Below are 87,864 nucleotides of genomic sequence, written 5' to 3' on the forward strand. Positions count from 1 at the left end.
AGACTCTTCTACGTAGAGACTGTGCGAGGCAGAAGCTGAGGCTGAAACAGAAAGGCTTGCTGAAACTGACTCTGAAACCGACAGACTATGAGATTGTGAAGCTGCTTGGCTCAAAGACTCTTCTACATGTACACTGTACGAAGCTGAGACTGAAATGGAAGCACTAGAAGATTCCGACTCCGAAACCGACAGACTATGAGATTGTGAAGCTGCTTGGCTCAAAGACTCTTCTACATATACACTGTGAGAAGTTGAGACTGAAATGGAAGCACTAGAAGATTCCGACTCCGAAACCGACAGACTACGAGATTGTGAAGCTACTTGGCTCAAAGACTCTTCTACATAAATACTGTAAGAAGTAGAAGCTGAAGCAGAAAGGCTAGCTGAAACGGACTCTGAAACCGACAGACTATGAGACAGGGAAGCTGCTTGACTCAGAGACTCTTCTGCATAAACACTGTGCGAAGCTGAGACTGAAAGGCTAAGCAAGTGAGAACCATACTGACTTAGAGATTGTTCAAGATAGGCACTCTGTGATTCGAACTCTGAAATAGCAAGGCTAAGAGAATCTTCAACAGAGGAAATCTGTGACTCTACTTGAGAAAGATGGGTTGAGCCAGATACTGAAACAGAATCACTTAGAGAGCTCGCAGTCTCGGCGCACAGTGATTGCTCCGCTGAATGGCTGACTGAGACGGACTCTGAAACCGAAAGGCTGAGAGAGGACTCGCGAGATGAAGTCTGTGACTCTACTCGAGAAAGACGGGTTGAGTCGGATTCTGAGATAGAAACACTTAGAGAGCTTGCAGCCTCGGCGCTCAGTGATTGCTCCACTGAACGGCTATCTGAGACGGACTCTGAGGCCGAAAGGCTGAGAGAGGACTCACGAGATGAAGTCTGTGACTCTACTCGAGAAAGACGGGTTGAGTCGGATTCTGAGATAGAAACACTTAGAGAGCTTGCAGCCTCGGCGCTCAGTGATTGCTCCGCTGAACGGCTGGCTGAGGCTGACTCAAGAACAGATAAACTACTTGATGTTTTTTTGTTTTCTAGACTTAATGATAGTGAAATGGAGTCTGCTGTACTCTTCAAGCCTTTTGTTTTTCGAGAATCTGTAGTTTTAGAGAGGCTAGTTTCCAAAGAATGCGATGCACTAACTGTTTGACTCTTAGCTAGTTCTTTTTCTTGAGAAAGACTAGAGTCACTTTCTGGCAATGGAGATTCTTCGGAACTGCTTTCCTCACCTATATTCATCACATCCAAACGATCGTAGTACTGAATAGACTCTAAAGCCTTATCAATAAGAAAAGTTTCACTTTCTTCGGGAGATAGACTTCCTCCTGCTACTCCTGTCTCCTCACCCTCAGTTTCTCTTTCAGTAGACAACTCTTCTTTATTTCCTCTTTTTATGAGACGCTTAAAACCATCTAAAAATTTACGAAACGTACCTTTAGCGTTTTCATTGTTTGTCATAAATATTTTCTCCCTAATTTTAATGATAATACTATTATAAAGGCTTGTAGACTATCTGTCAAAACAATTTCATCAAAATAGTGTTTTTAAAACAAATTCTTTCAATTGACTAGTTTCTCGCTTTAAAATCAAGTACTTACTCTAAATTCCAAGTGCTCCCAAAACTTAAAAATGTCTATCCAAACATGTGAAATAAGGGAGATTCGACCCAACTCTTTTTGTAGATCAACTTTTTCTTCTAGTCAGATAATGCAAGCCCCCAATCACCACTGCTAGGACAGCTACATAGACCACTTGAGTGATTTCTAAAGGCACAAAGGCCCCTTGCAGGATAAAAGTATTGGCAAGGACGCCAACAAGGGCTGCAAGACTCAGAGAAACGAGTAAGAGCATCTTGTATCGATTAAAAGGCAAGCTGACCTTGGCAACTAGACACAGACCATTGATCAGGGCAAGGAGGAAGCAAATAAATTTGACCTGACCTGGGACAGTGATAAAGAAATTGGTCAAAAGAACACTAGCAACCAGAACGCCACCACCAATCGCCGCGTTGGTTAGGATATCTCTCATAAAGTGAGTGCTAACCTTTTCTTTATTGGACTCAAAAGTCAGGAAGAAGGATGGAATCCCAATCGTAATGGCTGAAATGATTGTAAACTGAATGGGGATAAAGGCAAATTCCAAACCAAATACCACACTCAAAATGGCAAAAACGATGGAGAAGAAGGTCTTTGTTAGAAAAAGAGAGGCTACCTTTTGGATGTTGTTAATGACCCGGCGTCCTTCCATCAAGATATCATAAAATACTGCAAAGTCATCTGTGAGAAAAACAATATTGGAGACGCTTTTTGCTGCACTCGTTGCTCCCTTCATGGCAAAACTAATATCTGCTTTCTTAAGAGCTAGAACATCATTGACCCCGTCACCACTCATGGCAACTGTTTTACCAGCATTTTGCAAAATAGATACCATCTTTTGCTTCTGTTCAGGTGTCACACGTCCAAAGATTTCGTGTTCCAAGACCACTCTTTCAAAGTCATCATCGCTCACCTTGGTCATATCAATAGCCCGCGCTTCTTCCTTAAAACCTGCCTTACGAGCCACCCCATATACAGCCACATGATTATCACCACTGATAATCTTCACTTCAACACCTTGAGATTCGAAATAGTCAAAGGTTTCCTTGGTATTGTCCTTAATCTCATCTGACAAAACGACGTGCCCCAGTAGTTCCATATTGGCTGGACTCGTGATGTGGTCCTTACTATGGGCAAGGGACAAGATTCGAAAACCTTGCTGTTTCAGATGCTCATAGTAGGCATCCATCGGCTGGGTAAAGTCTAGAAACTCATAGGCTCCGAAGAAATAGGTCCCACCCTCTTTTACTTGGACAAAGGAATACTTGTTTTTGCTTGAAAAGGCACCGACTTCTTGAACTTCCCACTTTTTCTCACACTTCAAGTGAGTCTTCAGAGCTCGCGAAGTTGCATTTTCATCCTCGAAATAAGCCAGATAAGAAGATAGTTTCTCTGCCACATTAGCATCCATTTCTTGGACCTTCATATTCCCCGTCGTGATAGTTCCTGTCTTATCAAAACAAAGAACATCTACTCGCGCCAAGGTCTCTACACAGTATAGCTCCTGCACTAGAACCTTCTTTTTAGCCAACTTCATGGCTGCTACCGCTAGGGAGACGCTAACCAAGAGAATCAAGCCCTCTGGAATCATGCCGACCAAGGCACCTGAACTTCCCAAGACAATTTCAACATAAGACCGTCCTAGACTAAAACCTCTGACATAGAGCAGAATGGCAACTGGCACCAGCAAGATAGAGACGATTTTTAAAATCTTATCCATGTAATCGCGCAGTTGAGAAGGATATTTTTTGAATTCCTTGCTGGATTTTGCGAGTTTATTGATATAACTATCTGGACCCACAGCTGTAGCAAGGACCAGACACGTGCCACTGACGACATTGCTTCCGCTCATCAGCTTATCACCAACCGTTTTAAAGACTGAATCACTCTCACCAGTCAACAAGGACTCATCCACTTCAATATTCCCTTCAAGGACTTCTGCATCAACAGGCACCTGATCACCCAGATTGAGATGCAGATACTCACCCAGAACGATGTCCTCTGGATCAATCTCGATTGTTCGACCATCTCGATTGACTTTGTACTTACTTTTACCAAGCAAACTTAGCTTTTCTAAGGCATTTTTTGAACGCACTTCTTGGAAAATCCCAATGGCTGTATTGATAGCAATCACACCTAAAAAGAGCATATTTTCAAATCGCAAGGTTGTGGCTACCAGAACTGCCAGAGCCAAGTTCATGGCATTAAAGAAGGTAAAGATATTTGAAACGACGATTTCCTTGGTTGTTTTATAGGGTTTAATATCGCTGATGTTTCGTTGACGATTCTTGATGTCTTGACTGCTTAAATACTTCATTTCTACTCCGATATCCTTTTGTACTACTATAGTAACACATATCTTTTTCTCTGTCACTTAAAGACTCAAAATAGGAAGAACTCCCTTGGCAAGCATCATCTATCGCCACTTCAAGAAGGACTTAAAAAAGAAGCTAGGATTTCCCTAACCTCTTTTCTTTATACTTTATTCTGCCAAGGCACCCATTGGATCCCATGGTGCAAGTACGATTGGTTCTGCTTCATAAGCAGCTCGTTCTTCTGCTGTTAGTAATTCTTTACGGACAACGATTTGGTAAGTGTATTCATCCATCCAAGCATCTGAGGCAACGAAGTAACCATCTGTACCGACCTTGTCTCCCCATGAGTTTTCAACCTTCCACTTGGTTGACTTGCCATTTTCATCCAAATCCACACCTGTCAAGACCATGGCGTGGGTCATCAAGCTTTCGCTGTAGTCCAAACGTCCAGCCTTGTCTTGAGTGAGTTGAATATCCATGCTTGATTCAAAGTCATAAACATCTGTCGCAAGGATTCCAGCTTTGCGGTTGCTAAGTTGGCCGACATCTGAACCAAACCAAACAGTTTCTCCTGTTTGCATTTGGGCAATCGCCAATTCTTTCAAGCGTTCCATTGGAACGTTGATGTAGCGAACTGCACGGCTACCAACCACATTTCCTAACATCTCAACTGTGTAAGATTTGCCGTAAGGCTTGTCAGCAGTTGGAGCATTGATAACAGAAACGTAGTCTTCTAGAGGAAGATTGACATATTTCCTGTAAAACTCTTGTGGTGTGATACCCTTTTCGCTTTGGTAGTTATCATCCTTATCGCGATAAGCAAAGTCAAATTTACGTGGTGGAAGACCTAGTGACATAGCAAGGAAGTTAAAGATTTCTTGCAAGAGGTCTTCTTTCTTAGCTTGAACAGTCGCTTGGTCTGCACCAGAAGCGAGCAAGTCACGCAAGATTTGAGCATCTTGGCGAAGCAATTTGTTAAGGATGGCATTGAGCTCACGGCTGCTGCTAGATGAGATAGACTCAGGGTAAACAGACTTGGGCACGACACCGTATTTCTCAAAGAGGGACACTACCATATCCCACTGACCACCGTCTTGTTGAGGTGTTTGGAGTAGAAAGCTAACCTTGCGGCTCGTCAATTCTTGGTCTGCAGTCGCAATGACTTGCTCCAAGAACCAGTTGGATTTCTCGTACTTGTCCCAGAAGAATGTGTGGGCTTGTGACAACTCAAAGTTTTCCAGTTTGTATTGAGAGATGAGTTTGTGGCGGAAGGTGTTGAGAGCTGCAAACATCCAGCAACGACCAGAGGCTTTCTGGTTAGTAACCTTGTCCTTGGTCAAATCCAATGAGAAAACAGGTGTATTGTTTACATGGCTTTGGCGACGTTCTAGGGCTGCAAAAATTCCGTTATGGCTGACAGCATTTTCAATCGCTTGGTATTTGACATTTGCTTCATAGTTGGCAAATAGTCTATCTGTAAATGATTCTTGAATCGCGTTCATAGATTCCTCCTTTTATTCTACTGTCTATTATAACTCTTTTCACAAAGGAAGCAACTGAAAAACGAAAAAAGCAAGGACATTCTCCCTCACCTTTTTCTAATATAAAGCAAATTAAGCAATACTTGCAAAGAGCACTTCTAACTCCTCCTTGGTCAAGCGACGCCATTCTCCTTGTTCTAAGTTCTCATCCAAGACTAGAGTTCCCATCGTCAAACGTTGTAAGTCCACCACTTCCTTGCCACAGTAGGCCACCATTCGTTTGACTTGATGGAACTTCCCTTCAGCAATGGTCACACGAACCAGACTTTGATTTTTTTTTGGATCTACTGATACAAACTCCAGTTTAGCTGGCTGGCAGGTAAAGTCCTTGAGCGGAATCCCCTTAGCAAATGTCTCCACGTCTTCTTGGCTCATGATTCCCTCGACTTGAGCCAAATAGGTCTTATCCACATGACGTTTTGGTGAAAGAAGAGCATGGGCAAGCTGGCCGTCATTGGTCAAAAGCAGGAGGCCATGCGTGTCAATATCCAAGCGCCCTACTGGAAAAACTTCCTTGGTCCGAGCAATATCATCCAACAAGTCCAACACTGTTCTGTGTTTAGAATCCTCAGTCGCTGAAATGACTCCTTGGGGCTTGTTCATCATGTAGTAGACAAACTCCTCGTACTCTAGCACTTGACCATCAAAGCGAATTTCGTCTTTTTCTTCATTTATTTGCAATTTTGCTGATTTTTCTTTTTTGCCATTGACCGTCACGCGTCCAGCCTTGAGCAAGTTTTTGACCTCCGTCCGACTTCCCACAGCGCATGCAACTAAAAATTTATCTAATCTCATAAAACTATTATATCATACTCAAAAGGAGGCTGGTACAATGACCAACCTCCTTTTCTTTTCATACTCTTCAAAAATCTCTTCAAACCGCGTCAACGTCCATCTGCAACCTCAAAACAGTGTTTTGAGCTGACTTCGTCAGTTCTATCTACAACCGCAAAGCAGTGCTTTGAGCAGCCTGCGGCTAGTTTCCTAGTTTGCTCTTTGATTTTCATTGAGTATCAGATTTAAGAAATTAACTTCCTCGTCTCCAGAAAATAGCTAAGACAACCATAGCACCTAAAACAGCTGGAACAACAGCTATCCCCGCTAGGTTTGGACCCCAAGTTCCAAAGAGCAGGTGCCCCAAAGAAGCACCAATCCAGCCGAGAAACATTTTCCCAAAGCATCCCATGCTTTCTCCGCGATTGGTTAAAGCACCTGCCAAGAGTCCCACTAGGAGACCAACAAACATACTTCCAAGCATAGCTTCTCCTTAAATTGCCCAATCTCCATTGCGGAAGAGTGGTACGCGTGTTCCATCCTCACGGATACCATCGATATCCATTTGATTCGAACCAATCATAAAGTCCACGTGAACATCTGAACGATTAAGTCCTGCAGCTTCAAGCTCTTCTTCGCTCATCTCTGCTCCACCAACGACGCTGGTCGCATAGGCAGCTCCGATAGCCAAGTGGTTTGAGGCATTTTCATCGAAAAGGGTATTAAAGAAGGTGATGCCTGACTGAGAAATTGGACTTGGATCTGGTACTAAGGCACATTCACCCAAGGCACGCGCTCCAGCATTTTCAAAGACAAGGTCTTTCATGACTTGATCGCCCTTTTCAGCAGTGATATCCACGATTTGTCCGTCTTTGAAGGTTACTTTAATCCCTTCGATAATATTTCCGTTATAGCTAAGTGGTTTTGTAGAAGTTACATATCCATCTGCACGACGGAAGTCAGGCGCTGTGAAGACTTCCTCTGTCGGCATATTTGGCAAGAAACCTTCGCCCTGTGCATTGACAGCACCAGCTGATTCCCAAACGTGGTTCTTTGGCAAACCAAGTGTCAAATCTGTTCCTGGCGCTGTGTAGTGAAGGGCTGAAAATTGCTCTTTATTGAGCATATCTGCCTTGCTCTTGAGGATAGCAGCGTGTTCTTCCCAAGCTTTAACGGGATCTTCTTCGTAGACACGGCAAGTTTTGAAAATTTGGTCCCAAAGGAGGTCGACTGCTTCTTCATCGCTTGCTGCATTTGGGAAGACTTTCTTAGCCCACTCGAGTCCAGCAGCGGCAGCCACTGTCCAGCTAACCTTGTTGGACTGAGTTGCGATACGCATTGGCTTCATGGCCAGTCCCATAGCTTTAGCAGAAGCTGAAAGTTTGTCAGCATCGACTCCGTTCAAAGCACCTGGGTCAGAAGAACGAACTCCAAGACGGCTAGCCTTGTTCTCCAAAAGATAGTTCATCTCAGCAATCTTGTATTCTGGTACATTGTCCAGACGCTCCATCGGCGCGTGGAGGAATTTCTCACGGTTAATGACATCATCTGTCCACTGAACGATGACCTCATGCGCACCCAAGGCATATGCTTCTTTCACAATCAGATGCGCCAACTCACGTTGCTCCACATCAATAGAGAGAGCCAAAGTGTGACCAGGTTGCACGTTAATTCCATTCGCAACCAACAACTTGGCATATTTTTCTAGATTTTCTTTAAAATTTGGTAAAACCATGTTGTTTTCTCTTTTCTATTTTTATTTTTCTTTCAAAGCAGAGAATAATCCTGCTAAAGCAATGGCGCCCGACAAGAGCGCTGTTGATAGGATAATTGTTTCATCTGCCAGCTCTAGCTGATAGTCAAAGACCTTTTCAGCAGGTTTGTCTTCCGCAAAAATTCTGATTTTCATATTGAACTCCTTAAAATTTATTAAAATAAATCGCTATGACTGCCCGTCCTCAGCAGGTTTAAAATCAATTCCGACTTGTCTACTTTATAAACCAAAAGCCAATCTGGTTGGATATGACACTCACGAACTCCTTGAAAATGCTTGGATACCGTCAATTGATGATCACGATATCTAGCAGGAAGTTCTTTTTCTTGAACCAGAAAATTCAAAACTTCTTCTAATAATTCTGCCTTCAAACCACGCTTCATGGCCAACTTAAAATCTTTTTTAAACTGTTTATGATAACGAATCTTAAGCACGTAAGTCCTCCATCAAGTCTGAGACTGATTCAAAAGACTGACTCATATTACGATTTTGGTCTAAATCCGTTAATACCTCAAGTAACTTCCGATTCTCATCAAGTCTAACATCAAAAGGCAAACCCTGATATTGAATAGCCTGACGAAGGAAAATATTGATAGCTGTGGTCATATCCATTCCCAGATTATTAAAAACCTGTTGGGCCTGCTCCTTAACCTCACTATCCAAACGGATGCTCATGCTCGTCTTTGACATATTTTCACCTTCTTTCTATTTATTATTTTAACAAAAATGGCAAGCTCTGTAAATACAAAACACATACAACGGACATACAACATCCTTCGATAGACAAATAGAACGAGGAACTCTCTTCAAATATATTGACATAAAAAATATAAGGTGATATTCTATAGATATACACTAAAAATACACAGGAGCGAAAAGATAATGGACGAAATCTTTAACAATGAAATTGCAAAACAATTTACTAGTGCTATTTTGGATAAATACCTTTCACCTATTATGTCCGTAACAGCTGACAAACTTAAAACGCTCTACAATAAGGCAAAAATTGATCTAGAAATTCCATTCCAAGCTTATTTGACAAAATCTTATGAAAAATACAGTAAAATCAAAACGATTATCTACGGAATCGAACCTAAAAAACTGTATGACTTTTTTGAAATCCCATTTTTAAAAAAAGGCTCAGACATCATCAAGCCCACTACAACAAGAGTACTAACTGATATCTCAAAATTTTTAATCATTGAAGGTTCTGGTGGAATTGGTAAATCTACTCTCATGAAACACCTTTTTCTAAGCGAATTAAAATTGAAAGACTATATTCCTATTTTTATTGAATTAAAAGATTTCAACGAAGAGGGGCATTTAGACCTTGAGAAATTACTGATAAAAAAACTAAATCAATTTCACAATACATTCCAAGAAGAATATTTAGATTATGCACTTCAATCTGGATGCTTTTTATTCCTATTGGATGGCTATGATGAATTGTATAGCGAAAACCAAAAAGAATTTTTCAAGAAGTTAAATGATTTTTGTGACAAATATCCTGAAAACCATTATATCCTTTCTTCCAGACCTTATAGCGAATCCGAATTCATTGAATTTCAACGTTTCACAGTTTTAAAAGCTGTTCCTTTTACTAAGGAACAAGCTATAAGTCTTATTACTAAAATTGAATATCCAGATGAGGAACTTAAAGATAAATTTATCCGTGACCTAGAGAGTGGTTTATATGATAGACATAAATCCTTTGCTTCAAACCCTCTGTTACTAAATATCATGCTCTCCACTTACAATGACTATGCAAAAATTCCGCAAAAATTACACCTATTCTACTATCAAGCCTTTGATACCATGCTCTCGAAGCACGATGCTACGAAAAGTTATCGACGAAAACTGCTATCAGATTTAAGTTCAGATACTTTTAAAGAGTGCTTTGCAATCTTCTGTTTTCTAACATACCAAAAAGCAAAAACAGAGTTTACCTTCCCGGAGATTGACGAAATTTTTAAAAAATTTCCTCCTCGAATTAAAAACGTTCTCAATATAGGCAATTTTATCCACGATTTAGAAAACTGCTTATGTGTACTATACAAAGAAGGAAACAGATACAAGTTTTTCCATCGTTCTTTTCAAGAATATTTTGTTGCTTATTTTCTAAATATACAAACGGATAGTAAAATGCGTGACTATAGTTTTCGTTTAATAGAATCAGGAAAATTTAGCTCTAGTGCAGATTCAGTATTCCCTATGTTAGAGGACATGAGTACCCAACGCTTTAATAATAATATTTTAATTCCTTTATTAGATAAATTTGAAGAATCTAAATCTAAAGACGAGGACTTATTTGAATATTACATTCTCAATCTTCCAGTAAAAATTATTGTTAGGTCTGCTTCTAGAAACACACCTTTTTATTTAAGATTCCTACACACCCAAGGTAACCTTGAGAATTTTATTTATTTTTTTTCAAACAATACTATTGATTATACATCCTACCGTACAATAGATATCCCCCTAATATCATTTTGCAAAGATAACCATTTAATTGAACAACCTATCGAACCAGAAGAGCTCATTAAAAATAAAGAATTATTGGACTTATTTAAAAAATCTTGGGTAGGCCAAAAAATACTTTCTCTCACTCATTACAAGCAGAAACTGATAGAAGACCTAAAAGAAGATGAGATAGTCTTAGAGGATTAGTAATCTAGCCGTTATATATTTATGTTCACAATTAAAAAATAACAGGATTATCTGATGTCCTGTTATTTTTTTACTATCAAACATCTCTATTCTATCGGTGGTGGCCTAATCTATCAAAACAACTCATCAAACAAACTCAACTGGTTATCTTCTGGCATATTGCCGAGAATCCCCATTTCATCCATCTTTTCAACCAAGGTTGATGAGAGTCCGCCACGCTTGCGGAGTTCCGTTTTAGAGAGGAATTCTCCCTCTTGGCGCGCGCGCACCAATTGTTTAGCAACGTTCTCTCCTAGACCATCCATAGCCACAAATGGTGGGATAAGGGTGTCGCCATCGATGAGGAATTCGGTCGCCTGACTACGGTAGAGATCGAGTTTTCCAAACTTGAAACCACGCTCCCACATCTCATTGACAATCTCAAGAGTCGTATAGAGATCGATTTCCACATTAGAGGCTTCATTATTCTTCCGTTTTTCAGCGATTTCTGCCATTCTGCGCTTGATGGCATCCAAGCCCGCTCCCATGGTCTTGATATCAAAAGCCTTGGCGCGGATAGAGAAGTAAGCGCAGTAATAATAAATGGGATGGTGAACCTTGAAGTAGGCTACGCGAAGGGCCATCATAACGTAGGCTGCCGCATGGGCCTTAGGGAACATATACTTGATTTTCCCACAGGACTCGATATACCACTCTGGCACCTTATTGGCCTTCATAGCTTCGATGTAGCCATTTCGCTCCTCTTCGGAAATCTTCAACCACAAGCCCTTACGTACTCGTTCCATGATGGTAAAGGCCATCTTAGGTTCAAGACCAGCATGCATGAGGTAAACCATGATGTCGTCCCGACAACCGATAACGGTTGATAGGTCAGCAATTCCTTGCTTGATCAGATCCTGGGCATTTCCCAACCAGACATCAGTACCATGGGACAGACCTGAGAGCTGAAGCAACTCCGCAAAAGTCGTCGGATGCGTCTCATCTACCATTCCACGTACAAAGTTGGTTCCAAACTCTGGAATCCCCAGCATGCCTGTCGGAGTACCGATTTGCTCAGGTATCACACCTAAAACTTCCGTTCCAGAAAAGAGGGCCATAACGCCTTCATCATCCATAGGAATTTCATTGGGGTCAATACCAGACAAGTCCTGAAGTTTCCGAATCATAGTCGGATCATCATGCCCCAGTACATCAAGTTTGAGGACGTTCTCATCGATATCGTGGAAGTTAAAGTGAGTGGTCTGCCATTCAGCCGTCACGTCATCTGCTGGATACTGGACAGGCGTAAAATCATAGACATCCATGTAGTTCGGAATAACAACGATTCCCCCCGGGTGTTGTCCTGTTGTCCGTTTGACACCAGCAGCACCTTGAGCGAGGCGTTCCACCTCTGCATCACGATAAAACTTGCCATAGTCACGCTCGTAACCCTTGACAAAGCCATAGGCCGTCTTAGCAGCCACCGTACCAACCGTTCCTGCACGGAAGGCATATTCCTCACCAAAGATATCACGGACATCCAAGTGGGCGCTAGGTTGGTCTTCTCCCGAGAAGTTCAAGTCAATATCGGGAACCTTGTCTCCATCAAAACCAAGGAAGGTCTCGAAAGGAATATCCTGACCATTTTTGCTGAGTTTGTGACCGCAATTTGGACAGTCTTTATTTGGCATATCAAAACCTGAACCATAAGATCCATCGGTGATAAACTCACTGTACTGACACTGACCACAGACATAGTGAGGAGAGAGCGGATTGACCTCTGTAATCCCGATCATGGTCGCAACAAAACTGGATCCAACAGATCCACGAGAACCAACCAAGTAACCCCGTTCATTGGAACGTTGTACCAGCATCTGGGAAGCCAGGTAAATCACGGCAAATCCATTCCCCAGAATGGAAGTTAATTCTTTTTCAATCCGCAAATCAACAATATCTGGCAGCGGATTTCCATAAATCTCAAAGGCCTTCTTATAGGTCAACTCAGCAACCGTTTCTTCCGCCTTGTCGATGAAAGGCGTGTACAAGTCACCCTTAACGACCTCAACAGGTTCAAAGATATCTGCCAAGGCATTGGGATTTTCAATAACTAGTTTGCGAGCCAGTTCCTCTCCCAAGAAGGCAAATTCATCCAACATCTCATTGGTCGTTCGAAAATGAGCCTTTGGAAGAGGAGCTGGTTGGGCATGTTCACCATGACCAATGGTTCGGTTAATCATAGCTCCTTGTCCCAAACTACGGACGATAATTTCACGGTAAATCTCTTCTTCCGGTTCGATATAGTGGACATTCCCCGTAGCCAGAACAGGTTTGCCAAGACGGTCTCCAACTTCTATCAAACTCTTGATGATGGTCTGGAGTTCCTCCATATCCTTGACCTGCTCCTTGGCAATTAATGGAGCATAAATGGCAGGTGGCATGACCTCGATAAAGTCATAATACTTGGCCACCTCGACCGCCGCATCCACACCTTGGGAAACAACCGCATCAAAAACTTCACCTTCAGAGCAAGCTGAACCTAAAATCAGACCTTCCCGATGGGCATCTAGAACCGTTCTCGGGATCCGTGGCACTCCTTCAAAGTACTTAGTATTAGACAAAGAAACTAGTTTAAAGATATTCTTCAGCCCCACCTGATTCTTGACATAGATGGTCGCATGCTTAATCCGAGCTTTTTTATAAGAATCTGGACTGATTAGATCAATATTTAACTTAGCCAGATCGGTCACACCATGTTTTTCTGCTACCTCTTTGATAAAGATAAAGAGCAGACGCCCAGTAGCTTCCGCATCGTAGTTGGCCATGTGGTGATGTTCCAAAGCCACACCAAAACGCTTAGTCAAAGGTCCCAAACCATGACGTTTATACTCAGGGTAGAGGTTCCTAGCAAACTCTAGCGTATCGATAACTGGCTGGCTAATCTTAGGCAAACCATGACGCTCATAGTTCGCATTCATAAAGCCAACGTCAAAGGTGGCATTGTGAGCAACTAGGACCGTATCCTCGCAAAATTCTTGGAATTCTTGCAAAACTTGTTCCAGTGGTTTAGCATTTTTGACATGGTCATCTGTAATTCCAGTTAACTCGGTTGTAAAGGCTGACAAGGGATGCCCGGGATTGATAAATTCATCAAATTCAGCAATAACATTTCCCTTATACATCTTAGAAGCCGCAACCTGAATCAAGTCATTATAGATGGCAGAAAGACCTGTCGTTTCCACGTCAAAGACTACGTAGGTTGCTTCTGACAAGTCCATCTCCACTTCGTTGTAAACGATAGGAACACGGTCCTCCACGATATTGGCTTCCATTCCATAGATAAGCTGAATTCCAGCTTTCTTGGCTGCCTTATAGCCATGTGGGAAGGACTGAACATTTCCATGGTCCGTGATTGCTACCGCCTTGTGTCCCCATTTTGCAGCTGTCTCAACGATTTTCTCTACCTCAGGAAGAGCATCCATGGTCGACATATTAGTATGAGCATGAAACTCAACCCGACGCTCACCTTCTGGCATGAGATCCTTTCTTTCATGATGCACCACTTCCTGCACATCCTGCACGTTCATAGTCAAATCACGTGTGAAGTTATTCATCTCTACATTTCCACGAACACGGAGCCAAGAATTCTTTTTGATGAGGTCAAATTTCTGAGCCTCTTCTTCATTCTTAACCCATTTTTGCATTGAGAAGCTCGAACTATAGTCCGTCATCTTAAAGTTAATCAAGACACGGCCTGTTCTGGTCACTTTATGCTCGACATCAAAGACTACCCCTTCAAAGACCAACCGATTTTCCTCAGTCGTCACATCAATCATCTGAGTAACTTCTGCCTTATCTAGTTTTGGCTTGGCCGCAGCCTTTTTAGCCTGAAAATCAAAGGCTGGTTTCTCTTCTACTGGTGGAGGAGTCATTTGTTCCAGTTGCTCCATAGCCCGCAGGGCTTCTACGTTGGCAGCTTGAACAATTTGTTCATTCTCCGTATGGAATGCTTCCTCCTGTTCTTGTGTAAGGGCATCGTTCTTTTCAATTTGGCATACAAAAGCTGGGAAACCAAACTTTTCAAGTTGATTTGCTAGATTAGGAAGATGATTCTTCTTAAAGTGTTCCTTATCAACCGCCTCTGAACCTTCAATAAAGAGCTGATTTCCCTCCGCACGAACTTGTAAATTCTGAAAAAGAGATTTAAATCCTTGGCTTGCACATGGACCTTCAGAAAATGCCTCCTTGTAGTAGGCCTGTAAGAGTTCATTAGAAAATTCTTGAGAGAGCGCCTTGATTTCAAAAACAGCTTTATTCCCTGTCTTAGAAAATTCTTCACTCAACCCTTTCTTTAATTCTAGAAAGATTTCAATCGGTAAAATTTTAGAAAATACAAAATGAAATTCCCAGACCTTACTAATTTTATGAACCACGACACGCTCAATACTTGCATCCACAAGAGCCGAATCCTGTCTCAATTGATCAGAGATTCCTAGTTGATTCATCAAAATTTCAAACTTACTTGACATTCATTTTCCTCACATTATTCTCTTACTATTTTACCATAATTAAGACAATTTTATCGATAGTACCATGACTCCTCAACAAGAAGATTGGTTAGTGATGTCGTCAGTTCCGTAATGTTTATGACCATTCTAAACTGAGAATCCTTATAAAGTAAAAGAGCTCCTATTCAAAATTTTTGATTGATACAGAAAAAAAGAGACTACTCTCCAACCTTTTGACAGCAAAAAGGAGAAGACCTAGCCGGTCCTCTCCAAAGTGTAACTCTTCTTCAACCTACTACAGTTGATAAAAAGTCTTTATTCTACTGTTTCTTCAACTTGGATTTCCACAACTTCCTCTACTGGAGCATTTTCTGTCTCTTCTTGTTCTGGAGCCAGATAGGCTGCTTCATTGATAGCTTGTGGTTCAAGGTTACGGTAGCGAGCCATACCAGTACCTGCTGGGATGATCTTACCGATGATAACATTTTCCTTGAGTCCAAGGAGATGGTCTTTCTTACCACGGATGGCCGCATCTGTAAGGACACGAGTTGTTTCCTGGAAAGAAGCCGCTGACAAGAAACTGTTTGTTTCAAGTGAGGCTTTGGTGATTCCCATAAGAACTGGGCGACCTGTCGCTGGAACTCCACCTGAGATAAGAACGTCTTTGTTGGCATCTGTAAAGTCATTGATGTCCATGAGGGTACCCATGAGGAGATCTGTGTCTCCTGGATCCATGACACGAACTTTACGGATCATTTGACGAACCATTACCTCGATGTGTTTGTCACCGATTTCTACCCCTTGGCTACGGTAAACTTTTTGTACTTCACCGAGAAGGTAGGTTTCAACTGACAAGACATCACGAACAGCAAGGAGACGTTTCGGTTGGATAGAACCTTCTGTCAATGCTGCACCGCGAGAGACTTGGTCTCCAACTTCGACACGCATACGGGCTGTAAATGGCACCACGTACTCACCTTCGCCAGTTTCACCTTTAACAAAGACTTTCTTGGTACGAGTTGAAGCATCTTCTTCGATGGCTGTAACCTCACCCTTGACTTCAGTGATGACCGCCTCCCCTTTCGGATTGCGAGCTTCAAAGATTTCTTGGACACGAGGAAGACCCTGAGTGATATCGGTATTTGAGGCAACTCCACCCGTGTGGAAGGTACGCATTGTAAGCTGTGTACCAGGTTCCCCGATAGATTGGGCAGCAATTGTTCCGACTGCTTCACCAACTTCAACCGCATCACCAGTCGCCAAGTTAATACCGTAACAGTGACGGCAGACACCATGACGAGTGTTACATGTAAATACAGAGCGGATAGTCACTTCTTCCACACCAGCATTGACAATTTCACGCGCCTTGTCTTCTGTAATCAACTCGTTCGGACCGATGATCACTGCACCAGTTTCTGGGTGTTTAACAGTTTTCTTAGTGTAACGACCATTGAGACGCTCTTCGAGAGACTCGATCATCTCTTTTCCTTCTGCAATAGAGCGGATCAAGAGACCACGGTCAGTTCCACAGTCGTCCTCACGGATGATAACATCTTGGGCAACGTCAACCAAACGACGAGTAAGATAACCTGAGTCGGCTGTCTTAAGGGCCGTATCGGTCATACCTTTACGCGCACCGTGAGTTGAGAAGAACATTTCGAGTACTGACAAACCTTCGCGGAAGTTTGAAAGGATTGGTAATTCCATGATACGTCCGTTTGGCGCTGCCATCAGACCACGCATACCGGCAAGCTGTGAGAAGTTTGAGATGTTACCACGAGCTCCAGAGTCCATCATCATAACGATTGGGTTCTTCGGATCTTGGTTGGCAACCAAGCGTTTCTCCAATTTTTCACGAGCTGCACGCCATTCAGCGGTAACTGCATTGTAGCGCTCGTCGTCTGTGATCATACCACGACGGAATTGTTTGGTGATTTGTTCTACACGTTTGTGTGATTCTTCGATGATTTCAGCCTTGTCTTCAACCACCGGAATGTCGGCGATACCCACCGTCAAACCTGCAAGAGTTGAGTGGTGGTAACCGAGGTCCTTCATACGGTCAAGTAGGGCAGAAGTTTCTGTCGTACGGAAACGTTTGAAGATTTCAGCGATGATATTTCCAAGGTTTTTCTTCTTGAATGGAGGGTTGAGTTCAAGATTGCTGATGGCTTCCTTGATATCTCCACCAAGTGGCAAGAAGTATTTAGCTGGAACACCCTCTGTCAAGTTAGCATTGTTTGGTTCTTGCAAGTATGGTAGACCCTCTGGCATGATGTCGTTGAAGAGGATTTTACCAACTGTTGTCAGCAAGACTTTATGTTTTTGCTCTTCTGTCCATGGTTTGTTAAGGCTGTCTGTTGCGATACCTACACGTGAGTGGAGGTGAACATAACCATTGCGGTAAGCCATAACAGCTTCGTCACGGTCTTTGAAGACCATTCCTTCACCTTCACGACCAGCTTCTTCCATGGTCAAGTAGTAGTTACCCAAAACCATGTCCTGAGATGGAGTAACAACTGGTTTCCCATCTTTTGGATTCAAGATATGCTCAGCAGCCAACATCAAGATGCGAGCTTCTGCTTGAGCTTCTTCTGAAAGTGGTACGTGGATGGCCATTTGGTCCCCGTCAAAGTCGGCATTGTAGGCTTCACAGACAAGTGGGTGCAAGCGAAGGGCCTTACCATCAATCAAGACAGGTTCAAAGGCTTGGATACCCAAACGGTGAAGGGTCGGTGCGCGGTTCAAAAGCACTGGGTGTTCTTTAATCACTTCTTCAAGAATGTCCCAGATACGCTCATCTCCACGTTCCACCAAGCGTTTCGCTGCTTTCACGTTTTGCACGATGTCACGAGCGACAATTTCACGCATGACAAATGGTTTAAAGAGCTCGATGGCCATTTCACGTGGCACACCACATTGGTACATCTTAAGAGTTGGACCAACGGCGATAACGGAACGTCCTGAGAAGTCAACACGTTTACCGAGCAAGTTTTGACGGAAGCGTCCTTGTTTACCTTTAAGCATGTGGCTCAATGATTTGAGTGGACGACTACCTGGTCCTGTAATCGGACGGCCGCGACGACCATTGTCAATCAAAGCGTCAACCGCTTCTTGAAGCATACGCTTTTCATTTTGAACGATGATACCTGGTGCATTCAACTCAAGCAAACGGGCCAAACGGTTGTTACGGTTGATAACACGACGGTAAAGGTCGTTCAAGTCAGATGAGGCAAAACGGCCACCATCCAACTGCAACATTGGACGGAGATCTGGTGGAATAACCGGAAGGATGTTAAGAATCATCCATTCAGGTTTGTTTCCAGACTTGTAAAAGGCATCTAAAACATCCAAACGACGGATGGCTTTGACACGTTTTTGTCCAGTAGCTGTTTTCAACTCTTCTTTGAGTTCAGCAATTTCTTTTTCAAGATCTACTTGTTTCAAAAGGTCTTGGATGGCTTCGGCACCCATTTTGGCAACGAATGATCCATAACCATACTCACGCAAGCGCTCACGGTATTCGCGCTCTGTCATGATAGACTTGTGCTCAAGTGGTGTATCCTTAGGATCAATCACCACATAAGCCGCAAAGTAGATAACCTCCTCGAGGGCACGAGGACTCATATCAAGGGTCAAGCCCATACGGCTTGGAATCCCCTTGAAGTACCAGATGTGAGATACAGGAGCTTTCAACTCGATGTGCCCCATACGCTCACGACGAACTTTCGTACGCGTTACTTCAACCCCACAGCGGTCACAAACAATTCCTCTGTAGCGAATGCGTTTGTACTTCCCACAAGCACATTCCCAGTCTTTTGTAGGACCAAAAATCACTTCGTCAAAGAGTCCTTCACGCTCTGGCTTCAACGTACGGTAATTGATTGTTTCAGGTTTTTTGACTTCTCCATAAGACCATGAACGGACTTTGCTTGGAGAAGCTAGGGTGATTTGCATACTTTTAAAACGATTTACATCAACCACTATTTCTTCCCTTTCTATTCTAAGTGAACTGCTTATTCTTGTTCAGCAGCTTCTTCTGTTGCTTCCGCTTTTGTTGCTTTCTCAGCTTCTTCAGCTTCAAAGGCTGCTTTAGCCTCTTGGGCTGCTTTTTCGCGGGCTTTTTCAAGGTCATCTACGTGGATGACATCTTCGTCCATTCCTTCATCCAAGTCGCGAAGTTCCACTTCTTGGTCATCTTCGTCAAGGACACGCATGTCAAGACCAAGAGATTGCAATTCTTTGACAAGAACTCGGAAGGATTCTGGAACACCTGGTTTTGGAATTGGTTTTCCTTTTGTAATGGCTTCATAAGCTTTCAAACGTCCGTTGATATCGTCAGACTTATAAGTCAAGATTTCTTGAAGGACATTTGACGCACCATAGGCTTCAAGAGCCCAAACTTCCATCTCACCGAAACGTTGTCCACCAAACTGAGCTTTACCTCCGAGTGGTTGTTGGGTAACAGTGGAGTATGGTCCGACTGAACGCGCGTGCAATTTATCATCAACCATGTGGTGGAGTTTGATCATGTACATGACACCAACTGATACACGGTTGTCAAACGGCTCACCTGTACGTCCATCGTATAGGATTGTCTTAGCATCGCTATCCATACCTGCTTCTTTAACAGTGTCCCAAAGGTCTTCAGAACTTGCTCCGTCAAAGACTGGTGTTGCGATGTGGATACCAAGAGTACGGGCTGCCATACCAAGGTGGAGTTCCATAACCTGACCGATATTCATACGTGATGGCACCCCAAGTGGGTTCAACATGATATCGACTGGAGTTCCGTCTGGAAGGTAAGGCATGTCTTCTACAGGAACGATACGAGAGACAACCCCTTTGTTTCCGTGACGTCCGGCCATCTTATCTCCGACCTTGATCTTACGTTTTTGAGCGATGTAGACGCGAACCAGCATGTTAACACCTGATTGCAACTCATCTCCATTTGCACGTGTAAAGATCTTAACATCACGAACGACACCATCAGCACCGTGAGGTACACGAAGGGAAGTATCACGAACTTCGCGAGATTTGTCTCCGAAGATAGCGTGCAAGAGACGTTCTTCAGCTGAAAGGTCTTTTTCACCCTTAGGTGTTACTTTACCTACAAGAATGTCGCCTTCTTTAACCTCAGCACCGATACGGATAATTCCCATTTCGTCAAGATTTTTAAGGGCATCTTCACCAACGTTTGGAATTTCACGAGTAATTTCTTCAGGCCCAAGCTTTGTATCACGCGTTTCTGATTCGTATTCTTCGAGGTGGACAGATGTATAGACATCATCTTTCACCAAACGTTCACTCATGATAACGGCATCCTCGAAGTTGTAACCTTCCCAAGTCATGTAGGCAACGATTGGGTTTTGTCCAAGCGCCATTTCCCCTTTTTCCATAGAAGGTCCATCAGCAATGAAATCGCCTTTTTCAACGACATCGCCAACTTTAACAAGTGTACGTTGGTTATAAGCAGTACCTGAGTTTGAACGACGGAATTTTTGGATGTGGTAAACATCTAGCGAACCATCTTCACGGCGAACTTCTACCTTGTCAGCATCTGCGTAAGTAACTTTACCACCATGCTGAGCAATCACAGCAGCTCCAGAGTCATGGGCTGCTTGGTATTCCATACCAGTACCAACGTAAGGTGCTTTTGGATCAATCAATGGCACAGCCTGACGTTGCATGTTAGCACCCATGAGGGCACGGTTGGAGTCATCGTTTTCCAAGAAAGGAATACATGCGGTTGCAACGGCAACTACCTGTTTTGGTGACACGTCCATGTAGTCAACCACTTCTACTGGATACTCTTGGTTGACCCCTTGGTGACGTCCCATGACAACCTTCTCAGCAAAAGTACCATCTTCGTTGAGACGAGAGTTAGCCTGTGCTACAGTAAATTCATCTTCTTCATCGGCTGTCAACCAAACAATCTCGTTGGTAACAACACCTGTTTTACGGTCAACCTTACGGTATGGTGTTTGAACAAAACCATATTTGTTCAAGTGTCCGTATGATGACAAGTTATTGATCAAACCGATGTTAGGTCCTTCAGGTGTCTCGATTGGGCACATACGACCATAGTGAGTGTAGTGCACGTCACGTACCTCATATCCAGCACGGTCACGAGTCAAGCCACCAGGTCCTAAGGCTGACAAACGGCGTTTGTGAGACAACTCAGAAAGTGGGTTGTGTTGGTCCATGAACTGTGACAACTGTGATGAACCAAAGAATTCTTTGACTGCAGCCGTTACAGGACGGATATTAATGATTTGTTGCGGTGTCAAGACTTCGTTATCTTGAACAGACATACGTTCACGGACATTACGTTCCATACGAGAAAGTCCAAGACGAACTTGGTTGGCAAGCAATTCACCAACTGCACGGATACGACGGTTCCCAAGGTGGTCGATATCATCTACACGTCCGATGCCTTCTGCCAAGTTAAGGAAGTAGCTCATCTCTGCAAGAATATCCGCAGGAGTGACAACACGAACCTTGTCATCTGGATTGGCATTCCCGATGATAGTTACAACACGGTCTGGATCCGTTGGCGCAACAACCTTGAATTTTTGAAGGACAACCGGTTCTGTCAGAACAGCTGCATCGTTTGGAATATAAACGATCTTGTTCAAGTCTCCATCCAAGTGGTGCTCGATGCTTTCAATCACGCTACGAGTCATAACGGTTCCAGCTTCTACCAAGATTTCACCCGTTTCAGGATCTACCAATGGCTCAGCGATGGTTTGGTTGAGCAAGCGTGTTTTGATGTTCAATTTTTTATTGATCTTGTAACGACCAACGGCTGCCAAATCGTAGCGGCGTGGGTCAAAGAAACGTGCCACAAGCAAGCTACGTGAGCTTTCAGCAGTCTTAGGCTCACCTGGACGAAGGCGTTCGTAGATTTCTTTCAAGGCTTCGTCTGTACGAGAGTCCATCGGATTCTTGTGGATATCTTTTTCAACAGTATTGCGAACCAATTCGCTATCACCAAAGATATCAAAGATTTCATCATCACCTGAGAAACCAAGCGCACGAACCAAGGTCGTAAATGGAATCTTACGAGTACGGTCGATACGAGTATAAGCGATGTCTTTTGAGTCGCTTTCCAGTTCCAACCAAGCTCCACGGTTAGGGATAACAGTTGAACCGTAGCCCACTTTGCCATTCTTGTCTACTTTGTCATTAAAGTAAACACCTGGTGAGCGGACTAACTGAGAAACGATAATACGTTCACCACCATTGATGATGAAAGTACCCATTTCGGTCATGATTGGGAAATCACCAAAGAAGACTTCTTGGGTCTTGATTTCGCCTGTTTCTTTATTAATCAAGCGGAAGGTTACAAAAATTGGTGCTGAGTAGCTAGCATCGTGGATACGTGCTTCTTCGAGCGTGTATTTTGGTTCCTTGATTTCATAGCCAACAAATTCCAACTCCATTGTGTCTGTGAAGTTTGAAATTGGCAATACATCTTCAAACACTTCCTTAAGACCATGGTCTAGGAAAGCTTTGAATGAATCTGTTTGAATTTCAATCAAATTTGGTAAGTCAAGAACTTCTTTGATTCTTGAAAAACTACGACGGGTACGATGTTTCCCGTATTGAACGTCATGTCCTGCCAAGATGATTCTCCTTTGTAAATAAGTTCCAAGCCTTATCAATCAGGCTTTTCTAATCGTCATATGGTTATAAAAACCTTATCACCATGTCCCTTTGATGAATTTTCAGAATCTTTAAATATTTGTTACAAGCACTCAAAAACCTGAAAAAAAGCACAAAAAGAGCAGCTAAATCTGACTTTTTCAGAAGATTTAACTGCTGTGAGTCTTGTCTGGACAATATTTCAGACAAAACCTACGACAAATGATTACTTATATTATACCTTATTTAGATAGATTTTTCAAGGTTCTTTTTACTATTTTTTAAACAATCTTTTCCTATAAAATGGTTTAACCTTTCAAAAGAATTAATCATAAAATTTTTTCTCAAAAATTGAGAAAACGCTTGCACAAATGTTTACCTCATGCTATACTGATAAGAAATAACTACACAAGGAGAATTGTGATGAAAAAGAACCTATCTCAAGCTGAGAAAAAAATGATTTACGGTATTCGTTCCTTGAAAAATGGAACAGGCTCTGTCCTTATCGGTGCCAGCATTGTCCTACTTTCTGCTGCAATGCCAACCATTTCGGCTAACGAAAACCTTCCTCAAGCTCAGGAAAATACTAGTACTGTGGCTAAGGCTCCTACCGAGACTGAAGCAAGTCAAACACAAGAGCAAAGTCCAGTTTCTGAACAAAACAATGCAAACGCTTCCTTTGATGCTAAAAAAGAAACCCCAGCAACTGAAACGGCTCTAACAGCCGAGACACCTAAAAAAGATGACGCTACTCCAAGTCAACCTGACAGCAAGGAAGAGAAAGTAGATACCAGCACTTCGACACCAAGTTCTGATCAAAAACCACAAGCAGATACTAGTTCTGAAGAACCAATCGAAGATAACTACTTCCGCATCCATGTAAAAAAACTCCCTGAAGAAAACAAGGATTCTCAAGGCCTTTGGACTTGGGACGATGTTGAAAAACCTTCTGAAAACTGGCCCAATGGAGCCAAGTCCTTCAAGGATGCCAAGCAAGATGACTACGGTTATTACCTGGACGTCAAACTCAAGAATGATCAAGCCAAGAAGGTCAGTTTCCTCATAAACAACACCAAAGGAGATAACCTTACTGGAGACCGTTCAGTAGAGCGCCTTTCTCCAAAAATGAATGAGGCTTGGCTAGATGAAAACTATAAGGTATACAACTACCGTCCTCAACCAGCAGGAACTGTCCGTGTCAACTACTACCGCACAGATGGGAACTATGACAAAAAATCTCTCTGGTATTGGGGCGATGTCAAGAATCCAAGCAGTGGAGAATGGCCTGACGGGACAGACTTTACTGCAACTGGAAAATATGGCCGTTACATTGATATTCCACTCAATGAAGCTGCTAGAGAATTTGGATTTTTATTACTAGACGAAAGCAAGAAAGGAGATGATGTGAAAATCAGAAAAGAAGATTATAAGTTCACAGATCTAAAAAATCACAGTCAAATCTTCCTCAAAGATGATGACGAAACCATCTACACCAACCCCTATTACGTGCACGACATCCGCATGACTGGTGCTCAACACGTAGCTAAATCTCGTATCGAAAGCAGCTTTTCTACCCTAGTCGGAGCCAAGAAAGAAGACATTCTTAAACACTCCAACATCACTGACCATCAAGGGAACAAAGTAGCCATCACAGACGTGGAAGTAGATGAAGCTGGTAAGAAAGTGACCTACATCGGCGACTTCTCTGACACCCAACACCCTTACACTGTCAGCTACAATTCAGATCGTTTTACCACACGTTCAAGCTGGCGCCTCAAGGATGAGACCTACAGTTACGACGGTCCACTCGGTGCAACCCTAAAAGAAGATGGCAAGCGTGTCGACCTTACCCTCTGGTCTCCAAGTGCTGATAAGGTTTCAGTTGTCGTCTACGACAAGAAAGATCCTGAAAAAGTGGTCGGAACTGTCGCCCTTGAAAAAGGAGAAAAAGGAACCTGGAAACAAACTTTGGACGCAAACTCTGGTCTAGGCATCAGCAACTACACTGGCTATTACTACCACTACCAGATCGAGCGCCAAGGTAAAACCGTTCTCGTTCTCGACCCTTATGCCAAATCGCTAGCAGCTTGGAACAGTGATCTAGCAAAAACAGATGCAGCTCATAAGGTAGCTAAAGCCGCCTTTGTCGATCCATCCAAATTAGGCCCACAAGACTTGACCTACGGTAAGATTCGCAACTTCAAATCGCGCGAAGATGCGGTCATCTATGAGGCTCATGTCCGTGACTTTACTTCCGATCCTGCCATCGCAAAAGATTTGACCAAGCCATTTGGTACCTTTGAAGCCTTTATCGAAAAACTAGACTATCTCAAAGACTTGGGTGTGACCCATATCCAACTCCTTCCAGTCTTGTCCTACTACTTTGTCAATGAATTGAAGAACCAAGAACGCTTGTCTGCCTACGCTTCAAGCAACAGCAACTACAACTGGGGATATGACCCTCAAAACTACTTCTCCTTGACTGGTATGTACTCTAGTGATCCCAAGGATCCAGAAAAACGTATCGCGGAATTCAAAAATCTCATCAACGAAATTCATAAACGTGGTATGGGAGCTATCTTGGACGTGGTCTACAACCATACTGCCAATGTTGATATTTTTGAGGATATTGAGCCAAACTACTATCACTTTATGGACGCAGACGGAACTCCACGTACTAGCTTTGGTGGCGGTCGTTTGGGAACTACCCACTACATGTCTAAACGCGTCTTGGTAGACTCTATCAAGTATCTGGTTGAAACTTACAAAGTAGATGGTTTCCGCTTTGATATGATGGGTGACCACGATGCGGCTTCTATCGAAGAAGCGTACAAAGCTGCCCGCGCCCTCAATCCAAATCTTATCATGCTAGGTGAAGGCTGGAGAACCTATACTGGTGATGAAAATACGCCTGTACAACCTGCTGACCAAGATTGGATGAAGAAAACAGATACTGTCGCTGTCTTTTCAGACGACATCCGCAACAACCTCAAGTCTGGCTATCCAAACGAAGGCCAGCCTGCCTTTATCACAGGTGGCAAACGCGATATCAATACCATCTTTAAAAATCTCATTGCCCAACCAACTAACTTTGAGGCTGACAATCCTGGAGATGTTATCCAGTATATCGCAGCCCATGATAACTTGACCCTCTTTGACATCATTGCCCAGTCTATCAAAAAAGATCCAAGCAAGGCTGAGAACTATGCTGAAATCCATCGCCGTTTGCGACTTGGAAACCTCATGGTCTTGACTGCTCAAGGAACTCCGTTTATCCACTCTGGTCAGGAATACGGACGTACCAAACAATTCCTTGATCCAGCCTACAAGACTCCTGTCTCAGAGGATAAGGTGCCAAACAAGTCTCACTTGTTGCGTGATAAGGACGGCAAGCCATTTGTCTATCCTTACTTTATCCATGACTCTTACGACTCTAGTGATGCTGTCAACAAGTTCGATTGGACCAAGGCTACAGATGGTAAAGCTTTCCCTGAAAACGTCAAGAGCCGTGACTACATGAAAGGTCTGATTGCTCTTCGTCAATCTACAGATGCCTTCCGACTCAAGAGTCTACAAGATATCAAAGAGCGCGTCCGACTCATTACTGTCCCAGGCCAAAATGGTGTTGAAAAAGAAGACGTGGTCATCGGCTACCAAATCACCGCTCCAAATGGAGATGTCTACGCTGTCTTTGTCAATGCGGATGATAAGGCTCGCGAATTCAACTTGGGAACTGCCTTTGCTCGCTTGAGAAAGGCTGAAGTCCTCGCAGATGAAAACCAAGCAGGACCCGTAGGAATCGCTAACCCTCAAGGTCTCAAATGGACTGAAAAAGGCTTGAAATTAAATGCTCTCACTGCTGTTGTTCTCCGCTTGTCTCAAGGTGGTGCCATCGTCGCTCCAGCTGTGGAAGAAAAACCAGAATTTGATCTTTCTAGCTTGGAAGTTGAACCAGAACAAGGTCAAGCTCAAAACCTAGCAGCCAATCCTGAAACTCAAGAAACTGCTACAGAGGCTCTTTCTCAGAACATCCTTCCAAACACAGGAACCGAGAACAAATCCCTTCTTGCCCTTGCTGGATTTAGCATCCTTGCCCTTCTCGGACTTGGATGGTTGATGAAAAACAAGAAAAAGAAATAATGCTCAATGAAAATCAAAGAGTAAACTAGGAAGCTAGCCGCAGGCTTTACTCGAGTACGACAAGGCGAAGCTGACTTGGTTTAAAAAGATTTTCGAAGAGTATAAACTAGCCCTCCTATAGAAAAACACCCCATGATTAGAAGACTCTTCTAGCCATGGGGTGTTGTTTTTATGATACACTTGTCTATCAAATCATATATTCTACACTATAGGTGGCATCTGATAAGATACGCGCCAGGAACTGCTTAGTTCGTTCTTCCTGCGGACGACTAAAGAAGTCGTGGGGATTGTTCTCCTCTACGATACGGCCTCCATCCATGAAAATAACGTGGTTAGCGACATCTCTAGCAAATCCCATCTCATGCGTGACGACCACCATGGTCACACCTTCTCCCGCCAACTGTTTCAGAACATCCAAAACATCTCCAACCAACTCAGGGTCTAGTGCAGATGTTGGTTCATCTAGCAAAATGACCTCGGGCTTGACGGCAATAGCACGCGCAATTCCTATTCGTTGTTGTTGCCCTCCAGATAGCTGAGAAGGGTAGTAGTCTTTGTAGGCCAGTAAACCAACTTTTTCTAAGGCAGATTCTGCACGTTTGAGCGCTTCTTCCTTGGGAACTTTACGAGCGACGATTAGACCTTCTAGAATATTTTCCAGAGCAGTTTTGTTTGCAAAGAGATTGTAGTGTTGGAAAACAAAGGCTGTTTTTTGGCGAATTTCTAGAATGTCTTTCTTGCTTAATTTGGCTAAGTCATAAGTCTTTCCTGCCAAGGTCAGACGGCCACTGTCAGCTTTTTCTAAGTGGTTGAGACAACGGAGAAAGGTCGTTTTCCCCGAACCTGATGGTCCTAAGATAACGACGACATCCCCTTGGTTAACCTGGAGATTGACATCCTCCAGCACCTGCCTCTCACCAAATGTTTTTGCGATATGTTCTACTTGTAACATCCTGTCCTCCTATACAAAACGCGCGCTAGATGCTTTTGCACTCTTTTCTTTTTTCACATAGCCTTTCTCCAGTAGGGAGAAGCCCCACTGAATCAAACCACAGATCAAAATATACTGCAAAAAGATCACAAAATAAGACTCAAAATACTGGTAGCCGTAGGATGCTTCCACACGGGCAATAGCGGTGATATCCTTGATGGTCATAACAAAGACCAGGGAGGTTCCCTTGACGATATTGATCACCAGATTGGCCAAGTTAGGCAAGGCTGAGCTCAAGGCTTGAGGAAAAACAATCCTTAGATAAGCCTGGGTCGTAGTCAGCCCAATCGCATGCGCTGCCTCTAGTTGTCCCTTGTCCACCGTCAAGATGGCTGAACGCAAAATCTCCGATAAACTCCCGACTGTCATCAAACTATAAATGATAAAGGCATAATAGAGAGGATCAAGCTTGAAAATATCAAAGTCACTTCCTATACTTTTGAAAAATTGATTCAGCAGACTTGGAAACAAACTATAAAAGAAGAGAATCAATAAAATCGGTGGAGTCGCTCGGATAAACGCCAGATATACCAGAGAAAAACTCCTCACCCCTCGAACCTTGTAAATCTGCCCCAAGGCTAAAAATAGAGCCGGTAAAAAGCTTAAGACCATAGCCACAATCATGATAATCAAGGTGATTGGCACACCCTTCAAGGTCTCCAGAAAGGTCTTTACAATATAGTATATATCCATTTCTTACCTCCCTTTTGTTTCCAAAGACTTCTCAAGCAAACGACTCAAGCTAGAAATAACCAAGGCAATCCCCCAGTAAAGAAATGCAACCGCCGTATAGGTTTCCAGCGAGTAGTTCCCTAAATTGCGACTGATCAAGAGATTGCCTGCGCCCATAACATCAACGAAACCAATCGTATAGGCCAAGGCAGCATCCCGCATGAGATTGAGAATAGCGGTCGTTATATTGGGAAGAGCAACCTGAAAAGCTTGGGGGAAAATGATTCTCCAAAAGGTCTGACTTGGAGTCAAACCAATACTAAGTCCGGCCTCTGTCTGCCCCTTTGGAATAGCTTGATAGGCCGCCTTGAAAACCTCGGCAACAATAGCCGCAAACAAGAGAATCATCGTCAGGAGAACAAAAATAGTTTTAGACCAGTTGTTGATATCCAAACCCAGCCACCATTTCAGAAATTCTGGCAAGCCATAAAAGACTAGAAAAAGCAAGACAATCGGCGGTGTACAACGAAGGGTAAAGATATAACCTTTGGAAATTGCTGCAAAACTCTTGTCTTCTCCTACTTGCGCCCAGGCCAAGAGTCCTCCAAAAAGGGAACCAAGAAGAGTGGTAAAAAAGAGAATGGACAAGGTCATAGGAAGTGCCTGCAATAAGGTCGGCAAAAACTGAAAGACCTTGGAAAAATCATAAGAAACCATGCAAAACCCTTTCTAGTCTTGGAATTTCTGGCCTAGTCTTTGTCTACATAACTAAAGACATCTTCTTTAAAGTATTGCTGAGATAGCTTAGCAAGCGTACCATCTTCTTTCAACTCTTTGATTGCTTTTTCATATTCTTTAGCGAATTTCTCACCCTTTTCATCACGGTGAATCAAGGGATAAGTTGGAATGCCCTTGTATGGGAACCAGCTGAGTTTATCCGCATATTGGTGGTAAGGGCCATCTTCTGCTGTAACTGCTTTTTCAAAGGACAGTTTAATATCAAAGAAGGCGTCATAACGTCCTTCTAAGACCCAGGCATAGGCATCTGCCACTTTAAAAGATTCAGCTGCAGTCAGCTCAATCGGTGCATCCTGATGTTTTTCATTGTAGCTGGTGATAACATTCCATTGAGCATTCTGTGGAGAGATGGGAACCAATTTCCCTTTATTCTTAGCAAAGTCATCAATGGTTTTGTATTTCTGCTCATCTTCTTTTCTGACAGTAAATCCGATGATGCTCGCTCCGACTGGTTCAGATGGAATGACAAACTTTTTAGCTCGTTCATCTGTGTACCAAGCTCCCTTGGTTCCGATGTCATACTTGCCTGATTCCAGACCAATCAAGAGGTCGTCATCACTGGTACCCGTATATTCAAATTGATAGTTTGCCAACTTCTCATCAACAGCCTTCAAAACAGCTACTTCATAACCATCTGATTCCCCTTTTTCATTGACAAAGTCATAAGGTACATAGTTTTGTGTATGGGCAACCTTCAAGGTTATGACCTCACCAGACGAAGTTGTTTCCCCCTCCTTGGCTGGAGCACCAGCTAAACTTCTCCCGATAATCGTTGCCCCAATTACTGCAACCACTGCTACACCACCGATAATCCATGCTTTTTTACTCATCTTTTTCTCCTTTAGTTTTCAAGCGCTTCTCTCACCCACTGGATACGTTCAACTGCGATATCACTTGGAATGGTACAATCCGCTCCAAGTACCAAGCCCTGTTCCCCAGCTTCTGCAACTAGTTTCTTTGCCTCAGCCTGAATGGCATCCTTGCTACCAGTATACAGCAAGCCTGTCTTGCCATTTTCGAATCCTCCAAGAACCGTATGTCCCTTGAAAATCTCACGACCTTCCTTGAGAGTGATTCCCTCTGGTCCTACAGCCCAGTTAAAGACTTGGGCTGGATAGTCTGCAAAAAGGTGAATATCATTTCGCGCTCCCTCGTATCCACAGATATGAAGAACTGTGACGCCACCAACAGCACTAGCTGCTTCCAGAACCGTTATCTCGCTAGGGGCAATGACGGCTTGATAATCTGCTGCCGACACTCGTTGATCTTGGATACTCTGCACGCTGAGGTAGATTCCGTCAGCACCAGCCTCTTCGATGACAGCTCGGCTAAGACTAGCAATATCCTCTGCAATCACATCCAACACCTTCTTCAGAGCTTTAGGGTCTTCAACCAGAAAGTCAGCAATGAGGTCATCCCCACCAGACACTTCCCCTAGCAACCACTTGAGATAGGTCACAGGAGCAAAAATATTGTAAATCGCAACGATATCTTCTGTAAACTCTTGCTTGATTTTCTGAACCAAGTCCACCTGCTCTTTTATCCAAGGGTGATCTGGTCCGAGTGGTTGAATGGTCGCCAACTCTTGAAGAGATTTTCCTTTGGCAATCACTGGATTTGGATAAGCAAAGTACCCATCACTCATGAGCTTGATAAAGTCCGGCTGAACTTCTCGAATAAAGCGCTTATGGCCTTGAATATTCTTTTCGATAATGGCTGGATTTGAGAAACCGTGTAGCCATTCGTCTTCTGATGTGAAATGGTGCCAAAATCCTACTGGCACACGATCAACTTTCTCACCTCTAAATGCTTTTAAAACCCATTCTCTTTTTTCTGACATTCTTATTCTCCATTTCTTACTTTTTCAACTAATAAACTGCTTGCGATATCATTTGAGCGTAGAAAGGGGAGACTGGACTTGGAAAAATCCTGAACTCCACGACATCTCTCTCCATTTTTGCAGTGCTCATTTTTTACGACGTTTATGGCGACCAAGGCCAGCAAACCGACAACGACAATGAAGATACCCCATCTTTTACTTTTCATAGCTCCTCCTTTTTAGAGAACCGCTGCCTGTCGAATCCAGTCCAACCTCTCTAAGTCAAAATCATCTGGAACAGTACAGTCAGCTCCCAGAAGAATACCTTTACTACCAGCTTCAGCCAGCAACCGCCTTGTTTCATGTTGCAATTCCGCTTTAGAACCTCGATAAAGCAAACTTTTCTTGCCATTTTCAAATCCACCTAAAACGGCCTTGCCTGGAAACAACTCTTGACCCTGTGTCAAACTAACATCCTCATGGTGGGTCGCCCAGTTGACCACTTGAGCTGGATAGTTCTTAAATATCGTCACATCATTGCTCGCACCTTCAAAACCACAGATATGGAGGATATTGGTCCCACCCACCTGATTAGCCGCCTTTAAAACAGCTATATTGCTCGGTTCGATATAGGTTTGATAGAGTGCTGGTGTGATACGCTCATCTTGAATTTCCTGGGTACTGAGGTAAATCCCATCAACACCACCTTGCTGGATGATTTTCTGAGTTAAGAAAGCAATGTCTTTTGCAATCACATCTAGAATAGCTCTGAATTGCTCAGGATTTTCAAGCAATAGGTCAGCTACTTCCTTATCTCCTCGAGAAGTTTCTGTACGGAACCAGCGCTTGAGGTAGGAGATAGGCGAAAAGATATTGTAGAAAGAAGCGATCTCTTCAGTAAAGGTCTCTCGAATCGCTTGTACCACTTCCACCTGTTGCTGAATCCATGGGTGTTCCTCACCAATCGACTCAATAGAAGTCAGCTCCTGAATGCTTGAAACCCTAGGACTATAGACATTACTTGGATATAGGAAAAAACCGTCGCTCATGATTTTGACAAAATCAGGACGAATCCTTTCCACATAGTTGCGATGCCCATCAACACTTTTTTGAAAGATCCGTGGATTGTTTAATCCTTGCCCCTTTTCTTCGAGTGTTACAAAATGAAACCAAAATCCCACAGGAACTCTTTCCACTTCATCGCCTCGAATCGCTCTAAAGACTAGATCTCTTTTACTTGCCATACCTTTCTCCTTCCATCTGGATTGAAACCATCTTACCACTCCTTTTCCCCTTTTCCCAATATATATTGACTATCAACTCGATTAGAAATTTTTATATCTATAAAGAAAAAAATCCCTGAAAAGCTTGTTGTTACTAGCCTTTCAAAGATTCACTTTATTTTCATCTATTTTTCAAAAAGGAACTGATATAGATTTTCTATCAAGCCGATTGAATTTTTTTATATCCATCTTCATTCCAAAATTAAGTACATAATTTTATCCTAATACCAAATTACTACTGAAAAATTTATTTTCTCCCGATATTTCCTTGCACAAATCCCATGAAAACGCTACAATATTAATAAACTATTATTAGGAGGATAGGATTATGAAAACATCCAAAGTTACTATTACAATTGCTTCTACACTTGCTTCCGTCATTTTACTGACTGGCTGTGGCACAAATTCGGCAAATTCACAGACAACACAAAGTAGTACATCTGATAATCAGGTTACAATGACCTATGATCAGTTGCGTTCAAGAGAGAACACTATGTCAACTCTTTGGTATCAAAAAGCAGCTGAAACCAAGGCACTCTATCTACAAGGCTATAATGTCGCTACTGATCGTTTGAAAGAACTACTAAAAACACAGACAGATAAACCCTACTCTATCGTTTTGGACTTAGACGAAACCGTATTAGACAATAGCCCTTATCAAGCGCAAAATGTCAAAGATGGAACAGCATTTACCCCAGAAAACTGGGATGTCTGGGTTAAAAAAGCTGCAGCCAAGGCTGTACCAGGTGCTAAAGACTTTCTCCAATTTGCAGACCAAAACGGTGTCCAAATTTACTATGTATCTGACCGCACGATAGATCAGGTAGATGATACGATCAAAAACCTAGAAAATGAAGGAATTCCTGTACAAAGCCGCGATCATCTCATGTTCTTAGAAAAAGGTGTCAAATCTAAAGAAGGTCGTAGACAAGCAGTCCAAGAAAAAACCAACTTAGTCATGCTACTAGGAGACAATCTTGTGGACTTTGCAGAGTTTTCAAAGACCTCTGAAACTGAGCGCAACCAAAAATTAGAGGAATTACAAAAAGAGTTTGGTGAGAAATTCATCATTTTCCCTAACCCAATGTACGGATCATGGGAAAGCACTGTTTACAATGGTAATAAATTGGACGCCAAGGGTCAAACTGAAGAGCGCCAAAAAAACTTACAAGGCTTTGATAAATAAAATAAGGGAGCTATATACCAGTATACACCAACCACAAGATATCGTATTTGCGAGAATAGCGAAAAAAGACGATTTCCAAGCGGAAATCGTCTTTTAATAAGAAATAAATTCCTCAGAATGTTCGCTCATATACTCTGCTAGCCAGTCCATACCATACTCTAGTTTTGCCATATACCTAGCAATTGCTTTCCTATCTATTTTTTGATGCTTTCTTTTTACACATCATAAACACAACCTTTTATTCGTTGAGCCGAAAAAGAACGATGATCTATAACAAAATCAAAAGTGTACTTTTATCATAACACTTCATGTACCTGTAGTAGAATACTTCGGACAGACTAGTCTGAACGTCAATCAATTTACCAACAACTATTTAAGAAACAGACTTTCCCAATTCAAAATGTGCCTCATATAGTATATATGTAGCCATAAATCATATTTTCTAAATGGTTTATACAGGACTGTCCGTTAGGGAAAGCAAATATGCAAAATTTAGAAATTTTGATATAATAAGACTATCAAAAAGTAAAGGAACGATTGGTATGAAAACAATCACAGCTCACAGCTCACAGCTCACAGCTCACAGCTCACAGCTCACAGCTCACAGCTCACAGCTCACAGCTCACAGCTCACAGCTCACAGCTCACAGCTCACAGCTCACGCTGATTATGTAATCGGGCGTGTTTTTTGTCAAGCATTAAAACAGGCTTTTTCACATTTTTGTGAGGAAGCCTTTTATGCTCCCTACGAAAGTGGGGTGGCATAATGGCTGGCTCACTCCACAACGCTAAAAAAGCCAAAAACGATGAGTTTTATACTCGTTATAAAGATATTGCTGAGGAAATGGGGCATTATAGAGAACACTTTAGAGATAAGGTTATCTACTGTAATTGTGATGACCCAACACAATCAAATTTTTGGCGTTATTTTCATAACAATTTTGCTAGTTTGGGTATTAAAAAACTGATAGCAACACATTTTCAAGAAGATAGCGAACCTTCGTATGCTCTGATTTATGAAGGTGGCGATGACTTCAATATGGAAGCAGGAAATATTGTAACTATTTATGGAGATGATGAATACACAGCGGGAGATTTCCGAAGCGAGGACAGCATAAAATACCTGAAAGAAGCAGATGTTGTTATAACTAACCCTCCGTTTAGTTTGTTTAAGGAGTATATTAGCCAACTAATCAATTACAACAAATCGTTTATTGTTGTTGGAAATAAGAACGCTGTTACCTATAAAGAAGTATTCCCTTTAATCAAGAATAACCAAATCTGGATTGGAGCTCGAAACATGAACTCTGACTTTTGGTTGTATGTTCCAGATGGGGCTGATTATGAAAAACTGGATGAAGATGGTAGAGAAGTAAAACATATTATGGCATGTTGGTATACTAACCTAGATTTGAAAAAACGGCACGATGGCTTATGGCATGTTGGAGATAAGTTTGACCTTACAAAGGCTCATAAATATTACGAGGGTTTTGAAGATAAATACCCTAAATATGAGAATTATAATGCTATTGAAGTTACATTTGTCAAAGATATTCCCATTGATTATGATGGAATTATGGGTGTTCCCATTACTTTTATGGACAAATTTAATCCAAAGGAATTTGAAATTTTATGGACTACTGACAGAGGAGGAGATGGAATGTTAGAGGATTATAAACTCCCACATTCTCGATATGATGCTCCAGTAATTAGCGGAGAGGGGAAATATAAACGTATTTTGATAAGAAATTTAAATCCTATCAGCCGTGCGGAAGACAGAGGTTATTAACAAGGAGGTAATATTATGAAAGTAACTAGATTAAGAGATTTACTAAATAAACCATTTACTATTCGAGATTTAGCTAGTGGTTATACAAATAATGATGATGGCGCAACAACAGACGCTGTAAAAGGATATAATGGTAACTTGAATATTCGTCCGTCTTATCAGAGAAATAGCGTATATAACGAAGATAAGAGACAAGCTGTAATTCAAACCGTTTTAGATGAGTGTCCTTTAGGTATTATGTACTGGGTTGATTTAGGAAACGGACAATATGAAGTTCTCGATGGTCAACAACGTATTTTAGCTATTTGTAATTATGTTATGGGGAATTACTCTGTAAAATCAAGTAAATTTCCATCCAGTGCTCCACAACAAGATTTCCCAAATCTTCAGATGAACCTAACTGACTTAGCAGAACAAATTCTTGATTATGAGTTAGACATATATGTTTGTGAAGGAACTGCGTCCGAAAAAATGAAATGGTTTCATGTTATCAATACAGCAGGCGAACCATTAAATGAGCAAGAATTAAGAAACTCTGCTTATACAGGAACTTGGCTTTCTGATGCTAAACAAAGATTTTCAACAAAGACTGGACGTGGCGTTGTACTTGCTGACGAGAATCCGAATAACGATAAAGCAGAACCACTATTAAATGGTAATTGGAATAGACAAGAGTATCTACAAACTGCTATTAAATGGGCTTCACAAAATGATAATGACGATAGTACAAATACAATCGAAGATTATATGTTGAAGCATCAAGGAGATGCAGATGCTTCTGAATTATGGCAAAATTTTTCTGCCATAATTGAATGGGTTCGTGGAAAGTTTATAAGCTATCAAAACAGTTTGAAAGGGATGGATTGGGGAACAATCTACAAAGAGTATCAATTAGGACAGTTAGACAACAATATCATCAAAAATAGTGCTTCTGTCATTAACGAAAAAATTGCAGAGTTGGTAAATGATGATGAAGTCACAACTAAAATGAAAGGGATTTATCAGTACATCATTTACGGAGATTCCAAATATCTCCAACTTAGAGCTTTTGATGATAAAACCATCAAGCAAAAATATGAAGAACAGAGCCATCACTGCGTTTATTGTGTGGATGAAGGAAACAACAGGGAGTATGCTCTTAAAGAACTAGCAGGCGACCATATTACACCCTGGTCTTTAGGTGGAAAAACTGTCCCTGAAAATTGCCAACTATTATGTAAAAAGCACAACTCTTCAAAAGGGAACAACTATTAAAATTGAAAAGGCGACTTCCAAAACGGAAATCGTCTTTTTTGATATTCTCATAAATACAATATGTTGTTGGTGTTGTAAACTGGTATATAGTTCCCATAATTTAAATACGCTTCACCTTAAGTAATTTTGAAAAACCTAAGAATGCATTGTAGTATTCTTGTTTTCTCTTCATTGTAGAGACAAAAGCTAATTTTACAGGAACTGCGTTGACTCTTGAATGTTTAAAACTTAAATCATCTGATTGTGGGATAAATCTTAATTCCTCTTCCAATGTTGAGAAAACAAGAGGGAGAGTACCTAAAATGGGACGTAAACGGAATGACCAACTATTTAAATTCTTTTCAGGATAAATAACTTAGGCATTAATACAATGCCTCCTCATTCAAGGATACCAAGAGAGAGCAAAAAAGTCTAGGAGGACTAGACTTTCTTAGCTTATTCTACTGTTACTGACTTAGCAAGGTTACGTGGTTTGTCCACATCAAGACCACGGTGGAGGGTTGCAAAGTAAGCGACCAATTGCGTTGGTACGACCATTGAGATTGGTGAGAGGTAAGGATGTACGGTCGTAAGGACGATATCATCTGTCTCTTTAGCAACATTCTCTTCAGCGATAGTGAGAACCTTGGCACCACGGGCTGCGACCTCTTGGATATTTCCACGAGTATGATTAGCAAGGACTGGATCTGACAAGAGGGCCAATACAGGTGTTCCTTCTTCAATCAAGGCGATGGTTCCGTGCTTGAGTTCTCCTGCCGCAAAACCTTCACATTGAATGTAAGAAATCTCTTTGAGCTTGAGACTGGCTTCCATGGCTACATAGTAGTCTTGACCACGTCCGATGTAAAAGGCGTTGCGAGTTGTTTCAAGAAGCTCACGAACTTTAGCATCGATTGTTTCTTTTTCTGAAAGAGTTGATTCGATAGACTGAGCCACGATTGACAACTCATGAACCAGGTCAAAGTCTTGAGCTTTAGCATTGCCATTTGCTTCTCCGACTGCTTTTGCAAGAAATGCAAGAGCTGCGATTTGCGCTGTATAAGCTTTAGTTGAAGCCACTGCGATTTCAGGACCCGCGTGAAGGAGCATGGTATGGTTGGCTTCACGTGAAAGAGTTGATCCTGGCACGTTTGTTACAGTTAAGCTAGGGATGCCCATTTCATTAGCCTTAACCAAAACCTGGCGGCTATCCGCTGTTTCACCAGACTGGCTGATAAAGATGAAGAGTGGTTTCTGGCTGAGAAGTGGCATACCGTAGCCCCACTCAGATGAAATTCCAAGTTCAACAGGTGTATCCGTCAATTCTTCCAGCATTTTCTTAGAAGCAAATCCTGCGTGGTAAGATGTCCCAGCTGCAAGGATGTAGATGCGGTCTGCCTCTCGAACAGCCTTGATGATAGCTGGATCTACCACTACTTGACCAGCCTCATCTGTGTAGGCTTGGATGAGTTTACGCATGACCGTTGGTTGCTCGTCAATTTCCTTGAGCATGTAGTAAGGGTAAGTTCCCTTACCGATATCTGACAAATCAAGCTCAGCAGTGTAGCTAGCACGCTCACGACGATTGCCATCATAGTCTTGAATTTCGACACTATCCGCCTTGACAATTACCAATTCTTGGTCATGGATTTCCATGTATTGGTTGGTCTCACGAATCATAGCCATAGCATCCGAGCAGACCATGTTGTAACCATCTCCGAGACCAATCAAAAGTGGTGACTTGTTCTTAGCGACATAGATAACATCTGGATTTTCAGAGTCAATCAAGGCAAAGGCATAAGAACCACGGATGATGTGAAGGGCTTTTTTGAAAGCTTCAAGAACTGAGAAACCATCTTCTTCCACAAACTTTCCAATCAAGTGCACTGCGATTTCCGTATCTGTTTGCCCCTTGAAGTGGTGACCTGCAAGGTATTCTTCCTTGATTTCAAGGTAGTTTTCAATGACCCCATTGTGCACCAAGACAAAACGTCCAGTCTCCGATCGATGTGGGTGAGCGTTATCTTCCGTTGGTTTACCATGAGTCGCCCAACGCGTATGTCCGATACCAGTTGTTCCCTCAACACCAGTAGTTTTAGCAGACAATTCTGCGATACGACCTACAGCCTTGACTAGGTGATTTTCAGCACCACCTAGGACAAAAATCCCCGCAGAATCATAGCCACGGTATTCAAGTTTTTCAAGCCCTTGAATCAAAATATCAGTTGCATTTGTGTTTCCAACAACACCGACAATTCCACACATAGTATATACGACACAGACCAGCTGTGCTTTCCCCTTAAATTGGTATAGTCTGATTTTCCTTTTACAGAATCAGCAAAAACAGTATATACTTGTTTTCATAGCTTGTCAAGGATAAAAATTGGTATAACTTTTATAGAGTACCTAAAATTGCAATTTCATCTAATGGCTGACAAGCTGACATTGACAGTTTAATCTAGGAAAATGAGAGATTTATGTCTAAAAGCCAAAAGCTAGATAGAAAAATCTAACTTTTGTAGGTAACAAAAAGACGCTACTTTCTTATTTCAAAAACAAAATACTCAGCAAAGTCAAAATAGCTGGTCCACCTTGCTTCAGAATAATCTTCTTGTCTGCTGTTAGAGAACCGTAGGTCGCTGCACCAAGCACAAATAAAACAAAGATGGTCACAATTTCCAAACTTTGTGAGAAATAAATCCCGTACAAGAGAAAGACCCCTATCAAAGCATTATAAATCCCTTGGTTTTTAAACAGTGAGGTGACAGAGGGTCGAGTCAACTCTTCCTTGTCCATATTAAATACGCGACTAGTAGTATCTGATTGCGTAGCCACACTTTCCAAATAAAAAATGTAAAAATGCTCCAAAGCAACGATAGTTGCTAAAATAATTGTAAAAATAGACATATTCTTCTCCTTAAATTTCTATCTCTTCTAAGCCAGATATCAACTTTTCTAACAAGCGACTGAACTCTTCTCGCTCTCCTTTTGTAAGTACGCTTTCCATCTGACTCTTTACCTTTATATGTTGTTGGGGAGAGTTGGTTACTAGTTGTTCTCTCGCAAAGTCTGTCACTTCCACCAAAACCTCCCTCTGGTTTTCAGGATTCCGACGTCGCTTGACCAAACCTTCCTTTTCCAAAATTTTAAAGTGCCGTGTCAAGGCAGCCTGATCAATTTTCAATCTCTCCTGAACCGCAATTTGATTACAAGGAGACTGTTCAATCAAGAAACATAATATCTGATAACGAGTGAGGCTAATCCCCAATTGTCGTTCGAATAGTTGTGTCATAGACTGATCTGCTAACCGTAGTCGATACAGTAAATCTTGGATTGTTACCATCATTCCCTCCTAACATATTTGATTTATCAACTATTGACTTATCAAGTATAATATAAACCAAAAAATAAATCAAGAAATATGCTTACATTTTCTTGAAATATTACTCACTTCCCCATCTTTGTTCCTTTTATCCTGAAGCAATCACACACAAAAAAGAAGTGGAAACTCAATCAGTTCCCAACTTCCATTTTAATGATTAGTTCATTGAAACGTGAACGTGGTCATAGTGGTTTTCGGTTACGCTACCACGGTCTGGCATTGGATTCCACGTGTAGGCAGGCCCATATTTGCTATCGTATGGAGCGTAGAAACGTTGTTTCCAGATGATGTAGTTGATACCACGGCTAGCCATGTTTTGGACTGCATATTCAGCGATTTGATCTCCGAGTGCTGAACTCACTGGAACCATAAAGTCGATGGCCAAACCTTTACCATGGTCTCCACTGTCACCAGGACGGTATCCACTAAAGGATGTAATTCCAAACAAATTGGCAATTTCTTCTTTAAAGGCTGCAGTTTGTGGTTGTAGACCAGCATTCTCAGACTTGGCTACAGCAAGCCCTGCATAGTCAGGAGCCGCTGGAGCTGAATAAGTTCTTGAAGGAGTTTGACTTTGCTCTGCTTGATAAGTCGAAGTTGCAGTGTCAGAATTTGTTGTTTCTTCTGCTGTACTTGTTCCTCTTGTATCAGCAGGCGTTTCTGCTACTGGTGCTTCTGTTGGAGTTGTTTCTGCCGTTTCTTCCGTAGCTGGAGTCGCTGCTTGAGGAGCTTCTTCAACTGGACTAGTAGTTTCAGTTGTTTCTGCCGCAGGTGCCGCCGCTGGAGTTGTTTCTGCTGTTTCTTCTGCCACAGGTGCTTCTGTAGATGGTGTCTCTTCAGTAGCGGTCGCTGTCTCAGAAACTTCTGAACTTGGCGCTACTTCTGTTGGTTTTTCAGTCTCTGTTGCACTTGGTACTTCCTCAATTGGTTGAGAAAGGTCTTCTACTTGAACAGTCTCTTCATCAACTGTTACTTGGTTGGTCGTCAAATCAGCTGTCGCAGTCGTCACATCTTCACTAGAATCTGCTTGAGGAGTTTGGATTTCAACTTCCGTCACCTCTTCTGCCTCATTGACAGTTGTAGTGAGGACAGTATCTGGGAAAATCAAGTCCATATTGGTGATCTTGTTCAAATTAGCAAGAACTGTCACATCTACTCCCAAAGCTTCTGCAATGGTGCTCAGAGTATCACCATACTGAACTGTATAGCTGTTTTTGTTCTCGTTTTTCGTCACGTCATTTTGGATTTGCTCAACACTACGCGCAGTCCAAAGAACTTCTTCCGCTTGAGTTGCCAATGCTGGTGCAAAAGACAAGGCTACTGTTGAGGCTAATAATATTCTTTTCTTCATTCTTTCACATTCCTTTCAAATGAGTACCTGTCTATCATAACACAAAAAAAGTAGAAAAAAAGCCCTCTCGGGCCTATTTAACAGAACTGTCCATTCCTTGTAACAAACTAGATCAGTTGAAATAGTTTGTTAGCCTTCTGTCATAAAACTGACACAATCTTTTTATTGCTCATCCTCAAAAATGTAGGGAATATCTGCCAATGCTTGAATCCTCTGATTCCCTTCATAAGATGACTCGAAAAAGTTAATGCTTTGAATTCCACTATTCTGGGCAAATTCCACATCCAAAGTCCGGTCCCCTATATAATAGGTAGTCCTAGGATTCAACTCGTATTTGTCTAGCAAATATGTAGCCACTTCTGGACTTGGTTTCCGTGAAAAGCCACTCTGACTGGTCAGAATTTCTGTAAAATAGGATTCCAAACCCAAGTCTCTTAGAATGGTAAAGGCATTGTCTCCTTTATGGGTATAAACAAACTGCAGAATCCCTGCTTCATCTGCCCAAGCTAGTACTTCACGCGCACCTAGCATCAAAACTACCTGGGCATTCTTCTCAGCCAAACTCTGGGAACGCACCTGATTGAGCTCTTTAGCATCCAAATTTCGCTCTTCTGCCACCTGCTCCAGCAAATCCTGCACCGAATACTTGAGGATAAACTCTCTTACTTTCTCCTTGTCATAAGGAATAGAAAACTGACAAAAGGTTTCCTCAATCCCTGACAAAATCGCTTCGTAAGAGTCCAATAAGGTCCCATCTAAATCCCAAATAAAAGCTGTTTTTTGCATTTCCTATCCTTTCAAGCTCATATAACGCTGGTATCGGTAGCGTAGAAATAACCAACGAAAACCATTATCCAAAAGGGTTCCCGCCCAAATACCTGGCAAGCCCCAACCAAGCACAATTCCCATCAGATAGGCTGTCCCAATGCGGATACACCACATCCCGATACTTGTCGCATAAAAGGGGAGACGAGCATTTCCCAAGCCCTGCCAAACCGCCGTATAAATAACTGTCCCTGTCGCCATAGGAGTTCCTAGTAGTGAGAAAAGTGCTACTAAAACGCTCGCTTCGACCGCTACAGGATCCGTCATAAAGAGATGTGTCAACGGAATTCCCAAGGCATAGATGCCAAGTGTCAAGGGCAACATAAGGACGAAAGAAATCCAAAAGGTTTGCTTGCTTACCTCGTTTACTCTTTTCCAGTTATTCTCTCCAACTGCTCGAGCCACCAGCATGACCGTTGCCGTAGCGACGCCAAAGGCAGGCATATAGTTAAACTGAGTCAAGACTTCTCCGACTGCATTTCCCGCTACTGCCTCCGTCCCAAAAGAAACAACCAAGACAATGATGACGACATCTCCAGCCCGCATCATGAGACGTTCTCCTGCTGCCGGTATAGCCAAAGTCAACAAATCCTTATCTAAACCAAAAGACGGCTTCTCACAAGGCAGTTTTAATTGCGACCATAAAATTACAAGACCAACCAAGCGAGACAGAATAGTCCCCCATGCAACACCAGCTATCCCCATATCAAGAACAAAAATAGCTAGACTCGAAAAGAGAATATTCAAGGCATTGGATAAAAAACTAACATAGAGGGGTAGACGCGGATTATGCGTTGCACGAATCAAGGCTCCCAAACTGGTCATCAAGCCCAAAAGAACAATCGAACCACCCACTAAAGAAAGGTAGAGTCCTCCACTTTCGGCCACAGCCTGCTCAGTCCCCAAAAGTCCTATCATCTCTTGCCCAGCAAAGATAGACAAGGCCCCTAAAAGCAAACTCAGTAGCAAGGTAATCTTCAACGCCTCAGTCACATGATAAGCTAGCTTCGACTGATCTTTCTGCCCCATGCTTTTTGAAATAACACTAGAAATAGCAGCTCCCAGAGCGATGAAAATCGCTTGGTAAATCGTGATAATATTGCTAGCCACTGAAACACCCGAAATAGCGATCAAACCCAAGTGGGCGACCAAGTAGCTGTCCACCATTCCCATGAGCATCTGCAAAAAGTTTTCCCCCATAGCTGGCAATGCAATATTAAGAATGTCTTTATTTTTCTTAAACAATCCTTCCTCCTGATGAAAAGAAACTCAGTTGATTTCCCAACCGAGTTTACTTCCTCTGTCTTAAAGTCCTAGATAAGCCTCAACCGCTGCTTGCATATCAGCAGCTGCCACTGTTGTCTTATGACGAACTGGCGCGGTTTCAAGGCCGTCAACTGCTGGTGGCACTGCTACTCCTGAAATGTCATGTAATTGAACCAAGGCTTCAAAGTCGGTCAAGCCAACTTTCCCAGTTACCGCTTCTACGGCAACCACTGGGAACTTGTATGGACTAGCTGTTGAAGCAATCACTGTCTTAGTCGCATCGCCAGTAGCCACTTGATATTTTCTATAAACAGCTGAGGCAACCGCCGTATGTGGATCCTCGATATAGGCATCTGTTTGATAAACACGTTTAATTTCTGCCGCAGTTTCTTCCTCCGTCGCATATTCAGCTGCAAAGAGTTCCAGAATCGTTGCATCAAAGTCTGTCAATTCATATTGTCCTTGTGTATTCAAGGCATTCATGAGTTCAGTTGTCTTAACCGCATCATTCCCCAAAAGATGGAAAATCAAACGCTCCAAGTTTGAAGATACCAAGATATCCATAGATGGACTAGTTGTTACCTTAAACTCACGTTTCTTGTCGTAAATACGTGTCTTGAAGAAGTCTGTCAAAACATTGTTGTCATTTGAAGCGCAGATCAATTTACCAATCGGCAGACCAATTTGCTTAGCATAAAAGGCAGCTAAGATATTTCCAAAGTTTCCTGTTGGTACTGTGAAGTTGACCTTTTCACCAGCCACAATCTCACCAGACTTAACCAACTGGGCATAGGCATAGACATAATAAACAACCTGTGGTACCAAACGACCGATGTTCATAGAGTTAGCTGATGAAAATTGCAACTTGTTCGCTGCCAATTTTTCACGGAGAGCTACATCGTTAAACATATGTTTCACATTTGTTTGCGCATCATCAAAGTTTCCATCAATAGCGATAACATGAGTATTGTCGCCAGTCTGAGTAGTCATTTGCAACTCTTGTACCTTGCTGACACCATCCTTTGGATAAAAGACGATAATCTCAGTACCAGGTACATCCGCAAATCCAGCCATAGCTGCTTTCCCAGTATCACCAGATGTCGCTGTCAAAATGACGATTCTGTTCTCCAAACCATGCTTTTTAGCGGCTGTCGTCATAAAGTATGGCAAGATAGACAAGGCCATATCTTTAAAGGCAATGGTTGATCCATGGAAGAGTTCCAAGTTGTATTGCCCATCTAGTTTCACCAAAGGAGCAATAGCCGGAATATCAAACTTGCTATCGTAGGCATTGTTGATGCAGTAATCCAACTCCTCAGCCGTAAAGTCATCTAAAAATGCTGACAAGACAAGCTTAGCAACTTCTTGGTAAGAAGCATCTTTCAATTTTTCAAAGTCCAAATCGACCTTTGGATAAGTAAGCGGTGTAAACAAACCACCATCCGTCGCCAAACCTTGCAAAATAGCTTGGCTGGCAGTTACTGTATTATTGGCATCACGCGTTGATTGATAAACTAATGTCATAATCTCTATCCTTTATCTATAGTCCATTCCATTATATCATGATTTTTCAGAAAATTCTCCCTTTATAAGAGAAATTATAGGCACAATTCTTCTTTCAAAGGCTGTAAATAGGTCATTTCTTGCTTGCCTCTCTTCTCCAGTCCTTCCTCGGCTAGAAAGAGTAATTCTTTTGAAAACTCTACAATTGCAGTTTCTTCCTCATCTGTTAGCCTTTTCTTAGAAAATTGTCGTCTCAATGACTTGTAATCACGTCCAACTGTGGTAAAAAATGGAGCAGTCCGCAAGTAAGCTTCTAACTTATCTAAATTAAGCAACAATCCCAAGTGAAAAGCTGCTGAAGCAAAGGTTCTATTTAAAGGTTGCGTACACACACTACGAAACTCGATAGTCCCTCTAGTTGTTAAGTCTTGGTACTGGTAACTACGATGAGTTTCAAAATCCTTCTCTTGGGGATAAATAAGAACCTCATCCCCATTAAGGGTAAATGCCTGGATTTCAGGTGTAGCAAAATAGTCCCTAGCCTGAATAGGATAAAAATAATAGGTCTGCCCATCACGCTCCGCAGTGAAAATCGCAGAATGATTTAGATAGTCAAAAAAATCATCCTCATCTTTAAATAGTCTAGTATTAACACCTACATTCTCTGGATAGATACCATGCATGGATTCTTCCCAAAAAATATCTCTCGAAATTTTGGTATCCCAATCTGCCCCTGAAAACTCAGAATTGGCAAACAAATAAGCTTTAGCTGCTTCAATTTGAGTAAAAGCATTGATAACACGCAGGTAGTTGGACCTTGAAACGTCTAGTTGAACCTGACTACCACAGATAAAGGCTCCATACTCAGGGAAATGATGTAAATCTGATTTAGTTACATTTCTACTCAAATTCAGATAATCCATCAACATCTGATAGCGGGGATAAGCCACTGGACAATTCTCATTTTTATCCCAGTTGGGATGAATGCCGCAGCCAACAATAGCATGATTAGCTTCGCCCAACTTATTCTGAATCGTAGCCATATAGAAATCAAAGCGTTCTTCTACCTCTTGGATAGATTCGGCCTTTCCGAATGCAAACTCAATCGTCGTATAAGCAACCTCAAACAAGATCGTATCTTGGCTGACTAGATCAAACAACTGAATTGGATTCCCAAAATCATCCACTTTTTCGATAGTAAAACCCAGTACTGATGGTAAATACCGAAAGAGATCCTTAACAACCTCGATATCCGTAGCCTCACCCTCTAAATTTACAATAGGATATTCTAACTCAATCCCAATAAATAAATCAGGCTCCTCTTTTATATTCTTTAAGTAACGTTTCTTTAGCAATTCAACAGAACGAGACATCAAACACCAACACTTTCATAATCAAAATAAAATGTGAATAAGTAATATTATACCAAAAATGTGGCAGGTTTCTAGTCAAAATATTCTTTGCCTTCCTATTTCTATTCTTTTTATAGCTAAAAACTTATTTTCGATGGGAGAGCATCGAAAATATTAACGAATAAAAGAAAACTCTGACCAATTAAGATAATCGGTCAGAATCTCTTTTTAAAATCCATTATTATCGCTAAGTTCTTTGAACCAGTGGCCTGATTTCTTCAGGCGGCGTTCCTGCGTTTCCAGGTCAAGCTCAACCAGACCATAGCGGTTTTTATAGCTGTTGAGCCATGACCAGCAGTCGATAAAGGTCCAGATTAAGTAACCTTTACAGTTAGCACCGTCTTCAATGGCACGATGGAGTTCACGCAGATGCCCTTTGACAAATTCAATACGATAGTCGTCTTGAATCATGCCATTCTCACGGAATTTATCTTCACCTTCAACACCCATACCATTCTCTGTCAGCATCCACTCGATATTGCCATAGTTTTCCTTGATGTTTTGTGCGATGTGGTAAATCCCTTGCTCGTAGATTTCCCACCCACGGTGGGGATTGATCTTACGACCTGGCATGACGTAAGGCTCATAGAAATGCTCAGGCAAGAGCGGACTGTCTGGATGTTTAGCAAAACGTGGCGCCATGACGCGCAAAGGCTGGTAGTAGTTGACTCCGAGAAAGTCCACTGTATGCTCACGAATGAGTTCCAACTCCTCTGCTGTGTAGTCTGGAAGCAAATCATGCTCAGTCATAATTTCCACTAACTCTTCTGGATAAGTTCCCAAAACAGATGGATCTAGGAAAGACTGCGCTTGAAAGAGATCCGCAATACGAGCAGCTTTCACATCTGCAGGATGCTGGCTACGAGGATAAGCTGGCGTCAAATTGAGGACAATCCCAATCTTGGAATCAGGCAAAACCTCATGACAAGCCTTCACCGCAAGACTACTAGCTAGTTGTGTGTGATAGGCCACCTTAACTGCCGCTTTGGCATCTACCTTGTGAGGATAATGGGCATTATAGAAGTAACCAAACTCAACAGGAACGATAGGCTCATTGAAGGTAATCCATTGGTCCACCAAGTCACCATAAGTCTCAAAACAGAAACGAGCATAGTCTTCGTAGGCTGAGACAGTGGCCTTATCTTCCCAACCATCCCCATCTTCTTGAAGGGCAAAAGGCAGATCAAAGTGATAGAGATTGACTAAAAGGCGAATACCCTTGGCCTTGATCGCTTCAAAGACCTGACGGTAGAAAGCCACACCTTGAGGATTGACTTCTCCACGACCTTGCGGGAAAAGTCGTGACCACTGGATAGAAGTACGAAAGGCTGTATGACCTGTTTCTACTAGAAGCTCAATATCCTTTTCCCAGTTTTCGTAAAAGGTCGATGTTTTGTCAGGTCCAATCCCATTGTAGTAGCGATTTGGCTCTACTTGGAACCAATAATCCCAGAGATTGTCTCCCTTGCCGTCACCAGGCACACGGCCTTCTGTCTGTGGTCCAGAAGTTGAGGAACCCCAGACAAAATCCTTTGGAAATTTTAGCATAGCTTTACCTCTTAACTTGATGATGTATTTATTCATTCCCATTATATAGAAAAAACAAGGCAAAAACTAGTTACATTTTTGCCTTGTTTTTCTTCTGATTATAGTTTTTATTTCTTGCTGAGGATTTCAAGGGTTTCGAGGGTTTCGAGCAAGTTGTCTGCGTGAACCTCGATCGTATCACCAGTCGCCTTGATCTTAACTTCTACAATACCATCAGCTGCTTTCTTCCCAACAGTGATACGGATTGGAAGACCGATCAAGTCGCTATCGCTGAATTTAACCCCGACACGTTCGTTACGGTCATCTGTCAAGACTTCGTAACCAGCTCCCATCAAGCTTGCTTCAAGCCTTTCTGTCAAGGCCTGCGCTTCTTCATCCTTGACATTGACAGTGATTAAGTGCACATCAAATGGCGCCAATTCTTTAGGGAAGTTAACTCCCCAAGCGTAACGGTATTCACCCTTAGGCGTTTTGTTGACAAAGAGGCGAGCGTGTTGCTCCATCACTGCTGAAAGGAGACGGCTAACACCGATACCGTAACATCCCATGATGATTGGGATCGCACGGCCGTTTTCGTCCAAGACATCCGCACCCATGCTTGCTGAGTAGCGAGTACCGAGTTTGAAGATGTGACCAATTTCGATACCACGGGCAAAGTTAAGAACGCCTTGTCCGTCTGGTGAAATTTCACCCTCACGAACTTCACGGATATCCACATATTCTGCAGTGAAGTCACGACCTGGGTTCACGCCCGTCAAGTGGTAGCCATCTTCGTTAGCACCTACAACCGCATTGCGAACATCTTGCACCTTACGGTCAGCAATGATTTTTACATTTTCTGGTAAACCAACTGGACCAAGTGAACCAAAGCCTGCTGAGACGACACTTGCGACTTCTTCCTCGCTAGCAACATCAAAGAAATCTGCACCCAAGTAGTTTTTCAACTTGACTTCATTGAGTTGGTCATTCCCAACTAGAAGGGCTGCAACAAGCTCACCATCTGCCATGTAGAAGAGGGTTTTAATCGTTTGTTCTTCTGGAACATTGAGGAAGGCTGCAACCTCATCGATGGATTTAACATCTGGTGTTGCAACGCGAGTCACTTCTTCTTCAGCGACAACACGGTTGCTTGGTTTGTATTCATTTGTTGCCATTTCCAAGTTAGCCGCATAGCTAGACTCACTTGAGTAGGCGATGGTATCCTCACCAGAAACCATCCATTTGAGCAATTCTTCCTTGATTTCTTCTTGCACCTCTGCAGGAATTTCATCAAATGAGGCAACTGACTTGTCCAAGACGACCCATCGGTCAAGGTCTGTACGAGCTGGTGTGATAGCCATAAATTCTTGGCTATCCTTACCACCCATAGCCCCGCCGTCACCGATGATAGCCTTAAAGTCCAAGCCACTGCGAGTGAAGATGCGTTCATAAGCAGCCTTGTACTCATCATAGGTCACATCCAAGCTGTCATAGTTGGCATGGAAACTGTAACCGTCTTTCATGATGAATTCACGCGTACGGAGAAGGCCGTTACGTGGACGTTTTTCATCACGGTACTTAGGCTGGATTTGGTAGAGATTAAGCGGTAATTGCTTATAAGACTTAACAGAATCACGGACAATAGCTGTAAAAGTCTCTTCGTGTGTCGGACCTAGGATAAAATCTGACTTTTCACGATTTTTCAGTTTATAAAGGTCTTCACCATAGGTTTCATAACGGCCTGATTCACGCCAAAGATCAGCACTGAGAAGGGCAGGAGCCAACATCTCCACCGCACCAATCTTATCAAACTCTTGGCGCATGATATTCTTAGCCTTTTCAATCACACGGTTAGCGAGTGGTAGGTAAGAATATACACCGGCAGAAACTTGACGAACATAACCAGCACGCAACATAAGGGCGTGGCTGATAGCTTGAGCATCGCTTGGCATTTCGCGAAGCGTTGGGATTAGCATTTTACTTTGTTTCATAATATTCCTCGATTATCTAAAAAAGAGTCGCATAATGTCATTCCAGGTCACAGCTAGCATCAAGACAACCATGATAACTACACCAGCCATGGTGACATAGGTTTCAATTTCTTGTTTAAGGGGTTTCCGGCGGATAGCCTCTAGGATATTGAGCACAATCTTTCCACCATCCAAAGCCGGAATCGGAATCAAATTAAAAATTCCGATATTGATGGAAATTATAGCTAGGAAATAGAGGACATTCTCAATTCCATTTTTAGCAGCATCGCTACTTGCCTTAAAAATGGCAACGGGGCCACCGAGTTTGTTCAAATCTGGATGGAAAATCAAGTTTTTCAGAGCCGAAAGGATACGGAGCCCTGAGTCAGCAGCGGTTGTAAATCCACCAACAAACATGGACAGGAGGTCTGACTTGACTCTCGGTTGAACCCCGAGAATATAACGTCCTTGATTTTCTTCTGGAGTCACCGTGACTTGTTTTTCGCTACCATTTTCAGAAATAGTCACATCTAAGGTCGGGGCGGTCTTGTCCTTGGTATCTGCTTCCACAGCCTGGGTCAAGTCTTGCCAATCCTTAACCTCATGCGAGCCGACCTTGGTAATTTGAGCGGTCTCAGCTACGCCTACCTTAGCCAAAGCTCCCTCTGGCATGACATGAAAGAGATTTGTCTGAGTATCTCTAACACCGCCTTGTAAAAAGATTAGGATCCAAAAAACAACGACTCCTAAGATAAAGTTGTTCATAGGACCTGCAAAGTTGGTGATGAGCTTGCCCCAGATAGAAGCATTTTGATACTGTACATCCAGAGGAGCGATGCGCACTTCGGTACCATCTGCCTCAACAACCGTTGCATCATGATCCACAGCAAAGGTCTTTTCTTCTTCCAAGACCAAGCCTTTAATGAAGAGCTTATCTTCGAAATCAAGCTGGGTTACCTGCATAGGAAGAGCCGTTTGATCCAGTTTCTTCCCTGAGAGGTTGATCCGTTTGACCTTGCCATCATCAGCAAGTGTTAAACTGACTGGAGTTCCTGTCTTGATTTCTGTCGCATCATCACCCCAGCCTGCCATACGAACATAGCCTCCTAGAGGAAGGATTCGAATGGTATAAGCAGTGCCATCCTTACCGATATGAGCAAAAATCTTGGGCCCCATACCAATGGCAAATTCACGAACTAGAATGCCTGATTTCTTGGCAAAATAAAAATGTCCAAACTCATGCACCACCACAATAATCCCAAAAACGAGGATAAAGGTTAGCAATCCAATCATTCAATATTCCTTTCTTTAAAACAGGCCAAATAAGTGCATCATTGGAAACACAACCAACATGCTGTCAAAGCGATCCAATACACCGCCATGTCCAGGGATAAATTTTCCAGAATCCTTGACACCGAAATGGCGTTTCATGGCACTCTCAATCAAATCACCAAACTGACCTGCCACACTGAAGAAGGCGGCAAAAAGACTCATTCTATAAATCCCATAAGGAAGAGCCACTGTGCTGTCCACTAACATGAAAACCACTGTTATCAGTACCGCACCTAGAATACCACCGACAAAGCCCTCAATACTCTTATTAGGAGAAACTCTCGGGGCTAACTTATGCTTACCAAAATTCATCCCTGTCAGGTAGGCTGCGCTATCTGTCGCCCAAACGATAAAAAGAGCCAGAAGAACCTTATCAAAACCTGCCACCCGAGCATCTAGTAAGGCATTGAAACCAAAACCAACATAAAAACTAACAGCAATTGGAAAAGCAGCATCTTCAATCGTATAGCTTTTACTGAAAACGGTCGTCCCTAGCATAATTGTAATCAAAACACTGTAGGCAACCACATTCCCATCAACTGGTAGGAATGTCAGATAGTTTTCTAAAGGAATTGTTAGGGCAAAGGTCGCAAAGAGAGTCAAAGCCCCCTCAATGGTCATAGTCTTTAGCCCCTTCATGTTCAAGAGTTCATGGACGCCTAGCATCGCTAACAAGCCAATCCCTATCTGCAACAAGAGCCCTCCTGCAAACAAGACTGGAAGGAAAATTGCCAGGGCCAATACCGCAAACAATGTTCTCTTTTGTAAATCCTTGGTCATATCTTCTCCTAAACTCCTCCAAAACGGCGATTGCGATGGTTAAAATCAGCAATAGCTTCCTGCAAGGCGGCTTCATCAAAATCAGGCCACAAGGTATTCGTAAAGTAAAGCTCGCTATAGGCTGCTTGCCATGGCAAGAAATTACTCAAACGCAACTCACCACTCGTACGGATAATCAAATCAGGATCTCGCAAATCCTTTGGCAGATGCTGGGTGAAAAGATAGTCCCCAATCATATCTTCTGTGATGTCACCAAGATTGATTTTAGCATCTAGAACATCTTGAGCCAAGCTCTTAAGAGCCTGCGTAATTTCAGCACGACCACCATAGTTAAGCGCAAAATTGAGAATCAAGCCCGTATTGTTCTTTGTCAATTCCTCTGCTTTTTTCAAAGCTTCAAAAGTCGGCTTAGGCAAACGGTCTGTCTCCCCAATCATCTGAATCTTAACGTTATTTGCGTGTAATTCAGGGACGTAGTTATCATAAAACTCGACTGGTAAGTTCATGATAAACTTGACTTCTTGATCTGGGCGCGTCCAATTTTCCGTCGAAAAGGCATAGACTGTGATGACCTTAACTCCCATCTTGTTAGCTGCCTTGGTCACCTTTTGGAGAGCTTCCATCCCCGCCTTATGACCAAAAACCCGTGGTTGCATCCGTTTTTTAGCCCAGCGACCATTCCCATCCATGATGATTCCAATATGAGCAGGAACCTGTGTTGGAACCTCGACTTCTACAGTTTTATCTTTCTTAAAAAATCCAAACATGATCTTATTCCTATTCAAAAATCTATCGTTTCATTATACCATATTTCCCTATTTTCTTCTATTGCTAAGTTATTAGCTCTCCGTACAGACAAAAAAAGCCGCCTGATTGGGCGACTTAATTTTATAGGGAGATTATTATGAAAAAGTTTTAGGAGTTTAAGTTAAGTTTCTCTTAACTTATGAACCTAGTATACCGTCCCTAACTTAAAGTTTTCTTAAGTTTTTGAAAAAGTGAGATTTTCCCATTTTTCTTGCCAATTTTTCTTGGACAAGCGCTCTTGGTAGAGCTTCATTCGGTCTTCATTCTCTAAGAAATGAGGTGTTGGGCGAACTTGAAAGTTCAAAATATCCTCGAGACCATAGGGAGCAAAGAGTTCTAAAGTTGCGTCGGCATGCAAGCGAAGCCCTATCGCCGTACAGCGCTCCGGATATTTACTCATGGCATCACGAGAACTCGTGTAAGGCACAGTGTGGGGACTGTGCTGATGCATATAGACTTGATTTTTCAACTCCCACTGATATTGAGGGAAATCTTCTCTCAGCTTGTTCTCTAGGGATACTGTCTCCTCATAAGAAACATCTGGATCAAAGAAAATCACATCAACATCCGTCTCACGGTCAAAAGCTGGTCTGTCTGACAAGAGATTCCAGATGAAATTTCGTACCGAACCCGCTGCCAACCACAAGTCTTTTAAATCAAGGTCGCGGATGATAGTCAGAATGGTCATCATGTCAGGATTTTCTCTAACACTATCTAAGATTTCTTGTTTATTTTTCATTATACTCATACCCCAAATGTTCGTAAGCCTTAGCAGTCGCAACTCGTCCTGAACGAGTTCGCATGATAAAGCCTTTCTGGATGAGGTAGGGTTCGTACATATCTTCCACCGTCTCACGCTCCTCGGCAATATTAACAGAAAGAGTTCCTAGACCGACAGGACCACCACCATACATCTCAATCATGGTACGAAGGATTTTCTGGTCCACATAGTCTAATCCTTCATGGTCTACATCCAGCATGGTCAAGGCCTTATCAGTAATGACATCATCAATTAAACCATCTCCCATAATCTGGGCAAAGTCGCGCACGCGCTTAAGGAGGCGATTAGCGATACGGGGAGTTCCTCGACTACGTAAGGCCAGCTCAGCAGCTGCCTCATGGGTGATTTCCATCTCAAAAATATCTGCCGTCCGCTCAACAATCTCTGTCAAGTCAGCGTGGGCATAGTATTCCATATGACCTGTAATCCCAAAACGGGCCCGTAGCGGATTTGAGAGCATTCCTGCCCGTGTCGTCGCACCAATTAAGGTAAAAGGCGGCAAGTCCAGATGGACACTGCGACTGCCTTCCCCAGCCCCGATCATAATATCAATGTAGAAGTCCTCCATGGCACTGTAAAGCACCTCTTCCACCGACATGGGCAAGCGATGAATCTCGTCAATAAAGAGGACATCTCCAGGCTCCAAATCATTCAAAATCGCTACCAGATCACCCGCTTTTTCGATAACAGGACCAGACGTTTGCTTGAGATTGACTCCCAGTTCATTGGCAATGACAAAAGCCATGGTTGTTTTCCCAAGTCCTGGAGGGCCAAACAAAAGAACATGGTCCAGCGCCTCATCCCGCATTTTGGCAGCCTCGATAAATATTTGCAACTGATCCTTGACCTTGTCCTGACCGATATATTCACGTAAATACTGGGGACGTAGGGTACGTTCTACCAACTCCTCATCACCCATGATTTCATTATCTAAAATTCTACTCATGTTCCTATTATAGCAAAAATCCAAGCCACAAACAAAAAAGCCACCTGATTGGGTGACTTCCTTAGGGAGATTATTATGAAAAAGAAAAGTTTAGGATTTCATTAAATAAAGTTAGGAGGTCTTTATTTAATGATTATAGTATACAAGATGAATCTTAAAGCTAACTTAACTTTTTCTCTGATTTATCATTTTTTTAAAATTTTCCCCAAATGAAATTTCCTTTCTCAAACAACAAAAAAGCCACCTGATTGGGTGGCTTCTTTAGGAGATTATGATGAAAAAGAAAAGTTTGGGATTTCATTAAATAAAGTTAGGAGGTCTTTATCTAATATCTATATAATACACGAGGATACTTAAACTTTACTTAAGAAAAAATAATTATTTTATTTTTTTCGTTCTACCCAAATCATTCCTGTGCAATCATAAGTAGATAAGGTTTCAAAACCCAAGAAACGGTAGAATCCCAAATTTTTTTCTGTCTGTTCGGTCGCTAGTTGGATTTGATAGACCTCTTTGAAATCCCCTAAAGCCTCTTTCATCAAGGCGCTGCCAATCCCTTGGCGCTGATGGCTAGGCAAAACGATCAAATCCTGTACAAAAACCGATGAAAAACCATCTCCGACCAAACGAACCAAGCCAACTATTGCCTCACCATCAAGTGCCAGGTAAATCGCTAATGAGTGAGACAAGGACTTCTCCAGCATCTGGGGTTGATGTGTATAATTTGTCCAACCGACTGCCTGATAGAGATGCAAAACATTCTCTAACTTGACAACTTCTTGCTTTCTAACGCTAATCATGTCACCATCTCTTAGAGTTCTCTCAAGCTCTTATACTGCCGTCCATTCTTGTCAAAATTTTCAGGAGTCAACCATGCTTCCAAACGATCTTTGACCTGAGGCCAGTCCTTATCAATCATAGACAACCAATCCGTATCTCTAGTTCGCCCCTTATAAACGACAGCCTGACGGAAGGTTCCTTCATAGACAAAGCCTAAACGTTCTGCTGCTCGTCTTGATGGAAGATTTAGAGCATCGCATTTCCACTCATAGCGTCTATAATTAAGCTCCTCAAAAACATAGCGAGCTAGTAAATAATGGGCTTCTGTCCCTGTCCTCGTCCCCTTAAGTGCTGGTGAAAAGGTGACAGCTCCCACTTCTATTACTCGGTTATTCTGATCAATTCGCATCAGAGAAAAGGTTCCTAAAGTCTTACCAGTTGCCTTGTCTACAATCGCATAGTAAAAACGATCCTTACGAGCCAACATCTGGTTTAAAAGGCTGACCAGTTCCTCCATATTTGCCACTGGCTCCTGAAAGAGGTAGGTCCACATCTCTCGAGGCGTATCTGGACCATAAACAGCTAGTAAATCCTTCGCATGTTTTTCTACCGAAAGAGCCTCTATCCGAGCATAACGCCCTTCTAAAAAATCGATAGCAGGTAATTTACCAGACGTGTGACCGACTACAGATTCACCAATCATCTGACCATATTCATTTACTGGCATAGCTTTCTCCTTGTTCATTCCTTGAATATAGTATAACATATCTTAATGAAAATTTTAGGAAACACTTGGTTTTCGATTCAACAATGCAAACTCCTCTTATAAAAATCATCCCCCCAGTTTATGGAGGAATGATCACATATGGAAACGAGTGAGTTAATGCCCCTTGTGCTTCTCTCTACGTTTTTGCTGTTTGCGTTCAAATTTCTCTTGCTTGAGCAATTGCTTTTGGAGACTGGACTGTTGTTTTGAATGCTTTTTTCGTTCCTCGTACTGCAACTGTAAAAGCTCTTGTGACTTAGAAGAAACTTTCTGCTTCACCTGTTTCTTTACAGCTCGCTGCAGACGCTTCGGATTCTTAATCTTCACATGCTGTTTGACTATTGCCTCTGGACTAAAAGATAACCGAACAAACTGAGTCTGTAAAAGTTTCAAAATTTCATCCTCTTTTGGTTCCTGACCAAATGTCACACGACAAACTTGATAAGTTCCCTCATACTCTTGTTCAAACAATCCATGCCAAAATCCATCTTCAAAATAAACTGTCAAGCCAATTGAAACGATTTTCACGACAGCACCTCCTTAAATCTATCCCTAAGAATGGACAACCAAGGAGGAAGGTTACTGATAGGATTACCTACGTCTGGACTACCAACCAGAACTGTGTTTTTATCTTAGTTGAGACTATTATAGCATAATCCAATTTAAAAATCCCCCAGATTCTACTCTGAAGGATTCCTATCTTATTTCACAACGATATTAACGAGTTTGTTAGGTACTGCAATAACTTTCACGATTTCCTTGCCATCGATTTCTGCCTTGACTTTTTCATCCGCTAGAGCGATTTCTTGCAATTCTTCGCGTGATAGGTCTTTAGCGACCATGAGTTTCGCACGGACTTTTCCTTTGATTTGGACGACGATTTCAATTTCGTCTTCAACCAATTTGCTTTCGTCCCAAGTCGGCCAAGCTACGTAAGAGATTGACTCACCTGTTGCTGCAACTGTTTGCCAGAGTTCTTCTGCCAAGTGAGGCGCAAATGGTGCGATCAATTGGATAAAGCCTTTGGCATAGTCCACATAGAGTTTGTCTTCCTTGTTAGCAGCGTTGACAAAGACCATGAGTTGAGCAATAGCTGTATTGAATTTCATGGACTCGATTTGCTCAGTGACAGCTTTGACTGTTTCATTGTAGACCTTGTCAAGAGCACCATTGTTTTCCGCAGCGATTTCTTTACTTGTAATCAAACGATAAACACGGTCTAGGAATTTACGGCTTCCTTCCAAACCTTCTTCAGACCAAGCGATGGAAGCATCAAGCGGTCCCATGAACATTTCATAGACGCGAAGGGTATCGGCACCATATTGTTCCACCACATCGTCTGGGTTAACAACGTTCTTGAGGGATTTAGACATCTTGGCTGGTGCTTGCTCCAACTCTTCTCCTGTTTCCACATGGAAGAAAGAACCGTCACGTTTTTCAACCTTGTCAGTCGCCACAAGAGCCCCACGGTGGTCACGGTAGCTTGTCCCCAAAATCATTCCTTGATTAAAGAGTTTTTGGAATGGTTCCTTAGTCGGAACAACACCGAGGTCATAGAGGAATTTGTGCCAGAAACGAGCATAGAGCAAGTGAAGAACGGCGTGTTCCGCACCACCCACGTAGATATCCACTGGCAACCATTGTTTGAGGAGATCCTCGTCGGCCAATTTTTCTGTGTTGTGTGGGTCAATATAGCGAAGATAGTACCAACTTGAACCTGCCCATTGTGGCATGGTATTGGTCTCACGACGACCTTTGACGCCATCTTCACGAGTCACTTCAAGCCAGTCTGTCAAGTTAGCCAATGGGCTTTCACCTGTACCTGAAGGGCGGATGTCCTTGGTTACAGGCAAAACAAGCGGCAATTCATTTTCTGGAACAGCCGTTGAAGTCCCATCTTCCCAATGAATGATTGGGATTGGCTCACCCCAGTAACGTTGACGGCTAAAGAGCCAGTCGCGGAGACGGTAGGTAATTTTCTCTTGACCACATTCTTTTTCTTCCAACCAAGCGACAATCTTGGCAATAGCGTCTTCTTTGTTCAGTCCATCTAGGAAATCAGAATTGACGTGAAGACCATCTTCAGTATAAGCAGCTTCTGCTACATTTCCACCTTCAAGCACTTCTACGATTGAAAGACCAAACTGTTTGGCAAATTCCCAGTCACGTTGGTCGTGGGCTGGCACAGCCATGACAGCACCTGTTCCATAGCTAGCAAGAACATAGTCTGCAATCCAGATTGGAATTTCTTTGCCATTGACAGGGTTGATGGCATAAGCACCAGTCCAAACACCAGTTTTTTCTTTGGCAAGGTCTGTACGAGCCAAGTCTGACTTGAGGCTGGCTTGATGTTTATAGTTAGCTACTGCCTCAGCTTGTTCTGGGCTCGTGATGGCATCTACTAGATCATGCTCAGGCGCCAAGACAGTGAAAGTCGCACCAAAAAGAGTATCAGGACGAGTAGTAAAGACGGTGAATTCCTTGTCTGTTCCTTTTACTTTGAAAGTCACATTGGCACCAGTTGATTTGCCAATCCAGTTGCGTTGCATGTCTTTGATAGACTCTGGCCAGTCCAGGTCATCCAAGTCATTGAGCAAGCGCTCTGCATAGGCCGTGATTTTGAGCATCCATTGGCGCATTGGTTTGCGGACAACTGGATAGCCTCCACGCTCAGAAGTTCCGTCAGGAAGCACTTCTTCGTTGGCAATGGCCGTTCCTAGTTCCTCAACCCAGTTTACTGGTACTTCCGCTTCATAGGCCAAGCCTTTTTCGTAAAGCTTGGTAAAAATCCACTGCGTCCACTTGTAGTAGTTTGGATCTGTCGTGTTGACTTCACGGTCCCAGTCGTAAGAGAATCCAAGCGCATTGATTTGGCGTTTAAAGTTAGCAATATTTTCCGCTGTAAATTCTGCTGGGTCATTTCCTGTATCCATAGCGTATTGCTCTGCAGGCAAACCAAAGGCATCCCAACCCATGGGGTGAAGGACATTGTAGCCTTGCGCACGTTTGTAACGGCTAAGAATATCCGTTGCTGTGTAGCCTTCTGGGTGTCCTACGTGCAATCCAGCTCCTGAAGGATATGGGAACATATCGAGAGCATAGAACTTCGGTTTTGATGCGTCTGTTCCTGTCTTAAATGTATGATGGTCAGCCCAGTAGCCTTGCCACTTAGGCTCAATTTCCTTATGATTGTAAAATCTCATGCTATTTCTCCAATTTTATGATGTTACTATTATACCATTTTTGGGGGAATTTGAAAGTCGAGAAAGAATCTTTTCCCCTCCATTGTCAAGAAAGATTGGCTTTGAAAGCACTCTTGTCAAGCTGAATAAAAATAGCTCCTATACGGAGCTATCTTGATCAATGCTTATTTTCTTCTATCTTCTCACGTCCTAGTTCTCGGTAACTACGGTCACCAACAACTTCTACGCTAAACTGGCCGTCCTCATATTCTAGGATGGTCACACTACCATTATCCAGGCCATGCGGATGCATACCATTGATGAGATAAACCATCGTACCAATGGTCATCCCGTGGCTTACGACGAGAGCATTGCCCCCACCTTGTTCTTCCATTTCTTTGGCAATCGATTCAAAGCCTTCCTTGATTCGACCACTGAGTTTTTCCCAGCCTTCAGCCCAACCAGCAGTATCAACCTCTACCAAACCTTCTGCCAGCTCAGCATAGGATAACTGATGAACATGATCCACCTTGAAAACACGAGGAATGACCCCCATGAAGAGGTCCCCATCATAGGCCCCATCAAAACTACCAAAGCACCACTCACGGATGCGCTTATCCATACGGTAAGGGATTTTGCCCTGTAAACCTAGTTCTTCTAGGATAATTCCCATAGTTTGAATCGTACGACCAGAGTCACTGGAATAAGCTCGGTCAAACTGCAAACCAGACTCTCTCAAACCAATTCCCAACTCATGAATTCCTAACTCACCTTCTGCAGTTAGAGGCGTATCACTCCATCCTTGAGCACGTCCAATCGTGTTAAACATGGTTTTTCCATGACGGACCAAGTACAATCTTACTTTAGACATTTTCTATCCTCCATTTTCTTCTATTATATCATGGATCAAAGAAATATTTGGCTTTCAAAAGCAAAGCTCCTTCTCCTAATTTTGCCACAAGAAAAGCTACCCTCATGGTAGCTTCCCTAGGAGATTATTATGAAAAAGTTTAGGATTTCTATTAAATAATGTTAGGAGGTCTTTATTTAATGATTATAGTATACACAGTCATTCTTAAACTCAACTTAAATTCTCTCCCTTTTTATTAATTTTTAAAACTATGGATTGGAGCTGGGATTTGACCTCCACGAGAGATGAAATCGACAGATGAAGCACCGTTGACTTTCATAACTGGCGCTGTTCCTAGCAAGCCACCAAACTCAATCATATCGCCTTCTTCACCCTTTGGAATGATACGGACGGCCGTTGTTTTCATATTAATGACACCGATTGCCGCCTCATCCGCAATCATCGCAGCAATGGTTTCAGCAGCCGTATCTTCTGGAATGGCAATCATATCCAGCCCGACAGAACAGATAGCCGTCATGGCCTCTAGTTTCTCTAAATTCAGAGAGCCGTTTTGCACCGCAGCAATCATGCCCTCATCTTCAGAAACAGGGATAAAAGCCCCTGACAAGCCACCGACCTGGTTACAAGCCATGACTCCACCCTTTTTAACTTGGTCATTCAAAAGAGCGAGTGCAGCAGTTGTCCCATGCGTTCCAACTGTTTCTAGACCCATCTCCTCAAGAACACGAGCCACTGAGTCTCCAACTGCAGGAGTTGGAGCCAAACTTAGGTCTACAATCCCAAAGTCAACCCCAAGGCGTTCACTCGCCATTTGACCGACCAGCTGACCAATACGAGTAATCTTAAAAGCTGTTTTCTTGACCGTCTCAGCTACTACATCAAAGCTTTGACCACGCACTTTTTCCAAGGCACGTTTGACGACACCAGGACCTGAAACTCCAACATTGATGATGACATCTGCTTCACCGACACCATGGAAGGCCCCCGCCATAAAAGGATTGTCCTCAACAGCGTTCGCAAATACAACCAATTTGGCAGCTCCCATATCTGATAAGTTCGCAGTTTCCTTGATGATACGTCCCATATCTGCAACTGCAGTCATGTTGATTCCTGACTTGGTTGAGCCAATATTGACGGACGAACAGACCTTGTCTGTCTCAGCTAGAGCACGTGGGATAGAATTGATGAGAATCTCATCTCCTTTTTGGTAGCCTTTTTGTACCAAGGCCGAAAAACCACCAATAAAGTCAACACCAATCTCCTTGGCAGCCTTATCAAGTGCCTTTGCTAAAACGACATAGTCCGTCGCATCAGTCGCTGCTCCAATCAAGGAAATCGGAGTCACCGATACTCGTTTATTGACAATTGGAATCCCTAGTTCCGCAGCAATTTCATCTCCTACAGGCACTAGATTTGCAGCTTTAGTAGTAATTTTTTTATAAATCTTTTCAGCAGCACGTTCAATGTCTGGATCAATACAGTCCAAAAGGGAAATGCCCATAGTGATGGTTCTGATATCGAAGTTCTGCTCCTCAATCATGGCAATAGTTTCAGTAACTTGTCTAATATCCATAATGACCTCCTAGATATTATACATGGCGTCAAAAATCGCTGCACTCTGGATATTGATTTTCACATTCAAGGTCTGACCAAAGCTTTCAAACTCATTTCGCAGAGTTGTAAAATCCTGTTTTTCATCACTAGATACGACTGCCATCATGGTAAAATACTCATCCAGTACTGTTTGAGAAATATCATCAATATTCAAACCCAATTCTGCAATCTTAGTAGACACGCCTGCAACAATACCAGTCTTGTCCTTGCCAACCACTGTAATAATAGCCTTCATCTTTAGACTCCCATTCTACGATTATTAGAAAACCTGAACGTTTTTGATTTTCTTTTTCCTTAGTATAGCATATTTCCGTAAAAAATTCTAAAAAACGCCTGCTTACGAAGTTGTTCTTAAACAAAAAAACAATTTCGTAAACAAGCGTCTACCCTATCAAATGATGATGAGTGTTCCCGCTAGGACCGAAGTCCCAGCGGTAGACCAGAGCTAGACTAAGAGCACAAGACTCCATCATCATAACACTCAACAAAATTGATGATTTTATACTAATTCGATGATCGCCATTGGCGCAGCATCACCACGACGTGGTTCAGTTTTAAGGATACGAGTGTATCCACCGTTACGTTCAGCATAACGAGGTGCGATTTCTGAGAACAATTTTTGAAGTGCTGTAGTAGAAGTGTACTTATCAGTTGCTTCATCATAGTTTTCAGATGCGATTTCATTACGTACGAAAGCAGCTGCTTGACGACGTGCATGCAAATCACCACGTTTACCTAGAGTAATCATTTTTTCAACAGTTTTACGGATTTCTTTAGCACGAGCTTCAGTCGTCACGATTGATTCATTAATCAAAAGGTCAGTTGTCAAATCGCGAAGCATTGCTTTACGTTGTGAGCTAGTGCGTCCTAGTTTACGGTAAGCCATGTATTCCTCCTTTATTTATCTTTTAATCCAAGACCCAAGTCAATGAGTTTGAGTTTCACTTCTTCCAAACTCTTGCGTCCAAGATTTCGTACTTTCATCATCTCTGCTTCAGATTTTTCTGTCAAATCATGCACAGTGTTGATACCGGCACGTTTCAAACAGTTGTATGAACGCACAGACAAGTCCAGTTCCTCAATCGTCCGATCCAAAATACGGTCGTCAGATTCAGTATCAGCTTCTTTCATCACTTCAGTTGACTTCGCAATCTCAGTAAGATTTGTAAACAAATCAAGATGTTCTGTCAAGATACGTGCTGAAAGCCCTAAAGCATCTTCTGGAATAATTGTTCCATTAGTCAAGATTTCAAGGGTTAATTTGTCAAAACCATCATTGCTACCTACACGAGCAGGTTCAACTTGATAGTTGACTTTTGTAACTGGTGTATAAATAGAATCTACAGCAAGTGTTCCAACTGGTGCATTATCTTTTTTATTTTCATCAGCAGGTACATATCCACGACCACTGTTAACAGTCATTGTCGCTTTTAGGGAAGACCCTTCACCGATTGTAAAGAGATAATGATCTGGATTTACAATTTCAATATCACTGTCAGTCAAAATGTCTCCAGCTGTAATTTCAGCAGGGCCTTCAACGTCAAGTTCAATGATTTTTTCATCTTCAACGTATGATTTCACTGCAATCCCTTTAATGTTCAGAATGATTTGCATCACGTCTTCACGAACACCTGGAACTGTGTCAAACTCATGCAAGACACCTTCAATGTTGATAGATGTCACTGCTGCTCCTGGTAGAGAAGCTAGTAGTACACGACGAAGAGAGTTACCAAGAGTTGTACCGTAGCCACGTTCAAGTGGTTCGATTACAAACTTGCCATAATCTTTATTTTCATCAATTTTTGTTATATTTGGTTTTTCAAACTCGATCATTTAGTTACTCCCTCTTAAACGAAAAGCAGTGTAATGCAATGATTATACACGGCGACGTTTTGGAGGACGAGCACCATTGTGTGGCACTGGAGTCACATCACGAATTGCTGTTACTTCAAGACCAGCGGCAGCAAGCGCACGAATAGCTGACTCACGACCAGAACCTGGACCTTTTACAGTAACTTCAACTGATTTAAGACCGTGTTCTTGTGCAGATTTAGCAGCAGCTTCAGAAGCCATTTGAGCAGCGAATGGTGTAGATTTACGAGAACCTTTGAAACCAAGAGCACCAGCTGATGACCAAGAAATTGCGTTACCATGCACATCAGTAATCATAACAATAGTGTTATTAAATGTAGCGTGAATATGAGCAATACCAGATTCGATATTCTTTTTCACACGACGTTTACGTGTTGGTTTAGCCAAGACTTTTACCTCCTATATTATTTTTTCTTACCAGCAATCGCAACAGCTTTACCTTTACGAGTGCGAGCGTTGTTTTTAGTATTTTGTCCACGGACAGGAAGTCCACGACGGTGACGGATACCACGGTAAGAACCGATTTCCATCAAACGTTTGATGTTCAAGTTTACTTCACGACGAAGATCACCTTCAACCTTGATTGCGTCCACTTCGCGACGGATTGCGTCTTCTTGATCTGATGTCAAATCTTTGACACGGATGTCTTCTGAGATTCCAGCCGCAGCCAAAATTTTCTTAGAAGTTGGAAGTCCGATACCATACACATAAGTAAGTGAAACGACTACACGTTTGTCATTTGGAATGTCAACTCCAGCAATACGAGCCATGTTTTCTCCTTTCTATCTTATCCTTGACGTTGTTTGTGTTTTGGATTTGCTGGGCAAATTACCATAACACGACCATTACGACGAATTACTTTACAGTATTCGCAAATTGGTTTGACCGATGGTCTTACTTTCATTTCTTATCCCTCCAAGTTTTTCGATTATTTAAAGCGGTAAGTGATACGTCCACGTGTCAAGTCATATGGACTCATTTCGACAGTAACACGATCTCCCGCTAAAATACGAATATAGTTTTTACGAATTTTACCAGAAACTGTTGCTAAAATCTGATGTCCATTTTCAAGTTCAACCGTAAACATTGCGTTAGGCATTGTATCGACTACTTTGCCTTCAACTTCAATCACATCGTCTTTTGCCACGCAAAAGCACCTCCATAAATTTCGATTTGATGCCTCTAAACACAGAGACAACAATTATAAGTCAGACTATCTCAGTATAACATTTGTAGCGATTTTTTGCAAGTGTGAAAAACGCTTTATTTCAAATTTGTCAATACTTTTTCGATGTCCTTGAACACATCATTGATATCTTGATTTCCTTCGATATCGTGGACCAAACCTTTAGCACGATAGTGTGCAATAATGGGTTCACCTTGGGCGATATTGACATCCAAACGACGCTTAACTGTCTCAGGTTTGTCATCTTCGCGTTGGTAGTAATCTTCTTCTTTGTAGCCAGCTGGTGGATTAAAAACTTTATGGAAGGTTTCACCTGTTTTGCGGTGGATGATACGGCCACTCAAACGTTCCAAGAGAGAGTCTGGATTCACTTCGATGTTGATCACACCTTCCAGTTCGATACCAAGTTCAGCCAATGTTTTGTCCAAGGCATGCGCTTGTTCAATCGTACGTGGGTAACCATCCAACAAGAAACCTGTTTCCTTGATATCGTCCTGTGAAAGGCGTTCTTTAACAATTCCATTTGTAACTTCATCCGGAACCAACTCACCTTTGTCAATATACGACTTGGCAAGTACACCCATTTCAGTTTGATTAGCTATAGCAGCACGGAACATATCTCCAGTTGAAATGTGTGCCACGTGGAATTGCTCCACAATTTTAGCTGCTTGCGTTCCCTTACCTGCTCCAGGTAAGCCCATAATCAAAAGATTCATGATAGGATCTCCTTATTTTGTATTTAAATAGAAACTGAAATCTCTTTCAACCCCTATTTAAAAACAAAATAGAAGAGGGGAGATGAAAGCCTCTCTGATAGGTAGACCTTCATACTCCACTCTCTGAGCTACCTTGTTCTATATCAAACAAGATTTGCTTCTATTCTGTTGTATTCATGAAACCGACATATTTCCGTTTCAATAGATAGCCTTCCAACTGTTTAATTCCCTCAATACCTGTCGAAATAATGATCAAAAGACTAGTTCCCCCAAAAGCAACGGCTTCTGAAAGTCCAAAAACATCTTTTGCCACAATCGGCATGATGGAAATGACCCCTAGGAAAAGGGAGCCGACGGTTGCAAGGCGACGAAGAAGTTTTGACATAAACTCTTCAGTACCTTTACCTGGACGAACACCATGGATATAGGCTCCGCTCTTTTGTAAATTCTCTGCTGTTTTTTCAGGATTGATTTGTACAAATGTATAAAAGAAAGTAAAGAGAATAATCAAAAGAGCATAGGTAAATATACCACTAATGGTTGTTGTCGCAAGAAGCGACTGGGCTGTTCGTACCCAAGATGCATTGTAACCCATGGCACTTACAAATTGGAAGATGGCTGCTGGCGCAGCTGTAATCGAACTTGCAAAGATAACTGGGATAACACCCGCAGGGTTGACCTTCAAAGGAAGATAAGAGCTTGATGGAGCACCTTGAGCAAGTTTTGTATATTGAATTGGAATTTTATATTCTGCTTGCTGTACATAAGTTGTAAAATAGATAATCAACAAAACAGCGACGACTAGGATAGCGACAAAGATTATAGACGAATTCAAACGACTGCTTGGAACGTTGACAAAATAGTCAACATAGATGCTATGAATCATCTCTGGGATTGAAGCCACAATCCCCGCAAAGATAATCATAGAAACTCCATTACCATATCCTTTATCAGTAATTTGTTCCCCTAGCCAAGTCACAATCATACTTCCAGCAGTAAGAATGATACCAATCGTAATAAAAACTTGTGGTGTAAGGTCAGTTGTCAATAATTTTGCACCCGAAAGAGTGTTAAAACCAGCTGTAATACCCACTGATTGCACAAAAGCAAGTACAAGCGCAATATAGCGAGTCGCTTGGTTTAATTTTCTCCGACCTACTTCCCCTTGTTTACCCCATTCTACAAACTTCGGTAAAATATCCATTTGTAGCAACTGGACAACGATAGAAGCAGTAATATACGGACTTACACCGAGTGCGAAAACGGAGAAGTTCTTCATGGCATTTCCTGAAACAAGGCTAAGCATGTTCAAGAAAGATAATCCACTCAGAGCTTCAAGACTTTTTGCATTTACACCTGGAACAGTAATGCTAGTCCCAACACGGAAAACAAGAATGATAAAAATTGTAAAGAGAATTTTTGATCGAACTTGTTTAACTTTGAGAGCCTCTTTTAATAATTTAAAAAACATAGGTCACCTCTCTTAGATGACTTCTACTGAACCACCTTTAGCAGTGATAGCTTCCTCAGCTGATTTAGAGAATTTAGCTGCTTTCACAGACAATTTCTTAGTCAACTCACCGTTACCAAGAATTTTAACACCTGATTTTTCAGCTTTCACAATTCCTGCTTCGATAAGCACAACTGGAGTAACTTCAGTACCATCTTCAAAGACGTTCAATTGGTCAAGGTTTACAATTGCGTATTCCTTAGCGTTGATGTTAGTAAATCCACGTTTTGGAAGACGACGGAACAATGGAGTTTGTCCACCTTCAAAACCAAGGCGAACTCCGCCACCGCTACGAGCTTTTTGACCTTTTTGACCGCGACCAGATGTTTTACCGTTACCTGATGAAGTACCACGACCAACACGGTTACGTACTTTACGAGAACCTTCTGCAGGTTTCAATTCATGAAGTTTCATTTATATTTTCTCCTCTTTTGTAAAATGCTAGCGCCGATAAGAGAGAAAAGGTTGTCTCCCTTATCAACTCGCCTATACATTCGTCATCTTAGATGACTATATCTAGTTTTAGGGGATGAGTATTGCCGCATCCCCTAAAAATTCATTAGTTTACTTCTTCAACTGTTACCAAGTGAGATACTGCAGTGATCATGCCACGGATAGCAGCGTTGTCTTCTTTGATAACAGAGCTGTTCAATTTGCCAAGTCCAAGTGCTACAACAGTTTTACGTTGTGATGGAATGCGTCCGATTGGAGACTTAGTCAAAGTAATTTTAATTTGAGCCATTTTATCCCCTTTCTTATGCCAAATCAGAAACTGAGATACCACGAAGGGCAGCAACTTCTTCAGCGCGTTTCAATTGTTTCAAACCTTCAACAGTTGCGCGAACAATGTTGATTGGAGTGTTAGAGCCAAGTGATTTAGATGTAATATCTGCCACACCTGCCAATTCCACAACGGCACGAACGGCACCACCAGCGGCAACTCCAGAACCTTCTACAGCAGGTTTCAACAATACTTTAGCTCCACCGAATTCTGAAAGAACTTCGTGAGGAATTGTTGTTCCAACCATAGGTACTTCAATCAAGTTTTTCTTAGCATCGTCTACTGCTTTACGGATTGCTTCTGGAACTTCTTGAGCTTTACCAGTACCAAATCCTACGCGACCATTGTGGTCACCAACAACAACAAGAGCTGCGAAACGAAGACGACGTCCACCTTTAACAACTTTTGTAACACGGTTGACAGCAACTACGCGTTCTTCAAATTCAACTGCATTGTCTTTAAATGCCATTTTCTAGTGTCCTCCTATTAGAATTTCAATCCGTTTTCACGAGCTGCATCAGCCAAAGCTTTCACACGTCCGTGATATAGATATCCACCGCGGTCGAACACCACTTCTGAAATACCTTTAGCACTTGCACGTTCTGCAACGAGTTTACCGACAGCAACGGCTTGTTCAGTTTTAGTTCCTTTTGAAACTTCTTTGTCAAGAGTTGAAGCACTTGCGAGCGTTACACCCGCTACGTCATCAATCACTTGAGCGTAGATGCCTGTATTAGAACGGAATACGTTCAAACGTGGGCGATCAGCAGTTCCAGAGAGTTTTCCGCGAACGCGACGGTGGCGTTTTTGGCGGAGTTTGTTTTTATCTGGTTTAGAAATCACAGTTTTCACCTCTTTAGTTTTAAATCGTGTGCTATGCACAAAGTTGGAAAATAGGTAGGTGGTTGAAAATCAACCACTCAACATTATTTACCTGTTTTACCTTCTTTAAGACGAACGTATTCGCCAACGTAACGGATACCTTTACCTTTATATGGTTCTGGTGAGCGAAGGCTACGTACGTAAGCAGCTGTTTGACCGACTGCTTCTTTTGAAATTCCGCTAACAACGATTGTTGTTGGGTTTGGAAGTTCAAAAGTAATTCCTTCTGGAGCTTCAACTTCGTCTGGATGAGATTTACCTACAGCCAAGACAAGTTTGTTTCCTTGAAGTTGTGCACGGTAACCAACCCCACGCATTTCAAGTTCTTTCTTGAATCCTTCTGATACACCAACAACCATGTTGTTCAAAAGGGCACGAGTAGTTCCGTGGATTGTTTTCATTTCTTTTGAATCGTTTGGACGGTGAAGAGTTACTTCAGTACCTTCCACACGGATTTCAATATCTTTTGAGAACTCACGAGTAAGCTCTCCTTTAGGTCCTTTTACAGTTACTACGTTGTCATTGTTAGTGAGTTCAACACCAGCAGGCAACACGATAACTTTATTACCAATACGTGACATGTTTATTTTCTCCTGTTAGATTGTCAGGCCATGACGGCCAGTTTTCACGGGGGGCATTCGGATTAGAGCAAACCTATTTTCTTTCGAAAAGCTTTGACAAACTCCTGATATTCTGTCAATACATCAATAGCCGCAGGACTATAACCAATTTCACATAAAAGAGATACAAGGTCATCTTTTGACAATTCAGCTAAAGCGTCTTCTGCAACAATAAGTTTTTCATTCAATTCAGTAGCTTTCATCTTTTTCTCCTAAACTAATTTACTCTCTATTTAGCTGATCAGTAAATCAGCTAAATTGAACACGAGCTATGGTCTGTGTGAAAAAGACAAATCTTCCTAGAGTGTTAACACTCTTTGTCAGATTTCCTATTTTCACATTGCCCATGACGCTCTTTGTATCTTGATTTTACCAAACGTAAGCGATAACTTCTCCACCAACATTCTTTTGGCGTGCTTCTTTATCAGTAAGCAAACCTTCAGATGTTGAAAGGATAGCAATTCCAAGTCCGTTAAGAACTTTTGGAAGATCTTCACGTTTTTTGTAGACACGAAGTCCTGGTTTAGAAACACGTTTCAAGTTAGTGATAACTTTTTCACCGTTTGGTCCATATTTAAGGAATACACGGATGATGCCTTGTTTGTCATCTTCGATGATTTCAACGTTTTTTACAAAACCTTCGCGTTTAAGGATTTCAGCAATCCCTTTTTTGATGTTTGATGCAGGCACTTCAAGTACTTCGTGTTTTGCTTGGTTAGCGTTACGAATACGAGTTAGGAAGTCTGCGATTGGGTCAGTCATAACCATTTTTTATTCTCCTCTTACTAGTAGTTTGCAAGTCGCACTTGCTAGTTAATGATTGAGCTGGGCTCAGATAGTATTGACACATTCAAATGAGAGAACTCTTATTTGAACACGAGCTACAACCTGTGCAAAAAAGATAAATTTGTTTTGGAGCATCGCTCCTACACCAAATTTCCTATTTTTGCTGTGGTTGTTACGCTCTTTGTATCATGATATTACCAAGATGCTTTTGTTACACCAGGAATTTGTCCTTTGTAAGCTAATTCACGGAAGCAAACACGGCAAAGTTTAAATTTGCGGTAAACTGAATGTGGACGACCACATTTTTCACAACGAGTATAAGCTTGAGTAGAGAACTTCGCTGGACGTTTGTTCTTAGCAATCATTGATTTTTTAGCCATTAGATTTACCTCCTATATTATTTTGCAAAAGGCATTCCAAGGCCTGTAAGCAATGCACGTGACTCTTCGTCAGTGTTAGCAGTTGTTACGATAACGATGTCAAGACCACGAGTTTTGTCAACGTCATCAAAGTTGATTTCTGGGAAGATCAATTGTTCTTTCACACCAAGTGTGTAGTTTCCGCGTCCATCAAATGATTTTGTTGGAACACCGTGGAAGTCACGTACACGTGGAAGTGAAACTGAAACCAATTTGTCCAAGAATTCGTACATACGTTCACCACGAAGGGTAACTTTTGCACCAATCGCTACACCTTCACGAAGACGGAAGCCGGCGATTGATTTTTTAGCTTTAGTGATAAGTGGTTTTTGACCTGAGATAAGTGCCAATTCTTCAGCAGCTTTTTCGAGGCTTTTAGCGTTTGATACAGCTTCACCAACACCCATGTTCAAAACGATCTTATCTACTTTAGGCACAGCCATCACTGATGAGTAGTTGAATTGTTCTGTCAAAGCAGGAACTACTTCATTAAGATATTTTTCTTTTAAACGATTTGCCATTATACTTCTCCTTTCCTTCGTGATTAATCAAGCACTTCGCCTGATTTTTTGTTGTAGCGAACTTTTTTACCGTCTACAAATTTGTAACCAACACGACCAGCTACACCGTTTTTGTCCAAAACTTGAACGTTTGATACGTGGATAGCTGCTTCTTTCTCAATGATACCACCTTGAGGAAGTTCGTTAGTTGGACGTTGGTGTTTCTTAACGATATTCACACCTTCAACGATAACTTTGTTTACTTTTGGAAGGGCAGTAAGGACAACAGCTTCTGTTCCCTTATCTTTACCAGCGATTACGCGAACTTTGTCGCCTTTTTTTACAAACATTAGGTTTCTCCTTGATTTTTCTTACGCCCATAAGGGCACCCTAGCTTGAAGCTAGGGGACTAGTTTGTTTTTTTTAAAATTAAAGTACTTCTGGAGCAAGTGACACGATCTTCATGAAGCCGCCCTCACGCAATTCACGTGCAACTGGGCCAAAGATACGTGTTCCGCGAGGAGTTTTATCTTCACGGATGATAACTGCTGCGTTTTCGTCAAATTTGATGTATGAACCATCAGCACGACGAGCACCTGATTTAGTACGAACGATAACAGCTTTTACAACGTCACCTTTTTTAACCGCACCACCAGGAGTAGCTTGTTTTACAGATGCCACAATAACATCACCGATGTTCGCAAATTTACGTTTAGAACCACCAAGAACTTTGATAGTCAAGATTTCGCGTGCACCGCTGTTGTCTGCGACTTTCAAACGAGTTTCTGTTTGAATCATTTCAGTTTTCTCCTTTCAGGTTTGATTAGATGATGACCGCTTCTTCAACAACTTCTACAAGACGGAAACGTTTTGTAGCTGAAAGCGGACGAGTTTCCATGATACGTACGATATCGCCTTCTTTGGCAACATTGTTTTCATCATGCGCTTTGTATTTTTTAGAGTAGTTAATACGTTTACCATAGACTGGGTGGTTACGTTTTGTTTCAACTACAACTGTGATTGTCTTGTCCATTTTGTCAGATACAACACGTCCAACAAGAACTTTACGATTATTGCGTTCCATTGAAATTTCTCCTTCCCTAGTCTATTATTTCGCTTCAGATTGAACTGTTTTGATACGAGCGATTTGTTTTTTAACTTCTTTCAAGCGAGCTGTTTGTTCTAATTGACCAGTAGCAGCTTGGAAACGAAGTTCAAACAATTCTTTTTTCAATTCGTTTTCGCGCTTCGCGAGTTCTTCTTGAGAAAGACCACGAAGTTCTTTAACAAATTCTTTTACTTCATTAAGTTTCATGCCTTCTCCTTATTCTGCTTCACGTTTTACGAATTTACATTTAACTGGCAATTTGTGGCTAGCAAGACGAAGCGCTTCGCGAGCGATTTCCTCAGATACACCAGCGATTTCGAACATCACTTTGCCACGTTTAACTGGTGCTACCCAACCTTCAGGTGCCCCTTTACCAGATCCCATACGCACACCGATAGCTTTAGCAGTGTATGATTTGTGTGGGAAGATTTTAATCCAAACTTTACCACCACGTTTCATGTAACGAGTCATGGCGATACGAGCAGCTTCGATTTGGCGGTTAGTGATCCAGTGGCTAGTTGTAGCTTGAAGACCGTATTCACCGAATGCTACTTCTTTTCCACCTTTTGCTTCGCCGCGCATTTTTCCACGGAATTCACGACGGTGTTTAACACGTTTAGGTACTAACATTGGTTATTTACCTCCTTTAGTGTTTTTACGAGCTGGAAGAACTTCACCACGGTAGATCCATACTTTAACACCAAGTTTACCGTATGTAGTATCTGCTTCTTCCCAAGCGTAATCGATATCTGCACGAAGTGTGTGAAGTGGAACAGTTCCTTCTGAGTATCCTTCAGCACGGGCGATATCTGCACCGTTCAAACGACCTGATACTTGGGTTTTGATTCCTTTAGCTCCAGCACGCATTGCACGTTGGATTGCTTGTTTTTGTGCACGACGGAAAGCAACACGTTGCTCCAATTGACGAGCAATTCCTTCACCTACAAGGTGAGCATCCAAATCAGGTTGTTTGATTTCGATGATGTTGATGTGTACTTGTTTTCCAGTCAATTTGTTAAGTTTTGCACGGAGTGCATCAACGTTAGCACCACCTTTACCGATAACCATACCTGGTTTAGCAGTGTGAAGCGAAACGTTAACTTTGTTTACTGCGCGTTCGATTTCGATAGTTGAAACTGCTGCGTCAGCAAGTTCTTTTTGAACGAATTTACGGATTGCAAGATCTTCATGAAGGTAATCCGCGTATTCTTTTTCAGCATACCATTTGGCATCCCAATCACGGATGATGCCGACACGCATACCAATTGGATGTACTTTTTGACCCACGATTTTACCTCCTTATTTTTCTGCAACAGCTACAGTGATGTGAGCTGTACGTTTGTTGATTGGTGAAGCTGAACCTTTCGCACGTGGACGGAAACGTTTCATAGTTGGTCCTTCGTTTGCGAATGCTTCAGATACTACCAAGTTAGCTTTATCCAAACCAAAGTTGTTTTCAGCGTTAGCTACAGCTGAGTTCAAAACTTTCAAGATGATCTCAGCAGCTTTGTTTGGAGTGAATGTCAAGATTGCAATAGCATCGGCTACGCTTTTACCACGGATGTTGTCAAGAACAAGACGTGATTTACGAGGTGAAACACGTACTGTACGAGCCATTGCTTTAGCTGAAGTAATTTCTGCCATTTATGTTCTCCTTATTTTCTACGTGTTTTCTTGTCGTCTGCAGCGTGACCTTTGTAAGTACGAGTTGGTGCAAATTCACCAAGTTTGTGACCTACCATGTCTTCTTGGATGTAAACAGGTACGTGTTTACGTCCGTCATAAACTGCGATAGTGTAACCAATGAAACTTGGGAAGATCGTTGAACGACGTGACCAAGTTTTGATAACTTTTTTCTTTTCGTCGTTAGCTTGAGCTTCAACTTTTTTCATCAAATGCTCATCGACGAAAGGTCCTTTTTTAAGACTGCGTCCCATTTTTATATTTTCTCCTTTAAATGTTGTACCACAGCGGCTTGCGCTCACATGGAGCGCTACCGAGCTGGCGGATTATCTAGCGCTTATGCGACTAGTTTTAAATTATTTCTCGTTGCGACGACGAACGATAAGTTTGTCAGATTTCGCTTTCTTGTTACGAGTTTTAAGACCAAGAGCAGGTTTGCCCCATGGAGTAGATGGCGCTTTACGACCAACTGGTGCTTTACCTTCACCACCACCGTGTGGGTGATCGTTAGGGTTCATTACAGAACCACGAACTGTTGGACGGATACCTTTCCAACGGCTACGTCCTGCTTTACCAAGGTTTACAAGTCCATGTTGTTCGTTTCCGACAACACCAACTGTTGCACGACAAGTTCCAAGAATCATACGTACTTCGCCAGATTGAAGACGAACAAGAACGTATTTCCCTTCTTGACCCAATACTTGAGCAGAAGCTCCAGCTGCACGTACCAATTCTCCACCACGGCCTGGTTTCAATTCGATGTTGTGAATCAAAGTACCAACTGGGATGTTAGCAAGTGGAAGTGCGTTTCCGACTTTGATATCTGCTTCTGGACCTGAAACGATACGTTGACCAACTTCAAGACCTTTTGGAGCGATGATGTATGCTTTCACACCGTCAGTGTAGTGTACAAGGGCGATGTTTGCAGAACGGTTTGGATCGTACTCGATTGTTTTAACAACCGCTTCAACGTTGTCTTTGTTACGTTTGAAGTCAACCAAACGGTAGAAACGTTTGTGTCCACCACCTTGGTGACGAACAGTGATACGACCGTTGTTGTTACGACCAGCCTTGTTCTTCAAAGCAACAAGCAATGTTTTTTCTGGTGTGCTTGTTGTGATTTCAGCGAAATCCAAAGAAGTCATATTACGGCGACCGTTTGTTGTTGGTTTATAAACACGAATTCCCACGATATTTCCTCCTTAGATTATTCAGCTTCAGCAGCAAACAACTCGATTGCTTTTGAATCAGCTGTAAGTGTGATGATAGCTTTTTTAGTTTTGTTAGTAAAACCAGTGTAACGTCCAACACGTTTAGCTTTTGGTTTTACGTTGATTGTGTTAACGTTGGCAACTTTAACACCTTCGAAAGCAGCTTCAACAGCTTGCTTGATCAAAAGTTTGTGTGCACGAGTGTCAACTTCAAATACATATTTCCCTGCTTCAAGTTGAGCCATTGAGCTTTCAGTGATGACAGGTTTTTTGATAACATCATACAAATTCATTATGCAAGAACCTCCTCGATTTTAGAGATAGCTGCTTGTGTGACAAGAAGTTTGTCGCTATTTGCGATGTCAAGAACACTTGCAGTTGTAGCAGTTGCAACTTTCACATTTGGAAGGTTACGAGCTGAAAGAGCTGCGAATTCATTTCCTTCTTCAAGGATAACAAGAACTTTAGAATCGATGCTCAATGCTGCAAGAACTTTTGCAAATTCAGCAGTTTTTGGAGCTGTAAATGAAAGAGCGTCTACAGCTACGAATTTGTTTTCAGCAACTTTTTCAGAGTAAACTGATTTAAGAGCTAGGCGACGAACTTTTTGTGGAAGTTTGTAGCCATATGAACGTGGAGTTGGTCCGAAGACAACACCACCACCACGCCATTGTGGTGAGCGGATAGAACCTTGACGAGCACGTCCAGTTCCTTTTTGACGCCATGGTTTGCGTCCACCACCTGATACTGCAGAGCGGTTTTTAACAGCGTGTGTTCCTTGACGAAGGCTTGCGCGTTGGCTGATGATCACATCAAACACAACTGATTCATTTGGTTCAATACCAAATACTGCATCGTTAAGAACAACTTGGCCAGCTTCTTTACCAGTTTGGTCAAATAATGTTACGTTTGCCATTGTGACTGATTTCCCCTTTCTTTATTATTTACCAGCTTTAACTGCTGATTTGATAGTGATAAGAGATTTCTTAGCACCTGGTACGTTACCTTTGATAAGGATAACGTTCTTTTCTGGAACAACTTGTACAACTTCAAGGTTTTGAATTGTTACACGGTCGCCACCCATACGTCCTGCAAGGTTTTTACCTTTGAATACTCGGTTAGGTGCAACAGGTCCCATAGAACCTGGACGACGGTGGTAACGAGAACCGTGAGCCATTGGTCCACGTGATTGTCCGTGGCGTTTGATAACACCTTGGAAACCTTTACCTTTAGAAGTACCAGTTACGTCAACAACGTCTCCAGCTGCGAATGTTTCAACTGTGATTTCAGCACCAACTTCCAAGCCTTCAACGTTTTTGAATTCACGAATGAAGCGCTTAGGAGCCGTGTTAGCTTTCGCTACATGTCCTTTAGCAGGTTTGTTGCTCAATACTTCGCGTTTGTCATCGAAACCAACTTGGATAGCGTTGTAACCATCTGTTTCAACAGTTTTAACTTGAAGAACAACGTTTGGAGTTGCTTCAATAACTGTTACAGGGATCAATTCGCCAGCTTCAGTGAAGATTTGAGTCATTCCCACTTTTTTCCCTAAGATTCCTTTTGTCATGAGAAAATAGTTCCTTTTCTATATTTTTTATTCAAAAAGTTTTTAACGAGCGTTTTTCATGCTCAAGGTATCAAGCTTTAGATTAAAGTTTGATTTCTACGTTTACACCACTTGGAAGATCCAATTTCATCAAAGCATCAACTGTTTTTTGAGTTGGATTAACGATATCGATCAAGCGTTTGTGTGTACGCATTTCAAATTGTTCGCGAGAGTCTTTGTATTTGTGAGTCGCACGAATGATTGTGTAGAGGCTACGCTCAGTTGGAAGTGGGATTGGACCCGCAACTTGTGCACCTGTACGAGTAGCTGATTCTACGATTTTTGCAGCCGCTGTGTCAAGCGTACGGTGTTCGTAAGCTTTCAAACGGATACGGATTTTTTTGTTTGCCATCTTTTTCTCCTTTTCGTCTATTTAAGATAATAGGCTAGCTCCACAAGAAAACCGACGCGTGTTGCGTGGCAATGCAACCGAGCGTGTCGCAACCTCTTGCATCAAAGCTAAGGCTGTAATTTACAGCACCATAATAGAATAACACAAAGCCCCTGCGATTGCAAGGGATTTGTTAGGTTTTTTTCGTTTTTTTACTAACTTAAGTTACTAGAGTATGTTCTGATCCTCTTTCGTAAATAAAACTTAGTTTGACAATTTACCCATTTTTGGGGGTGGCGATAAAGATAGATACTGTCTGATCTGGATCATATTTTTCAAAATCAATACTATACTGACGTTGCAGTTCTCTTGCTTCTTCTGCCTGCCAAATTTGTTGCCAGGTATGGAGAAAACCTTTTGAATCACTTGTATCCACCTCAAATACTTGGTAGGTTTGTCCTGAAGTGTCAAAATCCCAGTCTTCTTTATCGGATAGACTACAGAGCGACAAGCTGTAATCCCCCTTGTAGTCGCTGACATAATCATGATAGACTGCATAAATCGGAAGCCCTTGGGCAAATGCCTCCTCTACTTCTTTCTGGTGCTCCTGCCATAGATGGCTAATTTTTTCCATCATGTTTGGATCTTGGAAATTATTTGTAGAGATACTACTGATTATTTTTAAAAACATTCCTTCGCTCCTTTTACTTTCACTTCTAAGGTGACTGACTAGCAATCAACCTCAGCTCTAAACTTTCTAACTACCAAGAGGCTAATTCACGCAACAAAATGAAATAGCATTCTTTGCGTATAGGATATATCACACCATTCACTATCAACTCCCTTTTCCCAGAAAAAACGGTGCCTATAACAAACAAAACGTTCAATTTACCGGTCTCAACTAGAGCTGAAAAACAATGCAGGCTTCAACCAAGATCATCCTTCCAATTCTTATTGATATAGTCTGGAAAGTTTTTAACGAACATTTTTTGTGCTCAAGTCTAAGACATAAAGGGATTCAAACTCAAAGCAAAAATAGGAAAGCGACGCGCGTTGTGTGGCAGTGTATCCAATCGTGGTCACAACCTCTTGCATCACAGCTAAAGATGTGATTTACAACACCACGGTAGAATAACACAAAGCCCCTGCGATTGCAAGGGATTTGTGAGCTTTTTTTCGTTTTTTAAGATGAAACCGTTTTCTCTTTTTATCTTTCCAAGATTACGGATTTATATCTATAAAAAACTACCTTTTCTTCTATATAATGTGTGTCATTTTGACCTTGAATGTATCTTCTGATCGATCTACTAAAATGTCCGCTTTAGACTCGGTTTCTCTATAGTATCGCAGATACTGCTCCCGTCTCATCTGATGACTAGCTAATACAAAAGATGCATCGCGATTTCTCATAGTCGTATCTCGAGCTAGGCGCCTCTTTAATTCGGTCTCCTCATCCGTGTAGAAACAGATGGTTTTGTCAAAGAGTTCCTTCGGTAGAAAACCCACAGACATCCCTTCAACAATAAGAATCGGCTTAGCTCCAGACAAGATCTCACTAGCCCTCCAAGGTTCTTCAATTGTCAAGACATCCATACCCGCCTGCAAGGCTAAGATATCTCTCTGCAAACTTGCCAGTTCATGCGCCACTGGGAGACAAGCTGTCATCTTTTGATCTGGCGCTTGCTTTGGTACTACCAGGTAACGTTCTGAGGTAATATAGGGATCTGTTTCTAGCAAATTTACTGTAGTAGAATCTAAAGCTTGGTACAATTCCTGTGCAAAAGTTGATTTACCCGAAGCCCCATGGCCGTAAATTCCCAGTGTTTTGACTTTTCCGATTTCTATCTCTGAGACCAGTTGTTCTATCAGGTCTTTTTTCTTCATTCTCTCTTCACCTGTTCATAGCTTTCTTTTCCGTCATTAAGCTTGTCCCAAATCACTACTTGCCCACTTTTGAGAGATTTTTGCACATCGATAATCCGTTGATTAGAAGACCCTCGAAACTGGAGCATGAGATTGCGCTTGCTTTTATCATACCGTCCATCAACAAGGATGTCAATCAGCGACAAGAGTTCCAATTTGTCTGGAGTTTCCAGCATCATTTCTTCCCAAGTGTAGCCCGTCCAGGACCAGATGTCTTTGTCTGGCAGTTCCTTTCGAATACGTTTAACGAGAGGTAAGAGGATACCCGTATTAAGAAAAGGTTCTCCTCCCAGCAAGGTCAAGCCTTGAACATAGGGCTGGGCAAGGTCTACCATAATCTGTTCTTCTAACTCTGCTGTATAAGGAATGCCTGCATTGAAAGACCAAGTCGCAACATTATAGCATCCTTCGCAGTGAAACATGCAACCTGATACATAGAGAGAGTTTCGCACACCTTCTCCATCGACAAAGTTAAAGGCCTTGTAATCAATGATTCGCCCTTTACTAAGTTCCTCACTTTTCCATTCACCTGGTTTTGGTATATTCCATGTCATGCTGTCTACTCCAAGTCTATCCAATAGCGCTCCGTTCCGTTTCGAACATCCTCCAACTCCCCACCATTAGCTAAGATAACAGCTCGGCTTGCCGGATTTTCCACACTGCAGGTCACAAGCGCTTTTTTGATATTCTTTTGCTTGGCTACTTGCAAGCCTTGTCGGAGAGCTTCTTTGGCATAACCTTTGCCTCTTTCAGACGGGCGGATGGAGTAGCCGATATGGCCCCCATTTTCTAGTAAGTAGTCATTTAATCGGAGACGAAGGTTGAGAAAGCCTAGAGCCTGGCCTGCTACGTCAAAACTAACCAGCTGGATAGCAGGAACCCAGTTTTCAGGAATATTGAGTCCCGCTTCCGCTTGAAGATTTTCTTCTAGCCACTCTTCATAAACAAAATTGTTGGCGTTCCAAAATCCGCCATCGTGGGCTGATTGAGTCTGTTCAAACTCTGCCATCATCTCTAAAACTGTTTCTTTATCTGCCAATATCGGTCTGCGTAGTTCCATATTCCCCTCCCACCTAAGAGAAAAGTGAGAGCAGACTCTCACTTTTATTTTTTCTTGTTCTTGTTTAAAAACTGTTCTCTGAGGTTGAGCAAGCGTTCTTTTTTACCTGTTCCACCTTTCGAGTGTTTCTCGTGATAACGGGTCACTTGTGCGCGTCCCTTATCGTCTAATTGGTATTTCCCCATTCTATTTCCTTCTAATTTGTTACTTCATGTCCTGCCGTTTTAATGGTTGAGCCATTCATGTGTTTGACACGCGCAGCGATTTCCTTGTGGCGTCCGTTAACCATCGGACGTGCTTGGGGATTTCCAAGATAGCCACAGGTCCGTTTAACAACGTCTACTGTTTTAGGATCATTATTTCCACAGTTAGGACAAGCAAACCCTCTCTCGGTAGGTTCAAAATCTCCTTCAAAGTCACACTTGTAACAGCGATCGATCGGAGTATTGGTTCCTAGATAGCCAACACGGTCATAGGCATAGTCCCAGACAGCTTCCAAGGCTTTAGGATTTTGTTGAAGAACTGGATACTCACAATAGTGGATAAAGCCACCTGATGCACCTGCTTCTGGATAGACTTTCTCAAAATCCAGTTTTTCAAACGGTGTTGGATTTTTACGGACATCATAGTGGAAAGAGTTGGTGTAGTATTCCTTGTCTGTAATATCAGGAATAGAGCCAAATTTCTCTGTATCTAGTCGACAGAAGCGATCTGTCAGACTTTCAGATGGTGTGGAGTAGATGGAGAAATGGTAGCCATATTGATCTGACCACTCTTCTACACGGCGTTTCATATCGCGAATAATATCCAACGTGAATTCCTTGGCTTCTGGATTGTGTTCCCAGCTATTACCAAAGAAGACCGTCGCTACTTCATACAAACCGATATAGCCCAGTGAAACTGTCGCACGACGATTCTTAAAGAGCTGGTCAACACTTTCTTCTTTTCCGAGACGGCGACCGAAGGCTCCATACTGATAAAGGATAGGAGCATTTGCTGGTGTAGCTTCCTTGGTCCGTTCGACACGGTAAACCAGAGCATCTTCTGCGATGTTCATCCGCTCATTAAAGATTTCCCAGAACTTGTTCATGTCGCCTTCGGATTCGAGGGCGATACGAGGCAGATTAACTGTCACAACACCTAGATTCATACGACCTGAATTGACCTCGACACCATTCTCATCCTTCCATCCTTGGAGGAAAGAACGGCAACCCATAGGAACCTTGAAAGAACCTGTCAGCTCGATAATCTTATCATAGGACAAGACATCTGGGTACATCCGCTTGGTTGCACACTCAAGAGCCAACTGTTTGATGTCATAGTTAGGTGAACCTTCCTCTAAGTTGAGTCCTCTTTTCAGCGTAAAGATGAGTTTAGGGAAGATAGCTGTGCGGTGTTCTGAACCAAGACCCTTGATACGAATGGTCAAGATAGCTTTTTGAATTTCACGCTCAAAACGATTGGTTCCCAGACCAAAACCTAGTGAAGTAAAAGGTGTTTGTCCATTTGAAGTGAAGAGAGTGTTGATTTCATACTCGAGAGATTGCATGGCATCGTAGATGTCCTTTTGCGTTTTCTTCCAAGCGTAATCTTCCCGTTTGTCAGGTAAGACCCACTCTTCCGCATCCTTGAGGTGTTTTTGGTAATTTTTCTCTGCATAGGGTGCCAAGACTTCATCGATACGGTCAGCTGAACAGCCCCCGTACTGGCTAGATGCTACATTAGCGATGATTTGTGAAATTTGAGCTGTCGCAGTCTGGATAGACTTGGGACTCTCTACTTCCGCATTCCCAATCTTAAAACCATTTTCCAACATGCCTTTAAAATCAATCAAACAGCAGTTGGTCATCGGTGTGTAGGGGCTGTAGTCCAAGTCATGATAGTGAATATCCCCTTTTTGGTGAGCATTGGCTACGTGCTTAGGAAGCATTTGCAATCCGATTGATTTCCCAACAATCCCTGCTGTCAAATCACGCTGGGTATTAAAGACATCACTGTCTTTATTGGCATTTTCATTAACAACTGCCTGATCTTTATTGAGAAGTTTATGGATACTAAAGTTGATATCTGTCGCTTTTGAGCGCTCAAAATCCCTTTGTGTCCGATAAGTGATATACTCCTCAGCCAAGGCATATTCTTTGGCTTCAAGGAGTTCATGCTCTACGATATTTTGAATTTCGTAAATCTTGACACCTTGGGGGAAGCGACCGTGAATCTCCGCAACAATGCGCTCAAGCAATCCATTGAGACGTCTTTCAACCAAGGGAGTCACATCCATGACTTTATCAGCTGCCTTGTGAAGCGCTTTGTCAATCTTGTCTACATCAAATAAAACTCGTCTGCCGTCCCGCTTTTCAACGAACAAGGTGGGAACGGTTGCAAGCTTTTCTTCCAATACAATCATATCCATGCTCTTTTCTATTTTACTTCTTAAGTGATATTATACCACTCTAAAAAGAAAAATCAATATCTTGTGTCAAAATTACTTAAAATTTTAAAATTCCACAAGATATTGATTGTTTATTTCATTTTATACAGTTTAAAGTCGTTTGTATCTGTCTGAACAAGCTCGTATTTTTCATTGAGTAAGTTTTCTACATCTGGCCACAAGGCAACTTTTTGATTGACCAAAATCATCTTCGGTTGATTTTCTTTCAAGTCATTGACTAGTCTCGTTTTATTCTCGTCGCTTGCAGTATAGAGTGTTGGTGTTACTAGAGAAGTCGGCGCCAAGCGTTCACTTGTTCGATAAAAATCTGGACGATCATCCCAAGCATAGACACGATCCTCAGAACTCGTTTGCTGTTTGACCAAGCTAGCAAGCTGCTCGCGTTCCTGATAAGTACTTGGATGCGAAATATAGCGACTCAAAACGGGTAGGAAAAGTAAATAGACTATCGTAACTACTGGTAGATAGAAATTTCCCTTGAGGTAGCGACCAAAGAGTGATGAGGATTCTGTACTTCGTCTACGACTCGTACGGCCGGGAAGCCCTTCTTTAATATTAGTTAGCAATAACAATATCAGAAAGGGCAAAACTACTGCCAAACGCGATCCATGTAAAGGCTCTTTCGAAAGAATTAACAGGATAAGACTTACTAGCAAGCCCAAGCTAGCCACTATTGAGACAGCATACTGCTTAGCAGGTTTAGATTGAACGATTCCTGAAACAATCAATGTCAACAATCCTAAAGCAAAGGCTAACAAGCCATAAAAAGCTGCGTTATCAATCAACTTGGTATTTGAAAGCAAGCCAAGGGTTACTACTGGATACAAGGTATGACTTATCGCATCACCAAAAGTTCCTGTCACTACTGTATAGTAGCCAATCGGATAAAATATGAGAGAGAATCCTAGAGCTGATGCGAAAAATTGATACAAACCATGAGCAAATCGACGCTTAGCAATATTAAATCCAAACAAACTCAAGGCAAGTGTAGCTGCAAACAAGGTTGTGGGAATAGGTGATAGGAAGAAAGCTAGTGCTAAACTCATCCCAACGAGTAAAAATCCTTTGTCGTTGATTGGATTCTTCAGATAGTCAGCCACTAGGCTAAAAGCATAGAATAAGAAGGGCATCGCTACAATCACTGCATAGCTACCACCAAAGCCCAGACTGGCTACAAGAAGATAGAAAATAGCCAATAATTGTCTAGCTTGACCTCTTTGACCTGTCAATGTATCTGCAGATTTAAATAGAAAAATACCAGCACCAAACAATGCTACCCACTCCACCAATGCAAATAGAATGCTACCTTGAGAGAGATAGGTTAGTAAATAATAAAGCAGTCCGTTTGAGCCATAATAGTCTGTGTAGATTTGGCCATTCTGGTGCAATGCCCAACCAGTATAAAAGTCTTGCATTTGTTGGGGACTCACCAAACCAAAGATAAAGGGTACCACAACCGAGATGACTGTAGCAAATAGGCTCCAAATTAAGATACTAAAAAATGGAAAACCACTTGTTTTAGTAGCGTCTTGATTTAGTTTTAAATCCTCCTCTTGAACTCCTCTAAACTGTTGTTCATAGAGGTAAGTAGCTTCCCCCTCATCATTTTTTCCATATACGTTCATTCGTCTTCTCCTCTAAGTTTATCTGTTTTAGTATATCAAAAACTTAGAGGAATGTCAGCTGGTGATTGACATTTCCTCAACTTCTTATCTAACTCAGCAAAACGTTCAATTTCACGGAACCGGTGCAAACTGCTTGTTTGAAACTCTAGCAAAAACTCATACTCTTCTTGTTTTATCATTTTCTCCCCTTATTTATCTATTCGAAAAAAATAAAAATTTGTTTCAAACCTGATTTTTTCATCTATTCTTGAACATTTATCACATAAAGCGATTCTGACCACTACCTATGTTCTAGTAGAAAATTCATTATACTGGCTTAGATGGCATATCAGTCATTATCACAGCAACAATTGGTTTGAGAAATCAAAACATCAAGTTTTTATTCACCTTGCCATTTTAACCTCCGAGCAAACATAGGTTAAGCTTGGAGCTTGAACACTAAATTTTGTATTTTGTATTTTGAAACTTCACAACTGTAAAATTAAGATTCTCGTTATTCTGAATATTACAAAAGAGAGAACCACTCTGATTCTCTCTTCTGCCTAATTTGATATCAGTCACTACTGTTGTTGATAGAGGTCCAGTAGCATTGAATTAAAAAAACGATAACTTCGTTAAGAAGTTATCGTTTTTCAGAGTTGACACCTAATAGTTTTCAACTCTTCATTGATTAACCATCAAGACAAGATGAATTATTCTTCCTCTTCTCTCAATCTAGGTTTAATCAAGCTGATACCAGCAAGTGCTGCAGCAATTCCCAAGCCGAGTACGGCCGCAGAAGATGATTCCTCACCTGTATTTGGCAGAACAGCAGTTCTAGGAACTCGTGGTTCTACTGGCTTGTTCGGAGCTGGAGCTGGGGCTGGGGCTGGGGCTGGAGTTGGTGGTACCGGAGTTGGTGGTACTTCAGCCTTCTTGTAAGTTACGACTTCATCAGCTGGTTTAGCTGAGTCTGCTGTAACCTTCACATCTGCTACGCTTGCTTTATCCGCTACGTAACCCTTGATGTCTGGTGAAGTTTGTCCCTTGATCACGTCATCTTGTGATGTCCATGCGCCTTTTTCTACGATTTCTTTCGTTACGACGTTGACTTTCAGAATACGCGTGAATTTCGCGCTGTCTGTGAAGCTTGGTGCTGCTTCTTTGCCATCTTCGTATACGTACTTAATCGTACGGCTCAATTCTTTCACAGCTTCTTGTTGAGCTGACTTGATCTTATCATCTGTCCACTTAGGTCCATCCGGATTCTTAGGATCCATTGGATCGTTTGGTTTCGGTGGATTGTTTGGATCGAATGGTACTACACTTTCTTCCAATTGAACAGTGAAGTTTTGGTCCTTGCTTGCATCATCATCAAAGTTTTGTGGATCCTTGAACTCATCGTTCACAACCTTGTAACCTTGGTTTGTCAATTCTTTCAACTTCGCAAGGTATTGGTCACGGCTAATTGGTTCGCCTGACTTACCACCTTCTGAGATCTTAGCCAATTCTTTCTTAGCTTGGTCTACGAAGGTAATGGTTGCTTTTTGATCAGCCTTCTTGTAAGTTACGACTTCATCAGCTGGTTTAGCTGAGTCTGCTGTAACCTTCACATCTGCTACGCTTGCTTTATCCGCTACGTAACCCTTGATGTCTGGTGAAGTTTGTCCCTTGATCACGTCATCTTGTGATGTCCATGCGCCTTTTTCTACGATTTCTTTCGTTACGACGTTGACTTTCAGAATACGCGTGAATTTCGCGCTATCTGTGAAGCTTGGTGCTGCTTCTTTGCCATCTTCGTATACGTACTTAATCGTACGGCTCAATTCTTTCACAGCTTCTTGTTGAGCTGACTTGATCTTATCATCTGTCCACTTAGGTCCATCCGGATTCTTAGGATCCATTGGATCGTTTGGTTTCGGTGGATTGTTTGGATCGAATGGTACTACAGCCTGACGAAGAGTGACAGTGAAGGTTTGATCCTTCTTATCGTCATTATCGAAGGTCTTAGGTCCTGCGAACTCATCCGTTACAACTTCGTAACCCTTGTCTGTCAATTCTTTCAGACGAGTTGCGTAGTTAGTTGTACCGATTGGCTCACCTGACTTACCGCTTTCAACGACCTTAGTCAATTCCTTATTACCGTCAGTTTGGTCTACGAAGCTGATAATCGCTTTTTGACCATCCTTCACGTAATTGATTGGTGTATCCTTAGTTGGATCACTTGGAACTGGTGGTGGGTTGTAACCCTTGCTTGGATCGCTCGGATCTTTCGGTGTCAATGGTGTTGTGCCATCTGGGCCTACTGGAGTAGTGCCTGGTACATGTGGAATTACTGGAAGATCAGTACCTGGTTTGCTTGGATCTGTTGGATCGTTTGGATATGGAAGATTTGGTACTTTTGGAAGTCCCTCTGGTACATTTGGTACGTATGAACCAAGTTTGCTGTACTTAACTGTTTCTTCGCTATCCTTATCATCAGGAGTTACTGTCTTCGCTGCTACATTGGCCTTATCTGCCACAAATCCAGTTACTACTGGTGTAGCTTCTTGTGCCAATTCTTTCGTAGCTGGTGTCCATGCACCGAAGGTTTCAACGCCAGTTACACGGTTACGTTCACCTGTACGTGTGAAGGCTGCTTCTTGAGTTACTGGAGCTTTCAGAGCTGGACGACCTGCTGTCTCACCATCTGCGTATTCGTACTTGATTGTACGAGATACTTTCTTGTTAAGCTTAGCTGGGTCTGTTACTGGCTCTTTACCTTGACGAAGAGTGACAGTGAAGGTTTGATCCTTCTTATCGTCATTATCGAAGGTCTTAGGTCCTGCGAACTCATCCGTTACAACTTCGTAACCCTTGTCTGTCAATTCTTTCAGACGAGTTGCGTAGTTGCTTGTACCGATTGGCTCACCTGACTTACCGCTTTCAACAACCTTACCAACTTCCTTGTTGTTATCATCTTGGTCTACGAAGGTAATAATCGCTTTTTGACCATCTTTAACGTAATTGATTGGTGTATCCTGAGTTGGATCGCTTGGAATTGGTGGTGGGTTGTAACCCTTGCTTGGATCGCTCGGATCTTTCGGTGTCAATGGAGTTGTGCCATCTGGGCCTACTGGAGTAGTGCCTGGTACATGTGGTACCACTGGAAGATCTGTTCCCGGTTTAGTTGGGTTGTTTGGATCGTTTGGATATGGAAGATTTGGTACTTTTGGAAGTCCTTCTGGTACATTTGGTACGTATGAACCAAGTTTCTTGTACTGAACAACTTCTTCGCTGTTAGCGTCACCAGCTTTCACTGTCTTCGCTGCTACATTAGCCTTATCTGCCACAAATCCAGTTACTACTGGTGTACCTTCTTGTGCCAATTCTTTCGTAGCTGGTGTCCATGCACCGAAGGTTTCAACACCAGTTACACGGTTACGTTCACCTGTACGTGTGAAGGCTGCTTCTTGAGTTACTGGAGCTTTCAGAGCTGGACGACCTTCTGGTTTACCATCTGCGTATTGGTACTTGATCGTACGAGTAACCTTGCTATTCAATTTAGCTGGGTCTGTTACTGGCTCTTTACCTTGACGAAGAGTAACCACGAATTGTTGGTCTTTCTTATCATCATTGTCAAAGTTCTTAGATCCCTTGAACTCATCGTTCACAACTTCGTAGCCCTTGTCTGTCAATTCTTTCAGACGAGTTGCGTAGTTAGTCGTTCCGATTGGCTCACCTGACTTACCGCTTTCAACAACCTTACCAACTTCCTTGTTGTTATCATCTTGGTCTACGAAGGTAATAATCGCTTTTTGACC

The 87,864-nt window shown here is 42.2% G+C and carries 84 protein-coding genes and 1 pseudogene; 5 read left to right on the top strand and 80 right to left on the bottom strand.

Translation table 11 applies throughout. The annotated features are described in order from the left end of the window. The 9 genes and pseudogenes from B7709_RS04325 to B7709_RS04370 form a co-directional block, all read right to left on the bottom strand. Positions 1–1,473, bottom strand: a pseudogene (locus B7709_RS04325) (hypothetical protein); the annotation flags it as partial. A gap of 225 nt (positions 1,474–1,698) precedes the next feature. Continuing rightward, entirely contained in the window at positions 1,699–3,927 is a 2,229-nt protein-coding gene (locus tag B7709_RS04330) for an HAD-IC family P-type ATPase (RefSeq protein ID WP_084971870.1), read from the bottom strand. Positions 3,928–4,092: 165 nt separating this feature from the next. After that, positions 4,093–5,427 (bottom strand): aminopeptidase C, encoded by a 1,335-nt coding sequence (gene pepC / locus B7709_RS04335; protein ID WP_084877530.1) that lies wholly within the window; start codon positions 5,425–5,427, stop codon positions 4,093–4,095. A 111-nt stretch (positions 5,428–5,538) separates the two neighbouring features. Continuing rightward, a complete protein-coding gene (locus B7709_RS04345; RefSeq protein WP_084971871.1) occupies positions 5,539–6,261 on the bottom strand; it encodes a pseudouridine synthase in 723 nt (240 codons plus the stop codon). 232 nt (positions 6,262–6,493) lie between these two features. Further along, positions 6,494–6,724 (bottom strand): GlsB/YeaQ/YmgE family stress response membrane protein, encoded by a 231-nt coding sequence (locus B7709_RS04350; protein ID WP_084971872.1) that lies wholly within the window; start codon positions 6,722–6,724, stop codon positions 6,494–6,496. A 9-nt stretch (positions 6,725–6,733) separates the two neighbouring features. Then, the gene (locus B7709_RS04355; protein WP_084971873.1) at positions 6,734–7,975 is read right to left on the bottom strand and encodes an aminopeptidase; all 1,242 of its coding nucleotides are present in this window, start codon (positions 7,973–7,975) and stop codon (positions 6,734–6,736) included. Positions 7,976–7,996: 21 nt separating this feature from the next. Next, positions 7,997–8,149, bottom strand: a complete 153-nt coding sequence (locus B7709_RS10105; RefSeq protein ID WP_084971874.1) for a hypothetical protein — start codon at positions 8,147–8,149, stop codon at positions 7,997–7,999. Positions 8,150–8,169: 20 nt separating this feature from the next. Further along, entirely contained in the window at positions 8,170–8,448 is a 279-nt protein-coding gene (locus tag B7709_RS04365; RefSeq protein ID WP_084971875.1) for a type II toxin-antitoxin system YafQ family toxin, read from the bottom strand. Next, complete coding sequence (locus B7709_RS04370) at positions 8,441–8,704, bottom strand: type II toxin-antitoxin system RelB/DinJ family antitoxin (protein ID WP_000047859.1); 264 nt, start codon at positions 8,702–8,704, stop codon at positions 8,441–8,443. Before B7709_RS04370 ends, B7709_RS04365 begins: the two co-directional genes overlap by 8 nt. Positions 8,705–8,896: 192 nt before the next feature. On the opposite strand from B7709_RS04370, the gene B7709_RS04375 reads away from it, so the two are divergent. Beyond that, a complete protein-coding gene (locus B7709_RS04375; RefSeq protein WP_239822499.1) occupies positions 8,897–10,681 on the top strand; it encodes an NACHT domain-containing protein in 1,785 nt (594 codons plus the stop codon). 113 nt (positions 10,682–10,794) lie between these two features. Here B7709_RS04375 and B7709_RS04380 read toward each other — a convergent pair whose 3' ends face one another. The 3 genes from B7709_RS04380 to rpoB all read right to left on the bottom strand — a co-directional run bounded on the left by B7709_RS04380 (position 10,795) and on the right by rpoB (position 22,790). Beyond that, on the bottom strand, positions 10,795–15,186 hold the full coding sequence (locus B7709_RS04380; RefSeq protein ID WP_084971876.1) for a PolC-type DNA polymerase III: 4,392 nt from the start codon (positions 15,184–15,186) through the stop codon (positions 10,795–10,797). 294 nt (positions 15,187–15,480) lie between these two features. Next, positions 15,481–19,146: a DNA-directed RNA polymerase subunit beta' gene (rpoC, locus tag B7709_RS04385; protein ID WP_162279156.1), complete on the bottom strand. Its 3,666-nt coding sequence runs from the start codon at positions 19,144–19,146 to the stop codon at positions 15,481–15,483. A 32-nt stretch (positions 19,147–19,178) separates the two neighbouring features. Continuing rightward, complete coding sequence (gene rpoB / locus B7709_RS04390; protein WP_084971877.1) at positions 19,179–22,790, bottom strand: DNA-directed RNA polymerase subunit beta; 3,612 nt, start codon at positions 22,788–22,790, stop codon at positions 19,179–19,181. Between the two features lie 442 nt (positions 22,791–23,232). On the opposite strand from rpoB, the gene B7709_RS04395 reads away from it, so the two are divergent. Then, positions 23,233–26,949, top strand: coding sequence for a pullulanase (locus tag B7709_RS04395; RefSeq protein ID WP_084971878.1), 3,717 nt, complete (start codon positions 23,233–23,235; stop codon positions 26,947–26,949). 187 nt (positions 26,950–27,136) lie between these two features. Here the strand turns inward: B7709_RS04395 and B7709_RS04400 are convergent, their stop codons facing one another. The 7 genes from B7709_RS04400 to B7709_RS04430 are packed head-to-tail and all read right to left on the bottom strand — an operon-like array spanning position 27,137 to position 32,473. After that, a complete protein-coding gene (locus B7709_RS04400) occupies positions 27,137–27,901 on the bottom strand; it encodes an amino acid ABC transporter ATP-binding protein (protein WP_000942252.1) in 765 nt (254 codons plus the stop codon). A 9-nt stretch (positions 27,902–27,910) separates the two neighbouring features. Then, positions 27,911–28,633 carry an amino acid ABC transporter permease gene (locus tag B7709_RS04405; protein ID WP_084971879.1) on the bottom strand — a complete coding sequence of 241 codons (723 nt, stop codon included), beginning with the start codon at positions 28,631–28,633 and terminating at the stop codon, positions 27,911–27,913. A gap of 3 nt (positions 28,634–28,636) precedes the next feature. After that, positions 28,637–29,329: an amino acid ABC transporter permease gene (locus tag B7709_RS04410; protein WP_084971880.1), complete on the bottom strand. Its 693-nt coding sequence runs from the start codon at positions 29,327–29,329 to the stop codon at positions 28,637–28,639. Between the two features lie 32 nt (positions 29,330–29,361). Further along, the gene (locus tag B7709_RS04415; protein ID WP_084971881.1) at positions 29,362–30,240 is read right to left on the bottom strand and encodes a transporter substrate-binding domain-containing protein; all 879 of its coding nucleotides are present in this window, start codon (positions 30,238–30,240) and stop codon (positions 29,362–29,364) included. 11 nt (positions 30,241–30,251) lie between these two features. Beyond that, positions 30,252–31,250: a uroporphyrinogen decarboxylase family protein gene (locus B7709_RS04420; RefSeq protein ID WP_084971882.1), complete on the bottom strand. Its 999-nt coding sequence runs from the start codon at positions 31,248–31,250 to the stop codon at positions 30,252–30,254. Positions 31,251–31,252: 2 nt separating this feature from the next. Then, a complete protein-coding gene (locus tag B7709_RS04425) occupies positions 31,253–31,456 on the bottom strand; it encodes a hypothetical protein (RefSeq protein ID WP_061453981.1) in 204 nt (67 codons plus the stop codon). Between the two features lie 12 nt (positions 31,457–31,468). After that, on the bottom strand, positions 31,469–32,473 hold the full coding sequence (locus B7709_RS04430) for a uroporphyrinogen decarboxylase family protein (protein ID WP_084971883.1): 1,005 nt from the start codon (positions 32,471–32,473) through the stop codon (positions 31,469–31,471). 367 nt (positions 32,474–32,840) lie between these two features. Between B7709_RS04430 and B7709_RS04435 the strand changes: the two genes are divergently transcribed. The 3 genes from B7709_RS04435 (at position 32,841) to B7709_RS04445 (ending at position 36,740) form a co-directional block, all read left to right on the top strand. Next, positions 32,841–33,698 carry a 5'-nucleotidase, lipoprotein e(P4) family gene (locus B7709_RS04435; RefSeq protein ID WP_084971884.1) on the top strand — a complete coding sequence of 286 codons (858 nt, stop codon included), beginning with the start codon at positions 32,841–32,843 and terminating at the stop codon, positions 33,696–33,698. A gap of 765 nt (positions 33,699–34,463) precedes the next feature. Beyond that, positions 34,464–35,486 (top strand): adenine-specific methyltransferase EcoRI family protein, encoded by a 1,023-nt coding sequence (locus B7709_RS04440; protein WP_084971885.1) that lies wholly within the window; start codon positions 34,464–34,466, stop codon positions 35,484–35,486. Positions 35,487–35,501: 15 nt separating this feature from the next. Beyond that, positions 35,502–36,740, top strand: coding sequence for a GmrSD restriction endonuclease domain-containing protein (locus B7709_RS04445; protein ID WP_084971886.1), 1,239 nt, complete (start codon positions 35,502–35,504; stop codon positions 36,738–36,740). 435 nt (positions 36,741–37,175) lie between these two features. Here the strand turns inward: B7709_RS04445 and glmS are convergent, their stop codons facing one another. From glmS to B7709_RS04750, 61 genes are all read right to left on the bottom strand, one after another. Beyond that, positions 37,176–38,984 (bottom strand): glutamine--fructose-6-phosphate transaminase (isomerizing), encoded by a 1,809-nt coding sequence (gene glmS / locus B7709_RS04455; protein ID WP_061453977.1) that lies wholly within the window; start codon positions 38,982–38,984, stop codon positions 37,176–37,178. A 279-nt stretch (positions 38,985–39,263) separates the two neighbouring features. Beyond that, entirely contained in the window at positions 39,264–39,626 is a 363-nt protein-coding gene (locus B7709_RS04460; protein WP_084971887.1) for a DUF1304 domain-containing protein, read from the bottom strand. A gap of 10 nt (positions 39,627–39,636) precedes the next feature. Further along, complete coding sequence (locus B7709_RS04465) at positions 39,637–40,062, bottom strand: MarR family winged helix-turn-helix transcriptional regulator (RefSeq protein WP_162279157.1); 426 nt, start codon at positions 40,060–40,062, stop codon at positions 39,637–39,639. Between the two features lie 196 nt (positions 40,063–40,258). Beyond that, a complete protein-coding gene (locus B7709_RS04470; protein WP_084971888.1) occupies positions 40,259–41,452 on the bottom strand; it encodes a LysM peptidoglycan-binding domain-containing protein in 1,194 nt (397 codons plus the stop codon). Between the two features lie 162 nt (positions 41,453–41,614). Next, complete coding sequence (locus B7709_RS04475) at positions 41,615–42,238, bottom strand: HAD family hydrolase (protein WP_084971889.1); 624 nt, start codon at positions 42,236–42,238, stop codon at positions 41,615–41,617. A 3-nt stretch (positions 42,239–42,241) separates the two neighbouring features. Then, a complete protein-coding gene (locus B7709_RS04480; RefSeq protein ID WP_084971890.1) occupies positions 42,242–43,522 on the bottom strand; it encodes an MATE family efflux transporter in 1,281 nt (426 codons plus the stop codon). Between the two features lie 60 nt (positions 43,523–43,582). Next, on the bottom strand, positions 43,583–45,067 hold the full coding sequence (gene thrC / locus B7709_RS04485; protein WP_084971891.1) for a threonine synthase: 1,485 nt from the start codon (positions 45,065–45,067) through the stop codon (positions 43,583–43,585). 74 nt (positions 45,068–45,141) lie between these two features. Beyond that, on the bottom strand, positions 45,142–46,419 hold the full coding sequence (locus B7709_RS04490) for a glutamate--cysteine ligase family protein (RefSeq protein WP_084971892.1): 1,278 nt from the start codon (positions 46,417–46,419) through the stop codon (positions 45,142–45,144). Between the two features lie 207 nt (positions 46,420–46,626). After that, positions 46,627–48,006: a glycoside hydrolase family 1 protein gene (locus B7709_RS04495; protein ID WP_084971893.1), complete on the bottom strand. Its 1,380-nt coding sequence runs from the start codon at positions 48,004–48,006 to the stop codon at positions 46,627–46,629. 107 nt (positions 48,007–48,113) lie between these two features. Continuing rightward, positions 48,114–49,976 (bottom strand): proline--tRNA ligase, encoded by a 1,863-nt coding sequence (locus tag B7709_RS04500; protein ID WP_084971894.1) that lies wholly within the window; start codon positions 49,974–49,976, stop codon positions 48,114–48,116. Positions 49,977–49,988: 12 nt separating this feature from the next. Next, positions 49,989–51,248 carry an RIP metalloprotease RseP gene (rseP, locus tag B7709_RS04505; RefSeq protein WP_084971895.1) on the bottom strand — a complete coding sequence of 420 codons (1,260 nt, stop codon included), beginning with the start codon at positions 51,246–51,248 and terminating at the stop codon, positions 49,989–49,991. A 15-nt stretch (positions 51,249–51,263) separates the two neighbouring features. Further along, positions 51,264–52,067: a phosphatidate cytidylyltransferase gene (locus tag B7709_RS04510; RefSeq protein ID WP_084971896.1), complete on the bottom strand. Its 804-nt coding sequence runs from the start codon at positions 52,065–52,067 to the stop codon at positions 51,264–51,266. 8 nt (positions 52,068–52,075) lie between these two features. Then, positions 52,076–52,834 (bottom strand): isoprenyl transferase, encoded by a 759-nt coding sequence (locus B7709_RS04515; protein WP_084971897.1) that lies wholly within the window; start codon positions 52,832–52,834, stop codon positions 52,076–52,078. A gap of 215 nt (positions 52,835–53,049) precedes the next feature. Continuing rightward, positions 53,050–53,622, bottom strand: a complete 573-nt coding sequence (locus tag B7709_RS04520; RefSeq protein WP_084971898.1) for a nucleotidyltransferase family protein — start codon at positions 53,620–53,622, stop codon at positions 53,050–53,052. Further along, positions 53,603–54,601 (bottom strand): Holliday junction branch migration DNA helicase RuvB, encoded by a 999-nt coding sequence (ruvB, locus tag B7709_RS04525; protein ID WP_000086800.1) that lies wholly within the window; start codon positions 54,599–54,601, stop codon positions 53,603–53,605. The genes B7709_RS04520 and ruvB overlap by 20 nt, the downstream gene beginning before the upstream one ends. A gap of 383 nt (positions 54,602–54,984) precedes the next feature. After that, complete coding sequence (locus tag B7709_RS04530) at positions 54,985–55,401, bottom strand: GNAT family N-acetyltransferase (protein WP_084971899.1); 417 nt, start codon at positions 55,399–55,401, stop codon at positions 54,985–54,987. A gap of 11 nt (positions 55,402–55,412) precedes the next feature. After that, positions 55,413–56,108 carry a GNAT family N-acetyltransferase gene (locus tag B7709_RS04535; protein WP_084971900.1) on the bottom strand — a complete coding sequence of 232 codons (696 nt, stop codon included), beginning with the start codon at positions 56,106–56,108 and terminating at the stop codon, positions 55,413–55,415. Positions 56,109–56,261: 153 nt separating this feature from the next. Next, positions 56,262–56,675, bottom strand: coding sequence for a YjdF family protein (locus B7709_RS04540; protein ID WP_084971901.1), 414 nt, complete (start codon positions 56,673–56,675; stop codon positions 56,262–56,264). Between the two features lie 173 nt (positions 56,676–56,848). Further along, positions 56,849–59,350 carry a leucine--tRNA ligase gene (gene leuS / locus B7709_RS04545; RefSeq protein WP_084971902.1) on the bottom strand — a complete coding sequence of 834 codons (2,502 nt, stop codon included), beginning with the start codon at positions 59,348–59,350 and terminating at the stop codon, positions 56,849–56,851. 157 nt (positions 59,351–59,507) lie between these two features. Beyond that, on the bottom strand, positions 59,508–60,200 hold the full coding sequence (locus tag B7709_RS04550; RefSeq protein ID WP_084971903.1) for a histidine phosphatase family protein: 693 nt from the start codon (positions 60,198–60,200) through the stop codon (positions 59,508–59,510). A 235-nt stretch (positions 60,201–60,435) separates the two neighbouring features. After that, positions 60,436–61,773, bottom strand: coding sequence for a PFL family protein (locus B7709_RS04555; RefSeq protein WP_084971904.1), 1,338 nt, complete (start codon positions 61,771–61,773; stop codon positions 60,436–60,438). 9 nt (positions 61,774–61,782) lie between these two features. Beyond that, positions 61,783–62,049, bottom strand: a complete 267-nt coding sequence (locus tag B7709_RS04560) for an ACT domain-containing protein (protein WP_000644134.1) — start codon at positions 62,047–62,049, stop codon at positions 61,783–61,785. 264 nt (positions 62,050–62,313) lie between these two features. Further along, positions 62,314–62,700: a 50S ribosomal protein L17 gene (rplQ, locus tag B7709_RS04565; protein WP_000331493.1), complete on the bottom strand. Its 387-nt coding sequence runs from the start codon at positions 62,698–62,700 to the stop codon at positions 62,314–62,316. Positions 62,701–62,711: 11 nt separating this feature from the next. After that, positions 62,712–63,647, bottom strand: coding sequence for a DNA-directed RNA polymerase subunit alpha (locus B7709_RS04570; protein WP_000568993.1), 936 nt, complete (start codon positions 63,645–63,647; stop codon positions 62,712–62,714). Positions 63,648–63,689: 42 nt separating this feature from the next. After that, positions 63,690–64,073 (bottom strand): 30S ribosomal protein S11, encoded by a 384-nt coding sequence (gene rpsK, locus B7709_RS04575; RefSeq protein ID WP_001118386.1) that lies wholly within the window; start codon positions 64,071–64,073, stop codon positions 63,690–63,692. 17 nt (positions 64,074–64,090) lie between these two features. Further along, positions 64,091–64,456 (bottom strand): 30S ribosomal protein S13, encoded by a 366-nt coding sequence (gene rpsM, locus B7709_RS04580; RefSeq protein WP_005591288.1) that lies wholly within the window; start codon positions 64,454–64,456, stop codon positions 64,091–64,093. Between the two features lie 17 nt (positions 64,457–64,473). After that, a complete protein-coding gene (rpmJ, locus tag B7709_RS04585) occupies positions 64,474–64,590 on the bottom strand; it encodes a 50S ribosomal protein L36 (protein ID WP_001808836.1) in 117 nt (38 codons plus the stop codon). Between the two features lie 24 nt (positions 64,591–64,614). After that, positions 64,615–64,833: a translation initiation factor IF-1 gene (gene infA, locus B7709_RS04590; protein WP_001029883.1), complete on the bottom strand. Its 219-nt coding sequence runs from the start codon at positions 64,831–64,833 to the stop codon at positions 64,615–64,617. 116 nt (positions 64,834–64,949) lie between these two features. Beyond that, complete coding sequence (locus tag B7709_RS04595) at positions 64,950–65,588, bottom strand: adenylate kinase (protein WP_084971905.1); 639 nt, start codon at positions 65,586–65,588, stop codon at positions 64,950–64,952. Between the two features lie 160 nt (positions 65,589–65,748). After that, positions 65,749–67,059 carry a preprotein translocase subunit SecY gene (gene secY / locus B7709_RS04600; RefSeq protein ID WP_061453958.1) on the bottom strand — a complete coding sequence of 437 codons (1,311 nt, stop codon included), beginning with the start codon at positions 67,057–67,059 and terminating at the stop codon, positions 65,749–65,751. A 12-nt stretch (positions 67,060–67,071) separates the two neighbouring features. Further along, complete coding sequence (gene rplO, locus B7709_RS04605) at positions 67,072–67,512, bottom strand: 50S ribosomal protein L15 (protein ID WP_061453957.1); 441 nt, start codon at positions 67,510–67,512, stop codon at positions 67,072–67,074. 145 nt (positions 67,513–67,657) lie between these two features. Continuing rightward, complete coding sequence (gene rpmD, locus B7709_RS04610; protein WP_000057241.1) at positions 67,658–67,840, bottom strand: 50S ribosomal protein L30; 183 nt, start codon at positions 67,838–67,840, stop codon at positions 67,658–67,660. A 13-nt stretch (positions 67,841–67,853) separates the two neighbouring features. After that, positions 67,854–68,348 (bottom strand): 30S ribosomal protein S5, encoded by a 495-nt coding sequence (gene rpsE / locus B7709_RS04615; RefSeq protein WP_000874196.1) that lies wholly within the window; start codon positions 68,346–68,348, stop codon positions 67,854–67,856. 17 nt (positions 68,349–68,365) lie between these two features. Further along, on the bottom strand, positions 68,366–68,722 hold the full coding sequence (rplR, locus tag B7709_RS04620) for a 50S ribosomal protein L18 (RefSeq protein ID WP_004251098.1): 357 nt from the start codon (positions 68,720–68,722) through the stop codon (positions 68,366–68,368). 83 nt (positions 68,723–68,805) lie between these two features. Further along, a complete protein-coding gene (rplF, locus tag B7709_RS04625) occupies positions 68,806–69,342 on the bottom strand; it encodes a 50S ribosomal protein L6 (protein WP_084971906.1) in 537 nt (178 codons plus the stop codon). Between the two features lie 62 nt (positions 69,343–69,404). After that, entirely contained in the window at positions 69,405–69,584 is a 180-nt protein-coding gene (locus B7709_RS04630) for a hypothetical protein (RefSeq protein ID WP_084971907.1), read from the bottom strand. A gap of 166 nt (positions 69,585–69,750) precedes the next feature. Continuing rightward, on the bottom strand, positions 69,751–70,149 hold the full coding sequence (gene rpsH / locus B7709_RS04635; protein WP_000245504.1) for a 30S ribosomal protein S8: 399 nt from the start codon (positions 70,147–70,149) through the stop codon (positions 69,751–69,753). Positions 70,150–70,361: 212 nt separating this feature from the next. Continuing rightward, the gene (locus B7709_RS04640) at positions 70,362–70,547 is read right to left on the bottom strand and encodes a type Z 30S ribosomal protein S14 (RefSeq protein ID WP_001085697.1); all 186 of its coding nucleotides are present in this window, start codon (positions 70,545–70,547) and stop codon (positions 70,362–70,364) included. Between the two features lie 17 nt (positions 70,548–70,564). Continuing rightward, positions 70,565–71,107 carry a 50S ribosomal protein L5 gene (rplE, locus tag B7709_RS04645; RefSeq protein WP_000013542.1) on the bottom strand — a complete coding sequence of 181 codons (543 nt, stop codon included), beginning with the start codon at positions 71,105–71,107 and terminating at the stop codon, positions 70,565–70,567. A 23-nt stretch (positions 71,108–71,130) separates the two neighbouring features. Then, positions 71,131–71,436, bottom strand: coding sequence for a 50S ribosomal protein L24 (gene rplX / locus B7709_RS04650; RefSeq protein ID WP_000497691.1), 306 nt, complete (start codon positions 71,434–71,436; stop codon positions 71,131–71,133). Between the two features lie 79 nt (positions 71,437–71,515). Then, the gene (gene rplN, locus B7709_RS04655) at positions 71,516–71,884 is read right to left on the bottom strand and encodes a 50S ribosomal protein L14 (RefSeq protein WP_000616548.1); all 369 of its coding nucleotides are present in this window, start codon (positions 71,882–71,884) and stop codon (positions 71,516–71,518) included. A gap of 25 nt (positions 71,885–71,909) precedes the next feature. Continuing rightward, on the bottom strand, positions 71,910–72,170 hold the full coding sequence (gene rpsQ, locus B7709_RS04660; protein WP_000440801.1) for a 30S ribosomal protein S17: 261 nt from the start codon (positions 72,168–72,170) through the stop codon (positions 71,910–71,912). 24 nt (positions 72,171–72,194) lie between these two features. Beyond that, positions 72,195–72,401 carry a 50S ribosomal protein L29 gene (gene rpmC / locus B7709_RS04665; RefSeq protein ID WP_000772918.1) on the bottom strand — a complete coding sequence of 69 codons (207 nt, stop codon included), beginning with the start codon at positions 72,399–72,401 and terminating at the stop codon, positions 72,195–72,197. 9 nt (positions 72,402–72,410) lie between these two features. Continuing rightward, positions 72,411–72,824 (bottom strand): 50S ribosomal protein L16, encoded by a 414-nt coding sequence (gene rplP / locus B7709_RS04670; protein ID WP_000960946.1) that lies wholly within the window; start codon positions 72,822–72,824, stop codon positions 72,411–72,413. A gap of 3 nt (positions 72,825–72,827) precedes the next feature. Next, complete coding sequence (gene rpsC / locus B7709_RS04675; RefSeq protein WP_000529936.1) at positions 72,828–73,481, bottom strand: 30S ribosomal protein S3; 654 nt, start codon at positions 73,479–73,481, stop codon at positions 72,828–72,830. Between the two features lie 12 nt (positions 73,482–73,493). Beyond that, entirely contained in the window at positions 73,494–73,838 is a 345-nt protein-coding gene (gene rplV / locus B7709_RS04680; RefSeq protein WP_000818137.1) for a 50S ribosomal protein L22, read from the bottom strand. Positions 73,839–73,849: 11 nt separating this feature from the next. After that, the gene (rpsS, locus tag B7709_RS04685; protein WP_000533766.1) at positions 73,850–74,131 is read right to left on the bottom strand and encodes a 30S ribosomal protein S19; all 282 of its coding nucleotides are present in this window, start codon (positions 74,129–74,131) and stop codon (positions 73,850–73,852) included. Between the two features lie 102 nt (positions 74,132–74,233). Beyond that, complete coding sequence (gene rplB, locus B7709_RS04690; RefSeq protein ID WP_006144707.1) at positions 74,234–75,067, bottom strand: 50S ribosomal protein L2; 834 nt, start codon at positions 75,065–75,067, stop codon at positions 74,234–74,236. A gap of 17 nt (positions 75,068–75,084) precedes the next feature. Continuing rightward, a complete protein-coding gene (locus B7709_RS04695; protein WP_001055347.1) occupies positions 75,085–75,381 on the bottom strand; it encodes a 50S ribosomal protein L23 in 297 nt (98 codons plus the stop codon). Further along, positions 75,381–76,004 (bottom strand): 50S ribosomal protein L4, encoded by a 624-nt coding sequence (gene rplD / locus B7709_RS04700; protein WP_000024537.1) that lies wholly within the window; start codon positions 76,002–76,004, stop codon positions 75,381–75,383. The genes B7709_RS04695 and rplD overlap by 1 nt, the downstream gene beginning before the upstream one ends. Positions 76,005–76,028: 24 nt before the next feature. After that, a complete protein-coding gene (gene rplC / locus B7709_RS04705) occupies positions 76,029–76,655 on the bottom strand; it encodes a 50S ribosomal protein L3 (protein ID WP_000160197.1) in 627 nt (208 codons plus the stop codon). A gap of 82 nt (positions 76,656–76,737) precedes the next feature. Beyond that, the gene (gene rpsJ, locus B7709_RS04710) at positions 76,738–77,046 is read right to left on the bottom strand and encodes a 30S ribosomal protein S10 (RefSeq protein ID WP_001284513.1); all 309 of its coding nucleotides are present in this window, start codon (positions 77,044–77,046) and stop codon (positions 76,738–76,740) included. Positions 77,047–77,302: 256 nt separating this feature from the next. Then, entirely contained in the window at positions 77,303–77,716 is a 414-nt protein-coding gene (locus B7709_RS04715; RefSeq protein ID WP_000478846.1) for an effector binding domain-containing protein, read from the bottom strand. 566 nt (positions 77,717–78,282) lie between these two features. Next, entirely contained in the window at positions 78,283–78,909 is a 627-nt protein-coding gene (locus tag B7709_RS04720; RefSeq protein WP_084971908.1) for a uridine kinase family protein, read from the bottom strand. Further along, the gene (gene nrdG, locus B7709_RS04725) at positions 78,906–79,502 is read right to left on the bottom strand and encodes an anaerobic ribonucleoside-triphosphate reductase activating protein (protein WP_084971909.1); all 597 of its coding nucleotides are present in this window, start codon (positions 79,500–79,502) and stop codon (positions 78,906–78,908) included. The genes B7709_RS04720 and nrdG overlap by 4 nt, the downstream gene beginning before the upstream one ends. A 5-nt stretch (positions 79,503–79,507) precedes the next feature. Further along, positions 79,508–80,008, bottom strand: a complete 501-nt coding sequence (locus tag B7709_RS04730; protein ID WP_084971910.1) for a GNAT family N-acetyltransferase — start codon at positions 80,006–80,008, stop codon at positions 79,508–79,510. Between the two features lie 44 nt (positions 80,009–80,052). After that, positions 80,053–80,193 (bottom strand): hypothetical protein, encoded by a 141-nt coding sequence (locus tag B7709_RS10110; RefSeq protein WP_000521625.1) that lies wholly within the window; start codon positions 80,191–80,193, stop codon positions 80,053–80,055. Positions 80,194–80,204: 11 nt separating this feature from the next. Then, a complete protein-coding gene (gene nrdD / locus B7709_RS04740; RefSeq protein WP_162279158.1) occupies positions 80,205–82,412 on the bottom strand; it encodes an anaerobic ribonucleoside-triphosphate reductase in 2,208 nt (735 codons plus the stop codon). A gap of 116 nt (positions 82,413–82,528) precedes the next feature. Continuing rightward, entirely contained in the window at positions 82,529–84,082 is a 1,554-nt protein-coding gene (locus B7709_RS04745; RefSeq protein WP_084971912.1) for a damage-inducible protein CinA, read from the bottom strand. 35 nt (positions 84,083–84,117) lie between these two features. After that, a complete protein-coding gene (locus tag B7709_RS10205) occupies positions 84,118–84,261 on the bottom strand; it encodes a hypothetical protein (RefSeq protein ID WP_164978991.1) in 144 nt (47 codons plus the stop codon). A gap of 513 nt (positions 84,262–84,774) precedes the next feature. Continuing rightward, positions 84,775–87,864, bottom strand: a 3,090-nt coding sequence (locus tag B7709_RS04750) for a mucin-binding protein (RefSeq protein WP_142358134.1), incomplete at its 5' end; no start/stop codon positions are given.

Origin of the sequence: Streptococcus oralis subsp. dentisani, from assembly GCF_002096335.1 — a bacterium.
GTDB classification, from domain to species: Bacteria; Bacillota; Bacilli; order Lactobacillales; family Streptococcaceae; genus Streptococcus; species Streptococcus oralis_Z.

Coding starts and splice junctions, on each gene's coding strand:
- B7709_RS04520 (WP_084971898.1), bottom strand. CDS start 53,622: ATGAGTATAATGAAAAATAAACAAGAAATCTTAGATAGTGTTAGAGAA.
- B7709_RS04530 (WP_084971899.1), bottom strand. CDS start 55,401: ATGATTAGCGTTAGAAAGCAAGAAGTTGTCAAGTTAGAGAATGTTTTG.
- secY (WP_061453958.1), bottom strand. CDS start 67,059: ATGTTTTTTAAATTATTAAAAGAGGCTCTCAAAGTTAAACAAGTTCGA.
- B7709_RS04435 (WP_084971884.1), top strand. CDS start 32,841: ATGAAAACATCCAAAGTTACTATTACAATTGCTTCTACACTTGCTTCC.
- rplN (WP_000616548.1), bottom strand. CDS start 71,884: ATGATTCAAACAGAAACTCGTTTGAAAGTCGCAGACAACAGCGGTGCA.
- rpsS (WP_000533766.1), bottom strand. CDS start 74,131: ATGGGACGCAGTCTTAAAAAAGGACCTTTCGTCGATGAGCATTTGATG.
- rplD (WP_000024537.1), bottom strand. CDS start 76,004: ATGGCAAACGTAACATTATTTGACCAAACTGGTAAAGAAGCTGGCCAA.
- B7709_RS04550 (WP_084971903.1), bottom strand. CDS start 60,200: ATGTCTAAAGTAAGATTGTACTTGGTCCGTCATGGAAAAACCATGTTT.
- B7709_RS04560 (WP_000644134.1), bottom strand. CDS start 62,049: ATGAAGGCTATTATTACAGTGGTTGGCAAGGACAAGACTGGTATTGTT.
- B7709_RS10110 (WP_000521625.1), bottom strand. CDS start 80,193: ATGGGGAAATACCAATTAGACGATAAGGGACGCGCACAAGTGACCCGT.
- rpsJ (WP_001284513.1), bottom strand. CDS start 77,046: ATGGCAAACAAAAAAATCCGTATCCGTTTGAAAGCTTACGAACACCGT.
- B7709_RS04470 (WP_084971888.1), bottom strand. CDS start 41,452: ATGAAGAAAAGAATATTATTAGCCTCAACAGTAGCCTTGTCTTTTGCA.
- B7709_RS04370 (WP_000047859.1), bottom strand. CDS start 8,704: ATGTCAAAGACGAGCATGAGCATCCGTTTGGATAGTGAGGTTAAGGAG.
- B7709_RS04330 (WP_084971870.1), bottom strand. CDS start 3,927: ATGAAGTATTTAAGCAGTCAAGACATCAAGAATCGTCAACGAAACATC.
- rplX (WP_000497691.1), bottom strand. CDS start 71,436: ATGTTTGTAAAAAAAGGCGACAAAGTTCGCGTAATCGCTGGTAAAGAT.
- rplE (WP_000013542.1), bottom strand. CDS start 71,107: ATGGCAAATCGTTTAAAAGAAAAATATCTTAATGAAGTAGTTCCTGCT.
- B7709_RS04515 (WP_084971897.1), bottom strand. CDS start 52,834: ATGTTTGGATTTTTTAAGAAAGATAAAACTGTAGAAGTCGAGGTTCCA.
- B7709_RS04415 (WP_084971881.1), bottom strand. CDS start 30,240: ATGAGTAAAAAAGCATGGATTATCGGTGGTGTAGCAGTGGTTGCAGTA.
- rpmD (WP_000057241.1), bottom strand. CDS start 67,840: ATGGCTCAAATTAAAATTACTTTGACTAAGTCTCCAATCGGACGCATT.
- B7709_RS04420 (WP_084971882.1), bottom strand. CDS start 31,250: ATGTCAGAAAAAAGAGAATGGGTTTTAAAAGCATTTAGAGGTGAGAAA.
- B7709_RS04695 (WP_001055347.1), bottom strand. CDS start 75,381: ATGAATTTGTATGATGTTATCAAAAAACCTGTCATCACTGAAAGCTCA.
- B7709_RS04500 (WP_084971894.1), bottom strand. CDS start 49,976: ATGAAACAAAGTAAAATGCTAATCCCAACGCTTCGCGAAATGCCAAGC.
- nrdG (WP_084971909.1), bottom strand. CDS start 79,502: ATGACATGGAATATACCAAAACCAGGTGAATGGAAAAGTGAGGAACTT.
- B7709_RS04630 (WP_084971907.1), bottom strand. CDS start 69,584: ATGAAAGCTACTGAATTGAATGAAAAACTTATTGTTGCAGAAGACGCT.
- leuS (WP_084971902.1), bottom strand. CDS start 59,350: ATGAGATTTTACAATCATAAGGAAATTGAGCCTAAGTGGCAAGGCTAC.
- B7709_RS04345 (WP_084971871.1), bottom strand. CDS start 6,261: ATGAGATTAGATAAATTTTTAGTTGCATGCGCTGTGGGAAGTCGGACG.
- B7709_RS04440 (WP_084971885.1), top strand. CDS start 34,464: ATGGCTGGCTCACTCCACAACGCTAAAAAAGCCAAAAACGATGAGTTT.
- thrC (WP_084971891.1), bottom strand. CDS start 45,067: ATGACATTAGTTTATCAATCAACGCGTGATGCCAATAATACAGTAACT.
- B7709_RS04400 (WP_000942252.1), bottom strand. CDS start 27,901: ATGTTACAAGTAGAACATATCGCAAAAACATTTGGTGAGAGGCAGGTG.
- B7709_RS04640 (WP_001085697.1), bottom strand. CDS start 70,547: ATGGCTAAAAAATCAATGATTGCTAAGAACAAACGTCCAGCGAAGTTC.
- B7709_RS04395 (WP_084971878.1), top strand. CDS start 23,233: ATGAAAAAGAACCTATCTCAAGCTGAGAAAAAAATGATTTACGGTATT.
- ruvB (WP_000086800.1), bottom strand. CDS start 54,601: ATGAGTAGAATTTTAGATAATGAAATCATGGGTGATGAGGAGTTGGTA.
- rplQ (WP_000331493.1), bottom strand. CDS start 62,700: ATGGCTTACCGTAAACTAGGACGCACTAGCTCACAACGTAAAGCAATG.
- nrdD (WP_162279158.1), bottom strand. CDS start 82,412: ATGATTGTATTGGAAGAAAAGCTTGCAACCGTTCCCACCTTGTTCGTT.
- rplO (WP_061453957.1), bottom strand. CDS start 67,512: ATGAAACTTCATGAATTGAAACCTGCAGAAGGTTCTCGTAAAGTACGT.
- B7709_RS04555 (WP_084971904.1), bottom strand. CDS start 61,773: ATGGATATTAGACAAGTTACTGAAACTATTGCCATGATTGAGGAGCAG.
- B7709_RS04380 (WP_084971876.1), bottom strand. CDS start 15,186: ATGTCAAGTAAGTTTGAAATTTTGATGAATCAACTAGGAATCTCTGAT.
- B7709_RS04720 (WP_084971908.1), bottom strand. CDS start 78,909: ATGAAGAAAAAAGACCTGATAGAACAACTGGTCTCAGAGATAGAAATC.
- B7709_RS04730 (WP_084971910.1), bottom strand. CDS start 80,008: ATGGAACTACGCAGACCGATATTGGCAGATAAAGAAACAGTTTTAGAG.
- rpsM (WP_005591288.1), bottom strand. CDS start 64,456: ATGGCTCGTATTGCTGGAGTTGACATTCCAAATGACAAACGTGTAGTC.
- B7709_RS04430 (WP_084971883.1), bottom strand. CDS start 32,473: ATGGCAAGTAAAAGAGATCTAGTCTTTAGAGCGATTCGAGGCGATGAA.
- B7709_RS04715 (WP_000478846.1), bottom strand. CDS start 77,716: ATGTTTTTAAAAATAATCAGTAGTATCTCTACAAATAATTTCCAAGAT.
- B7709_RS04350 (WP_084971872.1), bottom strand. CDS start 6,724: ATGCTTGGAAGTATGTTTGTTGGTCTCCTAGTGGGACTCTTGGCAGGT.
- B7709_RS04355 (WP_084971873.1), bottom strand. CDS start 7,975: ATGGTTTTACCAAATTTTAAAGAAAATCTAGAAAAATATGCCAAGTTG.
- B7709_RS04745 (WP_084971912.1), bottom strand. CDS start 84,082: ATGAACGTATATGGAAAAAATGATGAGGGGGAAGCTACTTACCTCTAT.
- rseP (WP_084971895.1), bottom strand. CDS start 51,248: ATGATTGGATTGCTAACCTTTATCCTCGTTTTTGGGATTATTGTGGTG.
- B7709_RS04460 (WP_084971887.1), bottom strand. CDS start 39,626: ATGTCTATTTTTACAATTATTTTAGCAACTATCGTTGCTTTGGAGCAT.
- B7709_RS04445 (WP_084971886.1), top strand. CDS start 35,502: ATGAAAGTAACTAGATTAAGAGATTTACTAAATAAACCATTTACTATT.
- B7709_RS04495 (WP_084971893.1), bottom strand. CDS start 48,006: ATGCTAAAATTTCCAAAGGATTTTGTCTGGGGTTCCTCAACTTCTGGA.
- glmS (WP_061453977.1), bottom strand. CDS start 38,984: ATGTGTGGAATTGTCGGTGTTGTTGGAAACACAAATGCAACTGATATT.
- B7709_RS04465 (WP_162279157.1), bottom strand. CDS start 40,062: ATGGTAACAATCCAAGATTTACTGTATCGACTACGGTTAGCAGATCAG.
- rplP (WP_000960946.1), bottom strand. CDS start 72,824: ATGTTAGTACCTAAACGTGTTAAACACCGTCGTGAATTCCGTGGAAAA.
- rpsE (WP_000874196.1), bottom strand. CDS start 68,348: ATGGCATTTAAAGACAATGCAGTTGAATTTGAAGAACGCGTAGTTGCT.
- rpmC (WP_000772918.1), bottom strand. CDS start 72,401: ATGAAACTTAATGAAGTAAAAGAATTTGTTAAAGAACTTCGTGGTCTT.
- B7709_RS10205 (WP_164978991.1), bottom strand. CDS start 84,261: ATGATAAAACAAGAAGAGTATGAGTTTTTGCTAGAGTTTCAAACAAGC.
- rplF (WP_084971906.1), bottom strand. CDS start 69,342: ATGTCACGTATTGGTAATAAAGTTATCGTGTTGCCTGCTGGTGTTGAA.
- B7709_RS04595 (WP_084971905.1), bottom strand. CDS start 65,588: ATGAATCTTTTGATTATGGGCTTACCTGGAGCAGGTAAGGGAACGCAA.
- pepC (WP_084877530.1), bottom strand. CDS start 5,427: ATGAACGCGATTCAAGAATCATTTACAGATAGACTATTTGCCAACTAT.
- B7709_RS04410 (WP_084971880.1), bottom strand. CDS start 29,329: ATGGTTTCTTATGATTTTTCCAAGGTCTTTCAGTTTTTGCCGACCTTA.
- B7709_RS04405 (WP_084971879.1), bottom strand. CDS start 28,633: ATGGATATATACTATATTGTAAAGACCTTTCTGGAGACCTTGAAGGGT.
- rpmJ (WP_001808836.1), bottom strand. CDS start 64,590: ATGAAAGTAAGACCATCGGTCAAACCAATTTGCGAATACTGTAAAGTA.
- B7709_RS04570 (WP_000568993.1), bottom strand. CDS start 63,647: ATGATCGAGTTTGAAAAACCAAATATAACAAAAATTGATGAAAATAAA.
- B7709_RS04425 (WP_061453981.1), bottom strand. CDS start 31,456: ATGAAAAGTAAAAGATGGGGTATCTTCATTGTCGTTGTCGGTTTGCTG.
- B7709_RS04535 (WP_084971900.1), bottom strand. CDS start 56,108: ATGCCAGTAAATGAATATGGTCAGATGATTGGTGAATCTGTAGTCGGT.
- rpsH (WP_000245504.1), bottom strand. CDS start 70,149: ATGGTTATGACTGACCCAATCGCAGACTTCCTAACTCGTATTCGTAAC.
- B7709_RS04510 (WP_084971896.1), bottom strand. CDS start 52,067: ATGACCAAGGATTTACAAAAGAGAACATTGTTTGCGGTATTGGCCCTG.
- B7709_RS04475 (WP_084971889.1), bottom strand. CDS start 42,238: ATGCAAAAAACAGCTTTTATTTGGGATTTAGATGGGACCTTATTGGAC.
- B7709_RS04375 (WP_239822499.1), top strand. CDS start 8,897: ATGGACGAAATCTTTAACAATGAAATTGCAAAACAATTTACTAGTGCT.
- B7709_RS04490 (WP_084971892.1), bottom strand. CDS start 46,419: ATGTCTCGTTCTGTTGAATTGCTAAAGAAACGTTACTTAAAGAATATA.
- rplC (WP_000160197.1), bottom strand. CDS start 76,655: ATGACAAAAGGAATCTTAGGGAAAAAAGTGGGAATGACTCAAATCTTC.
- rpsQ (WP_000440801.1), bottom strand. CDS start 72,170: ATGGAACGCAATAATCGTAAAGTTCTTGTTGGACGTGTTGTATCTGAC.
- rplV (WP_000818137.1), bottom strand. CDS start 73,838: ATGGCAGAAATTACTTCAGCTAAAGCAATGGCTCGTACAGTACGTGTT.
- B7709_RS10105 (WP_084971874.1), bottom strand. CDS start 8,149: ATGAAAATCAGAATTTTTGCGGAAGACAAACCTGCTGAAAAGGTCTTT.